Origin of the sequence: Algoriphagus mannitolivorans DSM 15301 (genome assembly GCF_000429425.1) — a bacterium.
GTDB lineage: Bacteria > Bacteroidota > Bacteroidia > Cytophagales > Cyclobacteriaceae > Algoriphagus > Algoriphagus mannitolivorans.
This window is the reverse complement of the sequence record NZ_AUBV01000004.1, coordinates 1-115343: the sequence shown is the minus strand read 5'-3', so window position 1 is coordinate 115343 and position 115343 is coordinate 1. Positions and strand designations below refer to the sequence as shown.

The 115343-nt window shown below is 44.1% G+C and carries 106 protein-coding genes, 1 tRNA gene and 1 pseudogene (1 of these 108 running past the window's edge); 52 read left to right on the top strand and 56 right to left on the bottom strand.

All coding sequences use genetic code 11. The annotated features are described in order from the left end of the window. From G458_RS0103040 to G458_RS0103020, 5 genes are all read left to right on the top strand, one after another. Nucleotides 1-480, top strand: the 3' portion of a protein-coding gene (locus G458_RS0103040) for a formylglycine-generating enzyme family protein (RefSeq protein ID WP_026950602.1). 477 nt of this gene lie to the left of the window's left edge; the window shows 480 of its 957 coding nt (coding positions 478-957); its start codon lies beyond the left edge, outside the window; the stop codon is at nucleotides 478-480. A 17-nt stretch (nucleotides 481-497) separates the two neighbouring features. Next, complete coding sequence (locus tag G458_RS0103035) at nucleotides 498-1811, top strand: Gfo/Idh/MocA family protein (RefSeq protein WP_026950601.1); 1314 nt, start codon at nucleotides 498-500, stop codon at nucleotides 1809-1811. 2 nt (nucleotides 1812-1813) lie between these two features. Continuing rightward, nucleotides 1814-2725 carry a hydroxypyruvate isomerase family protein gene (locus tag G458_RS0103030; protein WP_026950600.1) on the top strand — a complete coding sequence of 304 codons (912 nt, stop codon included), beginning with the start codon at nucleotides 1814-1816 and terminating at the stop codon, nucleotides 2723-2725. Further along, nucleotides 2722-3732 (top strand): WD40/YVTN/BNR-like repeat-containing protein, encoded by a 1011-nt coding sequence (locus G458_RS20085; protein ID WP_051286988.1) that lies wholly within the window; start codon nucleotides 2722-2724, stop codon nucleotides 3730-3732. The genes G458_RS0103030 and G458_RS20085 overlap by 4 nt, the downstream gene beginning before the upstream one ends. 220 nt (nucleotides 3733-3952) lie before the next feature. Further along, nucleotides 3953-4693 (top strand): 1-(5-phosphoribosyl)-5-[(5-phosphoribosylamino)methylideneamino]imidazole-4-carboxamide isomerase, encoded by a 741-nt coding sequence (locus tag G458_RS0103020; RefSeq protein WP_026950599.1) that lies wholly within the window; start codon nucleotides 3953-3955, stop codon nucleotides 4691-4693. Nucleotides 4694-4761: 68 nt separating this feature from the next. Here G458_RS0103020 and G458_RS0103015 read toward each other — a convergent pair whose 3' ends face one another. Next, nucleotides 4762-5121, bottom strand: coding sequence for a hypothetical protein (locus tag G458_RS0103015; protein ID WP_026950598.1), 360 nt, complete (start codon nucleotides 5119-5121; stop codon nucleotides 4762-4764). 96 nt (nucleotides 5122-5217) lie between these two features. Here G458_RS0103015 and G458_RS0103010 point away from each other — a divergent pair, with 96 nt between their 5' ends. Continuing rightward, nucleotides 5218-5556, top strand: a complete 339-nt coding sequence (locus G458_RS0103010; protein WP_026950597.1) for a tRNA-binding protein — start codon at nucleotides 5218-5220, stop codon at nucleotides 5554-5556. Here G458_RS0103010 and G458_RS0103005 read toward each other — a convergent pair. Next, nucleotides 5550-5882, bottom strand: coding sequence for a Rieske (2Fe-2S) protein (locus G458_RS0103005; RefSeq protein ID WP_026950596.1), 333 nt, complete (start codon nucleotides 5880-5882; stop codon nucleotides 5550-5552). The two genes, G458_RS0103010 and G458_RS0103005, sit on opposite strands and share 7 nt — an antisense overlap. Before the next feature lie 99 nt (nucleotides 5883-5981). Here G458_RS0103005 and G458_RS0103000 point away from each other — a divergent pair, with 99 nt between their 5' ends. After that, nucleotides 5982-6725, top strand: a complete 744-nt coding sequence (locus G458_RS0103000) for a hypothetical protein (protein ID WP_026950595.1) — start codon at nucleotides 5982-5984, stop codon at nucleotides 6723-6725. 121 nt (nucleotides 6726-6846) lie between these two features. Here G458_RS0103000 and G458_RS0102995 read toward each other — a convergent pair whose 3' ends face one another. After that, nucleotides 6847-8184, bottom strand: coding sequence for an amidohydrolase family protein (locus G458_RS0102995; protein ID WP_026950594.1), 1338 nt, complete (start codon nucleotides 8182-8184; stop codon nucleotides 6847-6849). 89 nt (nucleotides 8185-8273) lie between these two features. Between G458_RS0102995 and G458_RS0102990 the strand changes: the two genes are divergently transcribed. The 5 genes from G458_RS0102990 to G458_RS20080 all read left to right on the top strand — a co-directional run bounded on the left by G458_RS0102990 (nucleotide 8274) and on the right by G458_RS20080 (nucleotide 15145). Further along, nucleotides 8274-8984 carry an SAM-dependent methyltransferase gene (locus G458_RS0102990; RefSeq protein WP_026950593.1) on the top strand — a complete coding sequence of 237 codons (711 nt, stop codon included), beginning with the start codon at nucleotides 8274-8276 and terminating at the stop codon, nucleotides 8982-8984. 3 nt (nucleotides 8985-8987) lie between these two features. Further along, a complete protein-coding gene (locus G458_RS0102985; protein WP_026950592.1) occupies nucleotides 8988-10058 on the top strand; it encodes a dipeptidase in 1071 nt (356 codons plus the stop codon). 93 nt (nucleotides 10059-10151) lie between these two features. Continuing rightward, nucleotides 10152-11483, top strand: coding sequence for a hypothetical protein (locus G458_RS0102980; protein WP_026950591.1), 1332 nt, complete (start codon nucleotides 10152-10154; stop codon nucleotides 11481-11483). 199 nt (nucleotides 11484-11682) lie between these two features. Further along, nucleotides 11683-13164, top strand: coding sequence for an MFS transporter (locus G458_RS0102970; RefSeq protein WP_026950589.1), 1482 nt, complete (start codon nucleotides 11683-11685; stop codon nucleotides 13162-13164). A 25-nt stretch (nucleotides 13165-13189) separates the two neighbouring features. Beyond that, nucleotides 13190-15145 (top strand): alpha-amylase family glycosyl hydrolase, encoded by a 1956-nt coding sequence (locus tag G458_RS20080; protein WP_051286987.1) that lies wholly within the window; start codon nucleotides 13190-13192, stop codon nucleotides 15143-15145. Between the two features lie 25 nt (nucleotides 15146-15170). Here G458_RS20080 and G458_RS0102960 read toward each other — a convergent pair whose 3' ends face one another. Then, the gene (locus G458_RS0102960; protein WP_026950588.1) at nucleotides 15171-16196 is read right to left on the bottom strand and encodes a LacI family DNA-binding transcriptional regulator; all 1026 of its coding nucleotides are present in this window, start codon (nucleotides 16194-16196) and stop codon (nucleotides 15171-15173) included. Nucleotides 16197-16347: 151 nt separating this feature from the next. Between G458_RS0102960 and G458_RS0102955 the strand changes: the two genes are divergently transcribed. From G458_RS0102955 to G458_RS0102930, 6 genes are all read left to right on the top strand, one after another. After that, entirely contained in the window at nucleotides 16348-17055 is a 708-nt protein-coding gene (locus G458_RS0102955; RefSeq protein ID WP_026950587.1) for an orotidine 5'-phosphate decarboxylase / HUMPS family protein, read from the top strand. Between the two features lie 3 nt (nucleotides 17056-17058). Beyond that, a complete protein-coding gene (locus G458_RS0102950) occupies nucleotides 17059-18102 on the top strand; it encodes a zinc-binding dehydrogenase (protein ID WP_026950586.1) in 1044 nt (347 codons plus the stop codon). A 160-nt stretch (nucleotides 18103-18262) separates the two neighbouring features. Next, complete coding sequence (locus G458_RS0102945; protein WP_157359673.1) at nucleotides 18263-18712, top strand: hypothetical protein; 450 nt, start codon at nucleotides 18263-18265, stop codon at nucleotides 18710-18712. 19 nt (nucleotides 18713-18731) lie between these two features. Further along, nucleotides 18732-19523, top strand: a complete 792-nt coding sequence (locus G458_RS0102940; protein ID WP_026950584.1) for an SDR family NAD(P)-dependent oxidoreductase — start codon at nucleotides 18732-18734, stop codon at nucleotides 19521-19523. 6 nt (nucleotides 19524-19529) lie between these two features. Next, nucleotides 19530-20417 carry a sugar phosphate isomerase/epimerase family protein gene (locus G458_RS0102935; protein WP_026950583.1) on the top strand — a complete coding sequence of 296 codons (888 nt, stop codon included), beginning with the start codon at nucleotides 19530-19532 and terminating at the stop codon, nucleotides 20415-20417. Between the two features lie 116 nt (nucleotides 20418-20533). Then, nucleotides 20534-21412: an SMP-30/gluconolactonase/LRE family protein gene (locus tag G458_RS0102930; protein WP_026950582.1), complete on the top strand. Its 879-nt coding sequence runs from the start codon at nucleotides 20534-20536 to the stop codon at nucleotides 21410-21412. A 270-nt stretch (nucleotides 21413-21682) separates the two neighbouring features. Here G458_RS0102930 and pheS read toward each other — a convergent pair whose 3' ends face one another. Next, a complete protein-coding gene (pheS, locus tag G458_RS0102925; protein ID WP_026950581.1) occupies nucleotides 21683-22711 on the bottom strand; it encodes a phenylalanine--tRNA ligase subunit alpha in 1029 nt (342 codons plus the stop codon). Nucleotides 22712-22890: 179 nt separating this feature from the next. Between pheS and G458_RS0102920 the strand changes: the two genes are divergently transcribed. Further along, entirely contained in the window at nucleotides 22891-23451 is a 561-nt protein-coding gene (locus tag G458_RS0102920; RefSeq protein ID WP_026950580.1) for a fasciclin domain-containing protein, read from the top strand. Between the two features lie 137 nt (nucleotides 23452-23588). Here G458_RS0102920 and G458_RS21750 read toward each other — a convergent pair whose 3' ends face one another. The 3 genes from G458_RS21750 to ytxJ form a co-directional block, all read right to left on the bottom strand. After that, a complete protein-coding gene (locus G458_RS21750) occupies nucleotides 23589-23756 on the bottom strand; it encodes a hypothetical protein (protein WP_157359671.1) in 168 nt (55 codons plus the stop codon). 372 nt (nucleotides 23757-24128) lie between these two features. After that, entirely contained in the window at nucleotides 24129-26996 is a 2868-nt protein-coding gene (locus tag G458_RS0102910) for a TonB-dependent receptor (RefSeq protein ID WP_026950578.1), read from the bottom strand. A 128-nt stretch (nucleotides 26997-27124) separates the two neighbouring features. Then, on the bottom strand, nucleotides 27125-27460 hold the full coding sequence (gene ytxJ / locus G458_RS0102905; protein ID WP_026950577.1) for a bacillithiol system redox-active protein YtxJ: 336 nt from the start codon (nucleotides 27458-27460) through the stop codon (nucleotides 27125-27127). Between the two features lie 52 nt (nucleotides 27461-27512). On the opposite strand from ytxJ, the gene G458_RS0102900 reads away from it, so the two are divergent. After that, complete coding sequence (locus G458_RS0102900) at nucleotides 27513-28922, top strand: DUF4403 family protein (protein WP_026950576.1); 1410 nt, start codon at nucleotides 27513-27515, stop codon at nucleotides 28920-28922. A 23-nt stretch (nucleotides 28923-28945) separates the two neighbouring features. On the opposite strand, the gene G458_RS0102895 is transcribed toward G458_RS0102900, so the two are convergent. The 7 genes from G458_RS0102895 to G458_RS0102865 all read right to left on the bottom strand — a co-directional run bounded on the left by G458_RS0102895 (nucleotide 28946) and on the right by G458_RS0102865 (nucleotide 37585). Then, the gene (locus G458_RS0102895) at nucleotides 28946-29614 is read right to left on the bottom strand and encodes a 3'-5' exonuclease (protein ID WP_026950575.1); all 669 of its coding nucleotides are present in this window, start codon (nucleotides 29612-29614) and stop codon (nucleotides 28946-28948) included. Beyond that, the gene (locus G458_RS0102890; RefSeq protein WP_026950574.1) at nucleotides 29611-31554 is read right to left on the bottom strand and encodes a DUF294 nucleotidyltransferase-like domain-containing protein; all 1944 of its coding nucleotides are present in this window, start codon (nucleotides 31552-31554) and stop codon (nucleotides 29611-29613) included. Before G458_RS0102890 ends, G458_RS0102895 begins: the two co-directional genes overlap by 4 nt. Before the next feature lie 65 nt (nucleotides 31555-31619). Then, the gene (gene acs, locus G458_RS0102885; RefSeq protein ID WP_026950573.1) at nucleotides 31620-33512 is read right to left on the bottom strand and encodes an acetate--CoA ligase; all 1893 of its coding nucleotides are present in this window, start codon (nucleotides 33510-33512) and stop codon (nucleotides 31620-31622) included. A 29-nt stretch (nucleotides 33513-33541) separates the two neighbouring features. Further along, on the bottom strand, nucleotides 33542-35227 hold the full coding sequence (locus G458_RS0102880) for a sodium:solute symporter family protein (RefSeq protein ID WP_026950572.1): 1686 nt from the start codon (nucleotides 35225-35227) through the stop codon (nucleotides 33542-33544). Between the two features lie 7 nt (nucleotides 35228-35234). Next, a complete protein-coding gene (locus tag G458_RS0102875; RefSeq protein ID WP_026950571.1) occupies nucleotides 35235-35498 on the bottom strand; it encodes a DUF4212 domain-containing protein in 264 nt (87 codons plus the stop codon). A gap of 186 nt (nucleotides 35499-35684) precedes the next feature. Next, nucleotides 35685-36434, bottom strand: a complete 750-nt coding sequence (locus tag G458_RS0102870) for a ZIP family metal transporter (RefSeq protein ID WP_026950570.1) — start codon at nucleotides 36432-36434, stop codon at nucleotides 35685-35687. Nucleotides 36435-36523: 89 nt separating this feature from the next. Continuing rightward, entirely contained in the window at nucleotides 36524-37585 is a 1062-nt protein-coding gene (locus tag G458_RS0102865) for an FAD:protein FMN transferase (protein ID WP_026950569.1), read from the bottom strand. Between the two features lie 107 nt (nucleotides 37586-37692). Between G458_RS0102865 and ruvB the strand changes: the two genes are divergently transcribed. Continuing rightward, nucleotides 37693-38724: a Holliday junction branch migration DNA helicase RuvB gene (gene ruvB / locus G458_RS0102860; protein ID WP_026950568.1), complete on the top strand. Its 1032-nt coding sequence runs from the start codon at nucleotides 37693-37695 to the stop codon at nucleotides 38722-38724. A 97-nt stretch (nucleotides 38725-38821) separates the two neighbouring features. On the opposite strand, the gene G458_RS0102855 is transcribed toward ruvB, so the two are convergent. The 3 genes from G458_RS0102855 to G458_RS0102845 all read right to left on the bottom strand — a co-directional run bounded on the left by G458_RS0102855 (nucleotide 38822) and on the right by G458_RS0102845 (nucleotide 42116). After that, nucleotides 38822-40174, bottom strand: a complete 1353-nt coding sequence (locus G458_RS0102855) for an FAD-dependent oxidoreductase (RefSeq protein WP_026950567.1) — start codon at nucleotides 40172-40174, stop codon at nucleotides 38822-38824. A gap of 22 nt (nucleotides 40175-40196) precedes the next feature. Then, nucleotides 40197-41474 carry a kynureninase gene (kynU, locus tag G458_RS0102850; protein ID WP_026950566.1) on the bottom strand — a complete coding sequence of 426 codons (1278 nt, stop codon included), beginning with the start codon at nucleotides 41472-41474 and terminating at the stop codon, nucleotides 40197-40199. A gap of 129 nt (nucleotides 41475-41603) precedes the next feature. Beyond that, complete coding sequence (locus G458_RS0102845) at nucleotides 41604-42116, bottom strand: 3-hydroxyanthranilate 3,4-dioxygenase (protein ID WP_026950565.1); 513 nt, start codon at nucleotides 42114-42116, stop codon at nucleotides 41604-41606. Nucleotides 42117-42227: 111 nt separating this feature from the next. Between G458_RS0102845 and G458_RS0102840 the strand changes: the two genes are divergently transcribed. The 4 genes from G458_RS0102840 to G458_RS20070 are packed head-to-tail and all read left to right on the top strand — an operon-like array spanning nucleotide 42228 to nucleotide 44642. Next, nucleotides 42228-43310, top strand: a complete 1083-nt coding sequence (locus G458_RS0102840; protein ID WP_322786235.1) for a dipeptidase — start codon at nucleotides 42228-42230, stop codon at nucleotides 43308-43310. Continuing rightward, on the top strand, nucleotides 43310-43918 hold the full coding sequence (locus G458_RS0102835; protein ID WP_026950563.1) for a hypothetical protein: 609 nt from the start codon (nucleotides 43310-43312) through the stop codon (nucleotides 43916-43918). Before G458_RS0102840 ends, G458_RS0102835 begins: the two co-directional genes overlap by 1 nt. Before the next feature lie 26 nt (nucleotides 43919-43944). Further along, entirely contained in the window at nucleotides 43945-44280 is a 336-nt protein-coding gene (locus tag G458_RS20075; RefSeq protein WP_035467675.1) for a hypothetical protein, read from the top strand. Between the two features lie 23 nt (nucleotides 44281-44303). Further along, the gene (locus G458_RS20070) at nucleotides 44304-44642 is read left to right on the top strand and encodes a hypothetical protein (RefSeq protein WP_035467673.1); all 339 of its coding nucleotides are present in this window, start codon (nucleotides 44304-44306) and stop codon (nucleotides 44640-44642) included. A 90-nt stretch (nucleotides 44643-44732) separates the two neighbouring features. Here G458_RS20070 and G458_RS0102820 read toward each other — a convergent pair whose 3' ends face one another. The 5 genes from G458_RS0102820 to G458_RS0102800 all read right to left on the bottom strand — a co-directional run bounded on the left by G458_RS0102820 (nucleotide 44733) and on the right by G458_RS0102800 (nucleotide 49858). After that, the gene (locus G458_RS0102820) at nucleotides 44733-45341 is read right to left on the bottom strand and encodes a nitroreductase family protein (protein WP_026950561.1); all 609 of its coding nucleotides are present in this window, start codon (nucleotides 45339-45341) and stop codon (nucleotides 44733-44735) included. A gap of 31 nt (nucleotides 45342-45372) precedes the next feature. After that, nucleotides 45373-45696 carry a type II toxin-antitoxin system PemK/MazF family toxin gene (locus G458_RS0102815; RefSeq protein WP_026950560.1) on the bottom strand — a complete coding sequence of 108 codons (324 nt, stop codon included), beginning with the start codon at nucleotides 45694-45696 and terminating at the stop codon, nucleotides 45373-45375. Further along, nucleotides 45687-45932, bottom strand: a complete 246-nt coding sequence (locus G458_RS0102810; RefSeq protein WP_026950559.1) for an AbrB/MazE/SpoVT family DNA-binding domain-containing protein — start codon at nucleotides 45930-45932, stop codon at nucleotides 45687-45689. Before G458_RS0102810 ends, G458_RS0102815 begins: the two co-directional genes overlap by 10 nt. Before the next feature lie 48 nt (nucleotides 45933-45980). Then, a complete protein-coding gene (locus G458_RS0102805; protein WP_026950558.1) occupies nucleotides 45981-47492 on the bottom strand; it encodes a S10 family peptidase in 1512 nt (503 codons plus the stop codon). Between the two features lie 134 nt (nucleotides 47493-47626). Further along, nucleotides 47627-49858 (bottom strand): TonB-dependent receptor family protein, encoded by a 2232-nt coding sequence (locus G458_RS0102800; protein ID WP_026950557.1) that lies wholly within the window; start codon nucleotides 49856-49858, stop codon nucleotides 47627-47629. Nucleotides 49859-49990: 132 nt separating this feature from the next. Between G458_RS0102800 and G458_RS0102790 the strand changes: the two genes are divergently transcribed. The 4 genes from G458_RS0102790 (at nucleotide 49991) to G458_RS0102775 (ending at nucleotide 55239) form a co-directional block, all read left to right on the top strand. Beyond that, nucleotides 49991-52042 (top strand): alpha-L-fucosidase, encoded by a 2052-nt coding sequence (locus G458_RS0102790; protein ID WP_026950556.1) that lies wholly within the window; start codon nucleotides 49991-49993, stop codon nucleotides 52040-52042. Between the two features lie 91 nt (nucleotides 52043-52133). Further along, nucleotides 52134-52706, top strand: a complete 573-nt coding sequence (locus tag G458_RS0102785) for a gluconate 2-dehydrogenase subunit 3 family protein (protein ID WP_026950555.1) — start codon at nucleotides 52134-52136, stop codon at nucleotides 52704-52706. Further along, nucleotides 52699-54408 (top strand): GMC oxidoreductase, encoded by a 1710-nt coding sequence (locus G458_RS0102780; RefSeq protein WP_026950554.1) that lies wholly within the window; start codon nucleotides 52699-52701, stop codon nucleotides 54406-54408. Before G458_RS0102785 ends, G458_RS0102780 begins: the two co-directional genes overlap by 8 nt. Before the next feature lie 123 nt (nucleotides 54409-54531). Continuing rightward, nucleotides 54532-55239 carry a DUF4919 domain-containing protein gene (locus tag G458_RS0102775; RefSeq protein ID WP_084438809.1) on the top strand — a complete coding sequence of 236 codons (708 nt, stop codon included), beginning with the start codon at nucleotides 54532-54534 and terminating at the stop codon, nucleotides 55237-55239. 304 nt (nucleotides 55240-55543) lie between these two features. Here the strand turns inward: G458_RS0102775 and G458_RS0102770 are convergent, their stop codons facing one another. The 3 genes from G458_RS0102770 to G458_RS0102760 all read right to left on the bottom strand — a co-directional run bounded on the left by G458_RS0102770 (nucleotide 55544) and on the right by G458_RS0102760 (nucleotide 57639). Continuing rightward, nucleotides 55544-55987 carry a DoxX family protein gene (locus tag G458_RS0102770; protein ID WP_026950552.1) on the bottom strand — a complete coding sequence of 148 codons (444 nt, stop codon included), beginning with the start codon at nucleotides 55985-55987 and terminating at the stop codon, nucleotides 55544-55546. Between the two features lie 119 nt (nucleotides 55988-56106). Then, nucleotides 56107-57051, bottom strand: coding sequence for a pyridoxal-phosphate dependent enzyme (locus G458_RS0102765; protein WP_026950551.1), 945 nt, complete (start codon nucleotides 57049-57051; stop codon nucleotides 56107-56109). A 102-nt stretch (nucleotides 57052-57153) separates the two neighbouring features. Further along, nucleotides 57154-57639 (bottom strand): peptide deformylase, encoded by a 486-nt coding sequence (locus tag G458_RS0102760; protein ID WP_026950550.1) that lies wholly within the window; start codon nucleotides 57637-57639, stop codon nucleotides 57154-57156. Between the two features lie 212 nt (nucleotides 57640-57851). On the opposite strand from G458_RS0102760, the gene G458_RS21745 reads away from it, so the two are divergent. The 3 genes from G458_RS21745 to G458_RS0102750 all read left to right on the top strand — a co-directional run bounded on the left by G458_RS21745 (nucleotide 57852) and on the right by G458_RS0102750 (nucleotide 61546). Beyond that, nucleotides 57852-58046 carry a hypothetical protein gene (locus tag G458_RS21745; protein ID WP_157359669.1) on the top strand — a complete coding sequence of 65 codons (195 nt, stop codon included), beginning with the start codon at nucleotides 57852-57854 and terminating at the stop codon, nucleotides 58044-58046. 62 nt (nucleotides 58047-58108) lie between these two features. After that, nucleotides 58109-59308 carry a 6-bladed beta-propeller gene (locus tag G458_RS0102755; RefSeq protein ID WP_026950549.1) on the top strand — a complete coding sequence of 400 codons (1200 nt, stop codon included), beginning with the start codon at nucleotides 58109-58111 and terminating at the stop codon, nucleotides 59306-59308. Nucleotides 59309-59638: 330 nt separating this feature from the next. Then, a complete protein-coding gene (locus tag G458_RS0102750; protein ID WP_026950548.1) occupies nucleotides 59639-61546 on the top strand; it encodes an ABC-F family ATP-binding cassette domain-containing protein in 1908 nt (635 codons plus the stop codon). Nucleotides 61547-61607: 61 nt separating this feature from the next. Here the strand turns inward: G458_RS0102750 and G458_RS0102745 are convergent, their stop codons facing one another. From G458_RS0102745 to G458_RS0102720, 6 genes are all read right to left on the bottom strand, one after another. Continuing rightward, nucleotides 61608-62324 carry a DNA alkylation repair protein gene (locus G458_RS0102745; protein ID WP_026950547.1) on the bottom strand — a complete coding sequence of 239 codons (717 nt, stop codon included), beginning with the start codon at nucleotides 62322-62324 and terminating at the stop codon, nucleotides 61608-61610. Between the two features lie 41 nt (nucleotides 62325-62365). Next, a complete protein-coding gene (locus tag G458_RS0102740; protein ID WP_026950546.1) occupies nucleotides 62366-64801 on the bottom strand; it encodes an outer membrane beta-barrel family protein in 2436 nt (811 codons plus the stop codon). A gap of 226 nt (nucleotides 64802-65027) precedes the next feature. Continuing rightward, entirely contained in the window at nucleotides 65028-65891 is an 864-nt protein-coding gene (locus G458_RS0102735; RefSeq protein ID WP_026950545.1) for a nucleoside phosphorylase, read from the bottom strand. Continuing rightward, nucleotides 65869-66867, bottom strand: coding sequence for an oxygen-dependent tRNA uridine(34) hydroxylase TrhO (gene trhO, locus G458_RS0102730; RefSeq protein WP_026950544.1), 999 nt, complete (start codon nucleotides 66865-66867; stop codon nucleotides 65869-65871). Before trhO ends, G458_RS0102735 begins: the two co-directional genes overlap by 23 nt. Before the next feature lie 153 nt (nucleotides 66868-67020). Then, a complete protein-coding gene (locus tag G458_RS0102725) occupies nucleotides 67021-67656 on the bottom strand; it encodes an acetyltransferase (RefSeq protein WP_026950543.1) in 636 nt (211 codons plus the stop codon). Nucleotides 67657-67713: 57 nt separating this feature from the next. Then, nucleotides 67714-69009 carry a DUF2851 family protein gene (locus G458_RS0102720; protein ID WP_026950542.1) on the bottom strand — a complete coding sequence of 432 codons (1296 nt, stop codon included), beginning with the start codon at nucleotides 69007-69009 and terminating at the stop codon, nucleotides 67714-67716. A gap of 98 nt (nucleotides 69010-69107) precedes the next feature. On the opposite strand from G458_RS0102720, the gene G458_RS0102715 reads away from it, so the two are divergent. Further along, nucleotides 69108-69392, top strand: coding sequence for a hypothetical protein (locus tag G458_RS0102715; protein ID WP_026950541.1), 285 nt, complete (start codon nucleotides 69108-69110; stop codon nucleotides 69390-69392). Here G458_RS0102715 and pyrF read toward each other — a convergent pair. From pyrF to G458_RS0102660, 10 genes are all read right to left on the bottom strand, one after another. After that, nucleotides 69389-70207 (bottom strand): orotidine-5'-phosphate decarboxylase, encoded by an 819-nt coding sequence (gene pyrF / locus G458_RS0102710; RefSeq protein ID WP_026950540.1) that lies wholly within the window; start codon nucleotides 70205-70207, stop codon nucleotides 69389-69391. The two genes, G458_RS0102715 and pyrF, sit on opposite strands and share 4 nt — an antisense overlap. Before the next feature lie 85 nt (nucleotides 70208-70292). After that, complete coding sequence (locus G458_RS0102705; RefSeq protein ID WP_026950539.1) at nucleotides 70293-71171, bottom strand: lysylphosphatidylglycerol synthase transmembrane domain-containing protein; 879 nt, start codon at nucleotides 71169-71171, stop codon at nucleotides 70293-70295. Between the two features lie 10 nt (nucleotides 71172-71181). After that, nucleotides 71182-72174, bottom strand: a complete 993-nt coding sequence (locus tag G458_RS20065) for a glycosyltransferase family 2 protein (protein WP_051286985.1) — start codon at nucleotides 72172-72174, stop codon at nucleotides 71182-71184. Between the two features lie 81 nt (nucleotides 72175-72255). After that, nucleotides 72256-73767 carry an ArnT family glycosyltransferase gene (locus G458_RS0102695; protein ID WP_026950538.1) on the bottom strand — a complete coding sequence of 504 codons (1512 nt, stop codon included), beginning with the start codon at nucleotides 73765-73767 and terminating at the stop codon, nucleotides 72256-72258. 62 nt (nucleotides 73768-73829) lie between these two features. Further along, nucleotides 73830-74135, bottom strand: coding sequence for a ribosome hibernation-promoting factor, HPF/YfiA family (gene hpf, locus G458_RS0102690; protein ID WP_026950537.1), 306 nt, complete (start codon nucleotides 74133-74135; stop codon nucleotides 73830-73832). 33 nt (nucleotides 74136-74168) lie between these two features. Continuing rightward, the gene (locus G458_RS0102685; protein ID WP_026950536.1) at nucleotides 74169-75053 is read right to left on the bottom strand and encodes a tyrosine-type recombinase/integrase; all 885 of its coding nucleotides are present in this window, start codon (nucleotides 75051-75053) and stop codon (nucleotides 74169-74171) included. 120 nt (nucleotides 75054-75173) lie between these two features. Further along, nucleotides 75174-75368: a 30S ribosomal protein S21 gene (gene rpsU, locus G458_RS0102680; protein WP_026950535.1), complete on the bottom strand. Its 195-nt coding sequence runs from the start codon at nucleotides 75366-75368 to the stop codon at nucleotides 75174-75176. A 121-nt stretch (nucleotides 75369-75489) separates the two neighbouring features. Continuing rightward, nucleotides 75490-75738, bottom strand: coding sequence for an ATP synthase F1 subunit epsilon (gene atpC / locus G458_RS0102670; RefSeq protein WP_026950534.1), 249 nt, complete (start codon nucleotides 75736-75738; stop codon nucleotides 75490-75492). An 84-nt stretch (nucleotides 75739-75822) separates the two neighbouring features. Further along, the gene (atpD, locus tag G458_RS0102665; RefSeq protein ID WP_026950533.1) at nucleotides 75823-77325 is read right to left on the bottom strand and encodes a F0F1 ATP synthase subunit beta; all 1503 of its coding nucleotides are present in this window, start codon (nucleotides 77323-77325) and stop codon (nucleotides 75823-75825) included. Nucleotides 77326-77475: 150 nt separating this feature from the next. Further along, complete coding sequence (locus G458_RS0102660) at nucleotides 77476-77961, bottom strand: C40 family peptidase (RefSeq protein WP_026950532.1); 486 nt, start codon at nucleotides 77959-77961, stop codon at nucleotides 77476-77478. 227 nt (nucleotides 77962-78188) lie between these two features. On the opposite strand from G458_RS0102660, the gene G458_RS0102650 reads away from it, so the two are divergent. Beyond that, on the top strand, nucleotides 78189-78428 hold the full coding sequence (locus G458_RS0102650) for a hypothetical protein (RefSeq protein ID WP_026950531.1): 240 nt from the start codon (nucleotides 78189-78191) through the stop codon (nucleotides 78426-78428). Here G458_RS0102650 and G458_RS0102645 read toward each other — a convergent pair whose 3' ends face one another. Beyond that, nucleotides 78429-79190: a hypothetical protein gene (locus tag G458_RS0102645; RefSeq protein ID WP_026950530.1), complete on the bottom strand. Its 762-nt coding sequence runs from the start codon at nucleotides 79188-79190 to the stop codon at nucleotides 78429-78431. It abuts the gene before it with no gap. A gap of 120 nt (nucleotides 79191-79310) precedes the next feature. Then, nucleotides 79311-81446 (bottom strand): S9 family peptidase, encoded by a 2136-nt coding sequence (locus G458_RS0102640; protein WP_211234615.1) that lies wholly within the window; start codon nucleotides 81444-81446, stop codon nucleotides 79311-79313. A gap of 207 nt (nucleotides 81447-81653) precedes the next feature. Here G458_RS0102640 and G458_RS0102635 point away from each other — a divergent pair, with 207 nt between their 5' ends. Then, nucleotides 81654-82637 (top strand): D-alanine--D-alanine ligase, encoded by a 984-nt coding sequence (locus G458_RS0102635; protein WP_026950528.1) that lies wholly within the window; start codon nucleotides 81654-81656, stop codon nucleotides 82635-82637. Nucleotides 82638-82746: 109 nt separating this feature from the next. Here the strand turns inward: G458_RS0102635 and G458_RS0102630 are convergent, their stop codons facing one another. Genes G458_RS0102630 through G458_RS0102615 form a run of 4 tightly spaced genes read right to left on the bottom strand, consistent with a single transcriptional unit; the run spans nucleotide 82747 to nucleotide 86722 of the window. Further along, on the bottom strand, nucleotides 82747-83685 hold the full coding sequence (locus G458_RS0102630; protein ID WP_026950527.1) for a rhomboid family protein: 939 nt from the start codon (nucleotides 83683-83685) through the stop codon (nucleotides 82747-82749). Nucleotide 83686: 1 nt separating this feature from the next. Further along, nucleotides 83687-84478 (bottom strand): rhomboid family intramembrane serine protease, encoded by a 792-nt coding sequence (locus G458_RS0102625; RefSeq protein ID WP_026950526.1) that lies wholly within the window; start codon nucleotides 84476-84478, stop codon nucleotides 83687-83689. Nucleotide 84479: 1 nt separating this feature from the next. Further along, the gene (mutL, locus tag G458_RS0102620; protein ID WP_026950525.1) at nucleotides 84480-86324 is read right to left on the bottom strand and encodes a DNA mismatch repair endonuclease MutL; all 1845 of its coding nucleotides are present in this window, start codon (nucleotides 86322-86324) and stop codon (nucleotides 84480-84482) included. Continuing rightward, nucleotides 86321-86722, bottom strand: a complete 402-nt coding sequence (locus G458_RS0102615; protein ID WP_026950524.1) for a hypothetical protein — start codon at nucleotides 86720-86722, stop codon at nucleotides 86321-86323. The genes mutL and G458_RS0102615 overlap by 4 nt, the downstream gene beginning before the upstream one ends. A 252-nt stretch (nucleotides 86723-86974) precedes the next feature. Here G458_RS0102615 and G458_RS0102610 point away from each other — a divergent pair, with 252 nt between their 5' ends. Then, nucleotides 86975-89917 (top strand): glycoside hydrolase family 3 N-terminal domain-containing protein, encoded by a 2943-nt coding sequence (locus G458_RS0102610; protein WP_026950523.1) that lies wholly within the window; start codon nucleotides 86975-86977, stop codon nucleotides 89915-89917. Between the two features lie 71 nt (nucleotides 89918-89988). On the opposite strand, the gene G458_RS0102605 is transcribed toward G458_RS0102610, so the two are convergent. The 4 genes from G458_RS0102605 to G458_RS0102590 form a co-directional block, all read right to left on the bottom strand. Continuing rightward, nucleotides 89989-91911 (bottom strand): OmpA family protein, encoded by a 1923-nt coding sequence (locus G458_RS0102605; protein ID WP_026950522.1) that lies wholly within the window; start codon nucleotides 91909-91911, stop codon nucleotides 89989-89991. A 38-nt stretch (nucleotides 91912-91949) separates the two neighbouring features. Next, the gene (locus G458_RS0102600) at nucleotides 91950-92438 is read right to left on the bottom strand and encodes a hypothetical protein (protein WP_026950521.1); all 489 of its coding nucleotides are present in this window, start codon (nucleotides 92436-92438) and stop codon (nucleotides 91950-91952) included. A gap of 169 nt (nucleotides 92439-92607) precedes the next feature. After that, nucleotides 92608-93399 (bottom strand): (Fe-S)-binding protein, encoded by a 792-nt coding sequence (locus tag G458_RS0102595; protein WP_026950520.1) that lies wholly within the window; start codon nucleotides 93397-93399, stop codon nucleotides 92608-92610. 48 nt (nucleotides 93400-93447) lie between these two features. Continuing rightward, a complete protein-coding gene (locus G458_RS0102590; RefSeq protein ID WP_026950519.1) occupies nucleotides 93448-94782 on the bottom strand; it encodes a 4Fe-4S dicluster domain-containing protein in 1335 nt (444 codons plus the stop codon). Between the two features lie 103 nt (nucleotides 94783-94885). Between G458_RS0102590 and G458_RS0102585 the strand changes: the two genes are divergently transcribed. From G458_RS0102585 to G458_RS0102550, 6 genes are all read left to right on the top strand, one after another. Continuing rightward, nucleotides 94886-94958 (top strand) — tRNA-Phe (locus G458_RS0102585). Between the two features lie 266 nt (nucleotides 94959-95224). After that, complete coding sequence (locus G458_RS0102575; protein WP_026950518.1) at nucleotides 95225-95716, top strand: RNA polymerase sigma factor; 492 nt, start codon at nucleotides 95225-95227, stop codon at nucleotides 95714-95716. Next, nucleotides 95713-96141, top strand: coding sequence for a hypothetical protein (locus G458_RS0102570; RefSeq protein WP_026950517.1), 429 nt, complete (start codon nucleotides 95713-95715; stop codon nucleotides 96139-96141). The genes G458_RS0102575 and G458_RS0102570 overlap by 4 nt, the downstream gene beginning before the upstream one ends. 3 nt (nucleotides 96142-96144) lie before the next feature. Further along, entirely contained in the window at nucleotides 96145-96690 is a 546-nt protein-coding gene (locus tag G458_RS0102565) for a DUF4252 domain-containing protein (RefSeq protein ID WP_026950516.1), read from the top strand. Nucleotides 96691-96720: 30 nt separating this feature from the next. Further along, complete coding sequence (locus G458_RS0102560; RefSeq protein ID WP_026950515.1) at nucleotides 96721-97200, top strand: DUF4252 domain-containing protein; 480 nt, start codon at nucleotides 96721-96723, stop codon at nucleotides 97198-97200. A 450-nt stretch (nucleotides 97201-97650) separates the two neighbouring features. After that, nucleotides 97651-98220, top strand: coding sequence for a hypothetical protein (locus tag G458_RS0102550; protein WP_026950514.1), 570 nt, complete (start codon nucleotides 97651-97653; stop codon nucleotides 98218-98220). A gap of 56 nt (nucleotides 98221-98276) precedes the next feature. Here the strand turns inward: G458_RS0102550 and G458_RS0102545 are convergent, their stop codons facing one another. The 3 genes from G458_RS0102545 to G458_RS0102535 all read right to left on the bottom strand — a co-directional run bounded on the left by G458_RS0102545 (nucleotide 98277) and on the right by G458_RS0102535 (nucleotide 102277). Then, nucleotides 98277-98855 (bottom strand): flavodoxin family protein, encoded by a 579-nt coding sequence (locus tag G458_RS0102545; protein WP_051287033.1) that lies wholly within the window; start codon nucleotides 98853-98855, stop codon nucleotides 98277-98279. A gap of 83 nt (nucleotides 98856-98938) precedes the next feature. Further along, nucleotides 98939-100681: a M14 family metallopeptidase gene (locus G458_RS0102540; RefSeq protein ID WP_026950512.1), complete on the bottom strand. Its 1743-nt coding sequence runs from the start codon at nucleotides 100679-100681 to the stop codon at nucleotides 98939-98941. 12 nt (nucleotides 100682-100693) lie between these two features. Further along, a complete protein-coding gene (locus G458_RS0102535) occupies nucleotides 100694-102277 on the bottom strand; it encodes a M14 family metallopeptidase (protein WP_026950511.1) in 1584 nt (527 codons plus the stop codon). Between the two features lie 193 nt (nucleotides 102278-102470). Between G458_RS0102535 and G458_RS0102525 the strand changes: the two genes are divergently transcribed. The 9 genes from G458_RS0102525 to G458_RS0102475 all read left to right on the top strand — a co-directional run bounded on the left by G458_RS0102525 (nucleotide 102471) and on the right by G458_RS0102475 (nucleotide 113492). Beyond that, nucleotides 102471-103304 carry a universal stress protein gene (locus tag G458_RS0102525; RefSeq protein WP_026950510.1) on the top strand — a complete coding sequence of 278 codons (834 nt, stop codon included), beginning with the start codon at nucleotides 102471-102473 and terminating at the stop codon, nucleotides 103302-103304. An 8-nt stretch (nucleotides 103305-103312) separates the two neighbouring features. Next, nucleotides 103313-104548, top strand: a complete 1236-nt coding sequence (locus G458_RS0102520) for a cation:proton antiporter (protein ID WP_026950509.1) — start codon at nucleotides 103313-103315, stop codon at nucleotides 104546-104548. Between the two features lie 92 nt (nucleotides 104549-104640). Next, nucleotides 104641-105672, top strand: a complete 1032-nt coding sequence (hemH, locus tag G458_RS0102515) for a ferrochelatase (RefSeq protein WP_026950508.1) — start codon at nucleotides 104641-104643, stop codon at nucleotides 105670-105672. 219 nt (nucleotides 105673-105891) lie between these two features. Then, nucleotides 105892-107055, top strand: coding sequence for a CynX/NimT family MFS transporter (locus G458_RS0102505; RefSeq protein ID WP_026950506.1), 1164 nt, complete (start codon nucleotides 105892-105894; stop codon nucleotides 107053-107055). A gap of 71 nt (nucleotides 107056-107126) precedes the next feature. After that, nucleotides 107127-107729, top strand: coding sequence for a DUF2179 domain-containing protein (locus G458_RS0102500; RefSeq protein WP_026950505.1), 603 nt, complete (start codon nucleotides 107127-107129; stop codon nucleotides 107727-107729). After that, a complete protein-coding gene (locus tag G458_RS0102495) occupies nucleotides 107729-108436 on the top strand; it encodes a tRNA1(Val) (adenine(37)-N6)-methyltransferase (protein WP_026950504.1) in 708 nt (235 codons plus the stop codon). The genes G458_RS0102500 and G458_RS0102495 overlap by 1 nt, the downstream gene beginning before the upstream one ends. Before the next feature lie 114 nt (nucleotides 108437-108550). Continuing rightward, a complete protein-coding gene (locus G458_RS0102485; RefSeq protein WP_084438808.1) occupies nucleotides 108551-110011 on the top strand; it encodes an IPT/TIG domain-containing protein in 1461 nt (486 codons plus the stop codon). A 12-nt stretch (nucleotides 110012-110023) separates the two neighbouring features. Continuing rightward, the gene (locus tag G458_RS0102480) at nucleotides 110024-112426 is read left to right on the top strand and encodes a TonB-dependent receptor (RefSeq protein ID WP_026950501.1); all 2403 of its coding nucleotides are present in this window, start codon (nucleotides 110024-110026) and stop codon (nucleotides 112424-112426) included. A gap of 4 nt (nucleotides 112427-112430) precedes the next feature. Next, on the top strand, nucleotides 112431-113492 hold the full coding sequence (locus G458_RS0102475; RefSeq protein ID WP_026950500.1) for a DUF4249 domain-containing protein: 1062 nt from the start codon (nucleotides 112431-112433) through the stop codon (nucleotides 113490-113492). Nucleotides 113493-113597: 105 nt separating this feature from the next. Here G458_RS0102475 and G458_RS0102470 read toward each other — a convergent pair whose 3' ends face one another. Next, nucleotides 113598-114923 carry a saccharopine dehydrogenase C-terminal domain-containing protein gene (locus tag G458_RS0102470; RefSeq protein WP_026950499.1) on the bottom strand — a complete coding sequence of 442 codons (1326 nt, stop codon included), beginning with the start codon at nucleotides 114921-114923 and terminating at the stop codon, nucleotides 113598-113600. A gap of 149 nt (nucleotides 114924-115072) precedes the next feature. Between G458_RS0102470 and G458_RS0102465 the strand changes: the two are divergent. Next, nucleotides 115073-115333: pseudogene (locus G458_RS0102465) on the top strand (transposase); the annotation flags it as partial. Between the last annotated feature and the right edge of the window lie 10 nt (nucleotides 115334-115343).

Genomic DNA, 115343 nt, shown 5'->3' with positions numbered 1-115343 from the left:
TATGCTGCCCGAGCGGGATCCAAGGATAGATTTTTCTTTGGGAATGATCCTTCTTTATTGCCTGAATATGCCTGGTTTGCTGGGAATAGTGGTGAAAGTACACATCCTGTTGGCACTAAGAAACCTAACCCTTGGGGACTATTTGATATCTATGGAAATGTAATGGAATGGACCATAGATCTATATGAAGCAGATTTTTATAGCAGGTCAGACAAGGATAATCCTTATAATCCAGCGGATAAATTATACCCGCATGCAGTGCGTGGAGGCAGCTTCAAATCAAAGGTGGAGGTTATCGGATCCGCAAATCGGGCAGTCTCCGATCCCTATTGGAAAAGAATCGATCCTCAGATACCCAAAAGCCAATGGTGGTTTCCGGAGGCTCCTTTTATTGGAATGCGTCTCGTAAGGCCTTTGAATCCACCTTCTCCGGAAGAGATTCATGCTTATTATACTCAAGAACCTATCGCTGATTATTAACCAAAATAACCTATAACATGAAAAATCAGAACTCCCGCAGGGATTTTATCAAAACCTCTGCACTCGTAACCGGAGGCCTCCTCTCTCCCTCCTTTTTAGTCCCCGGGGCTTATGCAGCCCCAGATAACCACTTGAAACTTGCCGTGATCGGTTGTGGGGGACGGGGAACAGGGGCGGTTTTTCAGGCATTTGAAACCGGCCAGCCAATTCGATTGGTTGCGATGGCGGATGCTTTCCAAGATCGGCTTGACAATAGTTATAAAGCGATCTCTGACAAGTATGGCCTGGAAAAAGTAACTGTGCCGGTAGAAAAAAGATTTGTAGGTTTTGAAGGTTACAAGCAAGCCATTGCGGAAGCGGATGTGGTGATTTTGGCCTCTCCTCCGGGTTTCCGTCCCCAGCATTTTGAAGAGGCGGTAAAGCAGGGTAAGCAGATTTTTATGGAAAAACCAGTGGCTACCGATGCAGCAGGAATCCGAAGAGTGCTAGCCGCAGCTCAAGAAGCGAAAGCCAAAAAATTGAATGTGGTGGTAGGACTTCAACGTCATTACCAGAACAACTACCGAGAGGTAATCAAAAGAATCCATGATGGACAGCTTGGGGACATAGTGGGTGGACAGGTGTATTGGAACGACGGAGGAGTATGGGTGAGAGAGAGAAAGCCTGAAATGACAGAAATGGAATACCAGATGAGAAACTGGTATTATTTCAACTGGCTATGCGGAGATCATATCGTAGAGCAGCACGTGCATAATATCGACATTGCCAATTGGGTGAAAAACGCGTATCCAATCAAAGCTGAAGGCACAGGAGGCCGTCAGGTAAGGACCGGCAAGGAGCATGGAGAAATTTTTGACCATCACGTTTTGACCTTTACTTATGCAGATGGTTCAGTGATTCATTCAGAATGCCGGCATTTCCCCGGTGCCGCCAATCGAGTGGACGAAACTTTCCAAGGGACGAAGGGGAAAGTATTCTTGAGTGCGGGTAATCACGGAACGATGACGGACTGGAAAGGAAATGTAATCTATGATCACAACCGTGAAAACCAGCCGAATCCCTACCAACAGGAGCATGATGAGCTTTGGGCAGCTTTGGTCAAAGGGGAATACAAATTCGCCGATGCCGAAAATGCAGCTAAGTCCACCATGACAGCTATCATGGGACGTTATGCGACCTATTCCGGAAAGGTAATGACTTGGGACGAAGCCTTGAATGGCACCGTCGATCTGTTCCCTGAAAAATTAGCCTGGGATGCTACTCCAAAATTAGTCCCGAATGCGGATGGATTCTATCCTCATGCTGTGCCAGGAAAAACCAAAGTGATCTAACAATGGAAAGAAGAGGATTTATCAAGAAAATTGGTTTGGGAAGTGCAGTTTTAAGTGCTGCAGGAACCATGTCCCTTCCTGCATTTGCACAGGATAAAAAGGCAGCGCCTTTCAAAATGGATTTTGCCCCGCACTTTGGGATGTTTAAAAACCATGCACCGGGAGGATTTGCGGATGAACTCAAATTCATGGCAGATCAGGGCTTTCAGTCCTTGGAGGATAATGGAATGCTCGGAAGATCTGTCGCAGATCAGGAATTGATCGCCAAGACCATGTCCGATTTGGGGATGAGAATGGGCGTCTTTGTCGTAGATGGGGGTGATAACTGGAAAGTTTCATTGACGACTGGAAAGCAGGAGTTTCTGGATAAATTTCTGGAGACCTGCCGAAGATCGGTGGAAGTGGCCAAGCGTGTCAATGCCAAGTGGATGACGGTGGTTCCTGGATATTTTGAAAGAAATCTCCCAATAGGTGTTCAGACTGGCAATGTGATCGAGGCTTTAAAACGGGGAGCTGAAATTTTCGAACCACACGGGTTGACTATGGTTTTGGAGCCTCTGAGTGATAATCCTGACTTGTTTCTTCGACATGCAGACCAGACTTATATGATCTGCAAGGCAGTGGGAAGCCCCTCGTGCAAGATTTTGTACGATATCTACCACATGCAGCGGAATGAAGGCAATCTGATTGCAACCATGGACAAAACCTGGAGCGAAATTGCCTACATCCAAATCGGCGACAATCCGGGAAGGAAAGAGCCCGGTACCGGTGAAATTAACTATTCCAATGTATTTAAGTGGATTCATGAGAAGGGCTTCACCGGAGTGATGGGAATGGAGCACGGGAACGCCAAGCCTGGAAAAGAAGGGGAACTTGCCCTGATTGAGGCTTATAGAAAAGTAGATATTGCATGAGAAGTGTATTAATCCTGATTTTAGCAACCTGGTTTTTTCCTCAGGTTTCTGCTCAAAATCTCTCCTGGAATGAATTTAATCCGATTGTGAAAGCCTCCTTAAGGGGGCTTTCTCCTGTTTCGGAAAACGTTTGTTGGGCGAGTGGGGCCGGAGGCACCTGGCTTAAAACCACCGATGGAGGGAAGACCTGGGAATCCGGCAAAATAGCTGGGCTAGATACTGTAGATTTTCGTTCCATTCAAGCATGGGATGAGCAAGTTGCTGTAGTGGCATCAGCTGGTCAGCCTGCGGTGATTTACAGAACCACGGATGGGGGAAAAACTTGGGCAAAAGTTCATCAGGAAGGCCCTGAGGCTTTTTTTGATGCCATTGCTTTTGCCGGGAAAAAGAGAGGCTTTGTGCTGGGTGATCCCGTGGATGGAAAATGGATGATTCTACAGACAAAGAATGGAGGGAATTCCTGGAAAATGATGGATTTCTTACCAGATGCATTTCCGGGTGAAGCAGCATTTGCGGCAAGTTCATCCTCCATGATTTCCGGACCTAAAGGTGTCGGTTTTGCTACAGGTGGATCAGTGGCTAGGTGGCATTTTTTTTCCAAGAGCAAGCAGCATTGGACCGTCAAAGTCCTATCGGAAATGGCTCAAGGAGAGTCGGCAAAGGGGGTCTTTGCAGTAGTCGAGGTAAAGGACCATCTTGTTATGGTTGGAGGAGATTATACCCTACTAAAATCTCGGGAGGGGAATTCATTACTGGTGGGGAATGGATCAAATCGTATTCCTGAACGCGTCCCTATGGGGTATCGCTCAGGAGTGACATACTGGAAAAATAAAGGCTTGTTGCTGGCAGTAGGGCCTTCGGGGTCCGATTATTCTCTGGACTCAGGGCAAACTTGGGAATCTTTTTCCGAAAAAGGATATCATGCGGTGAAGGTTTCTTTAGATGGGAAAAGTGTTTGGGCTTCGGGCAGCGGAGGGAGATTGGCCCAATTGGAAATTTTGGACTGAATTAAGTCTTTGAATTATTTCGTTTAATAGGGAGGATATTTAAGCTTTTAGAGCTGAATTAATCGGTAAAATCAAATTTTCAAATCATTAAAATTTTCGCCTAAATGTTCAAAAAGATTGCGAAATGAAGGGAAGATGTTAAGATTTTTACCTTGGAATCGTATATTTAACCAGAAAATTGAAAAAAAGTACTCTCCAAAACCATTGTTTATAAATCTTTATGTTTGAAATTATTCCTTCTATTTGGCTTATTAACGGCAAATGTGTCCGTCTTTATCGTGGCGATTTTTCCACAGAGGAGGTCATTTCCAACAATCCACTAGAGATTGCTCAGGCATTTGAAGGAATCGGAATTAAAAGACTTCATTTGGTGGATTTGGATGGGGCCCGAAGGGGTGAACCCAAAAACTATCATATTCTGGAAGCAATCACAGGCTACACGGATCTTAAAGTGGACTTCACCGGAGGGATTACCACTGATGGCGATGTGATCAAGTGCTTGGAGTTTGGAGCAAAGTCTGTAACGATTGCATCAGCAGCAGCCAATTATCCTGAAAGATTTGCCCAATTCATTATTTCCTATGGAAGAGAAAAAATCAATTTGGCAGCAGATACCAATCCTGGCGACTACAAAATCAAAATCCGGGGATGGTTGAAAAAGACAGAAATTGATTTATTTGATCATATTGAATTTTTCTACGAAAAGGGGCTGAAATACCTGAAAGTGTCTGACGTGACCCGCGATGGAGTAATGGAGGGTCCCAACTTTGCCTTGTATCAAGAAGTATTGGATAGATTCCCTGATGTGCACTTGGCTGCTTCCGGAGGGGTGAGAGGCATAGATGATTTCAAGCGTTTGAAGGATATGGGTGTGCGTGCTGCGGTGTTTGGCAGAGCCTATTATGAAAATAAAATTACCCTGAAGGATTTGGAAACATTTGTGGCCGAAAACCACTCTTAAATCTGATGTCCGATAATTGGGGATTCCCCAAAAAGACATAAAAAAAGAGGCGAAAGCCTCTTTTTTAGTTAATCTGCCTTGAGATTGTTGTCTTTAAACTTATCCACCACGTACAGAAAAATGTTAAAAGATAAGGTGGAAGGGGATTCTGTCTTTTTTGGGTCTTTATCCTGAATAATTCCTCCAGCCGGTAAATCTCTCCTAACCGGGTTAGTCTTTACAGGAGAAGCCTTCAGTGCAGGAGAAAGGAAAGGGTTGGTATTGTCTTGTGAAGAAGTGTGGTCGTCTACTAGGGGAGTGATAGGTCTATCGGCAGGCCTCGGAGTCATGTCCTCTACCTTTTCATTTTCGCTTTGGGCGGAGACATTCAAGGAAAAAAGAAGAAGCCCGCAAAGGCTGAGTCCAAATAACCCGATACTTTTTGACATATTTCCTTTTGTTTTCAAGATGGCTTTTGGTAGACTACCGAATCTTATAACTTGGATTCTGGCTTTAGGTTTGTAAAAATAGCAAAAATAATATCTATGCAAACGATTGACTTCGAAGATTTCAACAAAATAGACATAAGAGTTGGGACCGTTGTAAGGGTAGAAAAATTTGAAAAAGCCCGAAAACCGGCATATAAAATTTGGATTGATCTTGGAGGGGAGCTTGGAACCAAAAAATCTTCTGCCCAAGTCACTTTCCATTATAGTCCGGAAGATTTAATTGGCAAGCAGGTAATTTGCATTTGTAACTTCAAACCTAGGCAAATAGCGGATTTCATGTCCGAGGTTTTAGTCACGGGTTTTACTTCGAAAGAGGGCGGAATTGTCCTTTCAACAGTCGAAAGGGAGGTTCCTAACGGATCTAGGCTTCACTGATTTTCAGGGATGCTTATCACTAGTCCATGTTCAGTAAGCTTGCATGAATAGGTTTTAAGGTCGCGACAGGACCCTGATTTTACCTGTCCGGTTTTGAGGTCAAACCGGTATTCATGCAAGGGGCAAATCAACTCTCCGGAGGAATTGGTAAAAGCGGTGAGCAAGGAAGCTCCCCGATGAGGGCAAAACAGCTCGAAACCAAAAAATGAATTTCCTTTTCGAAGGATTCCGATTTCCACTTGACCTAGCAGGACTTTTTTTACCCTGCCTTCTGGGAAAAGCCGGAGAATATCTTCTGCCTTGGTGCCTAGAGTAAATTCTTTCATTTTTACCTGTCTTCACTTCCAATAGCCGGAAATTAGGAATCTGTTGGAAATCTAAGCTTTGTTGAAGAATTTGGAAAATGAAACTTTAATCTTATTGCTATGAAAAAATTTCTTGTTTTACCTCTTTTGTTCCTATTCTCCTGGGTCAGCGGGCAGAATCTGGATGGGGCTTGGAAGCTGATTAGCCAAAACGGCAAAGCCGTCACGGATCAAGAATATATTAAAATTTATCAGGACAATTATTTCGCATTTGGGGTAAAAAATGTCGCTGACAATGCCTTTATAGGTGCAGGTGGCGGTCCTTACTCCTTTGAGAACGGCAAGTATTCAGAAACCTTGGACTTTTTTACCCTTAATCCTCTGCAAATCGGAACAACCACTCCATTCAAAGTTGATTTGTCGGGAAATAAATTGACCCTTTCCGCAAATACTAATAACGGAATGCTTGTGGAGGTTTGGGAAAAGATTTCCAGTGATGAGGATGCCTTGTCCGGTAATTGGGTGATTACCGGAAGAAAAAGAGAGGATCAGATTTCCCGATCTACTCCAGGAGCCCGACGCACGATAAAGATCCTGAGTGGAGGCAGATTCCAATGGGTAGCATTCAATTCCGAAACCCGGGAGTTTTCAGGAACAGGAGGGGGTACTTACACTGCAAAGGATGGGAAATATACCGAAAACATTACCTTTTTCTCCAGAGATAACAGTCGGGTAGGAGCCAGTTTGGGTTTTGATTTCGAGGTCATCGATGGAGAATGGCATCACAGCGGATTGAGCTCTACTGGAAGTCCCATCTATGAAATCTGGACACCCTATGCGATCGGCTATAAACCAGCCAAGTAAAAAAAACTCAGAAAAGCGAGACTTGATTTTCATTTCTATATCCGTCCAAAAGCTGTCTCCCGAAAAGAGGCAGCTTTTTCTCTTTAATTTATCCCGGTTGCCCCCAGTATCCTGAGACTGATCATTTCACCTGCTTCCCATGCTTCATCACCATATCCACATCTTGGAGCAGGTTGATGTATCGTAGGACATCTCCACGCACAGCAATGATGTCAGCATATTTTCCTTCCGAAATCGTACCATAATCTTTATCTACTTTCATGGCCACTGCTGGCCAATAAGTGGCGGCTTTAATGGTCAATAATGGATCCATACCGAATTGGTTGACCCAGACATCCAATTCATTCCAGGTGCTTTGGCTGTGGAATTTCATCGGAATGCCGCTGTCTGTTCCTACCAGCATCACGACTCCACTTTCTTTTAGCTGGGCAAATTTGCGGGTAAGAGTAGGTTTTCTCACCGGAGTCAGTTGGAAATAGGACATTCGACCGGGATATCTCAAGGAAGCCCGAATGTCTCTGATAATCGAATCAGGTAATCCCAAATGCCAAGAGGGATCGTCCAGCTTTTCAGGATTGTCCCGGACATATTCATAATTCCAAAGTCCTTCAACTGTGGGAGTCCAGAAAAGTGGCCCAAGATACATTTTGGCCGCCCGCTCTTTCATCATCCGCATGATGTCTTCAGGATATTCCGGTGCCGAACTCAGGCCTGTATGCTCAAAGTTGTCCACGCCGATCTGCAATCCAATGCGGATTTCGTCCGGACGGTGGGAGTGGCCTACGACCATTTTACCGTTTTTGTGCGCTTCATCGACCACGGCCTTGGCTTCTTCCAGAGTCATCTGATCCTGATCGATCAGCTTGATCACATCGACTCCTGCATCGATGAGTTTTTTGACTTTGGCTCGGGCATCGGCGGCCCCATTCACTCCCCAGCGGAAGGCTTCCGTGCCGGGATAGGGTGCTTTTTGGATAAAAGGGCCGGACACATAGATCGTAGGACCGGGGATTTCACCGCGCTTGATCCGCTCGCGGACGTTGATGCTCGCTTCGAGGGGTGCTCCCAAGTCTCGTGCACTGGTCACTCCTGCCATCAGCAATTGATGCGCAGAAGAAGGCATGATGACTGATTCCAATATGTCCAAATAGGTCGTGTCCCAATGCGTGTAGTCGCTGTGTCCATTGAGCATCAGGTGCACGTGCATATCCCAAAGGCCCGGCAAAACGCTCATTCCTTCTGTAGAAATGACTTCAGCATTGGATGGAATTTCCAAACTCCCCACTTGGCCAACAGCTTTGATCCGCTCACCTTCGACGATGATGACCGAATTGCGGATGGGCGTACCTCCAAATCCGTCGATCAGGGTGCCACCGACGAGGGCTTTGAGGTTTTGGGAAAAGATCGAGTTTGAGATGAGAAGAAGTAAAATTCCGATAAGTTTGATTTTAAAGGCCATCCTTGCAGGGTTGTTTTTGATGCTAGAATAAAAGGTAATGAATTTGGGCTTTAAATTTTAACTTTCGGACCCAATCCAAATTTTCAAAAATGCCCAAAGGAAAGCTTTTCTTAATTCCCAATGTCTTAGCCGATAACACGGCCCATTGGGTGATTTCGCCCCAAGTACAAGATGTCATCGCGCATACCAAGATCTTTTTGGTCGAAAATCCCCGCTCTGCCCGTAGATATATTTCCAGCTTGAAGCTCGGAGTGAATCTGGAGGAAGTCCATATGGAAGTGTTGGATAAAGGCACTCCGCCTGAATCGATCAATAGACTGATGCAGCCACTCATGAATGGAGCAGATATCGGGGTGATCTCAGAGGCAGGCTGTCCGGGGATCGCAGACCCCGGGGCAATGGCTGTGGCCTATGCCCATCAAAAAGGAATTCAGGTCGTGCCGATCTCCGGGCCAAGTTCCATGTTTTTGGCACTGATGGGTTCCGGCTTCAATGGGCAGTCTTTTGCTTTTCACGGATACTTGCCCATTGATAAAAGGGAACGAGCGACTGCCTTAAAAAAATTGGAATCTGAATCACTCAAAGAGAAAAGGGCTCAGATTTTTATGGAAACGCCCTTCCGAAATAACCAATTGCTGGAAGACCTTCTATCGACATTGGCTCCTCAAACCAAGCTTTGCATCGCCAAAAATCTTACCGCGGCGGATGAATACATCCATACCAAGACCGTCGCCGACTGGAAAAATCATCCCGTTGATCTGCATAAAATCCCTACTGTTTTTGTTCTTCAAGCCTTTTGATCCATGTTTACCATAGACGCGCACCTCGACCTGAGTATGAATGCCCTTGAGTGGAATCGGGACCTTACTCGTTCTGTCTCAGAGATCAATGCCCGTGAAAAAGGCCTGACAGACAAACCCGATCGGGGAAATGCTACCGTCTCTCTTCCTGAGCTTCGCAAAGGAAATGTGGGCCTAGTGGTGGCTACACAGATCGCCCGATTTGTGGCGTCGGAAAACCCTCTTCCGGGTTGGCACTCCCCCGAGCAAGCTTGGGCTCAGACTCAAGGTCAATTGGCTTGGTATCAAGCCATGGTAGAAAAAGGAGAAATGACCCAAATCCGAAATTGGACCGAGTTGGAAGCCCACTTGGCTCACTGGAATCAAGGCGAGGACAAAAGCCAAAAGCCGGTGGGATTTATCCTTTCACTCGAAGGAGCCGATTCGATTGTGAATTTGGATTACTTGGAAAAAGCCTACGAAAGCGGTCTCCGGGCTTTGGGACCAGCACATTATGGCCCCGGACGCTATGCTTTTGGCACAGATTCGTCTGCACGGTTGAGCAATCAGGGAAAAGACTTAGTGAAAAAAATGGATGAGCTCGGGATCATCTTGGATGCTACTCACCTATGTGATTTGGCATTTTGGGATGCTTTGGAGATTTATCAGGGACCAGTATGGGCCAGTCACAACAACTGTCGGGCGCTGGTGGATCATAACCGGCAGTTTTCCGATGAAATGATCAAAGCGCTGATCGATCGTGGAGCTGTGATTGGTGGAGCTTTTGATGCCTGGATGCTGAGTCCGGGTTGGGTGAGAGGTAAAAGTACTCCCAAAGAGCGGAATGTGACCATTTCTACGGTGTTGGATCACCTAGATCATATCTGCCAGATTGCTGGCAATGCCGACCACATCGGCATTGGGTCGGACTTAGATGGGGCTTTTGGTACAGAGCAAAGTCCGGCAGATTTGGAGACCATTGCCGATTTGCAGAAGATTCCTGGCTTACTTCGCGGGAGAGGCTATACCGATGCTGATGTGGAAAAGGTCATGCATGTGAATTGGCTGGGCTTTTTACGGAATGCCTGGGGTTAATATTTTGAGATCTGCCGAAATAGCCAAATCTCATTTGCATAAATTGTTCAAATTGAATTATTTGCAATGTCCATCACACCCTAACTTAATTTTATGAAGCTTAAACATTTACTCTTTACTTCAGTATTTCTTCTATTTTCATTTCAAAGCTTTTCTCAAAAACTTCAACTTACGGCAAACCACAGCGATGCAAAATTCATTTTGCTAAACGACTATGATGATTCTGAAAAGCAAGAATTGGGAACCGGTTCTGTTGAATATAAGCTAGACAAGGACTCAAAAAACAGAATCAAAATAGTCAAGCCAGGCTACAAGTCCGAAATTAAAGAATACAATAGAGACTTGAAATGGGATAAGGAGCAGCGAATCACATTGGATACCCGACAAGTAGATATTTCTGCAGAACCTTTTGACGCAGAAATTTATGTCGACGGAAGACTGATAGGTACCAAGCTCATATACCTCTACATTGCCAAAGACCGGTTTTTAACAGTTGAAATCAAAAAGCCTGGTTTTGCCACTGTATCCAAAGTGTATTACAATCAACCGGATAAAGAAACTCCTCCTTTTAAGGAACATTTTACCCTCAAGGATAGACAAGTAAGACTAGAAGTCACTCCCGCGGATGCTACAGTAGTCGCCAATGGGATTTCGGTAGGCAGAGGAAATCAGGATATTAAAGTCCCTTTCGGGGATTGTGTGACCGTAACTGTGACCAAAGAGGGCTTTGTCAACTATGAAAAAGTGCATTGCAACAAAGAAGGTGATCCAGAACCTCCCGTTCGGGATAAGGTTGCCTTGGAAGATAGATTGGTGAAAATCACTACCGCTCCCAATGATGCTTCGATTGAAATTGCAGGGAAAAGAGTCGGAAATGGTTCTTATGACCTCAAAGTCCCCAAAAATTCCTGTGTGGAAATCCGTGTTTCCAAAGATGGATTTATCCGGTACATCAAAAACTATTGCAATCAGTCCAACATGCAGGAGCCTCCAAAATCAGACTTCTTAGAAATGCAGGTGGATGAAGCTTATACTTCCTCTGTTTCCTCTGATTTGGCGAATGTGCGGATCACAGTACCGATTAATTCCAAGCATACACCTGAAGATGCCTGGAAAATTCTGAGCGGTATTGTCACCGGATATTTTGACATATTGGAAACGGTGGATTTCAATACCCGATATCTGACCAGCTCCTGGCAGGTTCAAAACTTCCAGTCCAGCATCATCCGAACCCGTCTCGTCGTGAGTAATGGAGGCAATTCCAATCAGGAAGCCTATGCGGTGAAGCTGATTTCTCAAGAAGCCTTCTTGGATGGGAAAAATCCAGTGACCGTAAAAGATGATGAGAAATTCACCGACTGGGCGAGGATTTTGAAAAAATACGACGGATTGATCCAAGAGATTCAAGCCCGACTTCAGAATTGATTTTACTAACCCAAAATATCCATCCCCGAAAATTTTTTCGGGGATTTTTTTCGACTAAAAATCTGGAAAGACAAACGATTTCCTATAGGTTTTTGGCGGTTAAAGGCTTTGTATGAGGTTTTTAAAGAGTTTTTTCTCTGATTATTATTCGTAATTTTTGAAGAATTCCCAAAAAGTTCAAGGCCCAAAATCGACCTGAATGCGTAAACCCAAACTCTCCTTTTCCCAAATCATCAACATGAATGTTGGTTTCTTTGGGATTCAATACAGCTTCGGACTCCAGCAAAGTGCCGTTAATCCGATCTATGATATGCTCGGCGCTGCCCCGGATGAGATTCCGATTTTAAATCTTGCAGGTCCCATGACAGGGCTTCTCATTCAGCCCATTATCGGAGCTCTCAGCGACAGCACCTGGAGTGATCGATTCGGAAGGCGGAAGCCTTACTTTTTCATCGGCGCATTGATGTGCAGCATCTGTTTGTTTTTCTATCCTTTCAGTAGCTCACTTTGGATGGCTGCAGGTCTTCTTTGGGTTTTGGATGCGGCTAATAATACCGCTATGGAACCCTATCGGGCGCTGATTGCAGATTCGCTTCCAGAAGAGCAATATGGGCAGGGCTTTTTGACACAAAGCTTCTTTACCGGTTTGGGGATTACCTTGGCAAACCTCTCTCTTTTCGTCTTTCAGCTATTCTTTAAAGGCACCATCGGATCGCTTCCAATGTGGGTTTATGCCTCCTTTTTCCTAGGGACCATTTGCTCGATTACTTCCGTTCTTTGGAGTATTTCCAAAACTCCCGAATATCCTCCGTCTCCCGAGGAATTAAAAGCTCTGAAAAAAAGGAATGAGGGAATGCCTCACCCTGCAATTCAGTTTTTCCTTTCGATCCTCACCACCTTACTGGCCTATTTGGTTCTTTTTGTACTACTGATTCCCTCCATTTTCGACAGGAAAATCATCCGTAAGACCATCAGTTGGGCTGAAAACAATCCGACTACCAAAGTTCTTTTTGCCCAGAATCTGGAGATCATCGAGTCGATCATCCACATGCCTTCAGTCATGTGGAAGCTGGCTTTGGTTTATCTATTCCAGTGGTATGCGCTGTTTTGCTATTGGCAGAATGCCGCCAAATCCATTGCGCTTTCGGTGTGGGACGCTACTCCGGCAAGCGACCCCGGTAAATACGAAGAAGCAGTGGGATGGACGGGTTTGGTCAATGGCTGGTATAATATCGTGACCTTCCTTTCGGCCTTTTTTCTGGTGGGATTGGCGAAAAAATTCGGCCCAAAAACGGTTCATTTCCTTTGCTTGGTGATGGCTGGATTGGGTCTGCTGGCTTTCCCGATGATAGAAAATAAGTATTTACTCTTTGCCCCGATGACTGGTTTTGGGATAGCCTGGGCCAGTATGATGGGAGTGCCTTATTTACTGGTGGTGAATGAAATTCCCAAAGAACGCTATGGAGTATATATGGGCATCATCAACATGATGATTGTGATTCCCATGATTCTACAGACGCTGAGTTTTGGATTTATTTCCAAAAATTTCCTGAACAATGACGCCGGACAGGCAATCAGTTTTGCCGGGGTATTGCTGTTGATTGCAGCAGCTGCCACTCTTTTGATCAAGGAAAATAAAAATATCGACCCTGAGGAAGTGATCGTTTCTTCAGGCCATTAACCCAATATCTTGTTTTGCTACACGTATGAGTACAGATTCTTTCCTAGAAAATCATCTTCAAAATCTCCTTAATCAGTCCGGACTGGATCCCAAAAAAGCCGATAAGGAATTTTGGAATAGGTTTCAAAATCACTTGCCGATTATCCAAAGGCTGTTTGAAGAAATCTATGGAAACCATCCCAGCGGGGAGCAGGAATTTTTAAATCTGCTCCAAAGTCTGGTGGAGGCCTATCAAAGTCGGGAGAAGGGATTGAAGAAAAGAGATCAGGAAAAGCAGACCCAGGATATCTGGTTTTTGAGCAATAAGCTGGCTGGGATGAGTTTGTATGTGGACCGTTTTGCAGGCGACTTGAAAAAAATGAAAAGCAAGCTCTCCCATTTTGAGGAATTGGGAGTGAATTTTCTGCATTTGATGCCCTTATTTGAAAGTCCGGAAGGGGAAAGCGATGGGGGATATGCTGTCTCTGATTTCAGAAAAGTGGATGCCCGATTTGGAACTTTGGAGGAGCTCATTGAGCTACGCAAAAAGATGCACCAAAAAGGAATGTATCTCCTGCTGGATATTGTGCTCAATCATACCTCACATCATCATGAGTGGGCTAGAAAGGCAAAGGCAGGAGATCCGCATTATCAGGACTTCTTTTACACCTATGATAACCGATGGATTCCAAATGAGTTTGAGGAGGCCATGCCCGAAATTTTCCCAGAAAGTGCCCCTGGAAACTTCACCTGGAATGAGGAAATGGGAAAATGGGTGATGACCGTTTTTCATACCTATCAATGGGATTTGAATTATACCAATCCCAAGGTGTTTCGGGCAATGCTGGAAAACATCTTCTTCTACGGCAATCTGGGAGTTGATCTACTTAGGATTGATGCTCCCGCCTTTATCTGGAAGCAAACTGGCACCACCTGTCAAAACCTTCCTCAGGCTCATACACTTCTCCGGCTGATCAAACAATGTGTGCAAGTGTCCACTCCAGGCATGGCGATTTTGGGTGAAGCTATTGTCGCTCCGAAGGAAATCATGAAGTACTTTGGCACAGGAGAATTCATCGCGCAGGAATGTGATTTCGCATATAATGCCACTCAAATGGCTTTGCAATGGGACATGTTGGCTTCTGGCGAGACCCAAGTCATGCTCAATGCCCAACATGAAATTCTCCAAAAACCCTATGGCACTTCTTGGATTACCTACACCCGATGTCATGACGATATAGGCTTGGGATACGATAATTATATGATTGAGCAGGCGGGAAAAGATCCTTTCAGGCATCGGCAATTTCTCAAGGAATACTACTCTTTTTCTGGAGAGCAGTGGATGAGTCCGGCAAGGGGGGCACTTTTTTCTTCCAATCCGAAAACAGGAGATGCAAGGATCAGCGGGACTTTGGCTTCGCTCTGTGGCTTGGAAAAGGCTCAGATTGAGAATAATGCTCCGGCTATTGACCAAAGCATCCAAAAAATCCTGATGATGCAGGCTCATTCGATCTTTTTAGGGGGATTGCCAATGCTTTTTTATGGGGATGAGGTGGGCTATACCAATGACTACAGCTACCAAAATGACCCGGGAAAAAGCTATGATAACCGCTGGATGCACCGTCCCAAAATTGACTGGGAAAAGGTTGCCCGAAAAGATCAGGCAGGTACAGTGGAAAACAGAATATTTTCTGGAACTAAACGCCTTTTGGAAATCCGAAAGGAGTATGCCCTATTTTCGGATTTATCCAATATTTCCTGGATGAGCCCGCACAATATACATGTGGCTGGATTTGTTCGAAGAATTGGGAATGAGCGGATGTATTGCGTTTTCAACTTCTCGGACAAAGCTGCCTATCTGACTTGGTATGCTTTTCGGGAGCAGGGTGAAGGGGCCGAAAAACTCTATGATCATTGGACGAACTCTGAAGTAATCATTGGTTCTTCTCAGGAATACCTGATTTTGGAGCCATACGGATTTCGAATTCTCGAACCGAGATAATCAGATATAAGCTAGTTAATTGTGATCAGGGCTTTAATGAAGAATGGCGGACGACCAATTCTGTTTTGAGAATATGAGTTTGGTTTTCTCCCAACTCATGAATTTTCAAAAGTTCCATCAGCGATTCGGCGGCTTTTGCTCCCATTTGATATCCAAACTGGTTGACTGAGCTTAGGCTTGGGGAAGTGTATTCTGAGAGCATCCAGTTGCTAAATCCCATCAGTCCTAGTTGATCAGGTATAGTGTAGCCTTTGGATTTCAGACAATTCATTGCACCAAGGGCTACCAAATCTGTGATACAAAAGATGGCATCTGGCTTTTCTTCCATATTCACCAATTCTGTAGTGAATCCGAAACCTTCTTCCTCGGAGATATCAAAGCAGTTTTTGACCCATTCTTCCTTGAATTCTAATCCGTGATCTTCCAGGGCTTTCTTATACCCCAAAAATCGCTCATGGGAGTTTTTTACGTTCATTCTCCCGCTCAGGTGAGCGATTTTCCGATACCCCTGTCGTATAAGATGAGTCACTGCTTGATAAGCCCCCTGAAAATCATCCACTTCGATTTTTGGTCCGGAAATATGGTCCGTGACTTTGTCAAACTGAACCACTGGCTTTCCTTCGTCCAAAAAAGCCTGCAAATGATCTGCTTCCCGGGTTTCATTGGACACAGAAATCAGCAACCCATCCACACCCATGCCTAAGAGGTGCTGGCAGGCTAAGATCTCATCTTTGAGTAAATCATAAGATTGAGCCATCAAGATGTTGTAGCCGTTCTTTTTCGCAGCCTCCAAAGCTCCACTGATGGTTGTAGAAAAAAAATGATGGACGAGGTGTGGAACCACCATTCCCAAAATGGAGGTTCGGTTTTTTCTGAAGTTTACAGCAATTGGATTGGGGACGTATTGATGTTTTTCAGCGTATTCTTTGACCATATGAATAGTTTCTTCGGAAAGGGAAGGATAACCATTCAAGGCTCTGGATACCGTGGAAGGAGAGAGGTTTAGAGCTTTTGCAATGTCTTTGAGGGTGATTCGGCGTTTGTCAGACATGTGAGGGTTTGTTTGGGTCATGGAATTTATCAGATTATACGGTTAAATCGATAAAGTTTCCCGAATTGAATGCCAGCCATACTATTCGGGATGCTTCTGGGGACAAAAAATTTTATATTGAGTCCAATCCTTGACACTAAACCCAAAACCTATGAAGCCTATTGTGCAGATCTCTCTCGATCTTACAAATATCGATGAAGCTCTGGAAACTGCCGCCTTGGCTCTAAGGGCCGGAGTGGACTGGTTGGAGGCCGGGACGCCTCTGATTTTGGCGGAAGGCCTGCATGGAGTCCGAAAACTCAGAGAAGCTTTTCCCGGAATCCCAATTGTGGCAGACCTCAAAACCATGGATGGGGGATATCTCGAGGCCGAAATGATGGCCAAAGCCGGTGCTACCCACGTCGTGGTCATGGCCCGGGCCCATGCTGAGACCATCAAATGTGTGGTGCAGGCTGGGAGGGATTTTGGAGTAAAAGTGATGGGGGACAATATGGTCTGCCCAGATATGGTGGAAGGGGCGAAGTTCTTAGAAGATCTGGGTTGTGACTATGTCATCCACCACATTGGTTACGATGAGCGAAGGGGAATTGCTGCCGCAGGCCATCGCATGCCAAGTCCGCTCGATCAACTTCGCGAAGTAGTAGCGGCAGTCAATATTCCAGTCCAGGCAGTGGGAGGCCTTTCTCTAGAGCAGGCCATTCAATGTCCACAATATGGAGCGCCTTTGGTGGTTTTAGGAGCGCCTCTGACCATCGATGCCGATTCTTTTAAAACGGCTGATGGAGATTTGGAATCCTCCCTTCGGATGATTTGTGCCGCCATCCATGCTCAAGAAACTGTTTTCCCCTCAAAATCCTAGCCTATGTCCAGTGCCAAAATCCCCGCCGTAGTCAACTACTCCGAGCAAAAATATTCTGTAGAAATCCGCGAAATCCCAATCCCTGAGATCGGTGAAGAAGACATCCTTCTCGAGGTGGAAAATGTCGGTGTCTGTGGATCTGACCTTCATCAGTGGACTTCCGACCACAGTTGGCCGGTGAATTATCCGGTTGTATTGGGACATGAATTTGGCGGAAAAATCGCCAAGTTGGGGTCTAGGGTTTCTGGTTGGAAACTCGGAGATCGGGTCGTGTCCGAAACCGCCGCCGTGGTCGATATACAGAATCCCATGAGCAAAGTCGGACTCTACAACCTTGACCCAACTCGAAAAGGCTTCGGCTATGGAGTCAATGGAGCCATGACCCGATTTGTACGAGTTCCGGCGAGATGCTTGCATTCTGTCCCCGAAAACCTGTCTTTCGAGGAAGCCTGCCTGACCGAACCCTGCTGTGTAGCTTTCAATGCTTTGGTAGGCAATTCCCAAATCAAACCCGGTGACCGGGTGCTGGTGATCGGGCCGGGGACGATCGGGATTTTATGTGCTGCAGTGGCAAGACTTTGCGGAGCAGAGGTGGGGATTTTGGGATTGGAAGCTGACCGGGGGAGATTGGATATTGCCCTTAACGCTTACGGCTGTCATCCTTTAATTGGGGAAGATGCAGCAGAAGCCTGGGCCAAAAAGCGGGATGGATTGGGAGCAGATGTGATCGTGGATGCAGCCGGACACAGCATCACATTGAAAATTGCCATGAAATTGGTTCGTCCCAATGGGCAAATCACCAAAGTGGGTTGGGGACCTCAGCCTTTGAATTTTTCCATAGATCCCATCGTGCAGAAAAATGTGCGCTTGCAAGGGAGTTTTAGCCACAACTGGCCGATTTGGGAGCGGGTAATTGCTTTGTTGGCAAGTGGAGCTTTGAATGTCAAGCCCATCATCGGAGGAGTTTGGCCGATTACGGAGTGGCATGAGGCTTTTGAAAAAATGCACTCCGGTCAAGTGGTGAAGTCGGTTTTAAAACCCGTTTAAAAGAAACTAGATGCTTTACCAGTTGCCTTTGGAATTATCATTGTTCCTAATTTTTCTTGATTTAGGGCTATTGTTATGGATCGTTCGTTCTTCAAAGTGGAAAAAATGGAGGACTCATTCTAGGATAATAGCCTTCGTGATTTTTTCCATATTTTCTTTTTTGAAATGGATAGGCACTTCTCCAACTTTTATTGCCTCATCTCCAAATGAGGTCATTTTTAAAAGCAATGAAAGGATTGGAAAGTTGTATTTAGCAAGGAATGGTGATGAAGGCCTTTTTATTTTTTGGGAGGAAAAAATATCTGGGATTGAAGGCGAGCTTACCTTGGAAATGGAAGGTATTTACCCTAATGGCCTCCATATTTTCAAAGAGATTGATCAGAAATTACTCGAATTTAGACCTGATTTGGGATTGGATAGTGATACTTGGAAGTCAATCCTTGTGGAGGTAAATGATTCTCAATTTCAGCCAATCTCGCAGGAGGGAGAATTGGCATTAAAGAATCATAAAAAAGTAGCCTTGGCCAATTATGTGTCCCAGATCGTTTCTTTGGCTTTTTTGACTGTATTTCTGTTTATCTTATTAAAAAGTCCAATGAAATTCTATTGATCTCTTAAAGAAAAAAATCATGCGCCTCAAAGACAAAGTCATTATCGTCACCGGAAGTACCACAGGAATCGGAAAAGCCATCGCCAAGCGCTGTGCTTCTGAAGGAGCCAAGGTGGTTGTGCATGGATTGGAAAAAGATCTAGGCGAAGAGGTGCGGGAAGAAATTGGCTTGGATCAGGCGGTTTTCTGGGGAGAGGATATCACCACAGATACCTGTCCTAAAAATCTGGTTCAACTTGCCCTCCAATCTTACGGAAAACTGGATGCGGTCGTCAACAATGCCGCGTGGGTGATCGCTTCGGATATCCATACCACGGACAAGGAGTTTTTCCAAAAAGTGATGGACATCAATGCGATTTCTCCTTTTCTCCTGATCCAAGAGGCCTTGCCCGAACTGATCAAAACCAAAGGGTCTGTCCTCAATATCGGCTCGATCAATGCCTGGAGTGGAGAACCCAATTTGTTGGCGTACTCTGTTTCCAAAGGGGCTCTGATGACCCTAACCGGTAATTTAGGGGATTCCCTAATGCGGGAGTATGGCGTAAGGGTCAATCAGATCAATCCGGGTTGGGTGCTGACCGAACGGGAGCGGGAACGCAAAAAACTCCATGGTCTTTCGGATATTTGGTATGAAGGCCTGCCAAAGATTTTCGCTCCCTCGGGAAGAATCCTCTGGCCGGAAGAGATCGCCTCGGCCTGTATTTTTTGGCTTTCTGACGAAAGCGGTCCCGTTTCAGGCCAAGTAATGACTTTGGAGCAACATCCGATGACAGGCAGAAATCTACCTAAAGACAGTTCCACTATCCGTTAAACGACCATGCCCAAACTAGCCGCCTTTCCCAAAGCCTTTATGCAGCAGCTCTGCAAGGATGGAAGTATGAAAATCGCCGATTGGGTGAAATTGGCTGCGCCGCTTGAGCTTGACGGGCTGGAATGGTATGCAGGATTTTTGGAAATGGAAAATGAGCATAACTGGGAGAAGTTTCGGAAAATGGTCGAAAATGAAGGCATGGTCATCCCTATGATGTGCTGCTCCCCGGATTTTACCCATCGTGACAAGGCCTTTCGGGATAAGGAAATCCAAAAGCAAAAGCGCTGGATTGACATGACCGATGCCTTGGGAGGGAAATATTGCCGGGTGCTTTCCGGTCAGTATCGCCCCGAACTCTCGGTGGAGGAAGGGATTCAACTGGCTAAGGAATGTATTGAAGAATGTCTACCCTATGCTCAAAGTCTTGGAATCACCCTAATTATTGAGAATCACTACAAAGATGACTTTTGGGAATATCCGGAGTTTGCGCAGAAGCGAGACATTTTCACCCGATTGGTCAAGTCCATTCAACATCCCAATTTTGGAGTGAATTACGATCCGAGCAATGCTTTTTTGGCTGGGGAAGATCCTTTGGATTTGCTCTATGATGTATCTGAAAGAGTGCTAACCATGCATGCCAGCGACAGATTCATAAAATACGGAACCATCGAAGACTTGAGAAAGGTGGAAGGAGGAGCCCAAGGCTACGCCAAAATGCTCAGCCATGGGGAGGTCGGCAAAGGTATGAATGACTACGATGCCATTTTCACGGAACTCAAGCGGGTAGGCTTTGACAACTGGATCAGCATCGAAGATGGCGTGGACGGAATGGATCAACTGGAGCGCAGTGTGGCGTTTCTGAAGAAGAAGATTGCGCAGTATTGGAAACCCTAGTCAACGGTTGACGGACAACAGTCCACCGCTAATAAAAATTCTATCTGGAGCTGAAATCATCATTTAATACAAAATAGCTGTGGTCTGTGGACCATGGACCGTTGACAAATCAACTTATGCAACCTTACCTCTTTACAACCATCTTCTCTCAGTGTTTTTTGGGCGAAGGCCCGCTTTGGATTGCCGAGTCCGGCTGTTTTTTCTGGGTAGATATCGAAAAGGGGAACCTTCATCGATACCATTTAGCCTCTGAAAAGCTGGAAATCAGGAGCTTTCCTCATCGTTTGGCAGTGGTGTTGGAAGGTCAAAACGGAAAGTTGATTCTGGGCTTGGATCGGAAACTCGCCCGATACGATTGGAATACAGAGGAACTGGAGTGGTTGGTTGAGGTAGAATCAGATTTTCCAAATCATCGCTTCAATGACGGGAAGGTCGATTCTAAAGGGAGGATTTGGATAGGAACTCTGGCTTTAGATTTTACCAAAGGTGCGGGTTCCTTGTATCAAATAGGAGCAGATCTGAAGCCTGAAATCCAACTGAGTAACCTGACCATTTCTAATGGGATGGCCTGGACGGCTGATCAACAGACTTTTTTCTATATAGACACGCCCACCAAGAAGATTCAGGAATTTGCATTTGATCCGGAGTCGGGAGCCATTGAATTTCGGCGAATTGCCGTCGAGATTCCAGAGGGTTTAGGCTTTCCCGATGGAATGTGTATAGATAAAGAGGGCATGTTATGGGTGGCGCATTATGCGGGTTCTGGGGTTTACCGATGGAATCCAATAACAGGTGATTTGCTGGACAAAATCGAACTGCCCGTGCCCCATGTGACTTCCTGCTGCTTTGGAGGAGAAAATCTGGACTTGATGCTGATTACTACGGCACAGGAGAATCTTTCTTTAGAAGGTTTGGAAAAGTATCCGCAAAGTGGGGATGTGTTTTTGGTGAGGGTGGAAGTGGGGGGATTTGAGTCTTTTCAAGCGGTATTTTAATCTCCCGCTGATTTTCACAGATTGATTTCGCAGATCCACGCTGATTTTGAAAGGACTCAATCCTAACTTTGTTATTTTCATTTCCCACAGATTTTCACCGATTCGATTCACAGATTTACACAGATCCTAACTTAAAATCTGTGTGGATCTGTGATTTTTATCTGTAGTTATCTGTGGGAAAATTCAGCGATCATCTGCGACTTTTTCAGCGCTAATCAGCGGGAAATCTTAATCAAAAAAGCCAATCATTCGACTGGCTTCTCAACTTTTCTATAACAAAGGCCTAAACTGCCTCAGGAACCTCACATCATTTTCGGTAAAGAGTCGCAAGTCCTTGATCTGATACTTCAGCATTGCGATTCGCTCGATGCCCATTCCGAAGGCAAATCCTGTATATTTCTTCGAGTCGATTCCGCAGTTCTCCAATACGTTTGGATCGACCATTCCCGATCCTCCGATCTCTACCCAACCGCTGCCTTTACAGACATTACAGCCTTTGCCCCCGCAGATCAGGCAGGAGATATCGATCTCTGCACTTGGTTCTGTGAAGGGGAAAAAAGAAGGTCTGAATCGCACCTTGGTCTCCTTGCCAAACATCTCCTTGGCGAAGTGGTACAAGGTGTTTTTCAAATCGGCGAAACCTACGTTTTCATCCACATAGAGCCCTTCCACCTGATGGAAGATACAATGCGCACGAGCCGAAATCGCTTCGTTTCGATATACCCGGCCTGGAGAAAGGGTGCGGATAGGTGGTTTTTGGTTTTCCATCACGCGTACCTGTACGGAAGAGGTATGGGTTCTTAGCGCGATGTCGGGATTTTTCTCGATGAAAAAGGTGTCCTGCATCTCCCGTGCCGGATGGTTTTCTGGGAAATTCAAAGCGGTGAAATTATGCCAATCGTCTTCGATTTCCGGTCCTTCGGAAAGGTTGAAACCAATGCGTTCGAAGATTTCGATGATTCGCTGGCGAGTCGCAGTGAGGGGATGAATTCCTCCCAGAGACTGGTTGGAGGGAGGCAACGTCAGATCCAGATCCGCACTTTTTGATTTCTTGTTGGCAGAATTTACCTTTTCGATCAATTCCTGAAATTTGGCTTCCGCCAATTGCTTGACCCCGTTGATCAGCTGTCCGTAAGCTCTTTTTTCCTCATTGGGAATCTTGCCCATCTCTGCAAAAAGTTCGCCTACCACACTTTTCTTGGAAATGTATTCCATTCGGTAAGCCTCCAGCTCATCCGGAGTGTTCGCATCAGCAGCTGCAATGGCGGCTTTGATCGCCTCAATTCTTTCCTGACTCATCAGTTTCAAATTTTATCAAGCCACAAAGCTAAGGGTTTTGAAATTTTTTGGGTAAAAGTCTGGAATGAAGTCGTCCATTCTAAAAGGATTCTTTCACTTTTTTTCAGGCTGACTCAATCCAAGGTTTAAAACCTCCTCGTAAGTGCATTCAAATACGAAATTCTAAAACAAACAAAACCATGAACAAATTATTCAAATTATCACTAGTGGCATTTGCCTTTTTGTCAGCCAATGTGGCTTTCGCTCAAATGGAAAAAACCGTAGAAGTTGGCGGTGCTCCGATGTATCCTTCCAAAAACATCGTGGAGAACGCGGTGAACTCTGCTGATCACACCACCTTGGTAGCAGCAGTAAAAGCAGCCGGGCTTGTAGAAACCCTTCAGGGAAAAGGTCCTTTCACTGTTTTTGCTCCTGAGAATTCTGCCTTTGCAAAACTTCCTGCTGGAACGGTTGAAACTCTTTTGAAGCCGGAAAATAAAGGCCAATTGACTGCGGTATTGACTTACCACGTAGTTGCTGGAAAAATGGGCTCCAAGGAGATTGCCGATGCGATCAAGAAAGGAAACGGTAAAACCACTTTGACTACGGTGCAAGGTGGAAAACTGACCGCTTGGATGAAAGGAAAAGACCTGTACATCACCGACGAAAACGGTGGACAATCAAAAGTAACCATTGCCGATGTATGGCAGTCCAATGGAGTAATCCATTCGGTAGATACCGTAGTGCTTCCTAAGATGTAAGTAAAAATTAGCTTAACACACAAAAAAACCTGCTCGGTGTGAAACCGAGCAGGGTTTTTTGTTTATTAATTCACTTATTCAATAGACATAGGGATTTTCGTTCCAATGGCAGCCAATTTTTAATTATCCGAAGCGAACTATTTCTCAACCGAATCCCGAAGTACCCAATAGGTAAAACCACTTGCAATAGCAATTCCTAAAAATTGATAAATCACATTTTTACCGGATGAAATCAGGCCAATGATCCGAAATACAAATCCAAAAACATAGGTATAGGCTATTGCAAGGGCCATATATGCAAACATGTATTTTGGTTTTCTATCCCAATCAGGCTTTAAATAGTGAGCCAAGTAATGGATACAATAATAACCTAAAATAATAGGAGATGTCATAATGAAGAGGTAAAAAGCTCCATAAAGGCCTCCTAGACTTAGTTTATCTAAAGCAAATAAATTGAAAAAAAAGCTTGTTGATATGCTGAAGATTAGGTTGCAAAAAAGAAACCCGCTTAAAAATTTCACGATTTCCATAGAAAAGGAGAAGACCTTTTGAACCACTTTTTTGATAGTCTTGTGATTTTGAGTTATGTCTATCAAGTTAGTCGAAATAAACTTGAAAATAAAAGCCCAAATCTTTCGAAATGGGCTCTTTCAGAATTTAGGTTTTGCCTTAAGACTTTACCAAGTCCTACCTCCGGAAGGTCTTCCCATCATCCAAGGTTGCTGGGGAGTTTCCGGCTGCTTGAAGTTTCCGATAATGTAAGTAAAGGTCAGCATGCCATAGCGGGTCAGTACATTGGTGAATACGTCCGTCACGGCAACGTCTGAGATTGTTCGGCTGATGCTGTTGTTTTGGTTCAGCAAGTCGAAGACCACTGCTTTCAGTTCAGCCTTGTTGTTTTTGGCAAATCTGAATCCGCCCTCAATGTTCCAAAGCCAGAAATTCTGGTTAAATCCTTCTGACAATCCTGTGAATAAGGTATTCACGACATTGTTGGCCATGAAAAATTTACCATTTTGAGAACTAAAATACAGGCGGGCGTTGGTTTCCTGCTGGTAATAGTTGTTGTCAAGATTTTGCTGCAGGGAGGAATTTACAATATTGTAGGTACCGGTGGACTGCAGGGTAAAATCAACATTTTTGCTAATGTTGGAACTGAAAGTAACACCTTGGCTCAGCCCCAAATTATCATTGAGGTTGGTTTCCCCGTTGATGATCCCCGGGATCCTGTTGAAATTGATTCTTGTATTGGTATTAAACTGGGTTTTGATCTTTTTGATTGGGGCACCATAGGTTAGAAAGAAGGAAGTTCTCCAGTTTCCGTCAAGGTTGACAGGCTTTGTGATCTGTCCTCCGGGTCTCAATAATACTTCTCCGTTGATCAGGGTGTCTGTGGCTGTCAAGAAGGTGCTGCTCCCGATGTAATTACTGGTGGAGGAATAATTCACGAACATAAAGAGCGTTCTGGATTTCTCCAGGTTGATCTTACTAATGTTGGCGAATATGTTGTGGTTAAAACTCTGTCCCAATTCAGGATTACCCACTCTTAGGCTCAGAGGGTTGGCGTTGTTGACTACATTTTGCAATTCGGAAACGCTGGGTTCATCGGTGTTGGTCCGGTAACGAACTCTCCAGGAAAAGCCAGTTTCTCTGTTTCTGAAATTGACATTGGCACTAGGCAAGATATTGTTGAAATCTCGATTGAAAATTCCCTGTTCCGGGAAAAATGCCTGATTGTCCAACCTGGCATTTTGATAGTCCAGATTCAGGTTGATATTGAACTTGTTTTTGTTCAGGGCATATCCTGACCGAAGTCGCTGAGTAATGAATTTGTTGTCAAATTCATTGGAAAGTGCAGTGTCCAAGATTGGCCTTCTTTCGTCATCCAGAATAAAGGTTTTTTGGTCTGCACGGGTTTTATTGTTTCCTACCTGATAGCCAAATGTGGCAATAGCGTTTTTACTGAGCTGCTCTGTATAGGTCAGATTGACGCGGTAATTGAATCCATTGTTAAAAGATTCTGTCTCTTGAAGGGTGGTGTCGACCAGATTTCTTCTGAAATCCCGGCTAGCGGCCAGAAGCTCTGAAAGCTGATCCCGCTTGCTCCAGGCGGTGTAGATTTCGGAGGAAAGTGTTCTGCCTGGTTTGTCGAATTTATAGCGATAGGTCAGGTTATTTGAAATGTTGAAAGCCTGAGTTTCCGCATCGGTGATAGACCTGAGCGCGGATAGGTTTTCTCCTGTGCTGGCTGAAGTCAAAGCGTCTCGGTCGCTATAGGTTTTATTGGTCTGGAAAGAAAGACTTGGAGTAAGGATAATGGAGTTTTTGGGATTGATATCTGATTCTATCCTTGCATTTGCTCGGTGATTGTAGTTATCAACCGTATTGATCAAGCTTTCTTGATAGGTTTGGCGAAGATTTTCGCTGACCACAGTTTCTCTGTTAGTATTCTGGAGTAGGGAGTTTGTCGTGTTATTAAAGAAATAACTACCACTAAAATTCACCTTTTTGCCCCATTTATCTGAATAGTTCAAGCCCAAGGCATTGGTGGAGACGATTCCGGTTTCATTGCCGACGAAGAAATTGTTATTTCCTCCTCCCCATTGGCCGCCACCCATTCCCGGTCTTCTCATTCCTCCGCCACCGCTTGAGTTGGCGCTTACCCCGGCTAAGTCTTGACTGGAGAAGTTTTGCTGATTTACGTTATTGAATAGTCCCAGGATGGAAAGTCGTTGATCTCCTTTGAAAAGGTTAATGCTTCCTCCTGCAGAATACCGGTCATCGGTACCATAGCCGGCATAGGCTCTTCCAAAAGAGCCGTTTTTGCGGTCTGATCTCAGAATGATATTGATAGTTTTGGTGTAATTGCCATCGTCAAAACCGGTGAGGCGGCTTTGGTCAGATCGCTGGTCTAACACTTCCACGCGATCAATTGCATCGGCAGGAAGATTTCTCAGCGCGATGCTGGGATCACTTCCGAAAAATTCTCTCCCATCCACCAGGATTTTCTGGACATTTTCTCCCTGCGCCTGAAGTTGTCCTCCTTGCATGGTGATTCCTGGCATTTTTCGAATCAGGTCCTCTGCCTGGGCGTTCGTTTGAGTCTTAAAGGCATTGGCATTGAAAGAGGTGGTATCTCCTCTCTGCTCTCCTACAGGAGCTTGGCCTTCGATCACTACTTCACCCAATACTTTGGCATCCTCCAAGAGAATAATATCCCCCAATTCCATGGGATCACGGAAGCTATGTTCTTTGACAATGGTCTTATATCCCAAAAAGGAGATCTCAAGTTTTACCTGAGGGATTCTTGGTCTGGCGATTTCAAAAGCTCCATTTGCCCCTGTCACAGTTCCTCTTAGCAGGGAATCTGTGACTGTTTTGATCAAGACATTCGCGCCGATCATTGGAGTATTGGTGGCCCCGTCAATCACTTTTCCGGTGAATTTCCGTTCTTCCTGAGGAGGACCGGAGGGGCGTTGGCCAAAAGCTGAATAATTCAGCAAAAGGCTAAAAATCAGGATACTTAGGGTAAATTTTGTTTTCATAATCAAGGCAAAGTTCAAACACTTTGACTGATCCTGAAATAGAAAGGTTTAAGCTCGATCTAAGCAAAAATTAGAACGGAAAAACTAAGGGATAAATGGTCTTTTTTCCCTTTGAAATAGAGAAATATTTAAACCTTGGACATGATCTCGGGGTATGAAATTCCAAAATGGCTGTTTTCGTAAATCACCTTGCCGTTTTGGATCAAAATTACCTGAGGAGATTCATGAGGAACCCCAAACTCCTGCTCTACTAAATCGGATAAATTCCTAAAACTGATTAAATCAAGATAAAATGGCACTACTTTTTCTCCATCTTCGATCTTCCAGTTTCTCAGAAGACGATCCAAAGACATGCTACTGATCGAGCAACGGGTGCTATGCTTGAAAATCAAAACAGGCTTCTCAAAACTCAGGGTTTTGATTTCATCCAATTGTGAGGCTTGTATGAGTTTGTTCCAGTTCATGGCGTGGAAATCTGTCTAAGGAGAAATTCTCGATATTTAAAATTAGTTCCAAATGGAATTTGAACCTATGAAGCAATTCAATAAATACCGATTTTCTTTCCTCATTTTTATAGGCATGGTCCCACTGATTTGGGGATGCAAAACTTTGGACCCATTCACCACTCCGGAAACCGTGCCAGTTCCGCAGGCCTATTCCAAAGTCAATGTTCCGATAGAAGTTCCCTTTGAGACCCTAAACAATCTGATAAATCAGCGGATTCCGCCGGTACTTTATGAAGGAAATGAAATTGATTTGGATAATGGGGTTTTAGGAAACCTGAAGTTGTCCAGAGCAGGATTGATTCAGGTAGAGGGCGTTGACTCTGAGCGAATGGAATTGACTTTTCCGCTAAAAGTAAACGGAGAAGTCTGGCTCAAGCCCACCGGTTTGAGACGCCTGTTCCAAAATAGAATCCCCATAGAGCAAACACTTCAGCCCAAGGTCCTGGTCAATCCCAAAATTTACCCCAATTGGTCCTTGGGTGTCTCAGAGTTTGAGTTGTTGGATTTAGGAGGAAAAATGGCTGTCAATGTGATGGGTTTTGAGGTGGATATCAGTCAGCTGATCCGCAGAGAAGCCAGGAATTTTGCCACGCAGCAACTGGTGGGTAAAAAGGATGTTTTGGCTTTGAAACCCATGATTGACCAAGCTTGGGCCGAAGCCGGAAAGCCAATTTATGTAGATTTATTTGGGAAAAGCCTGGCGTTTTCCATTCAGCCGGATTCGGTGAAAATAGGTGAAAAAATAAACCCGGGCAGGGGATATCAATTGAATTTGGGACTGCTTGGAAAGGTGAATTCCCATCCGGGTAATGCCGCCCCTAGCCGGGCATTCCCCTTGCCCTCCCTTTCCGAAAACAAGGATGACTCCAATGAGCTCGAGATTCGAGTTCCCCTTTTCTTAAGTTACGAAGAGCTAAATGGGATTTTGAAGGAAAACTTTGAAAATCATTTTATTCGGATCAACCGAACAACTGTATTCAATCCGAGCAATTTCAAGACTCAAGCCTATGGAGAAAAATTGGGAATTTGGATGGATTTCACGGCCATTCAGGAAAATTCTGAGGAAATAAAAGGAAGGATGTTTTTGGTCGGTATGCCTGAGTTTGATTTTGATGAAAATTCCCTGGGCTTTAAAGAGGTGGATTTTTACCTTGAAAGTGATAGTCAAAAAGCCAAGACGGCAGCCAGACTAAAGAAGAAAAAGATCATCCGACAGCTCAACCAAAGATTGAAATTCCCGATGGAGGATACTTTCGAATCAGGAATGAGTGGCATTCAGGAGAGATTGGGGCTGACTACGCCGATCGCCAATCTCCAAGTTGTGGGGCTGGAATTAGGCCCGGAAGGGTTCTATCCCGGAAAATTGGGTTTGATTATTCATCTGATGGCCAAGGGAAAAGTGGAGGTGAACTGGAGGTGATAAGAAAATTGACAGCTTGCGGACTAGATCAATTCTTTAAAAGTCCGGATTCCCTTTTTCTCTCCCAAGACCAATAGCTTCTGGAGTAGCTGCGCCGTCAGGAAAGCATCTCCTCCCGCGGTATGCCGGTCGTCCGGTTCGATTCCAAACCGCTCACAAACGGAGTCTAAGCTGTAAGATTCTTTTTGGATTTGGCTCAGATCCGCAAATGGACCATGATCCAGTCTCATCGCAAAAGTCATGGTATCTAAAACGGGGTTTGGGAATCTATTCAGCCCAAAAGGTTTGAGAATACGAAGAAGCATTTCCAGGTCATAGCCTACATGATGCCCCACAAGGATCCCATTACCGATAAACTCCAGTAACTTCTCTGAAAAATCCTCTAGCGTGACTCGGTTTTCTTTTTCCAAAATACCATGAATTGCCACGGTGGAGGAAACAGAACGATCACTGAAGGGGTAGAGCTCTAGACTCTCTGAGACCCTTATCTTTCGGTTTTTGATCTTGAGGGCTCCAAAGGAAAGGACATGATCTTTCTCCACATCAAATCCGGTGGTTTCGGTATCCAGGACCACAAATTCCAATTGATCCAGGGTTCGGATAGCAGGTATTTTCTCAGAATTTTTCTCCAGGAATTCTGCTACAAAATCCTTTGGTTTTGGGCTTTTCTTCCAAAATTTCCAGGTGCTCATTTGGAGAAATAATCAAGTTGAAATCTTACCTGAACAATTTCCTGAAGCTCGGTGATCGGACTGAAGGTATTTTTGAGCAATTGACGCTGGAGTTTGCCAAGTGATTTTGGATTTAAATACCGTCCGCTATTTCCTTTCCTCAAGCCTTCCGAGGCTCTCATGCGCATCAGGATCTCATAGGCCTTTCCCGCTTGGGTGAAAAGCTCCGAATAGTTGGGCTCTAGAGTTCCTAGATACTCGAATCTTCGAAAGGTATTGTTAATTCCCACTACCTCATGGCTTAAGACCAGAAGTCTTGCCAAATCTGTCAAAGGCATCATGGCTCTTGCCTTCAAATCAAACTGGTCCTTGTGCTCTCCGGATTTTTCGACGACTATGCCTTTGAAAAAACCCAATGGGGTTGGGTTAGACAATGCATTTTGGGCCAGAAAATTCAGGAAAACCTTCTTTTTTCGGATTTCTTGATAAATATGCTCCGTTAGTTCCTCTGCTAGTGAGCTGTGGGGTCCGATGGATCTATAATCGAAGAAAATGGAGACTTTCAGGAGAGCTTCCTGAGTTGGATGAAGAATCCATTCGCTGAAATAAGACTTCCATTGACTCAAGGGCTGAACCCATTCAGGATTGCTGGCCATGATTTTACCGGGACATGGATCAAAACCACAGGCTAGCAGAATTTCAGTGATTGCTGTTCCGAGCTGGAGAAAATACTCCTGTGCTTTTTCCTTGAAAGGCTCCTCCACGTCTTCATACAATATGGCATTGTCCAAATCTGTGCGTAGCAATTGCTCCTCCCGACCTTCACTTCCCAAGGAGAGGAAGCAAAATTTGATCTTGTCCATTTCCGAGTATTGTTCTTGGAGCTTTTTCCTTGAAATCCGGATTGCCTGCTGAATGATCACATCGTTGATTTCGGTCATGACAGAGGATACAAAATCCATAGAAACCTCATTGTCCAGATAATAAAGCAACATTTGTTCGGCGCGATCCCTGATTTTTCGCATTTCGCCTAGGTCTAGGGTGTTCATCAGTCCGTGGATCAACACGGCTGGGCTGTTGCCCATGGACAGAAAAATATCATGATCCGAAATCAGCCCAATGACCGGGCTCTCGTCCGTTCCGTCTTCAGTCAAGATCAAATGATGAAGCCGGTGGCGAATCATCGTTAGGTAGAGGTTAGAAAAGCCGTCTGATTTTTTTCGGGTAATAACCGGCGTAGTCATCACATCCTGCACAGAGGTTTTTAGGTCCAATCCTTTGGCCAAAACCCGTACCCTTAGGTCTTTATCCGTCAGAATACCTTTGGGGAATCCTTGGGCATCAACCATCACAATGCTGCTCACTTCTTCTTGAGCCATAAGTTGGGCCGCTTGCTGGACAGGGGTGGACAGAGGACAAGTCAGTACATTTTCTGACACTTTGACTTCGGATTGGTCAGAAAAAATCATCAGGGAATGATCTCCTTTGAGGTTTTTGAACAGTCCTCGGGCCTTTTGGCCTTGGGAAAGATCCTGTCGGATGACTACCTGTCCCGAAGCAAAGCCAGCGGCAAAGTACAGGGCTACCTGTGCGTTTTCCTTTAGGATCTTCTCAAAGATCTCCACAGGAATAGCGTAAACCAAGCTGTCTTCCAAAACTTCGGAGGTCAGCAAATAGGGCCTTTTTCCCAATAGAGCCAATACCCCAAATACATCTCCCTCTTCGCAGATTTCCCGGATTTCATCTCCTTTTGGAGTTTTTTCTACTAATTGGATTGAGCCATCCTTCAGTACAAAAAAATGAGGTTGAGCCGGTTCGCCTTGATGAAATAGAATCTTTCCTTTTTCCAGATAAAGAATCTCCACCTGTCGGGCCACCAATTCCAAATCTTCTTTCTCCAAAAAGGAAAAAGGAGGGTGATGTTTGAGGAATTCGGCAACTCGGTTGACGATGACATTCATTTGAAGTCTGAATTATGAAATCAGAAAGCTGAAAATTTCAGCCTTCTGACTTTAGATCTTTCACTTTATTTTCTTCCTTCAATGATCTCTTTCACCACATCTGGATCCAACAGGGTGGAGGTGTCCCCGAGATTATCTGTGACTCCTTCGGCCACTTTCCTCAAAATTCTTCTCATAATCTTTCCTGACCGGGTTTTGGGAAGTCCTGATACAATTTGAATTTTATCGGGCTTGGCAATCGGGCCGATGATTTTTGAGACGGTTTCCTTGATCTCATTGATCAGATTTTCTTGGGTCCGGTTGGACATGTCACAAATCACATAGGCATAGATTCCCTGGCCTTTGACTTCGTGAGGATAGCCCACCACTGCAGATTCGATGACTTTTGGATGTTCATTGATTGCATTTTCCACCTCGGCAGTACCCATTCTATGTCCAGAAACATTGATCACATCATCTACTCGTCCTAAGATTCTGTAGTATCCGTCATGATCCCGCTTGACTCCGTCCCCGGTGAAGTACATGTTCTTATAGGTGGAGAAATAAGTTTGTCGGCATCGTTCATGATCTCCATAGGTAGTTCGGATCATGGAAGGCCAAGGGAATTTGATGCATAGGTTACCTTCCACAGAGTTGCCTGTCAATTCATTTCCTTCGGCATCCACGATGGCCAGTTGGATTCCAGGCAAGGGAAGTGTGGCGTAGGCTGGCTTGGTGGGGGTGATTCCAGCCAAAGGAGAAACCAGAATTCCACCGGTTTCGGTTTGCCACCAAGTATCCACTATGGGACATTGGCCCTTTCCAATGTGGGTATGGTACCAATGCCATGCTTCCTCGTTGATAGGTTCCCCTACTGATCCCAGCACCTTTAAGGAGCTCAAATCCTTTCCTTCTATTGGCTCTGTGCCAAAGGCCTGAAGGGCACGGATGGCTGTCGGAGCGGTGTAAAACACATTCACCTGATGCTTTTCCACCACTTCCCAGAATCTTCCCGGATTAGGATAAGTAGGAACACCCTCAAACATCAAGGTAGTAGCTCCCGCCAATAGTGGCCCATAGACGATATAGCTGTGTCCAGTAATCCATCCTACATCCGCGGTGCACCAATAGACATCTCCGGGAGTGTATTGGAAGACATTTTCAAAGGAATACTTGGTATAAACCATATATCCCCCTGTAGTATGTACCACGCCTTTGGGCTTGCCGGTAGATCCGGAAGTATAGAGGATAAACAGCATGTCCTCGCTGTCCATTTCTTCTGCTTTGTTCTCAGAGGATTGACCTTCGATGAGTTCATGCCACCAAAAATCCCTTCCAGACTTCATGTTGACGTCCTGACCGGTTCTTTGGTAAACAATGACGGTTTCAACGGTAGACTTTTCAAGAGCTTCATCGACCACGGATTTTACGCCGATTTTCTTATTTCCCCTGAAGTTTCCATCCGAGGTGAGGATCGCTTTAGCTCCACAATCAATGATGCGATCTGCCAGCGAAGTGCTTGAAAATCCCGCAAAAACCACAGAATGAACGGCACCAATTCTAGCACAAGCCAACATGGCAATTGCCGCCTCCGGAACCATGGGCATGTAAATAATTACTCGGTCTCCTTTGTTGATTCCCTTGCTTTTTAGGGCATTTGCGAATTTGCAGACCTCTTGGTAGAGCTCTCTGTAGGTCAAAGTCCTGGAAGCCTCGGTAGGCTCATTCGGTTCCCAGATGATCGCCGGTCTGTCTCCAATAGTATAAAGATTTCGCTCAAAAATATTTTCCGTGATATTCAGCTTTCCTCCGACAAACCATTGGACATCGGGCTTTTCAAAATTCCATTTCAGGACTTTGTTCCAGCGCTTTCTCCAGTGAAAGGAATCAGCAATTCTGGCCCAGAATTCTTCGGGTTGTGCGACACTTTTCTGGTACTCATATAGATAGCCGCTGAGGGTATGGAGTCTGTCACTCATGTACTTATAGGTTTTGGGTAATTGTAAATTTAATGTTCTTGAGCTTTTCCGGCACCTTTTGGGATTCTAATTTCCTGAATTAGGTCCTGCACCTGTTGAGGTGGTGCAGGGGTAAAAAGGGACACCAAGAAGCAGCCAGCGAAATTGATCAGCATGCCGATGGAGCCTATTCCTTCCGGAGAAATTCCCCACCACCAATGGACAGAAGAATTAAGTTCAGGATGTAGGAATTTGAAATAAAGAATATATCCTATCGTAAAAACCAGGCCTGCAATCATGCCGGTGATAGCGCCTTCTTTGTTGATTTTCGTGGAGAAAATGCCCAGAATGATGACCGGGAAAAATGATGCTGCCGCTAAACCAAAGGCAAATGCGACGACCTCTGCGACAAATCCCGGAGGATTGACCCCAAAATACCCCGCCAAGACTACCGCTCCAGCGGCAGCGATTCTTGCGATCAGCAACTCTTTTTTCTCCGAAATCCCAGGATTGAAATTCTTAACCAAATCTCTAGAAACTGAGGTGGAAATCACTAATAGCAATCCTGCTGCTGTAGAAAGTGCTGCTGCCATCGCACCGGCTGCCACCAGTCCTACGACCCAATTGGGTAATTCGGCTATTTCAGGGCTGGCCAAGACCATAATGTCCTTGTCAATACTAAGTTCATTCGTTTCTGGACTGGCCAAATATTGAACTTTACCGTCTCCATTTTTATCCTCAATCTGGATCAAGTTGGTTTTTTGCCAGTTTTGAACCCAGACTGGAAGTTCGGAGATATTTTTTTCTGAGGTGGATTGGATGGTATTGAAGATCCCAAATGCTGCAACAGCAGGAGCGGTGGTATAGAGAATGGCAATAAAAACCAAGGCATAGCCAGCCGAAAGCCGGGCATCTTTCACCTTGGGGACAGTGAAAAACCGGACGATTACATGAGGCAAGCCTGCCGTCCCGACCATCAAGGCTAAAGTAATCATAAACATGTCCCCCATGCCCTTTCTTCCTGCGGTGTAGGCCGCAAAACCAAGCTCCGTCAATACTCCATCAAGCTTTTCAAGCAAGGGTGTGCCATCTGCCAATTCTCCTCCCAAGCCCAGCTGTGGTATAGGATTTCCTGTGAGCTGCATGGAAATGAAAATAGCCGGGACCATGTAAGCAAAAATCAAAACGCAGAATTGAGCAACTTGGGTGTAGGTAATTCCTTTCATTCCGCCTAAAACAGCATAGAAGAATACGATCGCCATTCCTATTAAAACCCCATACTCTATTGGAACTTCCAGATATCTAGAGAAAACTATTCCGACTCCTCGCATCTGTCCAGCTACATAGGTAAAGGAAATGAACAAGGCACAGATGACTGCGACTACGCGGGCTTTATTGGAATAATATCGGTCTCCGACAAAATCAGGAACGGTGAATTTGCCGAATTTTCTCAGGTAAGGAGCCAGTAAGAGCGCAAGTAACACATAGCCTCCTGTCCACCCCATGAGGTAAACCGAACCATCATAGCCGGCAAATGAAATCAATCCGGCCATGGAGATAAAAGATGCTGCCGACATCCAATCTGCAGCTGTTGCCATGCCATTGGCCAAAGGTGATACTCCTCCTCCAGCTACATAAAACTCTTTGGTAGATCCCGCTCGGGTCCAAATCGCGATTCCGATATAGACAGTGAAGCTTAGTCCGACGAGAATATAGGTCCAGGTTAGAATATCCATTTCTTCCTCAGTCTTCGTTTACTCCAAATTCCCTGTCCAGGTTGTTCATCCGGATCACGTAGATAAAAATCAGAAGGATAAATGCATAGATAGAGCCTTGCTGTGCAAACCAAAATCCCAAAGGGTAGCCCCCGACTTTAAAATTATTGAGAAAGTCAACAAATAATATTCCGCAGCCAAAGGAGACCAGAAACCAAACCAGCAACAAAAGCACTAAGGTTTTCAGGTTTTTTTTCCAATAAGCTGACATTCTCGCCTGATTATCATTCATGGATTTTGGGTTTTTGTTGAAAAGCGATGGAAATGGGAGTTTATAATGGGGTTTTGCCAAAGAAATCTCCTAATCCTTTTCAAAAATGAAATACCTGATTCTGAAGACAGAATCCAAGTCATTTTAGCCAAAAAGCAAAAATTTTTCCAAAAGCGGAAAGTACTTTTTCCAAAATATGGAGATAGCCTAGATGAGGTACTCCGAAATCAGAGCAAGTCCAGCCGCAACAAAAGTGACGATCAGTTTATTCAGCTGGAATTTGTGATGAGGGCTGCTTTCAAAAAAGATGGTGGTAGAAATGTGCAAAAATCCTCCAGTGACCAAGCCATATAGAATTCCGATCCCTTCACCGGACAAAAGACCGTTTCCAATAAACCAGGCACTTGAAAACATTCCCAATGGAGAGGCGAGTGCAAAAATCGTCAGCAGGATGATTGTCCATTTTTTGCTTAGGGAAGAAGACAATACCGCCGCTAAGGCAAATGCTGCCGGTCCCTTGTGCATGATAATTCCCAATAAAACAGATTTACCACTGTGGGCATGATCCATGTTTCCTCCTTCGGAAATGACGGAGCCGTGAGAAAGTAGAGTTCCTTCCAGAAAAGCATGGATAAACAAGCCAAGCATCAAGGTCAATACCCCCTTGGAAGTCTCTGAGGCATGCTTGTGGATATGTCCATGTTCGACTCCGGATGACCAAAACTCCAATAGCTGCTGAAGCAAAAAACCCAAAAGAATGTAGAGTCCCATTTGAGCTTTGGGAAATCCATTGGAGAAAAGCTCAGGTAGAATATGCAGGATTGTAACTGAAAACAGGTAAGAACCGGCAAATACCAGAACCAACTTAAAATATCTCTCTCGAAATACCGGAGCGAAAAAAACCAAAAGACCGGCAGCCATGGCTGTTAGGAAGAGTAAAAGAAAATTTAATCCCATTGAATTTTGATTGGATGCCTGAATGGACTGGATATCCTGGAGCTATAACTGCAACAAAGGTACAAAAATTCAATAATGTTGCATTTCTATCAATTGCCTACTGGGAAAGCCAGGTATTTTCGAAGGTCAGGGCTGATATGCTGTTTGATTTTTCCTCCTTTTTCTGAAAAGATAAGGATCATCTGTAGGTCATTTCTGGCACTGTCCATTCGGATAGCTTCTGTTTTTCCCATGACCATCAATTGCTCTGCAAGGGCATCAGCGGTTTTTCCTTCCTCAGCTACTACCGTGATGGCCAATAATCCATGGTTTACAGGCAGCCCGGTTCGAGGGTCAAGGGTGAAGGAGACTTTCGTGGAATCTTTCCAATAGAATTCATCCGGATTTCCGGCATGAGAGATCGATTTGTTTAATAGTGCGATTTCTCCCATAGTGCTTTTGCCGGTGGAGTCTTCCAAATATTTGACTTGTGATTTCCAAAGTTCTCCCTTGGAATTAAGGCCTTTGGTCAATTCTGTCTTCCCAAGCTTAAGGTGAAAGTTTTCGATTCCTTTTGATACCAGGAATTGAGCAAGCTGATCAAGAGCGATGCCTGAAATCATTTTGGAGAAATCAACCTTTACTTCAAATGGTTTTAAGATCAGGGAGTCCGTTCGGTTTATTTTCGCGAGGCCGACCCATCTTCGAGCATGTTCTACACCCAAGGTATCCATCAATACAGCTCCAGAGTTGCTGAATCGCCAAGCTTGTTGGAGAGGAGTATCAGTGACTTCAAAGGCTCCCCCGCTGTTCAGATGCCATTTTTCGGCTTCTTTCAAGAGGCGAATCAAATCTTGTGATGGGGAAATTAAGGTATCATTGTAGTTAAGGCGACCAATTTCTGAGGAGCTTGAACTGGCATCTGCCAGGCCTTCGATTTTCCAAAAAAGTGAATCAATGGAGGATTTAAAATCTCTTCCCTTAGGATCCAGATATATTATTTCAAAGTCCAACCCGAAAGCCTTTTTGGAATGGCTCATTCTTCCGGGCTCTTCTAGGGCTTCTTCTTCTCCCGTATTTTGGGAGTCTTGTGACCAAAAGTTATATCCCAAAATGGCAATAGCCAGGAAGACCAAAATGTAAATCAGATTTTTCCAGAGAGAGGAATTCATGGAAGGTGTATTTTCTGGCGAATTTAGTCCAAAAATTATGAGTTAGGGAATTTCTCTAGCCTTCATGCCTGAGGCTTTTGTTTATATTTGTGCGTATCGCCATTGCCATGAGAGAAGATTACCTGAGAGGAGATGAGGAAAATTTAAGTCCCAAAGACCGTGAATTTGAGCGGGCCTTGCGGCCTTTGAGCTTTGAGGATTTTACCGGTCAGGCCAAGATTGTCGAGAATCTTCGGGTCTTTGTTCATGCCGCCAAAAAGCGAAATGAGCCTTTGGACCATGTCTTGCTGCATGGACCTCCAGGATTGGGTAAGACAACTTTGTCCAATATTATCGCCAACGAACTTAAGGCTGGGATAAAAATTACTTCCGGGCCGGTTTTGGATAAGCCTTCCGATTTAGCAGGTTTGCTGACCAATTTGGAGGAAGGTGATGTACTTTTTATAGATGAAATTCACCGCCTGAATCCTATTGTGGAGGAGTACCTGTATTCTGCCATGGAGGATTTCCGGATCGATATCATGCTGGATAGCGGTCCAAATGCCCGCTCTGTGCAGATTTCTTTGAGTCCTTTCACGCTGATTGGAGCTACTACTCGCTCAGGGTTGTTGACTTCTCCACTTCGGGCCCGATTTGGGATCAATTCTAGGCTTGAATACTACGACGCGAAGCTTTTGACCGATATAGTAACTCGGTCAGCGGGGATTTTACAAACTCCAATTGATGAGGTGGCTGCTTTTGAAATTGCCCGAAGAAGCCGGGGGACGCCAAGAATTGCAAATATGCTTCTTCGCCGAACAAGAGATTTCGCGGAGGTAAAAGGGGATGGAACCATTACTCTGGATATTGCCAAGTTTGCCTTGAATGCCTTGGATGTGGATGAAAATGGCCTGGATGAAATGGATAACCGCATTTTGTTAACCATCATCGAGAAGTTCAAAGGCGGCCCTGTGGGCCTCGGCACCATCGCTACAGCCTGTGGGGAAGAGGCCGAAACTATCGAGGAAGTCTATGAACCTTTCCTGATTCAGGAAGGCTATATGAAAAGAACCGCCCGTGGCCGGATGGCGACCGAGTTGGCATATAAGCATCTAAAAATAAAGCCGACCGGAGCGAGTGGGACTTTGTTTGATATTTGAAATTGTAGAAAATTGAAATCTATGGGGAAGCAGAATTGGAAATCTGAGTCTTTTTCTGTGTAAATCTGCGGGAGAAAATAATAAAAAAAGGCGGTTTTTACACCGCCTTTGCTATTTCCATTTGATTGATGATGTCCTCGTAGTCGAGTTTATTCCAGTTTTCCGTGATTAATGGATCTGCCATGACTTTGTCCATGATCGCTTCTTGCAGTTTCCCCTGTGCATAAGCTTCAGCATAACTCATATCGGAGAAAGTCACCATGGAGTAGAGCGGAATCCAATCATTCGGATATAAATCATGCAGTTTGGCTTCGATTTTTTTGCGGAGCAAAAATTTAGGATCAGCCACGCTGTCGCGCATTTCGACAAAATTCTCCATAGCCAATTGGCAGATGGCATCCGTGTCGATCTTTCGCTTTTTCTGGAATTTTTCAAAAACCAAGTCCCAGGCGTTGGTTCCAAGTTTTTCGATCAAACCATTCAAAATATAGCAATCCTCGAAGCCGCAGTTCATTCCTTGTCCGTAGAAGGGAACCATGGCATGAGAGGCATCTCCGATCAAAAGGGAATTTCCCTGGACCCAAGGATAGCATTCCACATTGACCAATGCAGCGGTAGGATTCTTAAAAAACTCCGTTTTCAAATCAGGCATTAACTGAAAAGCGTCATCGAAATAAGCGCGAAACACGGTCTCCAGATCGTCCTCGTCGGTGATTTTATCAAAGCAAACTTTGGTGCCTTCGAAGGGCAAAAACAAGGTACAGGTGAAAGATTTGTCAGGATTTGGCAAGGCAATCAGCATAAACTTACCTCTTGGCCAGATATGCAGGGCATTGGGATCCATGGCAAATTCACCTTCCGGAGTAGCGGGAATGGTGAGTTCCTTATAGCCATGGGAAATGTATTCCTGCTTGTAATTAAAGCGAATCTGCTTTTGCATGGCCATCCGAAGTGAGGAGTAGGCTCCGTCGGCTCCGATGATGACATTGGGCGTAAGCTTTTCTTCCCCTTTTGGTGTTTCAAAAGTGATTTCATTGCTTCTGAAATCTACGTCCACACACTTGTATTCAAAGTGGAGGTTGGCTCCCAATCTTTCAGCCTCTTCAGCGAGCAATTGGTTGAATTTTCCTCTGGAAATGGAATAAATCGCCTGGTTTGCTTTTCCATAAGGAATAAAGGTCGTGCCTCCATGTTCGTCGTGCACTCTTCTTCCATACATGGGAATCGCAAGAGGAAGGACTTTTTCCTTTAAGCCTACTTGCTCAAGTGCTTTCCATCCTCGATGGCTCAAAGCCATGTTGATGGATCGTCCGCCTTCGAAATAGGGAGTTTTGCGTTTATCGGGCCTTTTGTCGTATATGGATACGTCCAGGCCTTGCCGCTTGAGGTATATGGCCATCAGGCTTCCGATCAGACCGGCGCCCAAGACCGTGATGTTATTTTTCTTCATTAGAAATCAAGTCGCGCTTTTATTAAGCGAATTTCTCCAAGGATTGTTCCAAAACCTTCGCAAAGCGGTACACATCCAAGAAGCTGTTGTAGAGAGGAGTAGGGGCTAATCTTATGACATTCGGGTTTCTCCAGTCTCCCACCACTCCATGTTTATAGAATTCATCAAAGACGGCTTTTCCGCCTCGGTGAATCAGCAAAGATAACTGGCAGCCTCTTTCAGCCGGGTTTTTTGGGGTGATTATTTCCAAAACTCCTGATTTTCCGCTGATTTGCTCAATCAGGTATTCTAAATAGGCTGTCAGTTTTTGGCTCTTTTTTCGAAGATTTTCCATCCCCGCTTCCTGAAAAATATCCAGTGAAGCCTGATGGGCTGCCAAAGCCAGGACATTTGAATTGGCTAATTGCCAGCCATCCGCTCCATACATAGGCACAAAGCCTTTCTCCATTTTGAAGCGTTCTCCTTCGTCATGTCCCCACCAACCCGCAAAGCGAGGGAGGTCAGGTCGCTCAGCATAGCGTTCATGCACAAAGATCCCCGAAACATTACCCGGACCGGAATTCAAATACTTATAGCTGCACCAGGTCGCAAAGTCCACATCCCAATCGTGAAGCTTGAGGACAGCATTTCCGACAGCATGGGCTAAGTCAAACCCAGCCACTGCTCCAACTTCATGAGCTGCTTTGGTGATGGCCTGCATATCAAAAAGCTGGCCCGTGTAATACTGGATTCCTGCCATATTGACCATGGCGAGGGAATTCCCTTGTTTTTTTATTTCGGAGATAATATCCTCAGTTCGCAGCGTATGCTCCCCCGGTCTGGGCTTGAGTTCTACCAAAGTGGTAGCCGGATCCAATCCATGAAACTTGATCTGAGTTTCCAGCATGTATTGATCGGAAGGGAAGGCTCCAGCTTCGACGATAATTTTGTACCGCTCTTTCGTAGGTCTGTAGAAAGAAACCATGAGCAAGTGAAGATTGACTGAGAGGTTGTTCATAGCTACCACCTCATGCTCCTGGGCTCCGAGGATTTCTGCTAAGGCTGGCTTTGATTTTTTCCGAACATGATACCAGGCGTCTTCCCCATGGAAGTGTCCGTCAACCGCCAAATCTGCCCAGTTGCTAAGTTCTTTTGCCAGATAATCCTTTGCAGATTTAGGCTGAAGGCCCAAGGAATTTCCGCAGAAGTAAATCGCTTCTTTTCCATCCACTTTGGGAAAATGAAATCTGGAGCGAAAATGCGCCAAGGGATCTTGGGCATCTAGTTCACGGGCAAAGGATTCGGAGAATTTGTAGTTCATTTTTTTAGTAAATAGTCAATGGACCATAGTCCATAGAAAAGGCAGTTCATACAAATAACAGATAAAGTTCTTTGTGAGTGAATTAAACCTGGTGGGCCATGGTCTATGGTCAATCGACCATGGACAGGTTTACTTTTCCATCACAGTCCCGCAGCTTTTGCAAGTTCTCAGGTCTTGATTAGACCAAAATCGCTCCATGATCGGAGGAAGTTGGGTGACGATATCGGTTAGCTCCACATATTCCTCGTGAAGCAAAGTGCCGCATTTTTCGCAGTGCCAGATAAAGCCGTCTTTTTCTCCAGCCCTTCTGTAACGCTCTATCACCAAACCAACCGTATTGGCAGGCCTTCTCGGAGAATGAGGCACTTTTGGGGGTAAAAGGAAGATCTCCCCTTCTTTGATTTCTATGTCTTTCGGTTTGCCGTCCTCGATGATTTTCAGCACGATATCTCCTTCCAATTGGTAGAAGAACTCCTCGCCTTCGTCATAGTGGTAATCTTTTCGGGAGTTGGGACCGCCCACCACCATCACGATGAAGTCGTCATTGCCTTTGTACACCTGCTGGTTGCCCACCGGCGGTTTAAGTAAATGACGATTGTCTTCAATCCATTTTTTGAAATTAAAAGGTTTAGCGATGGCCATGGTTAGGAGTTTTGGTTTTGAAAGGATTCAAAGATAGGAATTGATGGAAAAAATCGAGGAAAGAATGCTTTTTGAAAAATAACTGGTCTTAACAATTCTGAGGGATTGAGTATGAAGAAGATATCTCTTGGTCCTCCCGGCTTGGTCTTTCAGGTAAGGATCCTGTTTCAAAAAAATCCTTATTTTGTAGTAAACCCGAATATGAAAATGAACCTACCCATAGCCGATTTACATTGTGACCTGCTTTCTTACTTAGCCCTAGTACCAGGAGCGGATCCTTACATCAAAGATCAAATTGCTTGTGCCATTCCATGGCTGGAAGAAGGAGGAGTGAAAATGCAGGTTTTGGCCATCTATACCAATGTAGAGGATGCCAGCATGAGGATCGCCTCGAAACAAGCAGATTTGTTTGGAAAACTTCTTCAAAACCATGACCAATCGCTAACGGCATTTAATCAAGAATATATTGCCAATGTGGATAAAGAAAGCTGTATTGGCGTCATTGCTTCAGTGGAAAATGCCGCTGGCTTTGGTACCGAAAAATCCACTTGGGAAGAAATTTATGCGCAATTTGATTCCATTGTCGAAAAGGTTGGACAGCTGGCTTACATCAGCTTAACGCATCATACCGAAAACCGCTTTGGAGGAGGGAATTATACCGAAGGAATTGGACTCAAGGAAGACGGGAAAAGACTTTTGGATTATATGGCCGGGAAGCGGATTCCTGTGGATCTTTCCCATACCTCGGATTTGTTGGCCGAAGGCATTTTGAATCATATTGACCGGCATCATTTGCCGATTCCTGTGATTGCCAGCCATTCCAATTTTCGGGCGATTTGGGATCACAAACGGAATATCAGTGATGAATTTGCCTTGGAAGTCATCCAGCGTGGAGGACTGATCGGAGTGAATTTCCTAAGGGAGTTTTTGGATCGGGAAGTTCCGGAGAGGCTTTATGAGCACATTCTCCATGGGGTGAAAATGGGTGAAAATGCGATTTCGTTTGGGGCAGATTTTTTCTATACGCTCAATTTTCCGGATAAAAACCGACATCCTTTTTATTTTCCTTTAGTGGAAAATGCAGGAAAATACCCCTCAATTCTTGAGGCCTTGCGTGAAAGTATGAGTGAAGCCCAAGTCAGAAAACTGGCTTTTGAAAATGTGTTTAACTTCTATCAAAAACTCTGGAGCTGATGTCCAGCCATCATTTTGTCAAAGAACAGCAAGAACCCGCCGTTTTTATTCTGAATACGGAAGAGCTGAATTTTGAATCTGTTTCCCCGCTTTTGGAGTGGGTGCCTACCGTCTTGGTTTGGCAGGAGTGTCTGGATCAGGTACTGAGCTGGGGGATCAAGGTGGATGTGATTTTAGCGGAGGAAGCTTTCCAGAGAGCTAATCTTCATCTCTTGGAAGAGCAATACCCGGTGAAATTTCTCACTACTTATAAGACAAATTTCCTACACGAAGGACTCCACTATTTACAGGCTTCCCAGCATAAAGGAGCTCATTTGGTTGGCTATTCCCATCAGAACTGGGAAAGCTTAGCTTCTGAAACCGAGTTTTTGGATTTGACGATTTTGGATGCCGGATGGAAGTACTATCCGGTGAAGTCCAAGGAATTTAAGAAGTGGTTTGTAGCCTCAACGATCCGGATCTTGGGAAAAGAGGGGATGCCCGTGGAGCTTTCCAATGATGATGGAAAGCTTTTTTTGCCGCTATTTTACCTTACTCAGGTGGAAGTGCCCGAGGGAATTTCTGAGATCAAAGGGGCAGAATTGTTTTGGGTCGGGGAAGAGGTTTGAGGATTAAAAAATTTAACTTCAGAAATATGCAAGGAATTGAATTGATAAAAGGAGAGGAAAGAATTACTGGCCTTATAGAATCAGGGGTTGTTTCATTAAACCTAACGGTTGTAAGCTCAAATGAAAAGGAAGAAATTTTTCTAAATTTAAGTGGAAGGAATGCAACCACTAACGAACGTTTAGTTTGGAAAGAGGAAGAATTGAAAATCGGGGATGATTTTGTAGTGAAAATAGTTGATAATGGGGAGTCGTCCACTCCAATTAAAATAGATAGTTCTGCCCCAGATGATCTTATCCTTCAAGGAAAGCTAAGAGCTTATTCAGCTTTAAAAAAAGAGCTCGAGCAGGCAGGGTTGATTTAGATCTACTCTGACCTTTATCCAAAATGAAAGGAATAAAAATAACCTCGTCCGATATTAATGAAAGTTTTCAGATAGATTCTGGAAATTATTCAATGACCTTTATGTTAAGCATCAAACACTTTCAGGGTCAGGAACAACTCAGCATCCATCTTTCAGGATTTGATAAAGATAAAAATGAAGATGTCAAATGGTTTGATCAATTGATTGGGCCAAATAAGAAAATCATTCTTGAAGTCATAGATGGAAAGGAAGTCATTTCTCCAAAAGAAATTGAAAAAAGAGAAGAGTCTTTTATTGATAAACAGAAATTGGAAACCTACCTATTTCTTCAAAGGGAGTTAAAAGAGAAAGGTTTGATTTAGGAAGGATTTTTTCCTAAGAACAAGAAAAGGAAGGTGATAGCCTTCCTTTTTTTCTTTTAATAAGATCGCTTCGTTCCTCGAGATGACGAATTACTCTTTAATCCAAGCCACTTTTTCAGCTAGAGAATCTCTTTTTCCCTCCGGCCAGTTGTCCGAAGCAGGCTTGGCCACATAGAAAAAGCCCATCAGCATATCTTCTCCTTCCAATCCGAAATCTTTTCTAGCCTCAGGCCAAAAAGTCGGTCCGCCGGTACCCCAGTAGCAAGCCAATCCATGGGCACAGGCAGTGAGATACATGTTCTGCACTGACATCGCAACTGCAGAAATCTCTTCCATCACCGGAATTCCCGAACCTTCAGTTCGCTTCATCAGAATAGCGATCACATGAGAAGCCTTCAAAGGTTGTTCCTTGAATTTCTGGTAAGTTGCTTCGATAAAGTTGGTGCCGTTTTTCTCGGCTCTATGCTTGTATAGTTCTGCCTGATAGTCGGCGAATTTCTTCAATCCTTCCCCGGTGTAGACAATAAATCTCCAAGGTTGGGTGAGTTTGTGGGTTGGAGCCCAGTTGGCATTTTCCAGGATTTCCTCAATGATCGAATCTGCAACGGGATCATTTTCCTTGAATTGAGCGGCAAACTGAGATCGTCTTCCGCGGATGATTTTGGTTACTTCTTTGCTATTGAAATCGGGTATTTGCATGGTTTTAAAATTGTTTTTTATTCAATTGGAATTAGTCCACAAAAGTTTCTTTGATTTTGTCTTTTATCTGATTAATCTCGATGGAGGTAAGGTTTCCCAGAACCTTTATGACCCTAGACTTGTCTATAGTACGAATTTGGTCAATTGCGACCATTCCTTCTTTACCTTGATGTCGGACTGGAATCCTTGTTGGATAATTTTTAAGTGTACTGGTCATGGGAGCTATGACCAAAGTGCCCAAATACTTATTCATTTCTTTTGGAGAAATGACTACACAAGGTCTGGTCTTTTTTATTTCTCTTCCAACAGTAGGGTCTAAATTCACCAAGATGATTTGATATTGCCTTATTTCCATTCCTCTGGCTCTTCGTCTTCAAATACATCCGGGATCATCAATTGATCATCCCCTTCCTCATGCATTTTTTTGAAAGCTTCTTCCCAGCCTTCTCTAGGAGCTTTTATGGGCTTCAAGATTATTTGCTCGTCTTCAAGAATAAGCTCAACCTTTTCCCCTATTTGATACTTTTCGAGGATAAGTTTGCTTAACCTGATGCCCTTTGAGTTTCCGATTTTGACAACATTTGTTTCCATTGGGAATTTGAATTGTGACTACAAAGTAATAACAAAAAATTTATAAAATCATTTCAACATCCCCTCCAAAAATTCACGGATGTCTTTGGCCAAAGCATCGAAATCCTCCTGTCGGTTGTACATCATATGCCCTGCTTCGTAGTAAGTCATATGGATTCGATCCTGTGGGAAATCGTGCCTTGCAAAGGTGTATTCCGCATCAAAAAACGGGGTGATCAAATCGTAATAGCCATTGGCAACCATCACCTTCATTTGCGTATTTCGGTGCATGGCTTCACTCAAAGCTCTAGCAGTACTCACATAACTCGGTTCCCAGTAAGCTCCATCCGGAACCGGTTTCCAGTTCCAATTTCCTCCCATCCCAACTGCAGAAGTAAAATAGGGGCGATCTATGTTGACCTTTAGATTCCGCATCAAATAATCATTGAAGACGGCAGTATAAGCCGAACTGGTCATATAGCTTGCAGGATCACCCAATACCGGGCCTTCGGCAACTTGATCCGTTTCCAAGGCCAGATACCTTCCGTCAAGAGTTCCGATGGCTTTCCCTTCCTCCCGAAGCAATTCTTTCTTGAATCGGTGCATCAAGATTTGATTGTCAGATCTTAGAATATAGGTCTTATCCAAGCCCGTGAAATAGGCTAATTTGGCTGCTATTACCTCTTTTTGAGTTTGAGTTTGCTTTTCTCCCAAGAAAAGAGAAGTCAAGTATTCCCCATAGGCAAAGTCCCTTGCCTCTTGGACAAAAGCTTCCAAGGACTTTCCTTTTCCAGCTTTGCCATGATACCAAGCTGTTACTGCCTGAGAGGGGAGATAGGTGAAAAAAGAGGTTAAATTGTCCTCCCAGCTGGAGGATCCGGCATAATCTAGTGCTTGAGAAATCAATACAATGCCGTTAAGAGCCATGTTTTGTCCCCCGCCTTCCAAAACTTGGGCGACTTTTGCTGCACGGGTAGTGCCAAAGCTTTCGCCTGCCATGAATTTCGGTGCTTGCCATCTTCCATTTTGGGTCACCCAAATCCGCATAAACTGAGCAATAGAAGCCGCATCTTCATTCAATCCCCAAAAATCAGAAGTTTTTCCTACTCCTTCGATCTGGCTAAATCCTGTCCCAATAGGATCAATAAACACCAAGTCGGTGATATCCAACAAGGCTTGGGTATTGTCCACAAATCGGTAGGGAGCGGCTCCATCGTCCACTTTGGCCTCTGAATCGGTTTTGACCACTTTTGGCCCGAAAAATCCAATATGCAGCCAAATGGAAGCCGATCCCGGGCCACCATTGAAGATAAATAACACTGGCCTTTTGGAAGTGTCTACTCCATCCCGAATGTAGGAAGTGGACCAAAGGGCTCCGGTAACTTCACCTTTGGAATTTTTCAAAAAAGTCTCTCCGACAACAGCTTTGTAGGAGATTTTTTGTCCGTTGAAAGTACCCGAATGGCTAGTCTCAAATTTCTGAGGATCTCGAGGAACCCATTTGGTTTCAGACTTTTCTTCTTGGGAAAAGGAGACTACTGATAATAGAAGACATGCGAATAAAATAGAGATTTTCTTCATAATTGAACTGGATAAAGAAAGCTGCGCAGATATTTTTCAAGATTGGCCTAAAGCCAAGATAGCTATCTCGCCGAGCATATCTCGATTTATCTCGCGTAGCGTATCTTGAAACCTATCTTTCGTAGTAGGTTTTCTTAGTATCTAATTCCCAACTTCACACCCCCATACCAATTCCGGGTAGGTGCAGGTTGGAAAAATCTACCCCCAAAGGCATTCAGATCATTGCCTAAAGAATAGCTTACATCCAAGAGATTATCCACCCCTGCAAAGAGTTCCAGATCTATCTTGCCTAAGGATTTTATATAGCCAAATCTCAAGTTGACCAGGTCGTAGGAGTCCTGGAATACGGTGTTCGCATCATTAAGAGGAATCTCGTCTGTAAATTGATGGGTGAGGTTGAGGTAGACTCCGATTTGGGTTCTCAGATCAAGTCGGGTAACCAGATTGTTTTGCGGTACGCCTGTCAGGTCATTTCCGGAGAAATCATTGGTTCCTTTGCGATACTCTTTAAAGGTGAAAAATTGTCCTGTATAGGCGGTTCCGACCAAGAAATCCCGGATAAATCCATTCCCATTTCTAAGAACTGCATAATCAAGGGAGGCCTCGATTCCTTTTTGATCCGTTGATCCTGCATTTCTGAACAAAACCACTCCATTGGCATTAGTGAAGGTGGTGATGGTTTGGTCCAGCTTTAGGAAGTAGCCGATCAATTCCGCATTGAAGCGTTCTCTTCCTAGGCGATAACCTACTTCGAAATTGGTTCCTTTTTCCGCTTCCAGATCCAAATTTACGCTGCCTTCGTTGGTTCTGACTTCGTCAATTGTGGGTGGAGAAAAGCCTCCGCTCACCGAGCCATAGACCGAGCTAAATTGGCCAAGCTGATAGTTCAGAGCTACTCTCGGTACGACCACTGGATCAAAAGTTCGAGTGGAAAGCCCTGTAGGTTTTCCGCTGGCATCGATTAGGCGGTCAATCTCATAGCCTGAGAAATTTTCACTGAGTCCTAAAGTGAAAAGAAGTTTGTCCGTGAAATTCAACTCGGCCTGTTGAAACAAAAACCCTTGATAGGCCCGAAGCTTATCGGCAAAGCGTACCGTATCAGCTTTTCCAGCTCGGTTTCCAAAATTCTGTGCATCGGTCAGACTGTTTTGATATTCCGCTCCGGCAATCAATCTCAGAGTTTTGCCTGCCAAGGCACCGTTGTGGATGAATTTTGTCCTCGCTCCATAACCAAAGCCCAATTCCTTTTTGTAGTCCAGAATAAAGGGGTTTTCGAAGTCATTGGTATTGACATAGAGGGTGGTGGTATTGCTGGTACGATCAGAAAATTTGTAGGTATGACCAAGAGAAAACAGTACAGCTTGCTGCGAGATCGAGCTATTTTGATTGACTGAGCCAGGTCGGGCTTGCTTGGGGTCCGCCGCTAATTGGTCGGCATTTAAAGCGCCTGGAATCTGGTAGTCTAAATCTGAAATCAATAATTGGGTTCGGATTTCCTGTTTTTCAGAAACCGGGAAATAGCTTCCCAACTGGAAAACCTGACGATCTACTGCGGAGTGTACCCGGTAACCATCCGACTTTTGACTGACGAAAGAGGCGTCAATTCCACCGTTTCCAACTTGCTGGCTTAGTCCTAGCCGAAACCTCGAAAGTCCAAAATCTCCGGTTAAATATTCGGTAGAGAGTCGGTTTCCGCTTAGATCCGGCTGGCTATACAAAGAAATGGCTCCACCGTTACCGGCTCCATAGATACTTCCGGATGGGCCTTTCACAATCTCTGAAGTTCGGATATTGCTCAAGTCCAAAAGATTCAAGGCGGTAGTTCCATCGGGAGAGGTGTAAGGGACATCATTCCAGTAAACCTTGACATTTCTAACTCCAAACGGGGATCTTAGCGAACTTCCACGAATGGAAACACGGTAGCTGGCCGGGGCCCTTTCCTCAATTCGTACCCCAGCTTTTTGGTTAAATGCATTGACAGGCGAGGATTCATTGAATCTCGCAAAATCACGTTCGGTAACTCTAGCGATGGCTGCACTTTGTTCCAAAAGCGGTCTTTCCGATTCAAATGCCTGAACGGTCACCGCTCCAAGATTCATCACCACCGGTACAAGTTGAACTTCATGCTCTCCTGCTTCAAAGGTTTTCTGAAAAAACTCGTAACCCTCCAAAGCGAAAGAAACTTGAAGCTTTTCTCCCGGGAAAGCAACAATGCCCGAACTATTTGTTCTCTGAAGGGTATTTCCGGCTCTCACACGCACGTTTTCAAGTGGTGTGCCCGTGATTTTATCCGTGATTTTCAGCTGGATTTGAGCCTGAAGCCCCAAGGTGAATAAAAAGAATAGGAGGGAGAGCGTTGTTTTCATGAAGGGAAATTAAAAGGAATATCACAGACAAAAGCTGATTTTCTTTGCAAAGGTTTCCATTTTGAGTCATTGGTCAATTTTTGCTTTCCTTTCCCGTCCAAATTCGGTAGGTTTTTGGCCAAATTAACCCCTATGAAGAAGTATATCTGGCCACTTTTAGCTTTGAGTCTTAGTTTTTGCGATGAAAAAGCTCTCCCCCCTGAAGCAATTTTACCTGTGCCAAACGAAAGACAAATCGCTTGGCAGGAAATGGAATTCTATGGATTTATCCATTTCAACATGAATACTTTTTCGGATCGGGAATGGGGTTTTGGAGATGAAAAGCCAGAGCAGTTTAACCCGACCGATCTGGATGCAAGACAGTGGGCCAGAATTGCCAAGGAAGCCGGTATGAAAGGGTTGATCATTACCGCTAAACATCACGATGGATTTGTGCTCTGGCCATCGGCCTACACCGAGCATTCCGTGAAAAACAGCCCCTGGAGAGATGGAAAAGGGGATTTGATTCGGGAGTTTGTGGATGCCTGCCGAGAGTATGGGTTGAAAGTCGGGATCTACTATTCCCCATGGGACCGCAATCATCCCGACTATGGCAAACCGGAATACATCACCTACATGCGTAATCAGCTGACCGAATTGCTGAGCAATTATGGAGAAATCTTTGAGGTTTGGTTTGATGGAGCCAATGGAGGAACAGGCTGGTATGGTGGAGCAAACGAGGAGCGAAAAGTAGACAAGTTTACCTACTACGACTGGCCGACTACCCATGAATTAGTTCGTAGGCTCCAACCCAATGCCATGATGTTTTCAGATGCAGGCCCGGATGTAAGATGGGTGGGAAATGAGCATGGATTTGCCTACGAAACGACCTGGTCCAATTTGATGCGGGACTCAGTCTATGCAGGGATGCCTGATTTTGACAAATGGGCAAGAGGTCAGGAAAACGGTACCCATTGGGTGCCTGCAGAAGCAGATGTGAGTATTCGTCCCGGTTGGTACTATCATGCTTATGAGGATCATAAGGTAAGGAGTCTTCCAGAGCTGATGGAGATCTATTACAAAAGTATTGGGCAAAACAGCTCTTTGTTGATCAATTTTCCAGTGGACACCCGAGGCCTAATCCATGAAAAAGATGAAGCGGCGATTATGGAAATGGCGGCCAAAATCAAGGAAGACTTTGCGAATAACCTGGCTAAGGGAGCATCATTCTCCGCAAGTGCGGACCGGGGGAAAGATTATCGGGCGTACTTGCTTTCCGACGGAGATTTCAATACCTATTGGACGACTCCGGATGGTCAGGTTGAGGCCAGTGTGGAATTAGATTTTGGGAAAGCAGTGACTTTCAACCGAATTCTGATTCAGGAATTTGTCAACTTGGGTCAGCGGGTGAAGGCCTTTTCTGTGGAAAAGCAATTGAATGGAAACTGGGAAAAAATCGCTGATGGAACCACCATCGGCTACAAGCGAATTTTAAGAATTCCGGATACTGAAGCTGAAAAAATCCGGATCAACTTTCTCGATGGAAAGGGGATTCCTGTAATCTCCGAAATCGGTGTTTATAATGCCCCTCCATTGCTTTTCCCTCCAAAAATCTCCAGAACTCCTGAAGGAAAAGTCAATATCCAAGCTGCAGAAGAAGGTCTCCAGATTTTTTACACTTTGGATGGCAGTACTCCTCAGCCCGATGGAAATCTCTTTTCCGCTGAGTTAGCTGTCACTCAACCCACCACGGTTAAGGCTTTGGTTTTTGATCCGAAGACAGCCAAAAGCTCAGCCGTGAAGCAGGTCGATTTTGATCTTCCCAAAGTTTTTTGGAAAGCCGTAGGAGCTACCGAGGACGTTCAAAAGGCCTTTGATGAGAACCCAGGGACTTTCTGGACATCCAAAACCAATGAACTGGTGGTGGATCTTGGCCAATCTGTGAATTTGAAAGGCTTCACTTATACGCCCATGCAGAGCAGGTATCCAAGCGGATTTATCGCTGAATATTCCTTGGAAGTCAGTGAAGATGGGGAAGTTTGGAAAAAAGCCACTCGGGGAGAGTTTTCCAATATCCAAAATAGTCCGATAGAGCAGAGCGTGGTTTTAGATCCGGTGCCTGCAAGATGGATTCGCCTGAAAGCCCTTCGAACGACCGATGGAAATGCTGCCACCTTTGGAGAGTTTGGAGTAGTCACCAAATAATAAATCGCCTCTGAGGAATTTGGATAGGGTTTTTCTTCAAAATTCCCTACTTTCTAGCCCATTAGCTTTAAACCCAATCTATCAGCCTATTATGAACAGAAGACATGCGTTGCGGCATATCGCCTTGATTTCAGGAGGCCTTGCCCTTATTCCATCCTGTGATTTTAGCAAAGAGGATATTCTAGCCGCCTACAAAAATCTAAAAATCACAGCTTCCCAAAAACAGCTTTTGGGAATGGTTTCAGACACCATTATCCCTGCTGGAGAAATCAAAGGTGCCTTGGAAATCGAAGTTCCGGATTTCATCTTGGTGATGGTCAATGACTGCTTTACCAAGGAAAATCAGGACAAATTCTCTGCTGGACTTTCAGCTTTTCCGGATTATGTTAAGGAAACCACCGGCAAAAAGTATGAGGACTTAAGCACCAAGGAAAAAGAAGCTTTGATTTTGGAAACAGCCAAGCTTGAAGGTGATGAGTCGGAGGAAGGACAAAGAAAAGCCGCAGTGGCCTATTTTGTCAACTCCACCAAGCGATTCACCATCCAGGGTTACATGGCCTCCGAATACATTCAAACCGAAATCGTGCCTTATTCCCTAATCCCAGGGGAATACAATGGGGCTGTCCTGATCACCGATCTTCAAAAACCACGCATCAATGGCTAATCTAAACCTAAAAAGTAAACAGGAAAGAACTTATCAAGCCATCGTGGTGGGCTCCGGAATCAGTGGAGGCTGGGCAGCCAAAGAGCTTTGTGATCTGGGCGTAAAAACTTTGATGCTGGAGCGTGGCAGAAACGTGGAGCATGTCAAAGATTACCCGACGACCAATATGCTTCCTTACGAGTTTCCTCATCGAAACCAGATTCCTCAGGACATTCAGGAAGCCAATCCGGTTATCAGCCGTTGCTATGCGTTCCGCGAGGATGCCATGCACTTTTTTGTGAAAGACACCGATCATCCATACGTACAAGAGAAGCCGTTTGACTGGATCCGTGGGTATCAAGTTGGGGGGAAATCACTGCTTTGGGCACGACAGGTGCAGCGCTGGTCTGATTTGGACTTCGAAGGACCTGCCAGGGATGGCTTTGCGGTGGATTGGCCGATTCGGTACAAGGACTTGGAAAAATGGTACAGCCATGTGGAAAAATTTGCAGGCGTTTCTGGAAATAGGGATGGTTTGCCTCAATTGCCGGATGGGGAATTTTTACCGGCCTATGAACTGAATGTAGTTGAAAAGTACTTTGCGGAGCAGCTCAAGAAGCATTATGGCAATGACCGCCATATGATCTCTTCCCGCTGTGCACATATTCATGGCAATGCCGACTATTATGCTCAACAGGGTCGAGCCATGTGCCAAAACAGAAACCTCTGTCAGCGTGGTTGTCCTTTTGGAGGGTATTTCAGTTCCAATTCCTCAACTATTCCTTGGGCTTTGAAAACAGGCAATTTAACCCTCCGACCAGATGCGGTGGTTCACTCCATTATTTATGATGAGGAAAAAGGAAAAGCGACCGGGGTACGCATCATCGACCGCCTGACCAAGGAAACTGAAGAATTTTATGCGGACGTGATTTTTGTCAATGCGGCGGCTTTGAATACCAATGCGCTTTTGCTCAATTCCACCTCCAATCGCTTTCCGAATGGATTGGGAAATGACAATGGCTTGTTGGGGAAATATGTGGCCTTCCACAACTACCGGGCTCGGGTTTCGGCACAATATGAAGGACATGCCGAATTCACCACTTCCGGAGGTAGACCGACTAGTGGCTATTTCCCAAGATTCCGAAACGTGTACAAGCAGGAGACTGACTTCCTCCGTGGCTATGCAGCAGGATTCTCTGCCAGCCGCGGCGTAGGACCGGATACCAGCGGTATTGGAATGGAATTGAAAAACAGTCTCCTCAATCCGGATAAGTATGGACCGTGGCGAGTGGGTTCGCACATGATGGGCGAGACAATTCCTAAAGAAAGCAATTACGTTACTTTGGACCCGAACTTGAAAGATGAATGGGGCATGCCTCAGCTGAAAATCTCCGTGGACTACGATGACAATGACGAGAAAATGGTCAAGGACTACATCGAGCAGATGACGGAGATGTTTACCAAAGCAGGATTTACGAATATTCAGGCCTCAGACAGCAAGCAGGCACCGGGATTGGATATTCATGAAATGGGAGGTGTGCGCATGGGCAAGGATCCCAAGACTTCCCTGCTGAATGCCAATCATCAGTTGCATGCCGTGCCGAATGTTTATGTGACCGACGGCGCTTCCATGACTTCTACTTCTACGCAGAACCCATCTTTGACCTATATGGCTTTTGCGGCCAGAGCGGCGCATCATGCGGTGGCGGAAAGCAAGAAATGAAAAATTGAGAATTAGGAATTAAGAATTATGAATAGGCCCATGTCGAGAGATTTGGGCTTTTTTGCCTAGAAAATAAATAATAAATTCACCTAGTAATATCGTAAAACCCTTAAATTATATTTTATGAAGAAGATGTTTATCCTTTTTTTAACCTTCCTTTTTATTTCCACCTTATCTTTTTCACAGGATTTTAAGTATGAAAAGGATTATCCAAGATTATATAAGCAATCTCAGGAAGAAGGTAATTCTCAATCTTACAAGCAGTTGAAAGAAAGCTTTTTGATTGAAGGAGAGGATTTCTCCAATGAGGAACTGTTGGCTCTTTTGGTCGGGCAAACAGCCCAAAAATCCTATAATGCTTATGGAATGGTGGGCTTGGAACGTTCTTTTTTAGGCGCGGAGCAATTTCCTGCAGATACGATCTTCAAATACGGGAAATTGGTATCTGAAATAAATCCAGTTAGCCTAGCATTAAACTACGGACTTTGGAAATCCTACCAAAAATCAAAGAATACACCTATGGCAAATGTGTATGAAAATCGATTTAACCTTTTGTGTGAGACAATCCTTTCGTCAGGAGATGGGAGTAAACAAAATCCCTATTTTGTCATTTCGCCAATTGATGGGACAATAATCATCAGCAAATATTTGGGGAAGGAAATTACCCAAATGGGCTCCGGGGAAGATGCAAATGGGTACTTCTTGGATATTCTAAGTTATAAAACAGAAAGTGGGGACCAAACTTTGCATTTTGTGATTGACCATGGAATGGGTGGGTTAAGTAAAATATTGATGGAGATAAATGAGGGTACGGTTGAAGAGGATAGATAAAGCATTTAGGTAAAAAAATTATTTTATATGTAAATCCGCTTTCTAACCAGTAAGCCATAAACAATAAATAGAATCCCGCTTGAAGTTCAGTTTTAGCCAGCTTCGGACTTCGATCTTCCGACCGGCCAACCAAAGGAGTTTTGGATTGTGGTGCAATTGCGGATAATCATTTTTTTTAAATAGGTTTCAAATCAAAGGATTTGGACTTTTGCCTATTAGCCCTTCTTAATCCGAAATAAAAGAGCCTGAATTCAAAAAATCCAGGCCCTAAAATGGGGTGATAAGCTATTCCTGTTATTGAAATCTATTCGTTGGGATGGGTTTTCATCCAGTGATCCACGGACCATTTTCCCGATCCCATAATCAGAAATACAATCAGGAGAATCAGCACGACCAAGGATAGGCCAAACTCCAGGTTATTGGCCACAGAAAGAAATCCTTGCTGCACGTTAACCAGAAATACCGCCCCTAGAAGTATCGGGATTTGGAAGATGATCGCAAAGCGGGTGACCAAACCAATCGCAATCAGAAATCCACCCATCAAGTGGGCGAATGCGACATAGTGAGCCACTCCCAGATTGACGAATTGCAAGTCTGCATTTTCCATCAATTGGAGCAAAGCATTGGTGTTGGAAATAAAGAGAATTCCTTTGTAAAGAATCACCAATCCAAGGGCGATTCTCAGGATATCTATCCATTTGGGGTGGTGTGTGTCTCCCCAGTGTTCGATTTTAGTGATAATGTTCATGGCGTAATGGGTTTATTATCAATAAAATACGAAATAAACTTGAGATTAGTCCAAAATCTCCAAATTTTCTAAGGCTAGGAGAAGTATGACTTGAATAGAATTTGGAATTTCTATTTCAATCAGAACGGCAACTTTCCCAAATCCACATTCCCTCCAGAAAGTATAATCCCTACGTTCTTACCTGTAAACCGATCTTTATTTGCCAATAAAGCCGCCAAAGGAACGGCACAGGAGGGTTCGATCACGATCTTCATTCGCTCATAAATCAAGCGCATAGCATCAATAATTTGGGGATCGGTAGCCAAAAGAATATCATCTACGTGGAGCCGGATCAACTCGAAATTGAGTACCCCCAAGGAGGTTAATAAGCCATCTGCGATGGTATTTGGACCGGTTTGGGGGATAATATGTCCGGCATGGAAAGATCGGAAAGCATCATCTGCTCCCGCAGGTTCTCCGGCGATGACTTCAATCTCTGGGTTCAGGTAGTGAGCTGTCAAGGCTGTCCCGCCCAAAAGTCCTCCTCCTCCAACCGGAGCCATGATGATTTCCAAATCCGGCTGATCTTCCAAAAACTCCAGTGCGCAAGTGGCCTGCCCCTCGATCACGTCCATAAAGTCATAAGGTGGAATAAAGGTCGCACCTGTTCGTTCGACGACCGCTTCCAGTGTTGTTTCCCGGGCTTTGAGATTGGGTTCGCATTCAATGATTTCACCTCCATAGCCCTTCACCGCTTTCTTTTTGATTTCGGGAGCATTGGAAGGCATGACGATATAGGAAGGGATTCCCGCCACACTTGCCGCTCTGGCCAAAGCTGCTGCATGATTTCCAGAAGAATGCGTCGCCACTCCTTTTTCTCTTTCTTCAGGAGACAGTTTCATTACGGCATTGGCTGCGCCCCGGGCTTTGAAGGCTCCGACTTTCTGGAAGTTTTCGCACTTGAAATAGATCTCACAACCTGCGATTTCATTGATCGCCGAAGAAGTCAAGATCGGCGTGCGATGGATAAAAGAACGGATGCGGACATGAGCATCCTGAATGTCAGAGAGGGATGGGAAGTTCATAGGCTAAAGATAATAAAGAGAAGATATGCTTCGCGAAATTTACTTCTTGAGGTATCTCGGCTTTAGCCTTATCTTTTTTTATCTGCGCAGCTATCTTGAATTTTATCCCTTCCACTTAAAACTCTTCTCATCAATCGCCCGCATTGTACAAAGCACTCCATCCAGGTGATCGTATTCGTGCTGGATGAGTTCTGAGATCGCTCCCTCCACTGTCCAAGTTTGCTTGTTCCAGTTTTCGTCCAGGTACTCCAAAGTTAGGCTTTGATGCCTTTTTACTTTTACAAGTAAGTTTGGAAAGCTCATGCAATCGTCCCAGAGTTCGAAAAGTTCCTCACTCAATCCCTTCAATTCAGGATTTAGAATGATATAAGGACGATCCAAATTCAGATAAAACATCCGTTTCATAATCCCCAATTGAGGCGCTGCGATTCCTCTTCCAAATCCATACACCCGACGGATGTCCTCCATGGCCTCGTGAAGTTGCTGAGTCCATTCCGGGACAAGGGAAAGATCGGATTCCAATACGGGTTCACAGACTTCGTAAAGTCTGTGATCTCCAAGTTTGAGTATATCGTGGATGGTTTTCATGAAAGTAAAGCACATAAAAAAATTGAAAAATACCTACTGAGCAACCTTCTATACCTAGCCTTTTAAATGGTGTTAAAGCCCTTTACAAAAATAAAAAACCATCTGCATAATGAGATAAATAATTTTAGAACTAAATAAAAAATATTCAATAGTTAGTCGGTTGACTAATCACCTTTGCGTAGAGGATAATCTTTTACAAAATCGTTATTATCATGAAAAAACTAATTTTAGCAAAAAGAGCAATCCTCTTAAGCCTTGGGATGTTTGCCCTTATCGAATCCAGTTCTCAGGAATCGGTAGATCCTGATAAGCCGAAGTATTACAAATTGGCACAAACAGGCCCAACAACCTATTGTTGTGTAGAAAGCACGAACTCTTTGGACACTTGTTCAAGAATTCCGTGTTAGTATCCAATGAATTGTAAAAATTGAAAAAGAGGGGAATAACCCCTCTTTAAAACTGCTTTCTTATGTTGAAAATCCATAATCTTTCTCGGGTTACCATTATATATTTGTTGTTTTTTAGTTGTTCTTCACCTGAGAAAATTGACACTAGTAACTCTAAATTAATTGCTATAAATCTTGAGGATGCTAATCCCGAAGAATTTGACTCAATTTTTTCAACAGAGGAATTGATCTCAATTCGAGGATCGGAAGATATCCCAATAAAACAAATCAAAAGAATTCTAGCGATACAAAATAATTATTGGCTACTAACCTCCAATAGAATTATTCTGCTTGATGCAAACGGAGTGATTTTAGATTCTATTTCTGGGCAGGGGGATGGTCCGGGAGAATTTCAATCTGTGGATGACATCCGATGGAATGCGGATTCAAATTTTATAGAGGTATTAGATAAGAACAATGGGAAATTATTAAGATTTAATTCTAAAGGGGAATTTCAAAATGAATGGAACAACCCCTATCTCTATTTAGCCACTTCTTTTATGCCTAAAGGAGATGATTATTTTATATACGGCGGATTATTTTTTAATGGAGATGGCGATCGTGCGGTTTTGGTCTCAGGAAAAACCGGTGAAAAGAAGAATGGATTCAGTAAAATTGGAAATGAAAGAAGTTATTTAAGTGTATTAAATAATGACACTTTCTATACTAAGGATGAAGAGATTGAGTTTTTTTATTCAGATAATGATACGCTTTACACCCTAAGTGAATATGGGTCTAATGCAAAATATATAATGGATTTTGGAAAATTTCAAACTCCAAAAGAGTTCTTTGATCGAGATTTTGAAAATATTATGGATTTTAGAAATCAAGCAGCAGCCAATGATTATGCTTCAGTTTTTTCAATACAACCAACTGATAAATATATATTTATTTTCGTAATTAAGGGCTCGAATTTTTATACTTCAATAGTAGATAGGGCAACAAATAAAGTTAGAATAGTAAAAGGTTGGGCGAACCAATATGGAAAAGATTTTTCAGATTTGAGTTCTTTCTTTATCTATACTCCGATTGGAAGTGATAGTAAATTCCTTTATTTCGCAGTGGACCCTTATTCTATTAAATCGAGAATTGATAAGCTTGATGGGCATCCCTTACTTCCCGAGTTTCTAAATAATAATCCAAATGTTAATCGCATTTACCAAGAATTTGATCGGTATGAAAACCCATACATATTAAAAATCCGAATCAATGATTTTAAATAAAACTGAAATTATCATCAATACCATTTAGATGTGAATACCAATATAAGTTTATATAAATTATAGAACCTTTGGAGTGTAACTTTCATGTCCTCCAATTGTTAGATTTTGAGCATTCCGGAGTTGGAGGATATCGTGGATGGTTTTCATAGGACAAAAATAAATATGCTTTGTGAAATACGCTGGTAATACACCTCCCTTCATTTGGTGAAATGAATTGAAATACCCTTCTCAACCTAAAAATGCTTCGGGAAATATTTCATCCGACGGAGGAGAATCTATTTCAATTGTATTTCTACCGTGTTTCAATGGTATTTCCCTTACTTTTGCGGCATGAATTACCTTTCGGTTGAAAATCTCAGTAAAGCTTTCGGGGAACGGAAGCTTTTTTCCAATATTTCTTTTGGCATTTCTCAGGGGCAAAAAATCGCATTAGTCGGTATAAATGGCGCCGGGAAATCTACCCTGATGAAAATTATCATGGGTTTGGAAATCCCTGACACAGGACAAGTAGCATTGAACAATGCGGTCAAGATTGCCTATGTGCACCAAAATCCGGTTTTTGAATCCAACCTGTCCATTTACCAGACCATTTTTGACCAAAGTAATTCAGAAGTTCTTCGGGTGATCGAGGATTATCACAAGGCCATGTTGGATGCAGAGCGGGGAATTGACAATTCGGACCTGATGTCCAAACTGTTTGAAAAAATGGATGCCCTTCAGGCTTGGGATTTTGAATATCAGGTCAAGGAGGTTCTAGGAAAACTCGGTTTGCACGATACGGATCTGCCTGTAGGCAATCTCTCCGGTGGTCAGCGGAAGCGAGTTTCTTTGGCCAAGGCCATTCTGGAAAAGCCTGATCTCTTGCTGCTGGACGAGCCTACCAACCACCTGGATCTCGAAACGATCGAATGGCTGGAAGATTACCTGGCCAAGGCCAATCTGGCTATCTTCATGGTGACACACGATCGGTATTTTTTGGAAAAAGTGACCAATGAAATCCTCGAGCTAGATCAAGGAAAAATCCATCGCTACCAAGGAAACTATGGGTATTTCTTGGACAAGAAGGCCGAGAGAATGCAGATCGAAGATATTGAAATCGAGAAGGCCAAAAGTTTGTACAAGAAAGAATTGGACTGGATCCGCCGACAGCCTAAAGCTCGAGGTACCAAGGCCAAATATCGGGTGGATGCCTTTGAAGAGACCAAGGAAAAAGCTTTTACCAAGCGGGAAGAAAGAGACATTGAACTCACTGTTTCTACTCAACGATTGGGGAATAAAATTCTCGAAATCGACAAAATCAGCAAGTCCTATGATGACAAGGTTTTGGTAAAAGATTTTTCCTACATCTTCAAGAAAAAGGATCGAATTGGGATCGTAGGTCCCAATGGAGCCGGAAAAACGACATTTCTGAAAATGATCACGGGGCTTTTAGATCCGGATTCCGGAAAGGTTACTGCAGGTCAGACCACTGCCTTTGGCTATTACCGGCAAGAAGAGGACCGTTTTGATGAGGAAAAGCGTCTGATCGATGTGGTGAAGGAAGTGGCTGAAGTAGTTGTTTTGGACAAAGGTCAGACGATCACCGTGAGTCAGTTTTTAACTCAATTTGGGTTTCCTCCCAAGCAGCAATTCACTCCAATCGGGAAAATGAGTGGAGGTGAGCGAAGACGCCTTCAATTGCTGATGGTACTGATTAAGAATCCGAACTTCCTGATTCTCGATGAGCCTACCAATGACCTGGATTTGATGACGCTGAATATTTTGGAAGAGTTTCTGGACACTTTTCCGGGTTGCTTGATCATCGTTTCTCACGATCGATACTTTATGGACCGCTTGGTAGAGCACCTGTTTGTGTTTGAAGGGGAAGGGGTCATCCGGGATTTTCCGGGGAACTATACTGACTTCCGCGAGTGGGAAAAGGAGAATCCGATGGAAGACAGAAGTCCGAAGACGGAAGAAGTTAAAAACGTGAAGCAGGAGCCAAAAGAGGAGAAATCCGAGGGCACCCAAAAAGCCAAAGCAAGTTATAAGCAAAAGCAGGAATTCAAGAAAATCAATGAGACCATTGCTAAACTGGAGGAGGAAAAAATCGGCTTGGAAGAGCAAATCTCCGCTGGGATGGAAGATATGGATTTATTGATGAAATACTCCAACCGTCTTCAGGCGATCGGGAATGAGTTGGAAGAATTGGAATTGGAATGGCTGGAATTGAGTGAGTTGGATGGGATAGAGGAATAAGAATTGCCACGAAGGCAATAAGTCACTAATTTAATTGTGTCTTGGTGACTTTGTGGCGATGTTAAATTCTCCCCTTCAAAAAATCCTGTCTCAACTCTTCCGGAAACTTTTCGATGGCATAGCGAAGAGCTGTTCGGGGCATGGATTTATAGTGCTTTTTCAAAAACTTTAGCTCTTCTTCCATATCCTCATTTCCGATTTCCCGGAGCATCCAGCCCACGGCTTTGTGGATTAGATCATGGGGATGATCTTTAAGCATTTCAGCGATTGCCAAGGCATCCTTAAACTCACCTTTCTTGATCCAAAACAGACTGCTGATCATGGCCACTCTCTGCCTCCAAAGATCATGTGATCCAGCCAGATGGTAGAATAAGCTTTTGTCTTTTTTCCAATAAAAATGCCCAAGAATTCTGGGACAAGAAGTATCTACCAGATCCCAATTGTTAACCCAATCCAGATGGTGCAAGTAAAAGTCTGCAAGTTCTTTTTGCTCTCCCTCTGATTTTGACTTTTCGTAGCGATAGACCAAGGCAATCAATCCAGTTAATCGGACCTCATGGTAGGGATTTTGAATCAGCTCGGAGAGTTCGTCCATGGAGATATCCTGAAAAAACTGCTTAGCGATTTTTCTCTGCTCCGGGACTTTTACCCCCAAAAACAAATCACCTTCAGCATATTCTCCCGGTCCTGCTTTGAAGAACTTCGGAAAAAATTCCAATTTTTCAGGGATAGCCTTGTCCTTCAGTGCCTCAATTATTTGATCTGTTAGCTGGCTCATACCTAAATGTAAGAAAGCCAATTCAAAAGCAGGAAAAAATGTTAGAAGTCATCTCCCATATCGTCGCCACCCTCCCTGCGCGAACCTCTTTCTTGATTTCGCTCCTTAAAACCTCCGAATCTATAGGTGAAAGAAATTGTCCCGATTCTGCTTTCCCGCTGGAATTTCCAGAATTGGGTAAATCGGGGATCTTGGGTGGTAATTCGAAAGTTTCGGGTATTAAAAATGTCGCTGACATTCAGGCTGATCGTGCCTTTTCCGTCCAAAACGTCTTTTCTGATACCCATATTCACACTCCATTGTGGTTCAATCTGCCCTTGAGGAAGGACAATAGGACCCCGATAATTGGCCTGAGTCTGTACGCTGAACCATTTGGGAATCAGGAGATTTCCCAAAAAGTTTAATGTCCAGCTGAAATTTTCATTGGTAAATCCTTCTTCGATATTTCCTCCGTCCACTCTGGAATAAAATAAGTTTCCGGTCACTGTTGCATCAAAATTGGAGCTGATTTGAATCTGATTGACCAGCTCAAATCCAGTTGAAGCCCGGGTGTCGGCATTTTCACGGCTTTGGATAGCTACATTTTCTGAGGTTAATCTGGTGATCCTTGTTTCGATGTTGGTGCTGTACCGGTGGTAAAGGGTCGCGTTAAGGAGATAGCGTTCCCAACCTTTCATATATCCGACTTCATAGCTGTCGGTAAACTCAGGCTGAAGGAATGGATTACCAATGCTCAAATTATATTGATCTCTTACCCGGTAAATAGGAGAAAGGTCCCAAATACTAGGTCGTGAAATTCTCCTCGTGTAATTTACTGTAACTTCATTTTCTGTCCCCAAACTGTAGCTTAGAAAGGCCGAAGGGAAAAGGTTGAAGTAATTGTTTGGAATGGTTTGATTGCTGCGGGTGGTTTGACCCAAGGTTTCCGTGTATTCTCCCCGAAGGCCTAATTGGTAGCCAAAGTTTTGGATCTTATTCCGAAAGATAAAATACCCCGCATAGACATTTTCTGTGAAGTCATAGGATTCACTCAAAGAATCCACTGTGACCGGTACAAAACCGGAGGCCAAATCACCCTGAGAAAACTCTTGACCTCGTTTCCAATTTCCGAATGTTCCCTTCACTCCTGTCTCGATTTTACTACCTGACACAAAGGGTTTTTCATAGTCCAACTGAAAGACATAGAGATTGCTGGTCCTGGGTTGGGAATTGACTTGGGTCAAGGCCTTATTTGGATTGGTGACGCCCTCATTGGTCAAGAAAGTCTGATCGTAGAAATCCAAGGCCTCCCGATCATCATAAGAGTAGGAGAGAGAGGTATAGAGCCTTTGCCCTAGGGTATCCAAATCCACCGAGTAATTGATTCCCCCTTCGTAGTTTCCGCTTTGGCTGTTTTCCACAGTACTTCTCATAAAAGTGGAGTCCAAGCCTCCTGTCCTGCTCAAATTCCGCTGAACAGTCTCTCCTTGCTCTATTTCGTCATCGAAATTTCCCTGAAAATAGAGCCCAAGAGTACCTTTTGGAGTCAGGGAATAATCCATGCCAGCGCGGATCAGGTGAGTGGTTTCGTCCTCAAATCCATTTTGAGTTTGAGAAAGGGTAGGAGAAAAATTAGCCAAGTCAGTAGTCCGGTTGCCCAAGCCTCGTTCCCATCTTCTTCGGTCCTGCCAGTTGTAAGAGAAGAAATAGTTGGCTTTTTCTGTTCCGTAGTTTAGGTTGAGGCCAGCTTGATACTTATCTCTAGTGCCTACAGAGGCATCTATTTGACCATTGAAACCTAGTTTTTCATTTTTCTTAAGAATAATATTGATAATTCCGCCCACTCCGGTAGCGTCATATCTGGAGCTTGGATTGGTGATGAGCTCTACAGACTTAATACTATTGGCAGGGAATTGAGAAAGTATGCTTTCTGTATCGTCTCCTGAAAGGTTGGAAGGACGCCCATTGATGTAGATCAGGATATTTCCGCTTCCCCGCATGGTGATGCCCCCTTCGTCATCCACCTGAATGGAAGGCAAGGTAGCCAAGAGTTGGGCTGCAGTCTGCCCTTGGGAAACGATGCTGTTTTCGACGTTATAAGTTCTTTTATCAATATCAGTTTCAAACATGGAGGTGACTCCCTGAACGACGACTTCTTCTAGATTTTGTGCATTAGGCTGGAGTTTGATGGTGCCAAAATTCACCAGGTTCTTATTGCCTATGACCACTCGTTCGTAGTACTCCTCATAGCCAATAAAGCCCACTCTGAAAATGTAATTTCCCGAGGATGCATTAAAGTTGAAAGTACCGTCCAAATCTGTCATCCCACCAGATACCAAAGAGGAGTCGGAGGGATTGAGCAAAGCTATATTGGCAAATTCCAAAGGTCTGTTTTCATTGGAATCCATGACTTTTCCCTTCAAGGTGATTTCTTGGGCTTGGAGAAAATAGGAATTCAGAAAAAGGAATAGTCCTAGATAAAGGTAGCGGTAGATCATTTGTGATTCTGGTTTGAGAAAAGTGTAAAAAATCAAATGAGAATTTGTCAAAATGCAAATAGCTCATTATCAATATGTTCTATTATAAATACCCAATTGAGAGAAAAATGTTTCGCTTTTACCGGATTCTCCAATAACCGGGCTCTCGCTAGGATAAACAGTTATAACCCTTGAGCAATGGTCACTCAAGGCTGTTTAACGAAAAAATAAATCGACGATAAAGTGCTTATTGGGTAAAAATATTCAGGGTTTTTTGAATCAAAGAGTCTACAGTTTTTTCGGCTTGGGCATCAAATTTTTTGAGTGGCCGATTGGCTACGATGGCATTCAAGCTGAGCATTTCGTGGCCCAAAAGTTTTCCCAATGCATAGTAGCCGGCAGTTTCCATTTCAAAATTGGTCGGTCTTTTTCCTTCAACCTGTGTTTCTGAGATGGTCTCAATTAAGGTTTCAAAGCGTGGCTTTAGCCGTACCTCCCGGCCCTGAGGCGCATAAAATCCGGGGCAAGTGACTGTAATTCCCCGTAAAAAGCTTTCATCGAGCTGGTTGAATAAAATATCCGACGCTGCAGCTTGGTAAGGAGTAAAAGGTAGTCCAAGGTTTTTTTGGATAGCAGTGGCCAATCCTTGATCTTCACAAAGCTCAGGGTAATAAGTCATCAGAGAATCCATTCCAATTCCGATTGCGGAGGCCAGATGAGACCCCACTGGAATGTCCGCCTGCATGCTTCCTGAGGTTCCGATTCGGATGATTTTTAGGGCTGATTTTTGGTCTTTGACTACTCTGGAATCCAAGTCAATATTGACCAAGGCATCCAGCTCGGTCATTAAAATCTCAATATTGTCAGTTCCCATGCCGGTACTCATCACGGTGATTCTCTTTCCGTTTTTCCAACCCGTATGAGTAACGAACTCACGTTTTTGAATCTTGAAATCCACTTGATCAAAATATCTGGACACCAAAGAGACTCGTTCTGGATCTCCCACGGTGAAAACAGTTGAAGCCAGGTGTTCTGGCTTCAAATGCAAATGGTAAATGCTACCATCCGAATTGAGGATCAATTCAGATTCAGGAATTTGTCTTTTCTCCATGTGTTACCAAGTCTTTGGATGCAGGGCGATGTAGGCCTTTGAATGGGTTGTATCCATTGGTGTTTTTCTGGTAATAACCTGTGCCGTCATAAGGTCGCTTTTCGGGATGCTCTTTGCACTCCACTGAGCAGGCTCCATCGAGTTCCCAACCGCATTTTTCGCAAATTGGAAGATGCTCATTGCACTTGGGATTGGCACAGTTGACCATGCGGTCAGAATTTGTTCCGCAAACGTGGCACTTGGAAATCACCTTAGGGTTTACCTTGTTGACATCTACCGCAATCCTGTTGTCGAATACATAGCACTTTCCTTCGAAGTCCTCTCCACCTGCTTCCATCCCGTACTTGATGATGCCACCATGAAGCTGATACACATCTTCAAAGCCTTGTTCCAAAAGGAAAGCAGATGCTTTTTCGCATTTAATCCCCCCGGTACAGTAGGTCAGAACTTTCTTGTTTTTCAGGTGCTCCAGTTCCTTCACTTTCTCGGGGAAATCACGGAAGTTATCGATGTCTAGGGTGATTGCATTTTTAAAACGCCCCAATTCGTGTTCGTAATTGGACCGCACATCCAGGATTACGACATCCTCCTGATCCTTGAGCTTTTTGAATTCTTCAGGCTCGAGATGTTTTCCAGTTCGCACGTTGGGATCCAGATGGCGAAGAGAGGAATGGACGATTTCAGGCTTGTAACGCACATGAATTTTTGCAAAAGCGTGCTTCTCGTGGGTGTCAATCTTGAACTCTGTCTTAGCAAATCTCGGATCCGAATGGATGTAGGCCATGTACTTCTCGCAGTCGGCATGAAGTCCCGAAACTGTTCCGTTCAATCCTTCATCAGAAATGATGATTCGGCCTCGGATGTTGTTTTCTACACAGAAGAGATGATGTTGCTCCCGGTATTCTTCGGGATTATCAATTTTGGCGTAGCAATAGTACAGCAGTATGCTGTAAGGTCTGTTGTTTGTGTTTTCCATAACTAGAGCCCTGTTTCGGCAGGGTGTTCGGATTGATGATTGATATATGTCCGATGCTTTATGTCCGATGTTTCACTTCATCATTCGGCGTTCAGCATTCATTATTCGTTATTTCTTTTATTTAATCTCAAATCTCAAATCTCAAATCTCAAATCATTTCACTTTTGCAGCCGGGTTACCGAAGACAGTTTCATTTTTACCTACAGAGGAAATCACCACAGATCCTGCTCCTACTCTCGCACCTTTTCCAATGGTGACACCTGCGACTATGGTGACTCCAGACCCGATAAATGCCCCTTCCTCAATAGTCACTTCGGCGTTGATGATTGAACCTGCACCGATCTGGACAAAGTCTCCGATTTTTACTTGATGGTCTAAGATCGCACCGGTATGGAAAATACAATGACTACCTACCACGGATCCAGCACCTATGCTCACATTGGCATTGATGAAGTTGCCATGTCCCAAAGCCGCATCTGTGGAAATGTAGGCTCTTTGGTGGATGGCATTCACAGGTTGCATTTTGCGATTTTCCTGAAGCATTTCCACCAGGAATTTCCGGTATTTGCTGTCGTCAACAGCTACAAAGGCTTCGGTTTTCTTTCCGATCAACTTCAAAAAGCCTTCGTCTTCGGTATGGCCTAAGACTGGGACATTGTTGATCTCGGTTCCATACATGCTAGAATCCTCATCCAGAAATCCGTACACAATGACCTGATTGCTGTTGAAGATTTCTAATGCTGGATGGGCAATCCCCTTTGCGCCCAGAATGATCACCGGTTTGTCCATGAATTGTGAGATTTTTGGACTGCAAAAGTACAGTAAATGCGGGGCTTGCGCAAAATTTCATTTGGATTGCCCCTTGAGCAGGCTTTGTCCAATCTTGCAGGAAAGACATTTTTGAGCTTGGCAATACCCACGGTACAATCCGATCATGCCTTGCGAATCAAAGGCATTTTCAGCTTTCCAGGCCTTCTCGGCATATTTTCGGATGATAAAATTATTCTCAGCAGGGATCGTCTGGAGTAAGTCAAAACATCGTTCCTGCCACTCCGACTGCTCAAAATATCTCCCATAAGCAAACCATATTGGCATGATGAAATTGATGACCAGCAACTCAAGAGTTGGGCCTGAGATGCCTTTGGAAGCTATTTTTTCTGTTGGAGCCCCAAAATTGTAATGGTGTTGCCAGTAGCTTGAGGGGCTCACTTGGAGCATTTTTTTGAAGCCAGAAAACTCCCGATTTTCCTCCATGACGGATTGAAGGAGGCTTGGACCTTGGGAAAGTATGGATGCAAGCTGTGCGATTCTCAAGGTTGGGAAATTGGTAGGCCTGGCTCCCATGAAAGACCATTGTGGGCGGGTGAGTCGGTGATTCCAGCCAAACTTTTTCTGATAAAAATCATACTCCTTAATCAGAAATTGGACATAGGGTTCATCAGACTTTTCGGGTAAAAGTCCGGCTTGTCCAAGTAGAATAGCTTCCAGAACCGGGAGCTGATTCCGATGTTTTTGGAGGATTTTATAGGAAACCAGTGTAGCAAGTTCGGACATCGGTACTTTGTTGACCTTAAAACCAAAGCAGGCGAAAAGCCATCGATAGGCAGTTTCCTCCCAGTCTCCTTTGGTATGCTCCAAAATTTCCAGGATATGCTGTGATTTTTCCTGAAGTCTTTCTACCAAAGCCTTTTCCAAGGCTGAAAAACGAACAATTTCAGGTACAGCCTGAATAGCATGAGCGCAGGGAAGATCGGATTTGAAGTCAAGGAGATTTTCATAATTTCTCCAGATCTCGAGAAAGATTTTCCCTTTCAATTCTAAAGTAGGCATGAGCGTGCCGTCATTGCGGCGTACTTCCCGGTCATTTTCCCATACTACATGAAGGATTACCGAATTATAAGCTGGATCCCCACCATGAGCGTGTTGTTTCCATTCTGAGGCCAAGCGATGGACTTCCACATGTCCATGAAGGGTGATTTTGTCCAATACAATCGTGGCATCTCTAAAATCAGGTCCTTCACCCTGATTGTGAAATCCTACATTATGGACTTGGATAGATTGGCCGTCTGTGGTTTTTAGTTCTTTACGGTCGAAGTACTGATACTTCCAGACCAGCTGTAAAAAGTCTTCTCTGAAATTCATAAAAATTTGAGGACTAAAAGTTTATGGAAAATAATAACTTTCCATTCTAAAATCAATTCTTTCCAAAATTGAAAATTCCAATATCTACCCCTCGCCAGATGGAAAGGTTACAGAAGCTCGATCTTTTGGATAAAAAGATCAATGCACAGCTAATGGATTGGGATCCGATAGGTGTGGGTAGGATGGAGGGATTTGAACATAACCTTTGGGAAGAATACCTCATGTACATTCCCAAACTGCGAGGTGCGCTTCAGAAAGGCGAAGCAATTAAACCAATATTAGACTGGATCGAAGGTGAGTCGATCGGAGGTTTTTTTACTTCTGAAGAAAGAAGAGTTGAAATTTCTCGGCAAATAGAGCAGTTAGGTTCGAAATATTTTTAGGACAAGTACGTATCTAAAAGCCCCTTCATCTCTTCTTGAAGCTTTTGGGCCTCCTTTCTGGCTACCTTGGCAAAGTCTTTTTCTCCTGACGCATAGATGATTCCCCGGCTGGAATTGACCAAAAGCCCGCAGTTGGAGTTCATGCCATATTTTGCAACTTCAGATAAGCTGCCTCCTTGAGCACCTACACCCGGAACAAGGAAAAAATGTTCTGGAGCTGCTTTTCTCACTTCTCCAATCAATTCTCCACGAGTAGCTCCCACGACATACATCAGGTTTTCAGGACTGCCCCAGGCTTGGCTTTTTTCCAACACGGATTGATAAAGTGGTTTACCATTTTGCCCTTCTATGAGCTGGAAATCCATAGATCCTGCATTTGAAGTCAGGGCCAGTAGGATGACCCATTTATTTTCAAAATCCAGAAAAGGAGTCACCGAATCCTGCCCCATGTAAGGCGCCACGGTGATCGAATCGAAATTCATGGTTTCAAAAAAGGCCTTTGCATAGAGCTTGGAAGTGTTTCCGATGTCTCCACGTTTAGCGTCGGCAATAGAAAACGTATCGGAGGGAAGAATTTCCTGGACTTTTTGTAGAGTTTCCCATCCCTTTGATCCCAAAGCTTCAAAAAAAGCAATGTTGGGTTTATAGGCTACCGCAAAATCTGCTGTTTCCTCTACAATCTGTCTGCAAAAACTGAAAATCGGATCAGGTTCCGAAAGCAAGTGAGCTGGAATTTTCGCCAAATCTGGATCTAAGCCTACACAGAGAAAGGAGGATTTTTGTTGGATTTGGGAGAATAGTTCAGCTCTGTTCATGTTTTTGGATTTGTGGCAAAGGTAAAAATTTAAAAAAGGTCAGGACACCTCTTTGCCCAAATAAAGGGAAAGGTTTTTTGAAAAATCAGCCTTCCTTCAAATCCACTTTAATTCCAGCTCCTATCAAGGAAACTCCGGCTGAAATCAGGAAAAAGATCAAACTGAAAGCCACGGCTGCCGTCTCTTCGATTCCTGCGTAAGTGTGGGCATATACAAAAACCAATTCCCTAGCACCCACTCCTCCGATGGTCAAAGGAAGTACAGCCACGATGGAAGAAAGTAAAAATACCAGCTGATAGGCCAGAATCTTTTCCTCGATTCCTAAAGCCAATAGAATCATCCAAGCACAGAGCAGCTGTAAAATCTGCCCCGCAAAGGACCAACTATTTCCTGTCCAAAAGGAGGGAAGAAAGTCTTTGAAAAAAAGCTTTTGCACTAGCCAGAAAGCAGGCAGGGTCAAAATCAACCCAGCAATCATCAAACCATTCCAAAGATCGCTTTCTAAAAAATCCAGGCGGATGTCTACCCAAAGAAACAGCGCAAATAACAGGAAAACTATGGCGACCAATCCACCCAGCCTATCCAATAGTGCTGACTGAACCAGCTTTTTTATGGGAGTTTTGAAATGCTTATTCAGCAAATACACTTTGTATCCATCACCGCCGATTCCCCCGGGAAGAAAAAGGTTGTAAAACATTCCGATGAGGTAAAGCTTCCAGTTTTTTAGCTCAGAGAGATGAATTCCAATGTTTTTAAAATATTGGTTCAAGCGGATGGATGTAGCGATTTTGCTAAGCACAAAAAGAATGACTGCGGGAATCAGCCAAAGAAATTGGATGGATTGAGCTAGGTCCCAAAGTTGACGGGTGTCGATTTTCCGAAATACCAGATAAAGTGCCAGTCCCGTCAGCAGGAGTTTGCCTGCTGTCTTGGCCTTTTTCGGAAATCGGGATTTTGCTTCCACTGCTCGGGGTTTATTTTTCTTCTGGGGTAGGGATAGCTTGAGGGCGGTCTAGTTTGGAGACAAGCAGCCCCTGATAAACTGAGCGAATGGTATAGGTTTTCTTATTCTGCGATTCAAAATAGGTTCGGACGATGATTTCAGCTATTATTCCTGTGGTAATCAATTGAATGCCGCCCAAAATCAGAATAAAGCCTAAAATCATGATAGGTCGTCCCCAGATATCCTCACCCATTAATTTCACGATGAGTAAGTACAGACTGATCAAGGACCCTAGGAAAAAGGAAATCAAGCCTAAGCCTCCAAACAGGTGGATGGGCCGTTGGAAGTATTTTTGGAAAAACAGCATCAAAATCAAATCGGCCAAAACCTTGAAAGTTCGGCTCAATCCATATTTGGATGTTCCGTGAATTCGAGGATGATGTTTGACATCGACCTCGGTCATTTTTGCGCCTTGCTGCTTAGCTAAGACGGGAATGAAGCGATGAAGCTCTCCATACAAGCCCATGTTTTGGGCAATTTCGGCCTTATACACCCGTAGGGTACAGCCATAGTCGTTAAGGTAAACTTTGGTGGTGTTTCGGATCACCCAATTGGCGATTTTGGAAGGGAATTTTCTCAACACAAAACCATCCTTTCGTTTGGCTCTTCTTCCTGCCACTACATCCCAGTCCTCGTCGATAGCCTTTTGAAGCATAGTGGGGATGTCTGTCGGGTCATTTTGCAGATCTCCGTCCATCGTGGCGATGTAGGTACCTGTCGCGCTGTCTATCCCAGCTGCCAAGGCTGTGGTTTGTCCGTAGTTTTTATTGAAAATGATCAGCCGGGTCCGGTCATTGGCATATTTCTTTACCTCCGAGACAGTGCCATCTGTAGATCCATCTTCGATTAGGATTATTTCATAGTCAATACCGGAAAGTGCACCGTAGGTTGCCTCAAGAAGAGGTTGGATGTTTTCTTCTTCATTATAGACCGTAATGACTACGGAAAGTAAAGGCTTGCTCATGAGGTCAAAATTAAAGCGCAAAACTACCCATAAATCCCACCGGAATCAAAAGTGATGATTTAGAGTATCCTTGCTGTTGAATTAGTAGGAAGAGGTATTCACGGGATTATATTCCAAAAGATGCTCCCAGATTTGGATTTTTGACTTGCCCATAGGTTCATCTCCAAAATAATAGGGAAGCTCTTCCTCATGGATTAATCTTGCAAATTTGGCAACCTCTTGTGGGCTTTCCTGATTTCTGGAGACAAAAATGAATCGGCCTTGTTTTCCTACCTGAAGGTCCATTCCCGGCCAAAGATCCCATTGATTTTTTCGACTCCCCATATTGATTACCAGAGTTTGGGGATGAGAAGGCATGTAAAAGGCCAACTCTGAAGCCGTATGATAGCTTTCGCTGAAGATCACAGGGTTTGATCCTCCAAGGCTATCTGCCAAAGCTTGGACGCGTAAGCCAAGTTCTTCATAGCCCAACATCCGTTTTACCAAAGCTTTTTCTCCTTGGGAAATCGGGCCGGATGATTTCCAGTTTCCAAAATTTGGGATATATAGTAGAATTATAAGGATAAGGCTCAGTCCTGTGGCTAGGTTTCTGTATTTTTTCCAAGAAGGAGAAAGGGATACCAATACCGGAGCAAGGAAAACAGCAAAAGTGCTGTAAGTGAATCCCGGCCAGTTCACTTCCACCCAAGTCTTAAGACTCAGTGCGCCAAAGCCCAAAAAGGTCAAAAGTCCAGGTAGGGCCAGGAAAAATGAAGTTTCATTCTTGGTTTTCACCAATCGTTTAAATGCCAATAGGAAAAATGGAAGGAAGAATAAAGATACCATGGCCAATTGCCCTCCTAAGTATTCGGAAGTTCTCGCCAAAAGCAAACCAAAATCAAAGTTTTGAGTGCCTCCTGAATTTGCACCTCCCAAGGTGGCAATATGTCTGAAGGTGTAGAAGTCGTGTTGGAAGTTCCAGATGATGCCGGGGATAAATCCCAATAAAGAGATGACACCAAAAAGCAGGAAATTTGGGAGATGCTTTTTCCAGGACCCTAGGATCATTAAATAAAGAAATCCAGCAGGGAATATCAAGAGCATGGTGCTTTTGGAGAGGATTCCCAAGGCTGCTGCAATCCCAGTTAAAACCCAGTATTTTTTCCCTTCTGAATGGATGGCGAGGTATAATCCATACCAAGCAAGGATCCAGAAAAATGACATGGAAGTATCTGTGGTATGAAAAGTAAACTCCAAAAAGGTAATGGGCATTGCTAGAAAAACGGTTCCTGCCCAAAACCCGATTTCTGAGGATTGATAGACCTTTTTTGCAAAAGAGTAAATAAGACCTGCGGAGAAAAAGCCCAAGATTGCGGGGGTCAGCCTAATAGCAAATTCGGTATGTCCAAAAGTGCATGTGCTTAGGTAGTTTAATACCGCTACCATGGGAGGCTTTGAATAATATTGCCAGTCTAGATTTCTTGACCAAAGCCAGTATTGGGCTTCTTCGGTAAAGAGATCAAGATCAGGGCGCAATGCAAAAAGTAGCTTAAAAACAACTAGGGAAGCATTGATTATCCAAAAAAGCAACGTGTAGGACCCTTGATTTTTCATTCGGCAAAGATGAAAAGAAAAACCCCCAGTTGCCTGAGGGTTTTGATAAAAATTGACCGGATTTATTGTTTAGCCAGAACGACTTTTTCTTTGAATTTCTTGATCTGTCTTCTGAGTCCTTCTACAGCTTCATCAGCAGCGGCTTCGAAAGATTCATCTTGGTGTTTAGCAAAAAACTGCTTTCCAGGAGTGTTGAGTTTGATTTCAACGATTTTATTTGCGTTTTTCTCATTTTTGTCAAGTCTCATAAAAACCTCACCGTCAATGATTCGGTCATAAAAGGTATCCAGCTTGTCCGCTTTTTTCTGAATAAAGTCGATCAATTTTTGATCCGCGTCGAAGTGGATAGAGTGCATCTGCAGTTTCATAATAATTGCATTTAGGGTTGAACAATAGATTAATTATGCTTTAGGATGTGCCTGTTCAAACACAGCCTTAAGTTTTTCCATAGTGTTGTGGGTGTAGACTTGGGTTGCGGCCAAATTAGCGTGGCCCAGAAGGTCTTTTACCGCATTAAGGTCGGCTCCTTTGTTAAGTAAGTGGGTGGCAAAGGTGTGGCGGAGCAAATGGGGACTTCGTCGCGTGTTTTGCGCAAAAAGATCCAAATACTGTCTGACTATCCTGTAGATCATCATCGGATAACTTTGCTCCCCCTTATTGCTCACAATAAAATAGGAATTCCCATCAAGTTTTGAAAATCTTTCCTGAAATACTTTTTGATACAAAAGGATATTTTGTTTCAGTGATTTTGTGATTGGAATAATTCTTTCTTTTTGTCTTTTACCGAGCACCTTTACCTGATCCTCGATCAGGTTAATGTCTTTCCATTTTAATCCGATCAGTTCCGAAAGTCTGACCCCTGTAAGGTATAAAAACTCCATTATCATCTTGTCCCGTTGTCCTTCAAAAGTATCCGAATAGACTTCTTCACTTAAAACGGAAGAAATGGATTCCTCCTGCACAAATTCGGGAAGTTTTTTGGGGGTTTTAAGGGATTTTAACTTATAGGTAGGGTCCATGCTGATCACTTTAGACCTCATGAGGAACTTATAATAGGACCTTAGGGTGGCCAGCTTCCTGTTTACGGTCGTGGCACTAAGGCCCTGTTCTACCAAATCAATAATCCAAGCTCTAAGCTCTGTATGGGTGCAGAACTCCAATGCTGAAATTTCAAAGGAGATGCTCACAAACTCCGCCGCTTGTTCCAGATCCTTTTTATAGGCCAATACTGTATGAGCGCTACTGCGCTTCTCGAATTCCAAATAATTGATAAAAGAATCGATCATGTGATGCTCTTGCTTGAATTAAGGTAGGGGAAAAATCAGGAAGATCCACTGACAAAAATCATTCAGGCAAAAAAAAACCTGCTCAAAGGAGCAGGTTTCTATGTGTCAAATCAAAGTGAATTACTTGTTAGCTTCGTTTTGAAGTCTTTGCTTGTAAGCAGCTTTGATAACTTGATCTCTTCTTTTTACGGAAGGTTTGGTGAAAGCCTGACGGGCTCTAAGTTCGCGAACCGCACCGGTCTTGTCAAACTTCTTTTTAAAACGCCTTAGCGCTTTTTCGATGGATTCGTTCTCTTTTACGTTTACAATGATCATAAGTATACACCCCCTTTCGTGGGCACAAATGTAGGGAAATAATAATTAAATGACCAAGGTTCATCAAAAGAAAAAGTCCAACCCGAAAGAGTTGGACTTTTCCAATTATTTATTTTTGAGATTAGCTGACTACTTTTTCAGCTAAAACCATAATTACATTTTTGTTCACTTCTACCACTCCTCCTTCTACCAGCATCGTGACTTTGCCTCCTTCTTTGGTGGTGAAGGAAATATTGCCTTTTGCCAACGCAGATACAATCGGAGCGTGGTTGTTCAAGACCTGAAAAGCACCGGATGCCCCAGGGAAGCTCGCCTCTGTCACTTGGCCTTCGAAGACCTTCTTGTCTGGAGTGATGATTTCTAACTGCATGTTTGTTTAGTTATTGAGTAAACAGTTATTGAGTTAATAGGGAGACTGATGCTCCTAATCACTAATAACCAGTAACTAATTTTCTTACTTAACTTCAGCCAACATCTTCTCGCCCTTAGCGATTGCATCTTCGATGCTACCTACCAAGTTGAAGGCTGCTTCAGGAAGATGATCCAATTCTCCGTCCATGATCATGTTGAAGCCTTTGATGGTGTCTTTGATATCAACCAATACACCTTTCAAGCCTGTAAACTGCTCCGCAACGTGGAATGGCTGAGACAAGAATCGCTGAACTCGACGAGCTCTGTGAACGACCTGCTTATCTTCCTCAGAAAGTTCTTCCATACCCAAGATGGCGATGATGTCCTGCAATTCTTTGTATCGCTGTAGGATTTCCTTCACTCGCTGAGCACAGTTGTAGTGGTCATCACCCAAGATGTCTGGAGAAAGAATTCTGGAAGTAGAATCCAAAGGATCCACCGCTGGGTAGATACCCAATTCTGCAATCTTTCTAGACAATACTGTGGTAGCGTCCAAGTGCGCAAAGGTTGTCGCTGGAGCCGGGTCAGTCAAGTCATCCGCAGGTACGTAAACAGCCTGTACGGAAGTAATGGAGCCATTCTTAGTGGAAGTAATTCTTTCCTGCATGGCACCCATTTCGGTAGCCAAAGTAGGCTGGTAACCTACTGCAGAAGGCATACGTCCCAAAAGTGCGGATACTTCAGAACCTGCCTGAGTGAATCGGAAGATGTTGTCAATAAAGAAAAGGATGTCCTTTCCTTGTCCTGAACCATCACCGTCTCGATAGTATTCAGCAAGAGTCAAACCTGTCAAGGCTACTCGAGCACGTGCTCCTGGAGGCTCGTTCATCTGACCAAACACGAAGGTTGCCTTGGAGTCTTCCAATTTCTTCATGTCAACTTTGGAAAGATCCCATCCGCCTTCTTCTTCCAAGCTATGGATAAAGTCTTCACCGTAAGTCACGATGCCAGACTCGATCATTTCTCTCAAAAGGTCGTTTCCTTCACGGGTTCTTTCACCTACACCGGCAAATACGGACAAACCAGAATAAGCTTTGGCAATGTTGTTGATCAATTCCTGAATCAATACCGTCTTACCTACACCGGCACCACCGAAAAGACCGATTTTACCTCCTTTTGCATAAGGTTCGATCAAGTCGATTACTTTGATACCTGTGAATAATACTTCGGTAGAAGTGGAAAGATCTTCAAATTTTGGAGCAGATCTGTGGATAGGGAGTCTCTTACCGGCTGGTACCTGAGGCAAGCCATCGATGGCTTCACCCACCACGTTGAAAAGACGGCCTTTGATAGCTTCTCCGGTAGGGACTGAAATGGGCTGACCCATGTCTTTCACTTCCATACCTCTTACCATGCCTTCGGAAGAATCCATCGCGATGGTTCTTACGCGGTCTTCACCCAGATGCTGCTGAACCTCCATAACCACCACTTGGCCGTTTTCTTTGGTTACTTCCAATGCGTCTAGGATGTTTGGCAGCTTGCCGCCTTCAAAGGAAACGTCCACTACGGGCCCGATTACCTGAGTTATCTTTCCAATATTTGCCATTTGATTAGATGAAATGTAAAAAGGATACGCTTTCTTAATTCGAGCGCAAAATTAGGCAGAAAAGCTTAATACCAAAGGATATTTGGAAAATAAATCCTCATTGAATCCACTTGATTTTAGATCTATCCATTTTTTTGAGCAACAGGCACTTTATTCCAAAATCCTCGTAGCGAACAGGAAGGCTTTTTTCCAATAGCTATTGCTCATATAATCTTCCGAAACGCCCAAAGAGGTGGAGGCATGAATAAATCTGACATTTTCTTTCGAGACCTCTGTGACAATTCCTGAATGGCTGACCTGATTTTTTCGCCTTCCGGTGGCAAAAAAGAGTAGGTCTCCGGGGCGAACTTCTTGCAGTTTGATTCGCTTTCCTACCTTGCTCTGGTCAGCAGACATTCTGGGAAGATTGATTCCAGCCGCATAATAGGCATGAAAAACCAAGGCTGAACAGTCCATTCCGCTTCTGGTGGTTCCCCCATACTTGTAGGGCGTCCCGTAGTAAGATTTGGCTGTTTGGATCACCGTGAATGCCGGTGAATCCTTAGGGATTTTCTTTTTGGATTTGCAACTCTGGAAAAATAGACAACCCAACACAAGGGTCAGGAGCAAGCCTTTAAAAATGCGTTTTTGATTCACGAACTCTGGTTTAGTTTCTTTCCAAGTTTACCGGTTGGAAAATTACAATTCAATAGTTAAGGAAAGAATTACTCAGGATTTTATTGTGAAAAACCTGAGTAAAGTTGGGCTTAATCGCCAAAAAGATGAAATCCGGCTTTTGCATCGGACAGGGTTTTGATTAAGGAATTCCAAGGAATCGAAACCATTTTGGTTAAATTCATGTCTGAGAAGTAAAGTTGATCTGAATGAGCCGAGAAGAGTTTCTGCATATGCCCTTACACCAAAAAATCAAAATCCTTTTTATGGAGGGGACATTTGTGGTGGCTATCCGATATTACGGGCATAAAATCAATCTCTACCTGCTGGAGGATGAGTATATTGAAGTTTTTTACAACCACAAGTTGGATAAAATTGACAAGATCGACTTTCTTCCCCGGAATCACAGCCGGATGAAGTTTTACCTGGATCAGATTAAGATTGATTGATTATTTCGCCCAATCTGGAATATCCTCTCGGAAAGCCAACCTTAATTTACCATCTAAGGGCTGTCTAAATACATAACCTTCACCATTTACAATCTCGTACATTTGGATTTTAAGTTCAAATTCCACGAGAAGCAGCCGTTTTTGTTCTCCCTTATTATTAGTAAAAGTACCCTCTCTTTGGCTTATTACCCGAAGGTAGTTGTCGGTTGGTATTTCAAATTTTCCCTCATGAAAAAAAGGATTGTAAAGCCCTGACTCGAAAGGTCTTTGAGCTCCCTGCGGAACATAGTAAACCTGAAAGAAATCAGGGACTGCTCCAAAATCCTCTTTATTGTAATTAAAGTCTATCACACTTATTTTCTTTTCCCCTATTTTCAAAATCTCCTTCACTTTGTCAAAGGAGTAGATTTCTTCGAAGACAAACTTGGAATTAAACTCGCTAGTGGCTTGATCCGACCACTTTAACTCGGGAAGCCTTATGTAGATCTCAAATCCTCTAGTAGTTTCTTTAATTTTCAACAGATGGGTGGCTACATTACCTTGGTAAATTGTTCCATTTCCATCTTCGTCAGTTTTGAAATTATATACGATTGGGATGCTTTCTGCCTCAAAGTTGGTTTCGAAGTTTGAGGTTTCCCCGTCTGGAAGTGTTCCTTCAAATCCCACTTGATCAAGTAGGTTTTCAGGTTCTTCATTGTCTTGGCAAGAGAAAAGGATAAAGCATAAAAGCAGTGTAGGGAAAATTTTCAATGCATATTTCATAAAGGCTGATTTTGGTTAAGAAAAAGTATTTTGAGTCAGGACGTTTAGTTCTCAGCTATCGCTACAATAAAAAACCGCAGAATTTTCATCCTGCGGTTTTTTGTTTTGAGTTCGGAGGTTTTACAACTTTCTCTTCAAGAAATCTGTCATCTGAGTATAGAGGTGCCAAGTGGTATTGCCCCCATAGATCCCGTGATTTCTGTTGGGATAGTAAAAGGTCTCAAACTGCTTGTCTGCCTTGATCAAGGCATCAACCAAATCCACGGAGTTTTGGAAATGTACATTGTCATCACCAGTTCCATGGATCAATAGAAAGTTTCCTTTTAGCTTGTTCACATGAGTAATGGGGCTATTTTCATCGTAACCCGCTGGATTAAGCTGTGGGGTCTGCAAGTACCGCTCGGTGTAGATGGTGTCGTAGTATCTCCAAGTGGTGACCGGAGCCACGGCGATGGCGGTTTTAAATACTTCATTTCCAATCATCAGGGAAAGGGAGGACATGTAGCCTCCATACGACCATCCCCAGATACCGATTCGTGCTGGATCGACGAATGGCATTTTGGCAAAATACTTCGCTCCTTCGATCTGGTCGATGGTTTCCAGTTTGCCTAAATTCGCGTAAGTGGAATGCTTAAAGTCACGGCCTCGCGCTCCGGTACCCCGATTGTCCACACAGGCTACAATGAATCCTTCTGCTGCCAAGGCTTGATGCCAAAAATCCCGGGTTCCTCCCCAAGAATTCAGGACATTCTGTGATCCTGGACCTCCATACACATACATCAAAACCGGATATTTTTTCGCTGGGTCAAAGTCGGCCGGTTTGATGATGTAGCCATTCAGTTCTGTACCATCTACTGTTGGGAAGGTGAAAAACTCCTTTTTCCCCAAGGCAAATCCTGCGAGTTTTTCTTTCAAGGCCTGATTGTCTTCCAATACTTTGATCTCTTTTCCTGCAGCATCATTGAGGGTGACTTTTACCGGGTTGTTTGCTGTAGAATAGTAGTCGATGAAAAACTTATGATCTGGGCTCATGTTGATGGTATGGCTTCCTTTTGCAGGAGTAAGCATCTTTTTGCCCTTTCCGTCCAGATTGATCACATAGAAGTTTCTTTCCAAAGGAGATGCTTCGGTGGAAAGGAAATAGACTTTTTTGGCTCTTTCATCGATTCCAACCATAGAGGTAACTTCCCAATTGCCCGTGGTAATTTGACGGATTAGGCTGCCGTCCAAATTGTGGTGGTAAATGTGCTTGAATCCATCTTGCTCAGACGTCCGGATGAAGGTTTTTCCATCACTGAGGTATTGAAGATCATCATTGTAATCCAGATCTACGTAGGTTTTGGAAGTCTCGGAAATGATCAATTTGCTTTGACCCGTTGAGGCATTAGCATGAAAAAGATCCAATTGATTTTGAAGTCTGTTCATGCGGATAAAGGCCAAGGTGTTGGCGTCTTTGGTCCAGTAGATTCTTGGAAGATAAATGTCAGTTTCTGCGCCTGCATCTATTTTTTGTGTTTTCCCAGAGTTCAAATCAAAAATATGAATGGAGACTTCTGAGTTTTTTTCACCCGCTTTGGGGTATTTAAACTTGTAATCCTCAGGATATAGAGGTCCCCAAAGCTGCATGTTGAATTCCGGTACCTGAGTTTCGTCAAATCGGATAAAGGCGATCTTTTTGCCATCTGGAGACCATTTGAAGGCCTGAGCCATGGAGAATTCTTCCTCATATACCCAGTCCGCAGCTCCATTGATGATTTTGTTCCATTCTCCGTCTGAGGTGATTTGAGTGAGCTTATTGCCGGCCAATTCTACCATGTACAGGTTGTTGTCCTTGACAAATGCAACTTTATCATTGTCCGGAGAGAGGGTCGCATAGGAGATTTTTTCTCCGTTCATCAGCTGCTGCTTTTGTCCAGTTGCCAAATCCACCACATAAAAAACACCCTTGGAGGAACGTCTGTAAATGGATTCTACATCAGTGGCAATAAGCGCTCTGGTCTCATCTGAATTGAAGGAATAGCTTGAGAAGTTCACTCCCAATGCTTTTCCATCCAAAAGAACTCCCGCTTCGGCTCCGGTGGCCAAATTGATCTTGACTACTGCAGGGGCCCCATTTCTTTGTACTAATGAACTGTAAAACTGTCCGTCTTTCATCCAATTGATGCCATAGACAGATTTTTGGGAGAAGGTTCCTTTTTTGAAGACGTCTTCAAGGGTGACTTTTTTCAGGCTTTGCGCCTGCGTGCTGAGGGCCATTCCGATCGTCGCGATCCAAGCCAGGCTCAGCACTTTCCAACTTTTAATCATATTGTCTTGATTTGGGTAAAATTCTATTGGTAGTGAGGGCGAATATAGGAAACCTCAAACTAACCCTCCAAGGGTTTCGTACCCTTGGAGGGTTTTACAGAAAACTTTGGAGTCTAAACGGAAAATTAGCTATTTCGTACCTAGATTTTCCCCACCATGAAGAAGAAAATTGCCTTAGTGACCGGAGGCTTTACCGGAGAGTCAGTCATTTCCCTGAAAAGTGCCGCCGTAGTCGAAAAAACCATCGATCGAGAGAAATATGATGTGTATAAAATCCTAATCTATCCGGGGGATTGGCATTTTGTTTCTGCCTCTGGGGAGAAAATCCCTGTGGACCTGAATGATTTCAGCATTGCCATGGGAGATGAAAAGATCAAATTCGATGGAGTCTTCAATATTCTACATGGCTCACCGGGTGAGGACGGGAAACTTGCAGGGTACTTTGATATGTTGGGCATTCCCTACACGACATGCGATCAACTGACCTCTGCCATCACCATGAACAAGGGCTACACGAAGGCGATTGTGCAGGATATTCCAGAACTGAACTTGGCCAAGTCCATTCAGTTTTTTGAGAATTCCCATGAAAACCTCTCCAAAATTAAAGCTGAGCTTACTTTGCCTCTATTTATCAAACCGAATAATGGAGGAAGTTCCATTGGGATGAGTAAAGTAAAAACCTGGGAAGAGTTGCCTGAGGCTTTGGAAAAGGCATTTGCTGAAGATAAACAGGTCTTAGTGGAGGAGTTTGTTAGTGGGAGAGAGTTTTCGATTGGTGTTTTTAAAGGGAAAGGAAAAATCACTGTTCTGCCCGCAACCGAAATTGTGAGCAGCAAGGAGTTTTTTGACTACGAGGCAAAATATGTTCCCGGAGTCTGTGAAGAAATTACCCCGGGCCGCATGAATGAGGAGGAAATCGAGCGGGTAGGAAGAGTGGTCACCCAAGTCTATGAAAAGCTCAATTGTAAGGGTGCGGTGAGGATTGACTATTTTCTACAGCAGGAGACTTCCAAGTTTTACTTCATCGAGATCAACACGGTTCCCGGCCAGACTGAAACAAGCCTGATCTCCCAACAGGTCCGTGCAATTGGGATGGAAGTAAAAGATTTTTACACCCAGTTGATTGAGGAGATGTTTTAAAAATTAGGATATCCTGATAGATGGCTAGTTCCTAAAAAAATATCTTTGAAGGTGGCTTCGTAGATAAATTGCCAGGGAAACTTAATATATGCGCAGCTATCTTGATTAATTATTTTTTACTAAACTCAAACAGTTTCCTTTTTTCCTCCTTGCTCAAGGCATCGTAGCCTTTTTCGGCGATTTTGTCCAGAATTCTATCGATCTCTTCTTGAGAAGTTTCAGAGGACTTAGCGGAAGGTGTGGATTTTTGGGTATTTCCAAAGCCGGAAAATCCGCCGGAACTGGAGGTAGTTTTAGCTTTACGATAGCTAACTTTGACTTTATTTTTTCTCCCGGAAAAAAGATCCTCGAAGAAAATCCCCACTTTTTGAACCGGCTTTCCCCAGTCAATTCCTTTGCGAAGCTGAACTACATATAAATAGCCCAAAAGTGCCCCACCAAGGTGAGCGATTTCCCCTCCTGCATTTGCGCCGATCGAATTGGCAAAGGAGAGAATCACATAGAAAGCGGCAATGTAGACGATTTTGACAGGGCCTATCAAGATCAAAAAGAAAGTGGTATTCGGAGTCAAAGTGGCAGCGCCTACGACCACAGCAAATACGCCCGCGCTTGCTCCCAGCATCAGGGAAGTATCCACTGAATTACTGAAATATGGTGCCAGATTATAGATCAGCAAGTAAAATGCTGCCCCAAAAAGACCTCCCAAAATGTACAGATTGGCCAGCTTTCGGCTACCCAAATACTGGTGGATAATCAAGCCAAACCAATACAAAAAGAGCATGTTGAAAAGGATATGGAATACCCCTTCATGCAGGAACATGTAAGTGAAGGGACTCCAAGGCTGCCAAAGGAGCTTTTCCAAAGACGCCGGCATCATCAACCAGCTCAAGCCTTCCCGGTAAAGCTCTCCAAGTCCGCTGATCGTCAGGATCACCCGGGAAATCAAAAGCACAAGAAACACCAGCACATTGATCGCAATCAGCTTAAAAAGGCTGTTGTTAGTATGCTTGAAAGCATTTCTCAGATTTTCCCAAAAGTTACCGTACATATCAATAGAAGCTATTTCTGTCTCTTTTCCATTTATACACCAAAACCGCTCCGATGATCAACCCGCTCAAGTGCGCAAAATGAGCCACATTGTCCGTGGGGCTATTGAGCATTACGTTATAAATCGTGTAAAGGGCGTAGGCTCCCACCAAATATTTTGCCTTAACGGGCATGGGAGGAAAAAGGAGGAAGAGTTGTGTGTTGGGGAAAAGCATTGCAAAAGCCACCAAAATCCCGAAGAGCGCTCCAGAAGCCCCCACCATAGGGGAGTTTAGATTCATCTCCAAAATCCGATGAAGCGTTCTCCTAGCCTGCTCGATGTAGGAAGGATCTTCCGGATTTCGGCTGTATTGATCTACAAAATTGAAGACTTCGGGATTGAAATACCCTCTGTTTTCAATGACCAGCTTGTTGAAATATTCCGGATCAGGGTTGGCTTCATAAGCAAGCACCTTTTCCTCCATTTTATTGTATTGAAAGGTGGAATAGCCAGAGTATAGGACTCCTGCCCCTACGCCGCAGACCATCCACAGGATGAATAGTTTTTTGGGGCCAAGGAACTGTTCCAATAAGGGACCGAAGATCAGGAGGCCAAACATGTTGCTGAACAAATGCCAAAAATCGGCATGCATAAACATGTAAGTCAGGAATTGGAAAGGCTTGAAATATTCGCTGTGAATATTGAAAAGTGCAAACCAATTATTGAGAGGAGGAAACACAAAACCCGCAACCAAAAAAACGATGACGTTGATCAGAAGAAGATTTTGTACAACCGGGGTTATATTTCTAAACATCTTATTTTCCGAAAAAGGATTGAATGCTATTTAAATCTAATTTCACGAAAGTTTTGTTCCCGGCCGGAGAATAATTGGGATTTTGACAGGCAAAAAGTTGGCCTACCAAAGTTTCCATCTCCTGAGGATTCAACTTTTGACCCTTTTTGATAGAGGACTTACGGGAAAGAGATCGGGCTAGGTTTTCCCGTTTATCCAGGGAAAGTTCGCTTTTGAAGTTTTTGAATTGCTCCAAGAGACCTTCGAAAAGTTCCTTTTCATTTTTCACCTGTACATCTGCCGGCACCCCTTGGATCAATACGGTGTCTTTGCCAAAAGGCTCCACCATAAACCCGAGACTGTGCAGCTCCGGAAGCATATCCATCACCAGGGCATAGTCCGAAGGATTTAACTGCAAAGTGGGAGGAAATAGACATTGTTGGGAGACGCCTTTTGCTGATTGGATTTGCTTGAAATACCGTTCATATAAAATCCGCTCATGTGCACTCTGCTGATCAATGATCAAAAGACCGGTGGACATCTGGGCCACAATGAAGTTTTGTTCTACCTGAAAAGTAGCTCCAGTGGCTTCGGATTCTTCCGGCACAATCATAAACCTGGGCTCATCCATGGAGGCCCGGCTTGGGAAAGTCAAAATCTCAAGTTCATCTTCCGAGGAGGGCTTTTCCTGGATAGGCTTTGGAGATATATTTCCCTCAAACAACCGTTCCCAGCCTGAGGTGGAGGATTTTTTGAATTCCGGCGTGTTGAAGGTTTTGTAGCTATACTCCCGGTCTACTTGGGATTTGGTTTCGGGATTATTGGTCCAGGTATCTTCAAAATTCACATCCACCGAAAAGTCAATGGCGGGGGTGATATGATGAGCACCCAAGGCTTGTTTGACAGCCGATCGGATGACCGCATAGACCGTCCGCTCATCGTCAAATTTGATTTCAGTTTTTGTGGGGTGAACATTGATATCAATATGCGAAGGGTCTATCTCCAAAAACAGCACGTAGAACGGATGCTGGTCAGCCTGAATTAGGCCTTCAAAGGCCGAGTTGACCGCATGGTGAAGGTAGGAGCTTTTGATGTATCGGTTGTTGACAAAGAAAAACTGCTCACCTCTGGTTTTCTTGGCGTTTTCAGGTTTGCCGATATAGCCTCTGACGTTGACATGTGGGGTAAACTCCTCACAGGGGATCAGTTGGCCTTGATAGCTTTTTCCAAAAAGCCCCACGATTCTCTGACTAAGCTTGCCAGTGGGAAGATTATAAGTCTCCAAATCCTGTTGGTACATGGTAAATGCCACTTCGGGATAGGATAAGGCGACTCTTTGAAATTCTTCCACCAAATGCCGCATTTCCACAGGATTGGATTTCAGGAAGTTCCTTCGAGCAGGAACATTGAAAAACAAGTTTTTCATAGCCACCGAAGTCCCTACTGGACTGGCAACTGGCTCCTGTTTTTTGACCTCGGAGCCTTCAATCTGGATCAAAGTCCCCAGTTCTGCATCCGTTTGTCTGGTTTTCAACTCTACCTGTGCAACCGCTGCAATAGAGGCCAAGGCCTCCCCTCGAAACCCAAAAGTCCGGATGGCAAACAAATCTTGAGAGGTTCTGATTTTTGAGGTGGCATGACGCTCAAAACTCATTCTGGCATCTGTGGGAGACATACCTTTCCCATTGTCAATTACCTGAAGGAGTTGTTTTCCGGCATCTTTGACGATCACCTGGATCTGGGTGGCTCCTGCGTCGACCGCATTTTCCAATAATTCTTTGAGAGCAGAAGCAGGGCGTTGAACTACCTCTCCCGCTGCAATTTGGTTTGCTATTGCATCCGGGAGAAGTTGGATGATGTCACTCATCGTTTGCCTTGTTTTTTGATTCTCAAGAAAAAGTACACTGAGGCGACCAGAGCCAGCCCTATGCCTAAATAGGTTAAAATTTCGGGTCCGATATAAATATATCCGAAGGCAGCAGTGATCATTCCAAAAAACAATAGGGTTCGGATCATAGCCGTGGAGCTAAATATACTGGTCTCCCGTTGCTTTATTCCCCGGTAGTTGGAAAATGACCCACGGATACCAGCTCCGTACCCTTCAGGGTTATGTCCATCTTCTCCGCTCAGCAAACCCTCCTCTTCCAATTCTTTTTTGATCCGGGAGGTCCGCTCTTCGATTTCCTCCTTGACCGGATCATAATATCTCGGCTGAATCCCAAATCTCTGGGGTGAGGAGGTCTTGAAAATAGAGGGGAATTTCATGCTGGAAATTATTTTGCTTACTGAATCTATGAAGTGGGTAAAGGGAAGATGAGGTTTAGTGACTACCGAATATCATTTCTTACTCCTTTTTTAACCCAAAATCAAACTTATTGTTGCCCGAACTTTAGTACATTGAATATCGAAGAGATTCAATTTGACGTTGGATAGAAGGTCGGGGGATGGTTCTACATCATGTCTCCACGTCGTTCACAAATTTACTTTAAAAGTTAAAGAATTAAAATCTAATCAAGCATGGGAGTGAAGCAAATAAGGCTTCTAGTAGTGGTTTTTATCCTTGGACTCTTTTCCTCTGGGAAATCTGATCCTTTTGTGGCCAATGAGGACCCGCTAATGCGGGGAGATCAAAGGCAGCAGATGTATTGGGTGGATAGTGTTTTCAATTCCTTGACCTTTGAAGAGCGTTTGGGGCAGCTATTTATGGTAGCAGCTTACTCCAACAAGGACCAAAAACATGTGGACGAGATCAGTGCCTTAATCCAAAATGAAAATTTGGGAGGGGTGATTTTTTTTCAAGGGGGTCCTAATAGACAAGCTCGACTGACCAACTATTATCAAGCCCAAGCTAAAACTCCATTGTTTATCGCAATGGATGCGGAATGGGGAGTAGGGATGCGTCTGGACTCTGTGGCAAACTTTCCAAAAGCCATGACCTTGGGGGCAGTGCAGAATGATCGGTTGATTTATGAAATGGGAGTTGAGATAGCCCGTCAGTTTAAGGAATTGGGCATGCATATCAACTTTGCCCCTGTAGTCGATGTGAATTCCAACCCCAATAATCCTGTCATTGGTTATCGGGCATTTGGGGAAAACAAAGACCTGGTGACCCGTCAGGCTTTGGCCTATATGAAAGGACTTCAGGACAATGGAGTCATTGCCAATGCCAAGCATTTTCCTGGGCACGGGGATACCGAAACGGATAGTCATCAGGTATTGCCAGTAATCAACCATGCTGAAAGAAGAATCTGGGATGTGGATTTACATCCTTACAAGGAGTTGTTTCGGGAGAACCTGATGTCCGTCATGGTCGCACATTTGGATGTGCCAAGCTTAAATAAAGGTGAGCATTTGCCTACGAGCTTGTCCAAATCAGTAGTGACAGACCTGCTTCAAAACCGCATGAATTTTCAGGGATTGATTTTTACAGATGCCTTAAACATGCGTGGAGTGGCAAATACCAATAAGCCGGGAGAGGTGGACTTAAAAGCCCTGTTGGCAGGGAATGACGTTTTGCTTTATTCCCAGGATGTTCCAAAGGCTAAGGAGTTGATCAAAGAAGCCGTAGCAGCCGGGAAAATAACCGAAAATGAAATCAACAGGCGTGTCAAGAAAATCTTGAAAGCTAAATACTGGGCAGGATTAAACAAGTTAAAACCGATTGATACCTATAAGATCTCCGATCGGCTGAATAATCCCGAAACTCGGGAGGTGATCGAAAAACTTTATGCGAATGCTTTTACAGTAGCATCCAATAAAGACGATCTTTTGCCATTTCGAAATCTTGATCTCCGAAAATTCGCCAGCTTAAGCATTGGTGATCCTGGGGTGGAGTTTTCAAAATATCTGAACAAATACACAAAAGTCGAGCATTTTTCCATTTCCAAAGCCGCATCTGAATCCGAGCATTATGCGCTCATGAAAAAGTTGGAGGATTTTGATGTGGTCTTAGTTGGACTAATGGGAGTGACCAATAGTCCTCAACGTGCATTTGGAGTGGCTCCCGGAGATATCAATTTGATCAGAACTCTGGAAAAGCGACAAAAAGTAGTTACCGTCCTTTTTGGAAATGCCTATGCTTCCACTGCTTTGAAAGGGATGGGAAATGTTGTCCTAGCCTACGAAAACAATGAGATTACTCAAATGCTAGCCCCTCAGGTTTTATTTGGAGCACGTCCGGGTAGAGGAATTTTACCTGTGACGGTGAATGGAGGTTTTACACGAGGCATTGGTGGATACATGGCAGACCTGGGAAGACTTTCCTATGGCTCTCCTGAAAGCGTAGGTTTAAGCTCTGAGAAGCTGAATAAAATTGATGAGGTCGCTGAGAAGATGATCAAAATCCAGGCAGCTCCCGGTGGGAATGTGCTGGTTGTAAAAGATGGAAAAGTAGTGTTTGAAAAGTCTTATGGCTATCTGGATTACAAAAGATCTGCTCCAGTTACTTCTCAGACCGTATATGATTTGGCTTCTGTGACCAAAGTATTGGCTACCACTCAAGCGGTAATGTTTCTGGAAAGCCGGGGAGAGTTGGATATGAGCAAAACTTTGGGGGATTATTTACCGGAACTTAAAGGGACCAATAAAGCTAATCTTGCTTTGAAGAACGTGATGGCCCATGAGGCTGGATTGAAAGCGTTCATTCCCCATTATGTCAACACGGTAGAATCCGGTCAATGGAAATCAACCTATTACAAAGCTGCCGCCGAGCCCGGATTCACCAGGCCAGTTTCCAATGACATGTTTGCAAGGGATGGTTTGCGGGATAGCATCTGGAATTGGACCGTCAAATCAGATCTGCTTCCCAAGCCTGTGAAATATGTGTACTCAGACCTGACCATGTATTTCATGCAAGCAGTAGTCGAGCGAATTGTCAATCAGCCTTTGGACGAGTTTTTGGCTCAAAACTTTTACGAACCTCTGGGGCTCCATACGCTCACATTTAACCCGACGACGAAAATGCCTTTAGGCAATATTGCTCCAACGGAAAATGATGTTGCCTTCCGAAAGAGACAAGTTCAGGGCTATGTTCATGATCCGGGAGCGGCCATGTTTGGTGGAGTTGCAGGACATGCAGGGCTTTTTGGAACGGCCAATGACCTAGCCGTAATGATGCAGCTCATGCTCAATGAAGGTAAATACGGGGATGTAAGTCTGATCCGACCCAAAACCGTCAAGGAATTTACCAAACGACAATCTAACATGAGCCGAAGAGGATGGGGCTGGGATAAGCCCGAGCCAGAAGCCGGCAAAGGGGGATCTTCAGGAAAATTAGCTCCCAAATCTACTTTTGGTCACACTGGATTTACCGGGACTTGCGTCTGGGCTGATCCTGAAAATCAATTGATCTATGTCTTTTTGTCCAATAGAGTTTATCCTGATGCAGAGAACAATAAGCTGTTGTCAGAAGGGATTCGAACTCAGATTCATGACCTGATTTATGAAGCGATGATGCGGTAGCATAGACTTAGAATAAAGAAAAAGGCCAGGGAATCAATTGAATTCCTGGCCTTTTTTTGAGGATCAAATTTTTATTCCTTGATCTCAATCACCTTAAACTCAGTTCTTCGGTTGACTTGATGCTCTTCTTCAGTTTGAGCGTCTTTGATGATCAACTGGGTTTCTCCATAGCCTTTGGCCACTAAGCGGTCTGCTGAGATTCCTTTGGATACGATGTAATCTACCGCGCTTTGAGCTCTTCTCTGGGATAGATTCAAATTGTAAGCATCGCTGGATCTAGAGTCAGTATGTGAGCTAAGTTCGATGCGGATGCTTGGATTATCAGCCAATATTTTCACCAATTTATCCAGCTCAAGCGCAGCATCCGGTCGGATTTCAGCCTTATCCAGATCGTAGTAGATGTTTTCCAAGACGATGGATTTTTCCAAAATCAACTGATCCAGATAAATCGTAGTGTCCAGGGTCACATTGGTGACATCCTGAATCAAAGTTGCAGGATCCGGAGTCTTACCCTTGGTGGTGTAAGGGAAGGACTTGGAGAAATATCCGTTTTTAGAAGCTATTATGGTATAATCCGAATTAGGAGCCATCGTGAACCTTACTCGGCCACTTGGATTGGAAAAATCCCCTCCCTGCTGCTTGTTGTCAGCGCCGTAGAGTACGATTCTGGTTTGAGGAATCGGGTTGTCGGTTCCTTGTTCTTTCGCAAATACGTTTAGCAAAACGTTGATGATTTTTGGCTTGGGAGTTTTGTCTTCGAAATAATAAATATCATCGTCCCCTTTGCCTCCTTCCCGATTGGAAGTGATAAATCCTGCCTTTGGATATTCAGTAAAGAAGATTCCAAAATCATCGTATTTGCTGTTGAAGTTATCTCCAAGATTTTTGATTACCTGCTTTCCGGATTCATCTTTTTCAGCGACGAAAAGGTCAAGTTTTCCATAACCGGGATGTCCATCTGAGGAGAAGAAGAACTTTCCGTCTGGGGTCATTCTAGGGAACAATTCGTTGCCTGGAGTATTGATGGTTGGGCCAAGATTGACCGCATTTCCGAAGTCCCCGTTGGCAAGTCTGGTGGCCTTATAGAGATCTGTGCCCCCATATCCTCCGGGTCGGTTAGATGCAAAATAGAGCTCTGAGCCATCTGGACTGAACGCCGGAGTGGAGTTCCACCAAGTTTCGTCCTCATTGACTGGCATCCAGATAGGTTGCGTAAAACCGGCTCCTCTGAAGTATGAAACAAACAGTGCATTGTCCGGAAGATCTTTGGGTGAGGTAGAATTTCCACGTCCGTAGATTATTGTATTCCCGTCCGGGCTGATGGCAATAGTGCCTTGATTTAGCCCCTCCTCATTTCTGAATTCAGGCAATGCTTGAATTGCACCCACGTCCACTTTTAGCCCGTCTGCTCTCGCACGAAACAATTTGGTGTAAGGAGTTCCTGTTGCGGGGTAGATCCCAGAGGCCTGTCTTCCAGAGGTGAAATAGAGGAAGTTTTCACTTAGTACCGGTCCATAATCCGGCCCAGGGGTATTAAGTTCCTGATAATTGACCAAGACGTGATTTGGCCAATAGTTCTCAATTCCCTCCGCTAATTTGATTCCTTCAATTTCACGCTGCACTCGCGCCATTAGAGCATCATCGGAAGTATATTGTTTGGAGGCCTCAAATGCTGCTTTTGCTTCCTCATGCCTTTGCTGGGCTTTTAGGCTTTGCGCCAGAAAAAAATAATGGTTGAAATTGGGCTCTTGCTCGACCAACTGTTGATAATATGGGGAAGCTTTTTCGATCCGATTGGAAAGGCGATAGCTCTCAGCCATGACCTGATTTGCCCGCAAATTGGTCGAGTCTTCCGCTAAAATCTGGCTGAAGGTATTGATGGCATATTGGTATTGACCAGAGAGAAACTGGTTGTTCCCTTTTTCCACTAGGCTTTTGCAACCGCCAAGGATTAGAATCAGAAATAAGAGGAGTGGAAAAAATCTGTGTTTCATGGAGCCTAAGGATTCAGTCTGTCTGTGAATATTACTAATTAATTTGGAAAATATTTGTTCAACCAGCTTTTTCGAACAGGCTGCCAAAGATTTTGAAGATCGGCTTTAGTTTGAATAATCGGGTTAATTACTTCCAGTTCTTCGGTGATTTCTCCAGAAGTGACTCTGGATTTAATCCCTAGAGCGGGAATTACAGAAACTTTTCCAAGGCTGTTTTTGAGGCTTATCTTTCCCTGATCTGTCAAATTGATCCCCAATTGGCTTTCAATTTCCCGCAAAGTTCTGACAGAGCTATCGATGGAGCATCCGCTGGCACCTAATTGACTTTCATCTACTGCCAAAACAAGAATCTGGTCATCCACAATTTCAAAGGAGGTTGGCATACGGTTGCCGTGGGTATTCCATCCCTCACAGAATTCTTTCATTCGGTTTTGGATGATTTCTTTCTCTTGAGCTTCGATTTTTCGCGCTGCTTGGTAAACCCAAACTCTGGCATACTCCGGCATTTGCGCAAACGGTACATACATAGGTTGTGATATTTAATTCAAAGAAATCGAGTATGGCTAAAAAGTCATACGCTTATTCTATAATAATCATTTCGAGATTCCATGAGGGCATTTGAAATCAAACTACCATCACATGAAAAACCCTTTCTGCATAACGGCAAAAAGGGTTCATTTGATTCAAGAAGGAGTTTTAAATTCCCATATCCTTGGCTATCATCTCGGCAAGGTCATAGACTTGGACTTCAGCTTCCTTCTCTTTGTTTTTTACGCCATCGGTCATCATGGTCAGACAGAATGGGCAGCCCACGGCGATTGCTTGTGCGCCGGTGGCTAAAGCTTCTTCGGTTCTTTCGATGTTGATGTCTTTCTTTCCGGACTCGGGTTCCTTAAACATCTGCGCACCTCCTGCTCCACAGCAAAGGCCTTTGGTGCGGCAACGTTTCATCTCAACCAGTTCCACGTCTAGAGCTTTGATCACCTCTCTCGGGGCTTCATAGACATCATTGGCGCGTCCCAAATAGCAAGAGTCATGAAAGGTGATTTTCTTGCCTTTAAACTCTCCACCGCCTTGGAGTGTAACTTTTCCTTCGTTGATCAATTGTTGGAGAAATTGGGAGTGGTGGATTACCTCATAGTTTCCGCCCAATGCCGGATATTCATTTTTTATGGTGTTGAAGCAATGCGGACAGGCAGTTACTACTTTTTTCACCTCGTATCCATTCATCACTTGAATATTGGCTACGGCCTGCATCTGAAAGAGGAATTCATTTCCTGCTCTCCTTGCGGGATCACCCGTGCAGGTCTCTTCCGGGCCTAAAACTGCGAAGCTTACTCCTACTTTATTTAAGATTTTGACGAAAGCCTGAGTGACAGCTTTGTATCGCTCATCGAATGAGCCGGCACAACCAACCCAAAACAAGACCTCTGGGCTTTGGCCATTAGCGGCCATTTCGGCCATGGTAGGTACTTTATATGTTGACATTTTTTAGACTTTAGACATTAGACAAAAGACTCAAGACAAAAGTCAAGGTCATTTCATTTCTTCTTCTTTTACTTTTTCAGCCCAGTTGAATCGGTCAGAAGGACTGAATTTCCAAGGTGAAAAGCTGGTTTCCATGTTTTGGAACATCGCATTCCACTGAGCAGGAGTGCCGGATTCTTCCATGGCCACATATCTTCTCAATTGCAAAATGATGGATAGCGGATCGATATTGACCGGACAGGCTTCCACACAGGCATTGCAGGTAGTACAGGCATTGATTTCCTCTTTGCTGATGTAATCTCCCAAAAGCGATTTGCCGTCCTCTAGACCAGGCCCTCCGGCATCGAGGCTTTTTCCAACTTCCTCAGCTCGGTCACGAACATCCATCATTATTTTACGTGGAGAGAGTTTTTTTCCGGTTTGGTTTGCCGGACATTCTGAGGTACATCTACCGCATTCTGTACAGGAATAGGCATTGAGCACATTGATCCAGCTGAGATCATTGATATCCTTTGCCCCAAATCTTCCAATCTCTGCCGGTGGTTCGGCGGGGTTCTCTACAGGGATTCCCAGCATCATGTTCACCTCGTTGGTTACTTCGGGCATATTGTTGATTTCACCTTTTGGCTTCAGGTTGGAATACCAGGTGTTTGGAAAAGCCAGGAAAATATGGAGGTGTTTGGAATAAGTAACGTAAATGGCGAATGCTAAAATGCCTACAATGTGGAACCACCAAGCGCCCCTCTCGATGAAGATAAGGAAGCCGTCTGAGAAGTTTTCGAAAATCGGATGAAGCAGTCCACTGAAGAAAAGAGGTCCCAATAGGGTATAGTGCTCTACACCTCTAGAGGCCAAGATTTGATCAGCGGCATTCATTTTTAAGATGGCCATCATCAGGATGCATTCTATTACCAAAATGAGATTGGCATCCAGCGTGGGCCATCCCTTCATCTCCGGCTTAACAAATCGATCCACTTTCATCACATTTCTCCTTATTAGGAATGCTACACAGGAGATGAGAACTGCGAAGGCTAAAAACTCAAAAATGTTCATAGCCACCGTGTAGAAGGATCCCAGTGCAGGGGCAAACAAGCGATGGGTTCCAAGAACTCCATCGAGGATAAATTCCAACACTTCCAGATTGATGACTACAAACCCAACATAGATTAGCAAGTGCAAGAATGCCGGAACGATTCTTTTGAACATCTTTTGTTGCCCAAAAGCAACCAGAAGAATGGTCTTCCATCGCTCGGAAGAACGATCATTTCTGGCTTCATCTTTACCCAAGAGGATGTTTCTTTTGAGGAATTTGATCCTTTTGGCCAAAATAAACCCCGCAAGTCCAAAAATTAGGAGAAATGCGAGTTGTGGTAAAATGCTCATATTGATTTATTTAGCTAGTTACTCTGAAAATACTGTTTAATTTTTTCTGAAAAGGATTTGTATCAAATACTCTAATTTTTACCTTTGCATCACTTTACGCAACGGTGATGTAGCTCAGTTGGTAGAGCATCGGACTGAAAATCCGTGAGTCGGTGGTTCGAGTCCACTCATCACCACAATCCCGATCCCACAAGGATCGGGATTTTTTTTGCCCTCTCCTGCGAATTTTCCAGCTGTTATTAGTTTCCGTTTCATTGATGCAAAATATAAAATAGTCTGCATGCATACTATTTTTTCAAATGAATTTAAAATCAATCTAATTTTCATTTTTCATGCAGTCTTGGCTATGAATCTCGGATTTAGAGCGAAGGTTTTGGAAAAAAAATGATTTTTTTTCGGAGTACCCTGTAACTTTTCCTTGAATACTGCATCATCCTACTGAATGAAGTCATTTTTCGAAACCCACATCTGGCCGATGCGAGGCAAGCTGTTCCGGATGGTCTTTCTTTGGACCAAAGACCGGGATTTGGCCGAGGATGTGATTCAAAATGTCTTTGAAAAAACCATGGATCGGGAGAAGAACCTTAAGGATCATCCCAATCTTGCCGGGTGGCTGGTCAAAAGTCTCAAAAATGAGGTTTTGATGCACTTTCGGAAAAATGGTAGGATGGAAGCCTTGGATGGTTTGGATCAGATACCCCAATCCCAATCCAATTCCCTGGAGCAACAAGAATCTCAGCAGATCATTTTCAGGCTGGTGGAGGAGTTGCCGGAAAAACAAAAAATGATCTTCCATCTCAGGGAAGTCGAAGAAATGAGCTACGAAGAGATTGCCGGATTTATGGAAATCTCTTTGGAACAAGTCAAAGTAAACCTGCATAGAGCCAGAAAAACCATGCGGAATAAATTAATCAACCAAGGAATTACCCCATGAAATCGAGATTAGATGAATTGCTTCATCGGTATTGGGAAGGGAAGACTTCCCTTGCGGAAGAAAAGGAGCTGAAGGAAGCTTTGAGAATTGTGGATGGTTATGAAAAAGAAAAAACCTTTTTCGGTGCCTTAGCAGATTATAAAAGTGTAGAACCTCAAAGGCTAATCCTTTCCCGAAAGAAACCAGCCAAGCAAAGAAGTCTCCAATGGCTGACGTGGGCAGCCTCGCTGAGTTTGATTGTGAGTTCAGTTTGGATTTGGCAAGATTACCGTCAAAAAGAAGAAGAACGCCTCGCCTACGAGGAGGTCATGAATGCCTTGGCACTTATCCAAACTAACCTCGCCAAAGGTCAAGCTCAAATGGAGCCCTTGAAGGATTTCAAATACCTGAATACGACCAAACAATTATTTCCACAAGAACCCTAACTCATGAAAAAGATACTGTCTCTCCTAATCCTTATCCTTGGAGTTGCCTTTGCATCCCAGGCTCAAGAGGATGCCATTCAGAAATTTTTCTCCAAATACATGGAGGATGACCGGTTTTCCAGAGTCTATATTTCCCCAAAGATGATGCAGATGGCGGGTGGATTTCTAAAAAACAATGCCGGAACGGATAAGGACGCTGAAGAATTGGGGGCATTGATCGCCAAGATTCGAGGAATCCGAATTCTTTCCTCTGAGGAAGTCAATGGCAAAGCTTTGTATGCAGAGGCAATGAATACTTTGTCTAAAAACAAATATGAGGAACTCATGGAAGTCCATGATAAAGGGAGCGATTTGAAATTTTTGGTCCGGGAGGAAGCTGGGCTGGTAAGAGAACTTATGATGATTTCAGGAGAAGGCTCTGCCTTTACCCTGATTTCCATGCTGGGATCTTTTACTTACAAGGACTTAAATATGCTTGCCGAAAAGACCAATATTCCAGGCATGGAGCAATACGGCAAAGGATCTAAGGGGCCCAAAGGCCCAAAATAAATTCATACTAAACCACATATTAATTGACTTATGAAAAAGCTGATTTTATCCTTTTCTTTCTTTGCCCTAGTACTGGGAGTAAATGCGCAAAGCAAAAGTATTGCTGCCTTAAAAGAAAAATACAAAGGCAGTGAGGACTTCTTTCAAATGGAATTAGGCGGGAACTTTCTGAGTTTTGCCGAGGGCTTTAAAATTGACCTCGATAAAAATGACATGGCCGCCGTGGCAAAATCTGTCGAAAAACTGAATTTCTTCACCTTGCCAGAGGATCCTAGGACCAAAGGAGAATTTTATGCGCTTCAGAAAGGGCTAAAAAGAGAGAATTATGAATTGCTAATGGAAGCAGCCGAAGGGAAAAGCGGATTAATGATTTACTCTAAAGGAGGAAAGACGATTGAAGATTTGATCATTCTAGTAGGGGATGATAAAGACGGGGGAATGATGGTGGTCGAATTAAAAGGTGCTTTTACTCAAGAAATGGTCGATAAAGCGAAAAATGGTTTGAAATAGAATTATAGATCTGAAAATCTATGCAAAAACCCGGGTTACCGGGTTTTTTTGCGATTGCTCAAAAAAAATTTAATTTTTTTTTGAATCCATACAATCGATTGCGATGTGGAATTTACAGAAGTACTTAAGGGTTAAAAAAAATGTAATAAGGTATTTTTTCAATATAAAATTTTGTATAAACCTATTTTCTCCCAATAGAATGGTCTTCGCTATCGATTGCAAAATGATATTATAAATTCCGTAAAAAAATAGATCAAACGTTAAATAACTCGAAACAAAACATTTGTTTCATTGAAACATTTGCAAAATTGATTTCGTGTTGTACCTTTGAATTGTAATTCGAATTGCATCGAACGACCCTGTAACCCAAAATGCCCCCTTGATGGAATAGACCATCCTGCGGTTACACAAAATCAGAAATCAAAAACCTTTATTAAACCAACTACAAAAATGAAAAAATTCATGACTATGCTTTTTGTTGCGGGGATCGCATCAGGAGCGTTTGCTTACAACGATGAAAAATCAGTTGAAATCAGACAAACAGAACCTGCCAAAGTAATGGTGGCAGTAGTGGAGGCACCGACCAGCGCTGTGATAGTAAAAATTACCGATGCTAACAACAACCTGGTCTTGAGAGACAGAATCTCCAAGACTGAAGCTTTTGCTAAGCGATATGATTTGAATGCTCTTCCAGCAGGTCAGTATTCTTTGGAAGTATCTGATGCCAACGGAACTTTGAGAACTGCTACCTTCAGCACTGCTGTGAAATCAAAGCCTGTGGTATTCTCTCGAGTGACTGAAATGGGAAGCAACCAGTATAGACTGTTGGTTTCCAATTTGGAAGCTAAGGACGTGACTGTTCAAATCTTCGATGGTGACAAGTTGATCCATACTGAAGTGGTGGACAATCCTCAAGGATTGCACAAGGTATATACTATTGCAAAACCAGCTTACCCAGGTGCAATCAGCTTCAAAGTGACCACTGCGAGTGGATTCCAAACTTACGTAGCTTCTAAATAAGCTAAACCAACTATTGAAATATCCCCAGCTAAGGTGCCTTAGCTGGGGATTGTTTTTTATATCCCTTTACTTTTTTTAGCCCACTCTGCCACCCGTTTTCCAAGTCCAAGTCCTTTGTCCAAAAACAGCGGGTCCATTTTTTCTTTCGAAAATGGACCTTCGCCGGTAATGCCTGAGGCGCCAAAGGATGCTTCTACATTTTCCCCGCCCACGAGGATCATCCCATGAATAAGCATGGATCTCATAATGCTCATCATCACTTCTTCTTCCCCAATTGAAATACCCCCACCTGTAGCGAAGGCAGCTCCTATTTTGTCCTTCAAAGGTCGGTTTTCAAAAGGCCATGAATTGATGAATTCTAATACCTCAGGTGCGGGATTTGCATTGTAAACAGGAGATCCCAAAATTATTGCAGAGGCTTCTAGGATCTCATTTGTTTGAATTTGGTCAATGGACCGTAGCCATACTTCTACTCCCGAGACAGATTCTGCTCCCTTCGCTATGGATTCCGCAAGGGCCGCGGTAGAGCCAGATTTTGAAAAATAGGCGATTAGAATCTTGGGAGATTCCTGAGCAAAAGCTCCTGAGGAGCTCCAAAGAAAGAAAATCAAAAAAACTGTTGCTGTCTTTTTCATTGAGTTTTTATTTAAAGATAGGGGAAAAGAAAAATCCCCGGATCTTGGTTGATCCGGGGATTCCATCTTTTACTGAATTAGAATTATTGGTTCTTTTTCCAAGAAGCTTTTCCTCCTTTCGCAGAGTCAACTGTGATGGTATAGTTAGATCCGGAGGATACGATCCATTTCACTTTAACAGCACTCATGCCTGGGATATTTTCTACTTCGATTTTTTCGGGAGAATGCTTTTGCTCCACCAATTGCTTTCTGTCTTCATCTTCCACCACAAATCCGGCAACCACTTTGGCGCCTGAGATGCTCACAAAATCAGGTCTTTCGATTTTGTATTTCAAGTCCTGACTGGCATGCGTTGGCATCATTCGCTCGTTGAAGATGGTAGCCGTAATGGCTTTCAGGCCACCTCCCAAATCTTCCTCTTTGACGTCCATGACAGATAGCTTTGGAGTATGATACGCATGGAAAATGGTAAAAGCTGCATTTCTGTGGGCATCCTGTTCCAGCAAAAATCCAGGGTGGGCTCGCCCAAAAGTCTTTTTAAAGCCACCGATTTCTACCGTTCCAAATTGCGGATGTTCGTATTCCTTCCAGTTTACAAATGCATCACCAAAAGTCAATAGACGATCCACTTTGAATTGCTCATCCTGACCGCCTCTTCCTCCTTCTTTGTGGAAATAGAGGTAAGGAACCATCAGCTCATTGGAATACGTGAATACACCTCGGTTGCCATAGAACCAGTCCAGCTCTCCTCCAAATACTGTGTATAGATCCTTGTAAACCGTGATATATCGATACCCTGGGAGCATTTCTTCCCCAATTTTCCCAATAGCATCGTAGATGCGGATATCTTCACGAGTATAGGTATTGACGTCTTCTTCAGCTCCAGGGCCTCTGAGGATCATTCCTCCGGAATTGTGAAAACTTTGAGCTCCTGCAATGTTGGGGTGCTTCATCACAAATTCCATGATGGCTCGGTTTTCAGGTAGAGAAAATGGATATCTCAAAGCTCCACGCTGGATGTAATCAGGTTGCCAGTTCCAACCCCAATCTCGGTTGGGATCATAATAGCCAACACCGTCGTCATTGACTACTCCATCCTGATCATTGTCCAAGCCCTCCTGTCCGAGCATTTCATATTCCCCAACTTGATCTGGGCCGACCATTTGTAGCCTTCTTGAATCCAAAGGATCCTTGATGAATCTTCCGGTTTTGGATTTTCGGATCATCATGGTGATATGTCCATCGCCATCGAGATCATCCATCATATCTTCTCCATTCACTCCGTCTCCGTCATTGTCCAACACCAACATCCCTGATCTTGGAGTATTGGCATTGTTGGGCTCCTTGAAGAAATTATTTCTGGCGTCCGGATTGATTGTCGGGGTGATGTAGAAGGTTTTGTCCTTCAAAAGTTGCTTCACAAAGGCATTGTCTGCATGCATTTCTGTGAGGTACCAAGCCACGTATAGGGAGAATTCACCTCCTTGAATCTCATTGGAGTGGATGTTTCCATCAATCCACATGGCGGGTTTGTCGGTGTCTTTTCCGGTAGAGAAATCGGTAATGGTCAAGGTCAAAATATCTCTTCCTTCCACGGATTTTCCGATAGACTCAACCTTAGCGAGTCCAGGGTGTGCCGCGGCGATTTTTTTCATCCAGTCCCAAAGACCTTCAGCACTGTAGTATCGGTTCCAGGAGATTTCTACCTTGGGTTTATGTGGGGTTCCAATAGCGCGAAAGTAATTTTCCTGCTGAGCTTGGGCATTCATCGTTCCCAGACTCAACGCGCCCAAAGCCAAGGCAATGATTATATTTTTGGTCTTCATCTTTTTCAAGGCTTAGAGTTTAAGAGTTTGAGTTGCAAATCCGGTATGAGCTGCGCCTGCTTTGACAGTGAATGTTCCTGTTCCACGCAGAATCCAGGAGAAAGTGACTTTTTCATAGGCTCCCAAGGAGTCCATCAGCTTGATTTTATCTCCGGAAATAACCTTGTCCGGAGTAGCGTCCAAATCCATCCTAATTTTGCGAAGCCATCTTGATCTCGCCCCCATATCCGTGTGGGTAGGAAGTGGAGAGTTGTTAAATAAGTCAAGGGTCACTCGGGTCAATCCATTACCCAGAGATTCTGTCTTCAAGTTATGGAATTCGAGTTTAGGCTGCATTGCTGCCAACTTGAGGATAAATTCAGTATGTTCCTCGGCGATTCCCCCGACTTTTTCATAAGGAGGGTTACTCATGACAAAGGGCTTGATGCCTCCGACTTCCACCTTTCTGTTAGGGAAATCTGGGTGCTTGACCTCTGTCCATGGCACGAATGAATTCCAGCCCAAAGAGTCAGACCATGCCAGGTAGTTTGCTTCGGCGTTGGTTTTGCCTTTGAATTCCGGAGTCCAATAGCCGGGAGTCGAGAAGCTCATCCGGGCAAAATGAAAATAAGCCCATTGGAAGAAGTCCCCGTCAGTTCCTTGGTTGTTTTGCTGGAAAGGTTTTTGGCTCACGGTCTTGTTGTACATCTCAGACACCATGGCATTGATCGCTTGATCTTTTTCCAAAATCGAGGAGACAACCCGCTTTCTTGCTTCTCCAGCATTGTATTTAAGCGGTGCGCTTAGATTGTTTGCGGGGGAAAAAGTCACGAATGCAAAGATGTTCCACTGCTCAAAAAGGTAATCCAACAGTGCCCGACTTTCGGCTTGAGAAACGGCAATATCACCTGCTAATGGCTCAAAAACCGGGAATTTATAGGTCAAACTCTTGTTGAAGGCAATGCCTTCTTTGGGGTCCTCTGCAAATTTCCCGTCTTTGTCATCGTCTTTGGATTCTTTGAAGACAAGGTATTTACCAGCCTCCCCTTTCGATCGGTCAGCTTTGACCAATACTCTCGGGTCTTCTTTGGAAGTAGTCCATTCTCCCAGCGGATCTTCAACGCGCATCCAGGTGATGAAGCCATCTCCGTTCAGGTCAGAATAGCCATTGTCATTTGGAGTGCCGTCCCGATCGTGGTCCGCAGCGGCTGCATTTCCACGGCGCTCGTATTTCAGCGCAGCGTGGTATTGCTCATAGGCATCCGGAGACATGTTGGGAAAAATGTAGAAAGTGGTGCTTTCCAGAGCCTGGCTTTTTTCATTGATCAGCTTTTCGGCAAACTGCAAGGCCAGCTCCACGCTGAGGACATGGTAGCCTTCGACACCACCGAGCACTGCTATGGCAGGCTTTTCATCCATTTTTCCTGTCCCGACTTTCAGGACATAAATGTCTTTTCCCCCGGCAGTCTTGGTGAGGGATTTGAGTTCCGCCTTGGCATTTGATCCAAGTTTTTGGAGCCTCTGGCTTACTTGGTTCAGGGTAGGGTAGTCTTGAGCCAAGGCATTTGCCCCGAGAAGACTTCCACACAAGAACCCCGTCAGAAGGAGTTTTCTCATAGGAGTAGGAATGGGTTATTTCTAAATTTTAAGCTGAATTTTAATGAAAATTTACGGAGAAAAGCCTCTTGATTTGATCGGTTACTTTAGACGCGATCCAGCGGAACAGGAAAAGGATAAGTGGTATTGTCGGTTTTTTAGATTGGCAGATTCAATAAAAATGGCTTATTTGAAAGGAATAAGCTGATCCTTTATGTACCGTAAGATTGCTTTAGCCATTGCCTTTTCCCCCAGAATGGAGGCCCTGATTTTGGAAGTTCAAAATTTGGTCAATCTATTTCAGAGTGAGTTGATCCTAATTCATGTCGGGGTGAAAACCGATGAATTGGAAACTAAGCTGGACGATATTTTGACCAGACTGGGAGTCGATAAAACCAAGACAAAGGTGCTATGGAAAGAGAAGGGAAAGCCTTCCAAAAAAATCGTGGAGGCCTGCAAAGAAGAAAATGTAGATCTTTTGGTTTCAGGGGCTTTGAAGGAAGAAGGCTTTTTAAAATACTACTTGGGATCTGTGGGTAGGAAAATCATCCGAAAGGCTCCCTGTTCTGTCCTTACCTTGATAGATCCCAAAAAGGAGACTACCAAATTTTCAAAAGTAGTCATCAATGGAACTCAGCTTGAAATCACCCCCGATGTAATCCGGCATGGAGTGGAATTTTCAAAGGCTGTTTCATCCAAGAATGTATCCATTCTCAACGAGATCAAATTGTACGGACTTCTGATGGGGACTGCCAGTGAAGATACGGAAGGGGAAGTCTCCGAAACCCGCAAAAAGCTGGTACAGGATGAAATCGCTTATGTCGAAGAAAACCTTAAAGGCTTAGACCTTGGTGGTCTGAAAATCCATATCAAGGTCACCGGCGGTCGCTGGGCCACCGAGCTAGCCCGGTTTTGTGAAAAAATTGAAGCTGACCTTTTGATCGTTGGGGATGATCGGAGTCTCACCTTTTTGGACAGGCTTTTCCCCCATGACTTAGAAGACTTACTGAGCACCTTACCCTGTAATCTATTGATTTATAAAAAATAAAAACCTCCATGGAAACTCTAAACCATAAGGAGGTCATAAACCTTCTCCTTCAACTTGCGGCCATGCTGATTATGGCTAGAATATTTGCCGAAATCGCACGCAAATTGAAACAGCCTGCCGTGGTCGGGGAAATCATCGCAGGGATTATCATGGGACCTACGATCTTGGGTTATTTGGCTCCGGATTTCCAGATGGGGCTGTTCCATAGCCATGAAATGACCAACATTGCTCTGGATGGGGTGGTGCAGATTTCGGTGGTTTTATTGTTGTTTATTGCTGGGATTGAAGTGGAACTCCATGTGGTATGGAGCCAAGGGAAAAATGCGCTTAAAATCGCCCTGACTTCTATGGCATTGCCCATTATTGCCGGCTTTGTGGTTGCCTACGCCTTTCCGGAGTTCTTGGGAGTAAATATCAACGATCGGGCTGTGGCCTCTACTTTTTTTGGGCTGGCAATTTCCATCACAGCCTTGGCGGTAGTCGCCAGAGTCTTAATGGATTTGAATTTATTCAAAACGAAAACAGGCCTATTGATAATAGCCAGCGCCATGGTGGTGGATGTGGTGGGCTGGATTATTTTCTCGGTGATCCTTTCCCTTTCTGAAAATGGCTCCGAAGGCTTGGGCGTATGGCCCACAATTGGTCTGACGCTGCTTTTTACGGTCTTTATGCTGACCTTGGGAAAAGGATTGATCAATCGGGTTTTGCCTTGGACCAATAAGCAATTAGCCTGGCCAGGAGGCTTGCTCTCCCTTTCTTTGGCGATTTGTTTTTTGGCCGCCTCTTTTACAGAGTTTATTGGCATTCACGCCATTTTCGGGGCTTTTATCATAGGGGTGGCAATTGGGGATTCTGAGCATGCCACCGAAAAAGCCAAAGAGATTCTTCACCAGTTTATCAACAATATTTTCGCTCCGATCTTTTTTGTCAGCATTGGGCTGAAGGTGAATTTTATCGAAGCCTTTGATCCGGGAGTAGTGGGGGTGGTGGTTATTGTCGGGTTTTTAACCAAGTTTTTTGGAGCTTATCTGGGCGGAATTATGGCTGGAGTGAAGCGAAATAAGGCCATGGTAGTTGGTTTTGGTATGAGTACCAGAGGAAGTATGGATATCATTTTGGGCCTGATTGCTTTGGAAAATGGAATGGTCTCTGAGTCTCTATTTATCGGAATAGTAATTCTGGCTTTAATTTCCAGCATCATGGCTGGGCCGCTCATGGGCTGGGCGGAAAAACTCAAAATCTAAGCTTTCTGTCAATCGCTCATCAGAATATTCAATAAGGTTTTTCGAACAAAGGGGCTAATTTTGGGCTTTCTTCCTGAAAACAGAATTCGTTCATGTCAAGTAATAAATCCAAAGTCGGAGTATTGTTGGTCAATTTGGGGACGCCTGATAGCACCCAAACTGGAGATGTCAGAAAGTATCTGAGGGAATTTCTCATGGATGGTCGGGTGATTGACTTTCCTGCAGTACCCCGATGGATGTTGGTCAACCTGATCATCGCTCCCTTTCGAGCCCCTAAATCTGCGGGAGAATATCGAAAGCTTTGGACCGACCGTGGATCTCCTTTGCTTTTCCATACCGAGGATCTGAAAGAAAAACTTGTCAAAAAGCTAGACTCATCAAAGTACCACGTGGTCATGGCGATGCGCTATCAGAATCCTAGCCTCGAAAAAGGCCTGGAGGAACTGATGAAAGCCAAGGTGAAGAAAATCATTGTATTGCCTCTTTTCCCTCAATATGCCTCAGCAACCAATGGATCGGTAATGGACAAAGTGATGGAGATTGCCCGGGGTTGGCAGCTGATTCCGGAGATTACTTTCATCAACAATTTTGTGGAACATCCCCTGTTTTTAGAAGCTTGGGCTGAACTGGGCCGTGAAATGATGGCCAAAGATTCCTATGAGAAATTTGTCTTTTCCTATCATGGATTGCCCGAAAGACAAATCAAAAAAGGAAGTGTGGAAAATTATTGCCAGCTGGGCGCCTGCTGCAACAAATACACCTCCAAAAACCAGTTTTGCTATCGGGCTCAGTGCTTTCATACCACCCGATTATTGGCCGAAAAATTAGGGATACCATCTGAGAAAACTCTGACCTGTTTTCAATCAAGATTAGGAAAAGATCCATGGATTCAGCCCTACACGGAGGATGTGATTCATGATTTGGCCAAAGAAGGCGTGAAAAAAGTATTGGTATTTTCTCCTGCTTTTGTGGCCGATTGTCTAGAGACCACCATTGAAGTGGGACAGGAATACAAAGAGGAGTTTTTAGAACAGGGAGGCGAAAAATGGGACTTGGTGCCAAGTCTCAATTCCAACGATACTTGGGTGGAATGTGTCAAAGACTTGGTGGAATCCCGGACCTAAATCGGCCTTTCATCATTCCGTTTCTTCCTGCCTTAATGAAATACAGTTTCGGATTTTGAAAAGCGAGCTGTAGTTGGATTTCGCTGTCTTCTCTCCAAAAATTGATTCTTTCGGTATGACCATTTTTAGTGAAATCCTGGTTTTGGGTTGGTGGATAGACTAGGTCCAAAGTCTCAAAAAAACATCGTAAATCGCAATTCAAAAATCGACATTACCTTCATGTCCAAACCCACTAACCAGGCACTCCTTTACCTTGGAATCATCCTGATTTCAATCAATCTCAGGACTTCGATTGCTTCGGTGGGGCCTTTAATTCCCTTTATCCGGGAGGATTTGGACATTTCCAATGGGCTTGCCGGTTTTTTGACGACTCTCTCATTATTAACCTTTGCCCTTTTCTCACTTTTCGCTCCGAGTATCGGTAAGAGATTGGGGCATGGAAGGGCAATATTCTTGGGGGTTTCTTTGCTTTCCGTAGGTGTAGTACTCAGAGTTTTGGGAGGAATAGAATTGCTCTATCTCGGTACGGCGCTTACCGGAATTGGGATCGTGATAGCAAACGTGCTGATGATCCCCTTTTTCAAGGCCAGAGTTCCGGAGAAAATTGGCCTGATGACTGCACTGCTATCTACAGGAATGTCCCTTTTTGCAGCCATTGCTTCTGGAATTAGCGTACCTCTGGCAGTGGATCTCGGCTGGGGTTGGAGGGGTTCATTAGCTTCTTGGGTTGGACTGATGATTTTGGCCTTGGTGGTCTGGATTCCTCAACTGCGTTCTCATGGCACTGGACTTCAAAGAGATATTTTCAAGGGAAAAAATGTTTGGAAAAGCAGGCTAGCTTGGCAGGTGACGCTCTTCATGGGAGCCCAGTCAGTGATGTACTTCACGATGGTCACCTGGCTGCCGGATATGCTTATCGCCAAGGGAATGAGTCCTGTCAATGCCGGCTTGGCCTTGTCGTATATGCAGTTGATCTCCTTGATCGGGACTTTTTTTGCACCCAATCTCCTCATGAAGCTGAAGGAGCAATCTCCTGTAATATTGATCGTCGGGGTGGGGTATTTGATTGGGTTTGGGGCATTGTTTCTTTCTTCGGAATGGGTCATTTTTGCTGCTCTGACCATCATTGGAATCGGAAGCGGGGCGAGCTTGAGCATTGCCTACACCTTGATTTCCCTGAGAACTGCTGAGGATCAGACGACCGCGAAGCTTTCGGGAATGGTCCAAAGTGCAGGATATGTTTTGGCGGCTTTGGGACCTTTGATTTTTGGAATTTCCTTGGACCTTTTTGACAACTGGAATATTCTGATCTGGTTTTTATTGCTGATGACCATCCAATTCATTGCGTTTGGGCTACCAGCTGGTAGGGATAAAAAAATCTAGGCTGGATTATTCTATTTTTCTCTGTCTCCTCTCCCGGGAAAGCGGTAATTTTGTGCTCGAACTTTTGAAGCATGCAAGACCTATTTAATTACCTGGGAATCTCAGAAAACCTATTGAATTATGTGCTGATGCCCTTGCTGATCTTTGTGGCAAGGATCGGCGATGTCTCTATCAATACGCTCCGCATCATGTTTATGATGAACGGAAAGAAAAATATCGTCCCCATTCTGGGTTTTTTTGAAGCACTTATTTGGCTTTTGGCCATCGGCCAAATCTTCCAAAATGTGAATAATCCCCTGTCCTACCTAGCTTATGCTGGTGGATTTGCCACTGGCACTTATGTGGGGATGACTTTGGATGAAAAATTGGCGCTGGGTAGAGTTTTGGTACGGGTGATCACCCCCAAGCCACTTCCAGAACTGATCGAATACATGAAGGAACACAATTTCCGCTTTACCAGTGTGGGAGCAGAGGGACGATATGGAAAGGTGAATTTACTTTTTACCGTCATGAAGCGGGATCAGATGCATGACTTTATTGCGAAGGTGAAAAAGATTGAAGAGAAAGCTTTCTATACCATCGAAAGCGTCAAGCGAGTTTCGGAAGAGGAGTTAAACTTCCGGGAAGACAAACCCAATCTGGCGTCAAGACTTTTCAGTAAAGCCCGAACTTGATGGGCAACTCCTGGTTTCAGTTTCAGCAGTTTAAAATCCACCAAGATCGCTGTGCCATGAAAATCAGCACCGATGCAGTTTTGCTGGGTGCTTTGACAGATTGTGGGAAGGCGGAAAATATTCTGGATATCGGCACAGGAACAGGCGTGGTAGCTCTGATGCTGGCCCAGCGAGCTCCTAAAGCCAACATTATTGCGGTGGAGATCGACTCAGATGCTGCCGAGCAGGCGAAGGAGAATTTTGAGGAAAGTCCGTTTTCATCCCGGCTTGAATTGTTTTATGGAAGATTTCAGGACTATAGCAGTGAAGATCAATTTGACCTTATAGTGTCTAATCCGCCTTATTTTTCAGATCATTTAAAATCCCCCGACCCCAAAAGGAATAAGGCTTTGCATACCGATGAGCTTTCATTTGCTGATTTGGCAACGAATACAAAAGCCTTGCTCAAACCCAATGGACAAATCTGGATCATCCTTCCTCCTCGTCAAATGGAGGAACTTAGAGGGGTATTTAAAGGGGTAGGATTAGATGAGTTTGAGCGGGTAATCATTCGCGATCGGGAAGATTCCCGGGTGTTGAGAGAGGTCAGTGCATTCTCATTTTCTGGGCAAAAATCAAAATCGAGAAATTTGGTGCTGAAAAATGCTGATGGAAGCTATACGGAGGAATATCGGCAGTTGATCAGTGGATTTTTATTGGGTTATTGAAGCTTGAAGCAAAAAGATTGTTGATTTTGGTTAAAAAATCAGCCTATTTCTTTGGCTCAGTTGAATTCATAGCCCTTTTTTCTATTTTTGGAGCCTATTCAACTACCACCTTACATGCGAAAATTATTGTTTTTGAGCATTCTATGCTTGCTCTGGGTTGGATGGGCTTGTACTGACGAGGTAGAAACTCCGATTATCGTCACTACAGAAGACGCTCTTTTCGTCGGAGGAGATAAAATCCGGATATCTGGACGCCTGATTACCAATCGGGAGGTTTTAGCCAGCGATCACGGATTTATTGTTTCTGAGACAGAGGCGTTTAGCTCACCAATCACCATTTCCCTAGGAACAAAAGAAAGCCCTGGAAGATTTATCGGAGAAACTTCCGGTCTGAAAATCTCCCAGAATTATTGGGTAAAGGCTTTTTCTGTCGTCGAAGGTCAAGAAATCACTGGACAGGCAGTTCGGATCCAAATGCTTACCCCAGTGGTGGAGTCTTTCACTCCAAAATTTGCCAAAGTAGGGGACAACATCAGTCTGATTGGAAGAAATATTCCAGAAGGCAGTAAAGTCTTTTTTGGTACCCAAGAAGCACAGGTGATCAGCAACCAATTTGAATCAAGGATTACGGTCAGAGTACCTGCCTCGGGAGGCACTGCCTTAGTTCCGATTCGAATCGAAGTGCAGGGGAAAAGCTTTCAGTTTGCAGAGCAATTTGAGTATCAAAGCGGGAAATACACCAAAGTGTCCGATTTCCCAGAAAGCTTTAGGGTGTACAACACTACATTTTTCTACAATTCCGCAGGCTTCCATGTAGGATTGGGACTGATCAGGTTAGGAGGAAATTATACCAAGATTAAGCGATTCAACCCTCAGACAGGGACTTGGTCTGAAGTTGCATTTCCAGGTAATCCTAGGTCTTATTCCTTTGCCACCGCCAACTATTTGGGAGGGGGAGCTTTAGAAGTGGACCGGCAGATTGTCAGCTTGGAAAGAAGCTTTTACAAAATAGATGGAAGTGCTTTCACCAGACTTCCAGATCTTCCTTTTGTAAGTGTGGAGCAAGTAGCTGTGGAGCTAAATGGAATGCTGTACGTGATGGGAGGAACTCTTAATTCTACCACTTCTGTGTGGAGATTTTCTCCTACTACCAACACTTGGGTTCAGCTACCAAATGCCCCTGTTGGACTGAGTTCCCAGAATCCATTCTTTACCTATCAAAACAAAATCTATGTTGCGAGCTCCACAGGAGATATTTATGAATTTAATCCTGACGGGAATGCCTGGACGAAAAAAACTACCTATCCGGGAAGCTTAGGTCAAGGCTATGGAATCGCCCAGGTGCTCGGAACAAAGGCATATGTAGGTCTTTATAGAAGAGCAAATGATCTTTACGAACTGGATTTGAACACCTTCACCTGGAAAATAAAGAACACCATTCCAGGCCTTCCACAAAGCATCAATCTGGGTCATTTTGAATACAATGGCTCCATCTATTTCCTTAGGAGTCCGGAAATTTCGGTCTTTGGTGACCTGCCGATTGAGCTGTATAAATTTGAACCTAACGCTATTTAACTCCCAAGAACTATGAAAAAATTTTTACTGATATTCTTTGTTCTTCTTGGGCAGGTAGCGGTCGCTCAGCAGACCAATGCTCCTGTCAAACGGGAGGTTGTGGGTCGGGATGTCGGCCAACTTAAAGGCATTCGGATCTCCGGAAGAATCATCGATACCATTACCGGGGAGGCCTTAGTTGGAGCTACAGTTACAGTACCGGAAATTGATGTCACCCGGATTACCGATGCGAATGGCAACTTCGAGCTGGTTGTAGATCGGGCGGAGTACAACCTTGTATTTCGCTATGTAGGTTATGAGACGATTGAATATCCGATCACCGCTGTGGGAGATGGGCGAATGTCCATCAAGATGATCCAGGAAGATTTTGAATTGGATGACGTGGTCATTTACGGTCGCGATCCTGACAAAAATATCCGTTCAACGGATATGGGGGCCGTCACCATCAGCATGAACACGATGCGAGAGCTTCCTCCTTTTATGGGAGAAGTGGATATTGTGAGATCATTAGCCACACTTCCGGGTGTCAGTCAAGTAGGAGAAGCCTCTGCTGGTTTGAATGTCCGGGGAGGTGGAGTGGATCAAAACCTGATTCAGTTTGGCGGAGCTCCTATTTACAATCCTTCCCACATGTTTGGGCTTTTCACAGCATTCAACGCAGATGTGGTGAATGATGTGACCCTTTACAAGGCGGTGGTACCAGCAAGATTTGGGGGAAGAAGCTCTGCAATCTTGGATATTTTGCCCAAAGCCGGAGGAATCGATAAGTGGGGAGCAGATTTGATGGTGAGCAATTATTCGGGGAAAATCTCTTTGAATGGACCTTTGATCAAAGATAAAGTGTCAATTCTGGGAGGATTCAGGATCTCTTATATCAATTGGCTGCTTCAATCCATGAGCAACCCAACCCTCAGGAATTCCAATGCCAATTTCTATGATGGGAATTTGATCATCAGTGCTCCTGTTTCTGATAAAAACGAATTCACCTATAGCTATTACACCAGCTACGATGATTTTGCATTCTCCTCGGACACCACGATTTCCTGGAAAAACGATGCGCACTCCTTTCAATGGAAAAGTCAAATCAGTGATAAGCTAAGTCTGGAGGCATTGGGTTATTATTCCCTTTACAACTACGGGATTTTCAATAATTCTGGAATCAATGACTTCAATATCAATTCGGACATTAAGGATTTGGGAGGGAAGATATTCTTTGGATACAATTTCAGCCCAACAAACAAAATTGTAATCGGTGGTGCCTATAAGGATTTGGAGATTCAACCTGGTGAACTCATCCCAACTGGAAATGAGGACATTCTTCCAAGGAAGGTCCAGGATGAGTTTGGAAGAGAAATGGCAGCTCACTTCCAGCATGAATTTGAATTGGGCCAAAAAATAGGGGTCTCCTATGGCTTGAGATATGACCTGTATCAGTATTTCGGAGCAAGGACGGTGCGCCAGTATGCCGAGAATCAGCCGATTTCTGACGGAAGTGCAATCGCTGAAACCCAGTATGGTGAGGGTGAAGAAATCCAGTCTTATGATGGGTTTGGGCCAAGAGCCTCCCTCAGGTATTCATTCAACAAGTCGACTTCTGTAAAGGCTGGGTATAATAAAATGTACCAGTTTATCCACTTGATTTCCAATACAGCAACGATTGCTCCTTCGGATGTGTGGAAGCTGAGCGATAATTTCCTTGGGCCCCAGATTGCTGATCAGTATTCTTTGGGTTTCTACAAAAATTTCCGAGGCAACATATTCGAAACCTCCGTAGAGGTGTATTACAAAGACCTTCAAAATGTAGTGGAGTACAAGGATGGAGCAAACCTGATCTTGCAAAATCATATCGAAACAGAGTTGATCCCAGCTGAAGGGAAGTCTTATGGTCTAGAACTTTATGTGAAGAAAAACCTGGGTCGACTGACCGGATGGGTTTCTTACACCTATTCCCGTTCCTTGAGAAGAGTCATTACTCCTTTTGAGGAAGAGAATATCAACAATGGAGCTTGGTATGCATCAAACTTCGATAAACCTCATGATCTTACTTTAATCGGCAATTACAAGGTCAGCACCAATACTTCTATCTCTGCAACTTTCGGCTATAGCACGGGCAGACCGGTTACCTTGCCTCAAGCCAAGTTTGATTACTCAGGAAATAGTCTAGCCTATTTTGACAGCAGAAATCAGGATCGATTGCCTGATTACCACCGATTAGACCTATCAGTTAATTTTAAGCTGAAAGGCAGTGGGCGGTTTTTTGACGGGAATTGGACCTTTTCAGTGCTAAATGTTTACGGCCGAAAGAATCCATTCTCTGTTTACTTTGACGATGTGGCAGGATCTCCACCGCAATCATTCCGATTGGCAATTTTGGGAGTGCCTCTTCCTAGTTTGAGTTATGCAATCAAATTCTGAAATCATGTTTAAAAGACTCATATATATCATCCTTTTACTCCCGGTAGCCTGTATTGAGCCCTATCAAGTGGAGGTGCCCGAAGGGGAGCAGTTGCTCACCGTAGAGGGTATGATTACCTCAGGACCGGGGCCTCATGTCATTACGCTGACGCGAAGCGCTACTTATGGCAGTGATTTTCAAGGCTTAATCAGACCTGTCACTCAAGCTACGGTAGTGGTCAGAGATGATCAGGGAAAGATCACTTTTCTGACTGAAAGTAATGACGCACGTGGATCTTATTTTACCCCGGCCAGCTTCAGCGCCGAAGTTGGTAAATCCTATACTTTGTACATTCAAACCTCAGAAGGCAAGCTTTATTCTTCCTTTCCGGAGCGAGTTGAGTCGGTGCCTGCTTTGACCAAAGTAGGTGTAAGAACAGTTACAATCGATCAGCCGGGAGGTGGGAATCCAAAATCCGGAATTCAATTGATAGCTGAAGTCAATGATCCTGCCGACCAGAATAATTATTACTACTGGAGAAATGGAACTTCAGTGTATATTCTGGAAACAAGACCGGATTTATTTACTCCAAGGCCTTCTGATGCTAATCCTTCAAGAGATCCGCAACCTAAGGCTTGCTGTGCGGTCTGTTATAAAACTGAAGCGACCAATAACCAAAGCTTGTTTTTGGCAATAGATGACAATTTCAATGGGCTGACTACACAGGTTCCGGTGGGATTTATCGAGGATGATGGATTGAGGTTTGTGAACAAATTCCGGGTGGATGTAAGACAGCTGGGAATTACCCAAGAGGCCTATCGCTTCCTTCGCCTAGTCAAGCAGCAAGCGGAGATCAGCGGTTCTGTTTTCGATCCGCCTCCGGCAAATATTCGAGGCAACATGATCAGTTTGGATAATCCGGATGAGAAGGTTCTGGGCTATTTTATCGCCGCCGGCGAATCTACACACAGGATCTATGTGGACAAAGATGATCTGACCTTCAAGCAAAACAAGGCCATTATCCCTGATGATTGCCTTACGGTCCCAGGAACCACTGTAGATCCTCCTGCAGACTGGAGACCTTAATTAGAGAAATAGAGAGACTGTCTCAAAAAGAACTTCCCGCGTCAGCTGGTTACTTCTGTAGGCCAGAGTGTGGCAATCAGAATCTTTGAGTCAGTCTCTTTTTATTTACTCTTCATATTCCTCAAACTGGATCCCAAAGTCTTCCAAAGCTGTTAGAATCGGCTCGTATATCTCTTTCAGTACAGGTATGTGAAGTCCGGAGAGTTTGATTTTTTCCTCTAAGAACATATCTACAGCAATAGCCAAGGGAAGTCCAACCGTCTTGGCCATGGCCGTATAAACAGAGTCCTGCCCGATATAGGCCAAGCTGGAATGAAGCTTCTTTACTCCTTTAGCAGTTTGGATTTCGAAAACATGCCGCATCACGATCATGTCCTTGTCTTCCCGAGAAAGGGACCAGTCCTTTTCCAGAATAGCCTGGAGGATTTGTGCAGGCGAACCCGAGCATTTAGGGAGTTTTCTAGCTTCGAAAAATCCAAGCCACTGCAGCTTCTCAAAAGTTTCAAAATCTAAATTTGGAATAATCTCCGCCAGTTTTTCCTCCACGGATAAAGTCTCGCTCCAGGGTAAAAAAGCATTCAGAAAATGTCTGTAGGTACTTCCCTCAGGCAATTCCATTTGAAAGCTATCATCCGTCATTCCAAGCAGAACAAAAATGTTCCAAGCCTTGCAAAAGCCGGATCTGCGCAGAGTTCCCCGCAAAAGAGTAGGTATATTTTCCAGTCCGTACACTTTTCGATAGGAAAGGGAGTCCCGGTTGGGATATCCTTCATATTTCCCCAATCCTGGGAATTGGAATTCTTCGGTTCTGGAAAATAACTGATGGTAGGGAATAAACTTGAGTTCCCCTTTTTCGATATACCGGGAAGTTCCTTGGCCTGCCAAAACCACATTTCTGGGATTCCAGGTGAATTTATACTTCCAGGGATTGTCCTCGGACTCGGGGGCCAATAGGCCACCGCAATAGGACTTGAAGGACAGGATTTCCTCCCCTTTTTCATGAGCGCTATCGATGATTTTCATGGCAGACATATGATCGATGCCGGGGTCCAAGCCGCATTCATTTAAGAAAAAGAGCCCTTTTTCCTCAATTTCCTTCTTCATTTCACGCATGGCATCACTTTCGTAGGATGCACTGAAAAAATGCTTGCCCAGTTCGAGGCAATCCCGGGCTACCAAAGGATGCATAAAGGCCGGCAGCATAGAAATTACCAGGTCGGCTTCCTGGATCAATTCTCTCCTCGATTGGGGATCTTCTGAGTTGAAATATCGGGCTTCGGTGTTTTTTTTACCTTGAAGCTTAGCCTCTGCCTGAGAAATTTCAATATCTGCCAAAAGTAGCCTTCGGTCCTTCTGCTCACAGGAATCAGCCAGATAATCAATGAGAAAAGTGGAGGATTTGCCTGCCCCTAGGATTAATATGGTCTTCATGAAAATGGGTTTATTAGCTAAAAATGGACATATTTTTCTTCCATAAAAAAGAAATCCTGAACATTTCCTTACCTTGATCGTTAGGTTTTGTAAGCTTCCCCAAAAACTGGACAGTTTAAAAGACGACAAAGTCACTAACTTTAAACTGTATGAAGAAGTCAAGATTTACCGAAAGCCAGATCATCAAGGCAGTCAAGGATCATGAATCGGGCAGGGATGTAAATGAACTCTGCCGGGAATTGGGTATCCATCGAGGCACATTTTATCTCTGGAAAAAGAAGTATGGAGGCATTGAAGTTCAGGAGCTCAAGCGGCTCAAGGAGCTGGAGGAAGAAAACCGGAAGCTCAAGCAGATGTACGCGGAGCTGGCCCTAGATAACAAGATTCTCAAGGATGTTCTGGGAAAAAAGTTCTGAGCCC

Bases quoted from the DNA above. Each gene is read 5' to 3' on its own strand.
- G458_RS0103005 (WP_026950596.1), bottom strand. From the start codon at position 5,882: ATGAAAGAATTTACTCTAGGCACCAAGGCAGAAGATATTCTCCGGCTT.
- G458_RS0102640 (WP_211234615.1), bottom strand. From the start codon at position 81,446: ATGGCCCTCAGCACGCAGGCGCAAAGCCTGAAAAAAGTCACCCTTGAA.
- G458_RS0102595 (WP_026950520.1), bottom strand. From the start codon at position 93,399: ATGTCAACATATAAAGTACCTACCATGGCCGAAATGGCCGCTAATGGC.
- G458_RS0102600 (WP_026950521.1), bottom strand. From the start codon at position 92,438: ATGTATGTACCGTTTGCGCAAATGCCGGAGTATGCCAGAGTTTGGGTT.
- G458_RS0102930 (WP_026950582.1), top strand. From the start codon at position 20,534: ATGCAACCTTACCTCTTTACAACCATCTTCTCTCAGTGTTTTTTGGGC.
- hpf (WP_026950537.1), bottom strand. From the start codon at position 74,135: ATGAAACTGCAGATGCACTCTATCCACTTCGACGCGGATCAAAAATTG.
- G458_RS0102810 (WP_026950559.1), bottom strand. From the start codon at position 45,932: ATGGAAACAAATGTTGTCAAAATCGGAAACTCAAAGGGCATCAGGTTA.
- G458_RS0102715 (WP_026950541.1), top strand. From the start codon at position 69,108: ATGGAAAGGTTACAGAAGCTCGATCTTTTGGATAAAAAGATCAATGCA.
- G458_RS0103020 (WP_026950599.1), top strand. From the start codon at position 3,953: ATGTTTGAAATTATTCCTTCTATTTGGCTTATTAACGGCAAATGTGTC.
- G458_RS20085 (WP_051286988.1), top strand. From the start codon at position 2,722: ATGAGAAGTGTATTAATCCTGATTTTAGCAACCTGGTTTTTTCCTCAG.
- G458_RS0102755 (WP_026950549.1), top strand. From the start codon at position 58,109: ATGTTGAAAATCCATAATCTTTCTCGGGTTACCATTATATATTTGTTG.
- G458_RS0102955 (WP_026950587.1), top strand. From the start codon at position 16,348: ATGAAGCCTATTGTGCAGATCTCTCTCGATCTTACAAATATCGATGAA.
- G458_RS0102800 (WP_026950557.1), bottom strand. From the start codon at position 49,858: ATGAAAACAACGCTCTCCCTCCTATTCTTTTTATTCACCTTGGGGCTT.
- G458_RS0102575 (WP_026950518.1), top strand. From the start codon at position 95,225: ATGAAGTCATTTTTCGAAACCCACATCTGGCCGATGCGAGGCAAGCTG.
- G458_RS0102785 (WP_026950555.1), top strand. From the start codon at position 52,134: ATGAACAGAAGACATGCGTTGCGGCATATCGCCTTGATTTCAGGAGGC.
- G458_RS0103010 (WP_026950597.1), top strand. From the start codon at position 5,218: ATGCAAACGATTGACTTCGAAGATTTCAACAAAATAGACATAAGAGTT.
- G458_RS0102590 (WP_026950519.1), bottom strand. From the start codon at position 94,782: ATGAGCATTTTACCACAACTCGCATTTCTCCTAATTTTTGGACTTGCG.
- G458_RS0102745 (WP_026950547.1), bottom strand. From the start codon at position 62,324: ATGAGCCAGCTAACAGATCAAATAATTGAGGCACTGAAGGACAAGGCT.
- G458_RS0102780 (WP_026950554.1), top strand. From the start codon at position 52,699: ATGGCTAATCTAAACCTAAAAAGTAAACAGGAAAGAACTTATCAAGCC.
- G458_RS0102685 (WP_026950536.1), bottom strand. From the start codon at position 75,053: ATGATCGATTCTTTTATCAATTATTTGGAATTCGAGAAGCGCAGTAGC.
- G458_RS20070 (WP_035467673.1), top strand. From the start codon at position 44,304: ATGAAAGGAATAAAAATAACCTCGTCCGATATTAATGAAAGTTTTCAG.
- G458_RS0102615 (WP_026950524.1), bottom strand. From the start codon at position 86,722: ATGAAATTCCCCTCTATTTTCAAGACCTCCTCACCCCAGAGATTTGGG.
- G458_RS0103035 (WP_026950601.1), top strand. From the start codon at position 498: ATGAAAAATCAGAACTCCCGCAGGGATTTTATCAAAACCTCTGCACTC.
- G458_RS0102485 (WP_084438808.1), top strand. From the start codon at position 108,551: ATGCGAAAATTATTGTTTTTGAGCATTCTATGCTTGCTCTGGGTTGGA.
- G458_RS0102500 (WP_026950505.1), top strand. From the start codon at position 107,127: ATGCAAGACCTATTTAATTACCTGGGAATCTCAGAAAACCTATTGAAT.
- G458_RS0102950 (WP_026950586.1), top strand. From the start codon at position 17,059: ATGTCCAGTGCCAAAATCCCCGCCGTAGTCAACTACTCCGAGCAAAAA.
- G458_RS0102840 (WP_322786235.1), top strand. From the start codon at position 42,228: ATGAAGAAGATATCTCTTGGTCCTCCCGGCTTGGTCTTTCAGGTAAGG.
- G458_RS0102560 (WP_026950515.1), top strand. From the start codon at position 96,721: ATGAAAAAGCTGATTTTATCCTTTTCTTTCTTTGCCCTAGTACTGGGA.
- G458_RS0102505 (WP_026950506.1), top strand. From the start codon at position 105,892: ATGTCCAAACCCACTAACCAGGCACTCCTTTACCTTGGAATCATCCTG.
- G458_RS0102935 (WP_026950583.1), top strand. From the start codon at position 19,530: ATGCCCAAACTAGCCGCCTTTCCCAAAGCCTTTATGCAGCAGCTCTGC.
- G458_RS0102570 (WP_026950517.1), top strand. From the start codon at position 95,713: ATGAAATCGAGATTAGATGAATTGCTTCATCGGTATTGGGAAGGGAAG.
- G458_RS0102770 (WP_026950552.1), bottom strand. From the start codon at position 55,987: ATGAACATTATCACTAAAATCGAACACTGGGGAGACACACACCACCCC.
- G458_RS0102805 (WP_026950558.1), bottom strand. From the start codon at position 47,492: ATGAAGAAAATCTCTATTTTATTCGCATGTCTTCTATTATCAGTAGTC.
- acs (WP_026950573.1), bottom strand. From the start codon at position 33,512: ATGAGTGACAGACTCCATACCCTCAGCGGCTATCTATATGAGTACCAG.
- G458_RS0102740 (WP_026950546.1), bottom strand. From the start codon at position 64,801: ATGATCTACCGCTACCTTTATCTAGGACTATTCCTTTTTCTGAATTCC.
- trhO (WP_026950544.1), bottom strand. From the start codon at position 66,867: ATGGAAAACACAAACAACAGACCTTACAGCATACTGCTGTACTATTGC.
- G458_RS0102855 (WP_026950567.1), bottom strand. From the start codon at position 40,174: ATGAAGAAAAATAACATCACGGTCTTGGGCGCCGGTCTGATCGGAAGC.
- G458_RS0102535 (WP_026950511.1), bottom strand. From the start codon at position 102,277: ATGAGAAAACTCCTTCTGACGGGGTTCTTGTGTGGAAGTCTTCTCGGG.
- G458_RS0102695 (WP_026950538.1), bottom strand. From the start codon at position 73,767: ATGAAAAATCAAGGGTCCTACACGTTGCTTTTTTGGATAATCAATGCT.
- G458_RS0103015 (WP_026950598.1), bottom strand. From the start codon at position 5,121: ATGTCAAAAAGTATCGGGTTATTTGGACTCAGCCTTTGCGGGCTTCTT.
- G458_RS0102610 (WP_026950523.1), top strand. From the start codon at position 86,975: ATGGGAGTGAAGCAAATAAGGCTTCTAGTAGTGGTTTTTATCCTTGGA.
- atpC (WP_026950534.1), bottom strand. From the start codon at position 75,738: ATGCAGTTAGAAATCATCACTCCAGACAAGAAGGTCTTCGAAGGCCAA.
- G458_RS0102765 (WP_026950551.1), bottom strand. From the start codon at position 57,051: ATGAACTTCCCATCCCTCTCTGACATTCAGGATGCTCATGTCCGCATC.
- G458_RS0102470 (WP_026950499.1), bottom strand. From the start codon at position 114,923: ATGAAGACCATATTAATCCTAGGGGCAGGCAAATCCTCCACTTTTCTC.
- G458_RS0102605 (WP_026950522.1), bottom strand. From the start codon at position 91,911: ATGAAACACAGATTTTTTCCACTCCTCTTATTTCTGATTCTAATCCTT.
- rpsU (WP_026950535.1), bottom strand. From the start codon at position 75,368: ATGATCATTGTAAACGTAAAAGAGAACGAATCCATCGAAAAAGCGCTA.
- G458_RS0102970 (WP_026950589.1), top strand. From the start codon at position 11,683: ATGCGTAAACCCAAACTCTCCTTTTCCCAAATCATCAACATGAATGTT.
- G458_RS0102995 (WP_026950594.1), bottom strand. From the start codon at position 8,184: ATGGCCTTTAAAATCAAACTTATCGGAATTTTACTTCTTCTCATCTCA.
- G458_RS0102960 (WP_026950588.1), bottom strand. From the start codon at position 16,196: ATGTCTGACAAACGCCGAATCACCCTCAAAGACATTGCAAAAGCTCTA.
- ruvB (WP_026950568.1), top strand. From the start codon at position 37,693: ATGAGAGAAGATTACCTGAGAGGAGATGAGGAAAATTTAAGTCCCAAA.
- G458_RS0102870 (WP_026950570.1), bottom strand. From the start codon at position 36,434: ATGGGATTAAATTTTCTTTTACTCTTCCTAACAGCCATGGCTGCCGGT.
- kynU (WP_026950566.1), bottom strand. From the start codon at position 41,474: ATGAACTACAAATTCTCCGAATCCTTTGCCCGTGAACTAGATGCCCAA.
- G458_RS0102725 (WP_026950543.1), bottom strand. From the start codon at position 67,656: ATGGACAAACCGGTGATCATTCTGGGCGCAAAGGGGATTGCCCATCCA.
- G458_RS0102525 (WP_026950510.1), top strand. From the start codon at position 102,471: ATGTACCGTAAGATTGCTTTAGCCATTGCCTTTTCCCCCAGAATGGAG.
- G458_RS0102980 (WP_026950591.1), top strand. From the start codon at position 10,152: ATGAAGCTTAAACATTTACTCTTTACTTCAGTATTTCTTCTATTTTCA.
- G458_RS0102650 (WP_026950531.1), top strand. From the start codon at position 78,189: ATGAGCCGAGAAGAGTTTCTGCATATGCCCTTACACCAAAAAATCAAA.
- G458_RS0102645 (WP_026950530.1), bottom strand. From the start codon at position 79,190: ATGAAATATGCATTGAAAATTTTCCCTACACTGCTTTTATGCTTTATC.
- G458_RS0102775 (WP_084438809.1), top strand. From the start codon at position 54,532: ATGAAGAAGATGTTTATCCTTTTTTTAACCTTCCTTTTTATTTCCACC.
- G458_RS0102735 (WP_026950545.1), bottom strand. From the start codon at position 65,891: ATGGAGAAAAGACAAATTCCTGAATCTGAATTGATCCTCAATTCGGAT.
- pyrF (WP_026950540.1), bottom strand. From the start codon at position 70,207: ATGAACAGAGCTGAACTATTCTCCCAAATCCAACAAAAATCCTCCTTT.
- G458_RS0102895 (WP_026950575.1), bottom strand. From the start codon at position 29,614: ATGAGCACCTGGAAATTTTGGAAGAAAAGCCCAAAACCAAAGGATTTT.
- G458_RS0102880 (WP_026950572.1), bottom strand. From the start codon at position 35,227: ATGGATATTCTAACCTGGACCTATATTCTCGTCGGACTAAGCTTCACT.
- G458_RS0102845 (WP_026950565.1), bottom strand. From the start codon at position 42,116: ATGGCCATCGCTAAACCTTTTAATTTCAAAAAATGGATTGAAGACAAT.
- G458_RS0102495 (WP_026950504.1), top strand. From the start codon at position 107,729: ATGGGCAACTCCTGGTTTCAGTTTCAGCAGTTTAAAATCCACCAAGAT.
- G458_RS0102865 (WP_026950569.1), bottom strand. From the start codon at position 37,585: ATGAATTCCTCTCTCTGGAAAAATCTGATTTACATTTTGGTCTTCCTG.
- G458_RS0102475 (WP_026950500.1), top strand. From the start codon at position 112,431: ATGTTTAAAAGACTCATATATATCATCCTTTTACTCCCGGTAGCCTGT.
- G458_RS20080 (WP_051286987.1), top strand. From the start codon at position 13,190: ATGAGTACAGATTCTTTCCTAGAAAATCATCTTCAAAATCTCCTTAAT.
- G458_RS0102760 (WP_026950550.1), bottom strand. From the start codon at position 57,639: ATGAAAACCATCCACGATATACTCAAACTTGGAGATCACAGACTTTAC.
- G458_RS0102540 (WP_026950512.1), bottom strand. From the start codon at position 100,681: ATGAAGACCAAAAATATAATCATTGCCTTGGCTTTGGGCGCGTTGAGT.
- G458_RS0103000 (WP_026950595.1), top strand. From the start codon at position 5,982: ATGAAAAAATTTCTTGTTTTACCTCTTTTGTTCCTATTCTCCTGGGTC.
- G458_RS0102910 (WP_026950578.1), bottom strand. From the start codon at position 26,996: ATGAAAACAAAATTTACCCTAAGTATCCTGATTTTTAGCCTTTTGCTG.
- G458_RS0102835 (WP_026950563.1), top strand. From the start codon at position 43,310: ATGTCCAGCCATCATTTTGTCAAAGAACAGCAAGAACCCGCCGTTTTT.
- G458_RS0102920 (WP_026950580.1), top strand. From the start codon at position 22,891: ATGAACAAATTATTCAAATTATCACTAGTGGCATTTGCCTTTTTGTCA.
- G458_RS0102875 (WP_026950571.1), bottom strand. From the start codon at position 35,498: ATGAATGATAATCAGGCGAGAATGTCAGCTTATTGGAAAAAAAACCTG.
- ytxJ (WP_026950577.1), bottom strand. From the start codon at position 27,460: ATGAACTGGAACAAACTCATACAAGCCTCACAATTGGATGAAATCAAA.
- G458_RS0102720 (WP_026950542.1), bottom strand. From the start codon at position 69,009: ATGAATTTCAGAGAAGACTTTTTACAGCTGGTCTGGAAGTATCAGTAC.
- G458_RS0102900 (WP_026950576.1), top strand. From the start codon at position 27,513: ATGGAATTTGAACCTATGAAGCAATTCAATAAATACCGATTTTCTTTC.
- G458_RS20075 (WP_035467675.1), top strand. From the start codon at position 43,945: ATGCAAGGAATTGAATTGATAAAAGGAGAGGAAAGAATTACTGGCCTT.
- G458_RS0102520 (WP_026950509.1), top strand. From the start codon at position 103,313: ATGGAAACTCTAAACCATAAGGAGGTCATAAACCTTCTCCTTCAACTT.
- G458_RS0102565 (WP_026950516.1), top strand. From the start codon at position 96,145: ATGAAAAAGATACTGTCTCTCCTAATCCTTATCCTTGGAGTTGCCTTT.
- mutL (WP_026950525.1), bottom strand. From the start codon at position 86,324: ATGAGTGACATCATCCAACTTCTCCCGGATGCAATAGCAAACCAAATT.
- G458_RS0102630 (WP_026950527.1), bottom strand. From the start codon at position 83,685: ATGTACGGTAACTTTTGGGAAAATCTGAGAAATGCTTTCAAGCATACT.
- G458_RS0102625 (WP_026950526.1), bottom strand. From the start codon at position 84,478: ATGTTTAGAAATATAACCCCGGTTGTACAAAATCTTCTTCTGATCAAC.
- G458_RS0102550 (WP_026950514.1), top strand. From the start codon at position 97,651: ATGAAAAAATTCATGACTATGCTTTTTGTTGCGGGGATCGCATCAGGA.
- G458_RS0102635 (WP_026950528.1), top strand. From the start codon at position 81,654: ATGAAGAAGAAAATTGCCTTAGTGACCGGAGGCTTTACCGGAGAGTCA.
- G458_RS0102480 (WP_026950501.1), top strand. From the start codon at position 110,024: ATGAAAAAATTTTTACTGATATTCTTTGTTCTTCTTGGGCAGGTAGCG.
- G458_RS0102750 (WP_026950548.1), top strand. From the start codon at position 59,639: ATGAATTACCTTTCGGTTGAAAATCTCAGTAAAGCTTTCGGGGAACGG.
- G458_RS0102815 (WP_026950560.1), bottom strand. From the start codon at position 45,696: ATGGAAATAAGGCAATATCAAATCATCTTGGTGAATTTAGACCCTACT.
- G458_RS0103030 (WP_026950600.1), top strand. From the start codon at position 1,814: ATGGAAAGAAGAGGATTTATCAAGAAAATTGGTTTGGGAAGTGCAGTT.
- G458_RS0102790 (WP_026950556.1), top strand. From the start codon at position 49,991: ATGAAGAAGTATATCTGGCCACTTTTAGCTTTGAGTCTTAGTTTTTGC.
- G458_RS0102940 (WP_026950584.1), top strand. From the start codon at position 18,732: ATGCGCCTCAAAGACAAAGTCATTATCGTCACCGGAAGTACCACAGGA.
- G458_RS0102890 (WP_026950574.1), bottom strand. From the start codon at position 31,554: ATGAATGTCATCGTCAACCGAGTTGCCGAATTCCTCAAACATCACCCT.
- G458_RS0102820 (WP_026950561.1), bottom strand. From the start codon at position 45,341: ATGCAAATACCCGATTTCAATAGCAAAGAAGTAACCAAAATCATCCGC.
- G458_RS0102545 (WP_051287033.1), bottom strand. From the start codon at position 98,855: ATGAAAAAGACAGCAACAGTTTTTTTGATTTTCTTTCTTTGGAGCTCC.
- atpD (WP_026950533.1), bottom strand. From the start codon at position 77,325: ATGGCAAATATTGGAAAGATAACTCAGGTAATCGGGCCCGTAGTGGAC.
- pheS (WP_026950581.1), bottom strand. From the start codon at position 22,711: ATGAGTCAGGAAAGAATTGAGGCGATCAAAGCCGCCATTGCAGCTGCT.
- G458_RS0102990 (WP_026950593.1), top strand. From the start codon at position 8,274: ATGCCCAAAGGAAAGCTTTTCTTAATTCCCAATGTCTTAGCCGATAAC.
- G458_RS0102985 (WP_026950592.1), top strand. From the start codon at position 8,988: ATGTTTACCATAGACGCGCACCTCGACCTGAGTATGAATGCCCTTGAG.
- hemH (WP_026950508.1), top strand. From the start codon at position 104,641: ATGTCAAGTAATAAATCCAAAGTCGGAGTATTGTTGGTCAATTTGGGG.
- G458_RS21745 (WP_157359669.1), top strand. From the start codon at position 57,852: ATGAAAAAACTAATTTTAGCAAAAAGAGCAATCCTCTTAAGCCTTGGG.
- G458_RS21750 (WP_157359671.1), bottom strand. From the start codon at position 23,756: ATGTTTGCATATATGGCCCTTGCAATAGCCTATACCTATGTTTTTGGA.
- G458_RS20065 (WP_051286985.1), bottom strand. From the start codon at position 72,174: ATGAGCAAGCCTTTACTTTCCGTAGTCATTACGGTCTATAATGAAGAA.